We start from the raw sequence: 113,329 nt of genomic DNA, 5'->3' as shown, positions 1-113,329 counted from the left end.
AGTTGTCCAAGGTGCCGGTTTATCTGGTGCCGTTGGTGGAGCGTCGGCGGCGGGAGGATCGCTGAAGCTGGAATAATGGCACTTTGATAAAAAAGTTCTAGATTTATTCTTCAAACCATTAATATAGTTATATACCGTCGCTGATGCCCGTGGCGTCTACCTGCTTTGAGGGATTCATATGAAGCTTCAACAATTGCGCTACATCTGGGAAGTGGCGCACCACGACCTCAACGTTTCCGCTACAGCCCAAAGCCTTTACACCTCGCAACCGGGCATCAGTAAACAGATCCGCCTGCTGGAAGACGAACTCGGCGTTGAGGTGTTCGCCCGCAGCGGCAAGCACCTGACCCGCGTCACTCCGGCCGGCGAGCGCATCATCACCACCGCCGGTGAGATCCTGCGCAAGGTCGAGAGCATCAAGCAGATTGCCCAGGAATTCTCCAACGAGAAGAAAGGCACCCTGTCGATCGCCACCACCCACACTCAGGCACGTTATGCACTGCCGCCGGTGATCAGCAATTTCATCAAGCAATACCCGGACGTGGCGCTGCACATGCATCAAGGTTCGCCGATGCAGATCGCTGAGATGGCCGCTGACGGCACCGTCGATTTTGCGATCGCCACTGAAGCGCTGGAGCTGTTCGGCGATCTGGTGATGATGCCGTGCTACCGCTGGAACCGTTGCGTGGTCGTGCCGCAGGGCCACCCGCTGACCAAGCTGCCGAAGCTGACCCTGGAAGCACTGGCCGAATACCCGATCGTGACTTACGTGTTCGGTTTCACCGGCCGTTCGAAACTCGATGAAGCCTTCAGCCATCGCGGCCTGACGCCGAAAGTGGTGTTCACCGCGGCCGACGCCGACGTGATCAAAACCTACGTGCGTCTGGGTCTGGGCGTGGGCATCGTGGCGAAAATGGCAGTCGACACCAAACTCGACAACGATCTGGTGGTGCTGGATGCCAGCGAGCTGTTCGAATCGAGCGTGACCAAGATCGGTTTCCGTCGCGGCACCTTCCTGCGTGGTTTCATGTGCGACTTCATCGAGAAGTTCGCCCCGCACCTGACCCGCGAAGTCATGGCCAAAGCCATTCAGTGCCACAACAAGCAGGAACTGGAAGAGTTGTTCGACGGCGTCGAACTGCCGGTTCACTGACCGGTTGTTTCAGAGCACCTCGGTGACAGCGAACTGTTGCCGGGTGCCTGCCACCAGAATCTCCACCTCATCGCCTTCGAACTTGCCCAGCAGGCTTTTGCCCAGCGGCGAGCGCGGGGTGATGACGGTAATCGGCTGACCGACCACATCGACTTTCAGGCCTGCGGCATCCGGCGCCAGAAACAGCCATTGTTCGCGACCCTTTTCGTCTTCCAGACCGAGCAGGGCACCGACTTCAATGCCGCGATGTTCATCGTAGGCACGCAGCGTCAGGTTCTGGCACAGCACCAGTGACTGACGGATTTCCTCGACCCGTTTCGCCTGACCCGCCGCCAGATACGACGCCTCAAGACCCAGCGTGTCGTACTTGTTTTCGGCGATGTTTTCTTCGTGGGTCGCGGTTTCGTAAGCGGTTTTTGCGGCGCGTTCGGCGATGTCGAGGTCGATGCGCAGTTTGTCGAGAATCAGTTGGTGAACCGTGTGCTTGTTCATGATCAATCGCAGAATTGCAAAACGTTGGCGCGGCTTTTTTCGCTCGGGGCAGTCTGGTCCTGTTGCAGCCAGAACTGGCATTTCGGGTTTGACTGATTCCGTGTGCTGCTGCGCGCTTGATCGAGGCGTGCCTGCTGCTCGTTCTTGCGCAGGTTTTCTTCGTACTGGTCGAACAACGGGCTCTGCGGCGGAATATCCGGCTGTACCTGAACCGCTGCCGGTGGATTGGCCAGTTGCTGCACCGCCTGGGCCACCGGCGCCAATTGTTCCTTGAACAGCAAATGCGCCAGCAGCCAGCAGGTCAGGGCAATGGCGAGAAAGCCCAGCCACATGCCCAGGGCAATGCTACCGGTCAAATGCAGCGCACTAAGCTGAACGGGCAAGGGCCGGCGCGGGGTGGGACGGTAGGGCATGACTGCCTCCTGGCGGATGATTGCGGGCGAGTGGCGATTGTCGCACGAAGATTAATCGCCGTCGGCTCTTCTGCGCGAGGTCATTTATGCGGACAATCGCTGCTTTTGCCAACGGGAGTCATGAATGCAGCAACTGAATACCCGCTGGGATATTTTTTGCGCCGTGGTCGACAACTATGGCGACATCGGCGTGACCTGGCGTCTGGCCCGGCAACTGGTGGCTGAGCACTGCGTGGCGGTGCGGTTGTGGGTGGATGATCTGCGCGCATTCGAACGAATTTGCCCCGAAATCGACATCAACGTCACGCAGCAACGGCAACAAGGCGTCGAGGTGCGGCAGTGGCCACAAGACTGGCCGCCGACCGAAGCCGCTGATGTGGTGATCGCCGCGTTTGCCTGCCAGTTGCCCGGCGATTACATGGATGCCATGGCCGCGCGGGAAAAGCCGCCGCTGTGGATGAACCTCGACTATCTCAGTGCCGAGGACTGGGTCATCGGCTGTCACGGTTTGCCGTCGGTCAAATATAAATCGGTGCAGAAATTCTTCTTCTTTCCAGGGTTCCAGCCGGGCACGGGCGGGCTATTGCGTGAGCGCGGATTGCTTGAGCAGCGTCGGCAGTTTCAACAGGATGCCCAAGCGCAGCGACAATTCCTGCAAGGTCTGGGAGTCGATTGCGCACCGGGTGCTCAGTTGATTTCGCTGTTTGCCTATGAGAATGCCGGGCTGGCCAGTTGGCTCGATGTGTTGGCAGCCGATGCTGCACCGACACATCTTTTGGTGCCGGAAGGGCGGATTCTCGGCGACGTGGCGCGCTGGCTCGGGGTGGAAACCCTGACGGTCGGCGCAATCCATGTGCGTCAGTCGCTCACCGTGCAGGTGTTACCGTTCGTCCGGCAGGATCAGTACGATCACCTGCTCTGGTGCTGCGATTTCAACGCGGTGCGCGGCGAAGATTCGTTCGTCCGTGCGCAATGGGCAGGGCGGCCGATGCTCTGGCACATCTACCAGCAGGACGAAGACATCCATCTGGACAAGCTCGACGCCTTCCTTGCGCTGTATACCAAAGGGCTCTCGCCGGCTGCTGCCGAGGCGATGAACGGTCTCTGGCGCGCCTGGAGTGCCGGTCAGCCTATCGGCGAACACTGGCTTGCTGCCCGTAATCATTGGCCAGAACTGCAGGGAAATGCCGAAGCGTGGTGTCTGGAACAAGGCTTGCAGGCCGATCTTGCCGCAGCGCTGGTACAGTTTTACCTAAATTGGATATGATACGCGGCCTAGATTTTTGTAAATCCCATCCAAATTCGGATATTCGCAATGAAAACTGGTAAAGAACTGAAACCCGGTACCGTGATCCGTCTCGAGAACGATCCTTGGCTGGTTCAGAAAGCTGAATTCACCAAGTCGGGCCGTAACAGCGCGATCATGAAGACCAAGCTGAAAAACCTGCTGACCGGTTACAAGACCGAGATCGTTTACAGCGCTGACGACAAACTGGACGACGTAATCCTCGACCGCAAAGAAGCGACCCTGTCCTTCATCAGTGGCGACACCTACACGTTCATGGACACCACTGACTACACCATGTACGAGCTGAACGCTGAAGACATCGAAGCAGTTCTGCCTTTCGTTGAAGAAGGCATGACCGATGTTTGCGAAGCGATCTTCTTCGAAGAGCGTCTGGTTTCCGTAGAGCTGCCGACCACCATCGTGCGTGTAGTTGACTACACCGAAGGTTCGGCTCGTGGCGACACTTCCGGCAAAGTCATGAAGCCAGCCAAGCTGGCCAACGGTACTGAGCTGCAAGTTGCTGACTTCATCGAAATCGGTGACAAGATCGAAATCGACACCCGCGAAGGCGGTTCCTACAAAGGCCGTGCCAAATAAGCACTGGTTTTTGCGGAAAGAAAAAGCCCGACCATTGAGTCGGGCTTTTTTGTGCCTGCGATTTGTGTCACGCCGCAGACCCCTGTAGGCGTGAGCCTGCTCGCGATGGCGTCAGTACAGTCGACATCTCATTGACTGATTGATCGCTTTCGCGAGCAGGCTCGCACACAGGGGATTTTGTCTGGTTTCAGACGGTGGTGTGCAGACGTACCTCGACATTGCCACGGGTGGCGTTGGAGTACGGGCAGACCTGGTGAGCCGCGTCGACCAGGCTCTGCGCGTCGGCTTGTTCCAGGCCCGGCAGGCTGATGTGCAAGTCGATGTCCAGACCGAAACCGCCAGGGATCTGGCCGATGCCGACGTGCGCGGTGATCGAGGCGTCGTCCGGGATTTTGCGTTTGGTCTGGCTGGCCACGAATTTCAGTGCGCCGATGAAGCAGGCGGAGTAGCCGGCAGCGAACAGCTGCTCAGGGTTGGTCGCCGCGCCGCCGGCACCGCCGAGTTCTTTCGGCGTAGCGAGTTTGACGTCGAGGATGTTGTCGCTGGAGATCGCACGACCATCACGGCCGCCAGTGGAGGTTGCGATTGCGGTGTAGAGAGTTTGCATGGTGTGAGCCTCGTCGGGTTCGTTTTGTGCGCTAGTTGTTTGCGCGCTAAGTAAGTACGAGATGAATGTATCGCGCGAATATTTAGTGCGCAAGATAAATTTTCGCAGAAGCTGCGTTTTTGCGAGTGAGCGGGTATTAGAGGGGGGCTGTAAGGCTGGAGTTAGAGCGGAATGCGCGGTAGATCAGGTGGTGAAAATATTTTGCTGTCGATGAAATCAATGTGGGAGCGAGCCTGCTCGCGAATGCGGTGTATCAGTCACCATTCATATCGACTGACACTACGCATTCGCGAGCAGGCTCGCTCCCACAGGGGACTGTGCAGAGGTCAGATCAGGCTTTCTTGTAGATGGCTACGCAGCGCCTGCAACTCCGCTTGCAGGTTTTGCAGGCGTTCCAGAGAAAAACCGCTGGCGCCAAGGATGCATTGCGGGACCGTCTGGGCTTTTTCTTTCAATGCCCGGCCTTGCTCGGTCAGCTCGACAATCACCACCCGCTCATCCTCACGACTGCGGGTACGGCTGAGCAGCCCTTCACCTTCCAGGCGTTTGAGCAGCGGTGTCAGCGAGCCGGGGTCGGTCAACAGGCGCGTGCTGATTTCTCCGACAGTCAAACCATCCTTCTCCCACAGCACCATCATTGCCAGGTACTGCGGATATGTCAGGCCCAGCGCCTGCAACAGCGGTTTGTAGACTTTGGTCATCATCAGTGAAGTGGAATGCAGGGCGAAGCACGCCTGGTTATCCAGCAGCAGGTCGTCGCAGGTGTCGCGTTCGGAAGTCATGTCAAAAGCCTTGTTCGGTAATGGGCATGAATCTAGCGCTCGAATCTTTAATGCGCCAGATAATTTTCCAGCGCTAGTGCCGGCCCAGATCTCGCTGTAGCGCCAGATCCCATGGTGGCACCGGACTGAAGCGGGTCTTGAGATATTCAAGCAACAAGCGGCTGCGCGAATTGGTTTGTTGTTCCATGCGCAAGGCGTAAATGCCGGTGGACTCCGGGCTTGGCAGGCCGTTTTCGCAGAACAACGGCAGCAGTTCGCCACGCAGCAGGTATTCGCTGGCCAGCCATGTCGGCAGATGCGCGATGCCCAAGCCAGCCAAGGCACCGCAGACCAGCGCCTCGGCATTGTTGGCGCTCATGCGGATGCGCGCCGGGCGGTGCAATTGCATCTGGCCGTCCTGCTCGAAGCGCCAGGCGAACGGCGGTGCGAGGCCGTCCCAGTCGAGGCCGTCATGCTCGCTCAGTTGCGCCGGACTGCCAGGCACACCACGGCGCTTGAGGTAGTCCGGACTGGCGCAGGCAATACGCACCATGCTCGCCAAGGGTGTGGCAACCAATCGGGTATCAGCCATTTGTCCGGCGCGCAGCACCAGATCGACTTTGCCCAGGTTCGAACCGCCCATGTCGACGAAACTGTCGATCAAGTGCAATTGCACATCGAGCCCCGGATACAGAACGAGGAAATCGGCAATCACCGGCGCCAGATGTCGCCGCCCGAATGCCGCCGGAGCATCGATGCGAATCAGGCCCTCCGGCGCACTGCTCAGCGACACAGCTTCAGCGCGGGCCAGTTGCAGTTCGGCAACGATGCGTCGTGCCCGCTCGGCAAACGCGAGACCGGCCGGCGTGGCGAGCACGGCGTGAGTGCTGCGAATGAACAACTGGCTGCCGACCGCGCTTTCCAGGCTGTCGATACGTCGCGCGACCGCCGAAGGTGTCAGCGGATGACGGCGCGAAGCGGCGGAAAAACTGCCACTCTCCAATACATCGAGAAACAGCCCGAGTTGATCGGTCAACTGATTAGGGTTCATGTTGAATTCTGCGCTTGTGCGAAATCGGCATAGCCATTGTGCGTTGCTGTGCGTTTCCCCGCCAGCCATGACTGCGTAGGATGAGTCGCCTGACGTGAGAGGAATTCGGCTGTGATGGAGTTTTTGTTGTACCTGTTGTTCGGCGCCGCCCTTGGCACACTGGGCGGCATTTTCGGCATCGGCGGCGGCTTGATCGCCATTCCGTTGCTCGGCGTGTGGTTTGGCCTTGATCAGCAGATCGCCCAAGGCACGGCGCTGGTCATGGTGGTGCCGAACGTAATGCTGGCGCTGTGGCGATATCACCAGCGCAATCGCATCGAGTTGCGGCATGCGCTGCCCTTGGCGGTGATGGGTTTCTGCTTTGCGTGGATCGGTTCGATCTGGGCGGTGGGCATTGATGCGCAAACCATGCGCATCGGTTTTGTCGCATTTCTGGTGGTGCTCTCGGCCTACAACCTGTTGAAGATGTTCGGCAAGCAACCCGCTGCGACTTCCGAAATGCGCTATTCCTGGCCTTGGCTCGGCGTACTCGGCGCGGCGTCCGGGTCTATGGGTGGCTTGTTCGGTGTTGGCGGGGCGGTGGTGGCAACGCCGGTGCTGACGAGCCTGTTCGGCACCACGCAAGTGGTTGCTCAAGGTTTGTCGCTGGCGCTGGCCTTGCCAAGCACCGGCGTGACTCTGGTGACTTACGCGGTACACCACGAAGTCGACTGGATGATCGGTCTGCCACTGGCGATCGGCGGTCTGGCAAGCATCAGTTGGGGGGTGAAAGTCGCCCACGCCATGCCGGAAAAACTCCTGCGTGGGCTGTTCTGCGGTTTTCTGGTGCTGTGTGCAGTGATGCTCGCGTTTAAAGTTTGAAGCCTTCGACGATGTGCTCGGCCAGGCATTCGGTGATCGGCGACGGATTGTTCAGGTTGCGGATCAGCATGATGCTGGCCTCAGGCAACAGCGGCAGATCTTCGGCGGCGCCCAGAATGCGCATGTCCGGGGTGATCAGGCTTTCCAGTTGCGCGGTGATCGCCAGACCCGCGCTCACTACCGCCATCAGCGCCGAGAGGCTGGTGCTGTTATAGGCGATGCGGTATTCGCGGCCCATCGCATCCAGCGCATTACACGCCCACAAGCGGCAGAAACAATCACTGTTGAACATTGCCAAGGGCAGTGGCGTCTGTTCGTGGGCGCTGAAGTTTTGCGCTTCGGCCCAGACGAAACGCTCCTTGCGCAGTAACTGGCCGATCTCGTTGCCCGGCTCGCGAGTGACGATCGACAGGTCCAGATCCGTGCGTTGCAACAATTGCTTGGTCGACTCGCAATGCACTTCGATCTGGATCAGCGGATAGAACTGCGCAAAACGCGACAGAATCCCTGGCAGAAAACGCATCACGTAATCATCCGGTGTGCCGATGCGCACGGTGCCGACCATGTGCGGCTCGCGCAAGGTGTTGAACACTTCACTGTGCAACTTGAGGATGCGCCGCGCATAGCCGAGCAGCACCTGGCCCTCGGCGGTCAGGCGCACCTGACGTCCGTCACGTTCGAACAGCTGACGCTGCAACACGTCCTCTTCCAGACGTTTCATCTGCATGCTCACCGCCGATTGCGTGCGGTTGACCATTTCGCCGGCGCGGGTGAAGCCGCCCTGATCAGCGATTGCGACAAAGGTGCGCAGGACATCGGTATCGATACTGGGGTAGGCGGACAATTGATGAATCTCCGTGATGCATGCCATCAGAAACATTCGTTGGATTGATCTTAGCGCCGGCGCGAGACTTGAGCCATCCACAAGGAGGGCAACACGATGAAAGGTCAAAGAGAGTACGTAAGCGAAGACAAATTCGATGGCCACGGCCATATCGTTTCCGACCTGCTGCACAAGTTTAGCCGCTGGTACGAACTGCACCGTGAGCGCGAGTTGCTTGCCAGTCTGAGCGACGAAGCGTTGAAAGACATCGGCGTCAGTCGTGCCGACGTCGAACACGAAGCCGTGCGGCCGTTCTGGGATGACCCGATGCATAAATGACCGCTGCATAAATGATGAGCAGAGCGCTACACAAACCCACTTCCAGTGAGGTAGGTTGCGAGCAGACAAGGAGATGCTCATGCCCGCGACTCTGGCCTTTTCCCTTAAACAGGCACGACGACTGGCGCTGGCTGCCCAAGGATTCAACGGGCGCCAGCCGCCGACAGTCAAAGCCGCGCACCTCAACCGGCTGATCGAGCGGCTGGGCCTGCTGCAAATCGATTCCGTCAACGCCGTGGTGCGCTCGCACTACCTGCCGCTGTTTTCCCGTCTGGGTGCCTATTCTTCCGATTTGCTCGACCAGGCTGCCTGGAGTTCGGGGCGACGTCGTTCGTTGTTCGAATACTGGGGGCACGAGGCGTCGTTGCTGCCGCTGTCGATGTATCCGCTGATGGGCTGGCGCATGCAGCGCGCCAGGCGTGGCGAGGATATCTATCAGCAACTGGCCAGATTCGGTCGCGAGCAGCAGGACGTGGTTCGCCGGGTCTTGAGTGCGGTTGAACAGCAGGGCGCATTGGGCGCCGGCAGTTTATCGACTCGCCAAGACAAGGCCGGACCGTGGTGGGACTGGAGCGCGGAAAAGCATGCGCTGGAGTGGTTATTCGCCGCCGGTGAAGTGACGGTGGCGGGGCGTCGCGGATTTGAGCGTTTGTATGATTTGCCGGAGCGGGTGATTCCCTCTTCGATCCTTCAGCAAGCGTTACCTGACGAGGCTGAGGCGCAGCGTGGGTTACTGCTGCACGCGGTGCAGGCACTGGGCGTCGGCACTGAAAAAGACCTGCGTGATTACTTTCGCCTGAACCCGGCGGATGCGCGTCCGCGTCTGGCCGAACTGATCGAAGCAGGGCAACTGCAAATGTGCGAAGTCGCCGGTTGGCGGCAAATCGCTTATTGCCTGGCGGAGCCGACAGTCCCGCGCAAGGTGGCGGCCAGTGCGTTGTTATCGCCGTTTGATTCGTTGATCTGGGAGCGCAGCCGCACTGAGCGTTTGTTCGACTTCAGGTATCGCCTCGAGATTTATACGCCGCAGGACAAGCGGGTTTACGGCTATTACGTGTTGCCGTTTTTGCACAACGAGCGGATTGCGGCGCGGGTGGATCTGCGTGCCGAGCGGGCGGCCGGGCAGTTGGCGGTGCATGCGGTGCACGAGGAGGAAAAAGGGCTGGATGACGAGGGGATGTTGGCGTTGGCGGTGAATCTTCGGGAGATGGCCGATTGGCTGGGGCTGGCGCGGGTACAGCTCAATTGTCTGCGTGAGAGTGCGGCGCGGTTGCGGGTGGCATTGGCAGAGATTGGCGGTGTCTGAGCCGGCCTCTTCGCGAGCAGGCTCGCTCCCACACTGGATCTGCGTCGAACACAAATCCCCTCTGGGAGCTAGCCTGCTAGCGATTGCAGGCGTCGCGGTCTAGCGACGAACCTGCTTCAGCGTCTCGGCGATCAAAAATGCCAACTCCAGCGACTGATCGGCATTCATCCGCGGATCACAGTGCGTGTGATAGCGATCCGACAAGCCATCTTCAGTAATCGGCCGCGCACCACCGATGCATTCGGTGACGTTCTGCCCGGTCATCTCGATGTGAATCCCGCCGGCATAACTGCCTTCGGCTTCGTGCACCTGGAAGAACTGTTTAACCTCACCGAGGATCTGCGCAAAGTCGCGGGTCTTGTAACCGCTGCTGGCCTTGATGGTGTTGCCGTGCATCGGGTCGGAACTCCACAGCACTTGCTTGCCCTCACGCTGCACCGCGCGGATCAGCGCCGGCAGGTGATCACCGACCTTGTTCGCGCCCATCCGCGCAATCAGGTTCAGACGGCCCGGATCGTTGTCCGGGTTGAGCACATCGATCAGGCGGATCAGGTCATCCGGGTTCATGCTCGGGCCGACCTTCACGCCGATCGGGTTGTTCACGCCACGGAGGAATTCGACATGCGCGCCGTCGAGCTGACGGGTGCGGTCGCCGATCCACAGCATGTGCGCCGAGCAATCGTAGTAATCGTTGGTCAGGCTGTCGCGGCGCACGAACGCTTCTTCGTAGTTCAGCAGCAGCGCTTCGTGGGCGGTGAAAAAACTGGTTTCGCGCAGTTGTGGCGAACTGTCCATGCCGCAGGCGCGCATGAACGCCAGGGTTTCATCGATGCGGTCGGCGAGGTGGCTGTACTTCTCGGCCAGCGCCGAATTGGCGATGAAATCGAGGTTCCACTTGTGCACTTGGTGCAGGTCGGCAAAACCGCCCTGAGCAAACGCGCGCAACAGGTTCAGCGTGGCGGTGGACTGGTGATAGGACTGCAGCAGGCGTTCCGGATCCGGTACGCGGCTCTTCTCATCGAAACCGATGCCGTTGACGATGTCGCCGCGATAAGCCGGCAGGGTCACGCCGTCGATGGTCTCGTCGTTGGCCGAACGCGGTTTGGCGAACTGACCGGCCATGCGCCCAACCTTGACCACCGGGCAACCGGCGGCAAAGGTCATGACGATGGCCATTTGCAGCAACACTTTAAAGGTGTCGCGAATCTTCGCCGCGGAGAACTCGGCAAAGCTTTCCGCGCAATCGCCACCCTGCAGCAGGAATGCCCGACCCTGGGTGACTTCGGCAAACTGCCGGCGCAGTTCGCGCGCTTCACCGGCAAACACCAGTGGTGGATAACTGGCCAGGGTTTGCTCGACCTGGCGCAAGTGCGCGGCGTCGGGGTATTGGGGTTGTTGCTGGATCGGCAGGGCGCGCCAGCTGTCAGGGCTCCACGGTTGGCTCATCACGGTCTCTAAGGGTCTACGCACGGAAGGCCATGTTAGCAGCAATTAGTGCGTGACCTGCTCCCGCCCCATCGCCGACAATCGCCGCTTTGCCACGGCGCCACAGCGGTGCCATCGCGTCACCGCGCCCGGTGACCATCAGGAGACGAAATGACTGAGGAGCGCGTCGAGCATCTGCTCGCCGAAGTACAGGATGAGTTCGGCGTGATTCGCGTGCTGGAAGTGGCCGACTACCGCTTTCTCGAGTTCGGCGATGCGATCGAACAGAGCTGCGTGTTCACCGCTGATCCGAGCTGGCTGGAATACGACTACACCCGCGCGATGCTGATCGGCGCGTTGTGCCATGAGCAGCCGGAGAGTGCGCTGTTCCTCGGGCTCGGCGCCGGTACGCTGACGCAGGCCTGCCTCAAGTTTCTGCCGCTGGAAGATGTCGAAGCGATTGAACTGCGCCCTGACGTGCCGCGTCTGGCCATCGAATACCTTGGCCTGGATGATGATCCGCGGCTGTACATTCGCGTCGGCGATGCGCTGGAGTTGCTGCCGAGCGCTGAACCGGCGGACCTGATTTTCGTCGACCTTTACACGGATGTCGGGCCGGGCGTCGGGCACTTGGCCTGGAGTTTTCTTGGCGACTGCCAGAAGCGTTTGAATCCGGGTGGCTGGCTGGTGATCAATCAGTGGGCCACCGATGACGGCAAGCCGTTGGGTGCGGCGTTGTTGCGTGGTCTCTATCACCGGCACTATTGGGAATTGCCGGTGAAGGAGGGCAACGTGATTCTGATTGTCCCGGCGGACCTCGATCAGGTGCTGGACATGCAGGCGTTGACTGCGCGGGCTGAAGCCTTGGCGCCGCGACTGGGGTATTCGTTGCAGTCGTTGATCAACGCGATTCGCCCCGCGACCTGAGTTCTCAGTGATGGCCCCTTCGCGAGCAAGCTCGCTCCCACATTGGAATGCATGCTTTCTGTGGGAGCGAGCTTGCTCGCGAAGGGGGCATCATGAACGCCGCCAATCCTAGATCCCTTTGAAAACTCCAGGCCGCCGCTCAACCAACGAGCGCACCCCTTCCTTCGCATCCTCACTGGCCAGCAACTTCTTCACCAACGCCGGCAACCCTTGCGCCGCCGCCATCTCACCTTCATACCGCGCCTGCCGCGCCGACATCAACGTGGCCTGCACGCCCAACGGCGCCTGCCGGGCAATCCGCTCTGCCAATTCAATCGCCCGTGGCAGCAGATCTTCGCTGGCCATCACTTCCTGCACCAATCCCAAGTGCAACGCATCGTGCGCATCAAACTCATCGCCGGTCAGCAACCAGCGCATCGCATTGCCCCAGCCGGCGATCTGCTGAAAACGTAAAGTCGCGCCACCAAAAGGAAAAATCCCACGCTGCACTTCCATTTGCGCGAAACGGGTATTGCTCGCGCAGAGGTTGATATCGGCTGCCAGCATCAACTCGATGCCGATGGTCAGGCAGTAACCCTGCGCGGCGACAATCACCGGTTTGCTCACCCGTGGCCCGACGAAAACACCCCATGGATCGCAACCACCGGTCGGAACCTGCCAGCCTTGCGCCAACGCCGAGCTGGCATTGACCAGATCCAGACCGGCGGTAAAGTGCTCGCCATGGCCGAACACCACCGCTACCCGCGCCTCGCTGTCGGCCTCGAACTCGCCGTAGGCCAGGCTTAGCTCGTTGAGCAGGTCGAGGTCAAAAGCGTTGCGCTTGGCCGCGCGATCCAGACCAATCAGATGGACGTGACCGCGGCGTTCACGGCTGACGCGGCCGGGGCAGGGCTGATTCATGGCAAATCCTCGGGCGGGAAGGGCGGGTGCGGCGACGGAATGCCGCACGTCGGTGAATCGTTTAAGCGTCATCGCCCGCAGGGCCGGGCCTTTGAAAAATAGACCTTGGCGCGATTATCCGCAAAACCCCGTTACACAGCGGTGACACAGGTATTTTGACGATAAAAAAAGCTCCCTTTTTTGGCAAAATCCGGTATAGTGCGCGCCGGCCTTTAACCGGGCCGCGTTTAGGTAGCGCAATTTCCCGAAGTCAGCTTCGGCTGCACGTCCGCATTGCGGGCTCTTCCCGGACGATTCTTTTTTTCATTCATTCGTTTTCGCAAATCCCCGCCGACAAAGCTGCCAGGGCGACTCTTGAGTCTCAACACGGCATGCGCAGCTTTGGAGCATGGGTCTTTGCGGATGCACTTAGAGGCAGACCCATGACCCAGGAAACCGGCGGATTCGCCGCTTTTAATCTCAACCCGAATATTCTTGCAGCCGTCGCAGCGACTGGCTACGAAGAGCCTTCGGCGATTCAGCAGCAATCGATCCCGATCATCATGGCCGGCCAGGACATGATTGGCCAGGCGCAAACCGGTACCGGTAAAACCGCCGCGTTCGCACTGCCTATCCTGCACCGCATCGATCCTGCCAAGCGCGAACCGCAAGCCCTGATCCTGGCGCCAACTCGTGAGTTGGCGCTGCAAGTAGCAACCGCTTTCGAAACTTACGCCAAGCAAATGCCGGGCGTTACCGTTGTGGCCGTTTACGGCGGCGCGCCGATGGGCCCGCAACTGAAAGCAATCCGTAATGGCGCACAGATCGTTGTCGCCACTCCGGGCCGTCTCTGCGACCACCTGCGTCGTGACGAAAAAGTCCTGTCGACCGTGAACCACCTGGTTCTCGACGAAGCTGACGAAATGTTGAAACTGGGCTTCATGGATGACCTGGAAGTCATCTTCAAGGCTCTGCCAGCGACCCGTCAGACCGTTTTGTTCTCGGCTACCCTGCCACAGTCGATCCGCGCCATTGCCGAACGCCACCTGCGCGATCCGCAACACGTCAAGATCCAGACCAAGACCCAGACCGTTACCGCGATCGAACAGGCTCACCTGTTGGTTCACGCTGACCAGAAGACTTCGGCCGTTCTCAGCTTGCTGGAAGTGGAAGATTTCGACGCACTGATCATGTTCGTACGTACCAAGCAAGCGACCCTGGATCTGGCCAGCGCCCTCGACGCCAAAGGCTACAAAGCCGCGGCGCTGAACGGCGACATCGCCCAGAACCAGCGTGAGCGCGTGATCGACTCGCTGAAAGATGGCCGTCTGGACATCGTTGTGGCGACCGACGTTGCTGCGCGTGGTCTGGACGTTCCGCGCATCACTCACGTGTTCAACGTTGACATGCCGTACGACCCGGAATCCTACGTTCACCGTATCGGCCGTACCGGCCGTGCCGGTCGCGAAGGTCGTGCACTGCTGCTGGTGACTCCACGTGAGCGCCGCATGCTGCAAGTGATCGAGCGTGTAACCGGTCAGAAAGTCGCTGAAGTCCGCCTGCCGGATGCTCAGGCCGTTCTCGATGCACGCATCAAGAAACTGACCAACAGCCTGTCGCCGCTGGTTGCTGATGCCGAATCGACTCACGGTGAGCTGCTCGACCGTCTGACTGCAGACATCGGCTGCACCCCGCGTGCTCTGGCTGCAGCCCTGCTGCGCAAAGCCACCAACGGTCAAGCGCTGAACCTGGCTGCCATCGAGAAGGAACGTCCACTGGTGCCGAACAACGCACCGCGTGGCGACCGTCCTGAGCGCACCGGTGATCGTCCTGATCGTGGTGACCGCGAGCGTCGCGCGCCAATGCCTTTGGGCGAAGGCCGTGCTCGTTGCCGTACCGCGCTGGGTGCGCGTGACGGTATCGCTGCGAAAAACCTGCTGGGCGCCATCCTCAACGAAGGCGGTCTGGCCCGTGAAGCGATCGGTCGCATCCAGGTGCGTGACAGCTTCAGCCTCGTCGAGCTGCCGGAAGATGGTCTGGACAAACTCCTGACCAAACTGAAGGACACTCGCGTTGCCGGTAAGCAGCTGAAACTGCGTCGCTACCGCGAAGATTGATCCGCCCTTGGGCTGATTGATCGAACATAAAAAATCCCCGACTGGTTCGGGGATTTTTTTTGCCTGATTTTTGCCTTTGTGGGAGCGAGCCTGCTCGCGAAGGCGTCAACCGAAGCGATAAATATCCATGCCCAACGCACCCATCGTGAAGCCCTTGTGCGCCACGCTGAACTCACCACCGGCACCCCGGGCGAAATACAGCGGCAACAAATGCTCATCACTCGGATGGCTGCGCACCGCATGCGGCGCTTGCTGGCGATAATCATGCAGCGCCGCCTCATCATTGATTGCGAGTTTGTCGATGATCCAGTCACGGAAATCCCGCGCCCACGGCTCGACACTTTCCGGGCCGGCGTGCCAGTCCAGTTCGCGCAGATTGTGGGTGATGCTGCCGGAGCCGATCAGCAAAATGCCTTGATCACGCAGACCCGCCAGCGCTCGGCCGACCCGGGTTTGCAGCGCCGGGCCCGCGCGGCTCGGCAGCGAAACCTGCACCACGGGAATATCCGCCTGTGGGTACATCAGCGACAGCGGCACCCAAACGCCGTGATCGAAAGGACGTTGCGGATCGAGGCGGGCAGGCAGGTTGTTGGCCGTCAGCAAATCAGCCACTTCGGCAGCCAGTTGCGGATTGCCCGGCGCCGGGTATTGCACTTCAAACAGTGCGCGGGGAAAACCGCCGAAGTCGTGCCAGGTTTCCGGTTGCGCATGGCTGCTGACCAGCAGTTCATGGCTTTCCCAATGTGCAGACACGATCACGATGGCTTTGGGTTTGGCTAATTCGGCGGCCAGACGCGCCAGCGCCGGGCCGCTGGCTCCGGGTTCCAGCGCGAGCATGGGTGAACCGTGGGAAATAAACAGGCTGGGAAACATGATGGGTTCCTGAGCGTTAAGATGGCCTCATCTTCAGTCAGATCATTGATCTAAATCTAATATAAGTTTTAACGCTTTTTGATCGAATTTTTGGGAGTGATGCATGCAGCCTGAGTTTTGGCACAAGAAGTGGGCGTCCGGTCAGATTGGTTTTCACCTGCCGGAAGTGAATCCGTATTTGCAGCGGCACTGGGCGGTTCCGGCATCGGCGCGGGTGCTTGTGCCTTTGTGTGGGAAAAGTCTGGATTTGGCGTGGCTGGCCGGGCGCGGTCATCAGGTGCTCGGGATCGAACTGTCGGAAAAAGCTATCGAGGACTTTTTCCATGAGCATCAGGTGCAGCCGCAGATCAGCGAGAAGGGCGCGTTCAAGGTTTATCACAGTGACGCCATCGAGCTCTGGTGCGGCGACTTCTTTGCGCTGACAGCGAGCGATGTGGCCGATTGCACCGCGTTATACGACCGTGCCGCGTTGATTGCCTTGCCCGCACCGATGCGTGAGCGTTATGCGGGGCATCTTCAGCAGATCCTGGCGCAGGGTGTGGAGGGGTTGTTGATTACGCTGGATTACGATCAGGCGCAGATGCCGGGGCCGCCGTTTGCGGTGGGGGATGATGAAGTGCAGCGCTTGCTGGGGGATGTCTGGCAGGTGCAGGTACTTGAGGAGCAGGATGTGCTGGCGGAGAGTGGAAAGTTCCTTGAGGCTGGCGTGACGCGGCTGGAGGAGCGGGTTTACCGGGTTTCTCCCCGATAGATTTTTGATGACAGTGCCGGCCCCTTCGCGAGCAGGCTCGCTCCCACACTGGACCTGTATACAACAATCCAATGTGGGAGCGAGCCTGCTCGCGAAGAGGTCATCAGCAACAACCATTATTTGTATGTATAAAAAAGGCCCGCATCACTGCGGGCCTTCTTCATGTTTACACCGGTCAGATCAACCGCGACGACGCAGCGCGTCAATACGCTCTTCCAGCGGCGGGTGGCTCATGAACATGCGGGCGAAGCCCTGTTTGATGCCACCGTTGATGCCGAAGGCGTTCAGGGTGTCGGGCATGTGCACCGGCAGGCCCTGTTCGGCGCGCAAGCGTTGCAGTGCGCCGATCATCGCGCTGGTGCCGGCCAGGCGTGCGCCAGCTTCGTCGGCGCGGAATTCGCGTTTGCGCGAGAACCACATGACGATCGCACTGGCGAGAATGCCCAGTACCAGTTCGGCGAAGATGGTCGCAACGTAATAGGCGATGCCCTGGCCTTCTTCGTTCTTGAAGATCACCTTGTCGACGAAGTTGCCGATGATCCGCGCAAAGAACATCACGAAGGTGTTCACCACGCCCTGGATCAGCGCCAGCGTGACCATGTCACCGTTGGCGACGTGACCGATTTCGTGGGCCAGCACGGCTTTCACTTCATCGGGCGAAAAACGCTCGAGCAAGCCCTGGCTGACCGCGACCAGTGCGTCGTTCTTGTTCCAGCCAGTGGCGAACGCGTTCGCTTCATAGGCCGGGAAAATACCGACTTCGGGCATCTTGATCCCGGCTTCGCGGGACAGTTGCTCTACGGTTTGCAGCAGCCATTGCTCATGCCGGGTACGTGGCTGGCTGATGATCTGGGTACCGGTGCTCATCTTCGCCATCCACTTGGAGATGAACAGCGAGAACAGCGAGCCGGCGAAACCAAAGACCGCACAGAAAACCAGCAGCTGACTGAGGTCGAGATCAACCCCGTTGGCCGCCATGAACCCGTTGAAGCCGAACAGGCTCAGGGTGATGCTGGCTATCAGCACGACCGCCAGGTTAGTGGCCAAAAACAGCAGGATGCGCATCATGGTTGTAGAAATCTCCTCAAGCTAAAGATGTAGCGTACTGCGGGGTATATAAGGTGCTGCACCGGGCTATTCAACTGAGTGACTATTTCAAACTGTGTCCTACAGCGGATTCTTCGGTGCTTGGCACATTTCCCACAACAGATACCGATAGGGATGACAGCCAGCCGCGACCCGTCGCCATTACCTCAGGCGCGGATGACTGATACGAATCGCAAGTGTAGAAGGCGTGTGCAGACGCGGAACGCAGAAGTGTTGCTGAATCAGACAGTGCGCAACGTTTGGCCGTTGCGCACTGCTGGCCAGTTACTGGCGGTAGGACTTGAGGAAGTTGCCGATGCGGCCGATGGCCATTTCCAGATCATCGACGCGCGGCAGGGTGACGACGCGGAAGTGATCCGGCCACGGCCAGTTGAACGCTGTGCCCTGCACCACCAGCAGCTTCTCGGAGAGCAGCAGGTCGAGGACGAATTTCTCGTCGTTGTGGATCGGGCAGACCTTCGGATCGATTTTCGGGAACGCGTACAGCGCGCCCATCGGCTTGACGCAGCTCACGCCCGGAATGTCGTTGAGCAACTCCCAGGTGCGGTTGCGCTGTTCGAGTAGGCGACCCTGCGGCAGCACCAGATCATTGATGCTCTGATAGCCGCCCAGTGCGGTCTGGATCGCGTGCTGGCTCGGCACGTTGGCGCACAGGCGCATGTTGGCCAGCATGTCGATGCCTTCGATGTAGCTTTGCGCGTTGTGTTTCGGCCCGGAGATGGCGATCCAGCCGGAACGGAAACCCGCTACGCGGTAGGACTTCGACAGACCGTTGAAGGTCAGACAGAGCAGGTCCGGCGCCAGTGACGCGGTGCAGATGTGCACGGCATCGTCGTACAGAATCTTGTCGTAGATTTCGTCGGAGAACACCACCAGGTTGTGTGCACGGGCGATTTCCAGCATGCCCAGCAACACTTCCTTCGAATACACCGCGCCGGTCGGGTTGTTCGGGTTGATGATCACCATGGCCTTGGTGTTCGGGGTGATCTTGGCCTTGATGTCGGCCAGGTCCGGGAACCAGCCGGCGCCTTCGTCGCACAGGTAATGCACGGCATTGCCACCGGCGAGGCTGACGGCGGCGGTCCACAGTGGATAATCCGGGGCCGGCACCAGCACTTCGTCACCGTTGTTGAGCAGCGCCTGCAGCGACATCACGATCAGTTCGGACACGCCGTTGCCCAGGTAGATGTCTTCGATACCGACACCTTCGACGTTTTTCTGCTGGTAATACTGCATCACCGCTTTACGCGCGCTGAACAGGCCTTTGGAGTCGCTGTAGCCTTGCGCGGTCGGCAGGTTGCGGATCACATCCTGAAGAATTTCGTCCGGCGCCTCGAAACCAAACGGCGCCGGGTTGCCGATGTTCAGCTTGAGGATGCGTTGGCCTTCCTCTTCCAGTCGTTTGGCGTGCTTGAGCACCGGGCCGCGAATGTCGTAGCAGACGTTGGCGAGCTTGTTCGATTTGCTGAACTGCATGGCGATGTGATCCCGAAAATGAACGATCCAGACGGCGGATGGACAACCGTACTGGGATTCCTGCGTCTTCGCACAGGCGGACGTCTTGAGCCGCGGCTGCCAGAATCCGTTTGAATGCGCCCGGTCTGACTGCCAGACTGGTGCGTGACGAGGCGCAATCATACGTGCCGCCCGATCCGTGGAAAAGGTACAGATCGGGCTTTTTCAGCCGCTGAGGTGTGATGATGGAAAAGTTGGAAAAAACCCTGGAAGAATGGAAAGCCATGCTCGATCCGCAGCAGTACGAGGTTTGCCGCCTCAGTGCCACCGAGCGACCGTTCTCCGGCAAATACAACGCAACCAAAACCGACGGCGTTTATCACTGTGTCTGCTGCACTGAGCCGCTGTTCGACTCCACGACCAAATTCGAATCCGGCTGCGGCTGGCCGAGCTTCTACGCGCCGATCGGCGAAAGCGCGATGACCGAAATACGTGATACCACGCACGGCATGATCCGTACTGAAGTGAAGTGCGCGCGCTGCGATGCGCACTTGGGCCATGTGTTCCCCGACGGTCCGCCGCCGACCGGTCTGCGTTATTGCATCAATTCGGTGTGCCTGAACCTTGAGCCACGCGAATAAATGAATGAAGGCGATCTGCGGGTCGCCTTGTTTTTTGATAATTAAATTGCACACAATTTAATTGCTCGCTATGTTTGGCCTTTCCCGACTGTCTGCGGAGTTCCTGTCATGAGCGACAACCTGCTGAATATCCCGTGCACCACCATCAAGGGTGAGCAAAAGACCCTCGCCGACTTCGCCGGCAAAGCCGTGCTGGTGGTCAACACCGCCAGCAAGTGCGGCTTCACCCCGCAATACAAAGGCCTTGAAGAGCTGTGGCAGACCTACAAGGATCAAGGCCTGGTGGTATTGGGCTTTCCGTGCAATCAGTTCGGCAAGCAGGAACCGGGCAACGAAGGTGCGATCAGCGAGTTCTGCGAGCTGAATTTCGGCGTCAGCTTCCCGCTGTTCAAGAAGATCGAAGTCAATGGCGCGGGCGCGCATCCATTGTTCGTGCAGTTGAAGAAACGTGCGCCGGGCGTACTCGGTTCGCAAGGCATCAAGTGGAATTTCACCAAGTTCCTCATCGGCAAGGATGGCCAGTTGGTCAAGCGCTTCGCCCCGGCCACCAAGCCGCAGGACCTGAGCCGCGAGATCGAAGCCCTGCTCAAATGAATAGCGTGCCGGTCGATTCGCTGAAGCTCGACAGTCAGTTGTGCTTCAAGTTGTACGCGGCGTCCCGGGCGGTGATTCGTGCCTACAAGCCGATGCTCGATCAGCTCGGCCTGACCTATCCGCAATACCTGGCGATGCTGGTGTTGTGGGAATGGCAGGACAGCGCGCCGGAGCAGCCGACAGTCAAGGCACTGGGTGAGCGGTTGGCGCTGGATTCCGGCACCTTGACGCCACTGCTCAAGCGTCTGGAGCAGTTGCAACTGGTGCAGCGGCAACGTTCGGCGCGTGATGAGCGCGAAGTGCACTTGAGCCTGACCGCCGCAGGTCAGTCATTACGCGAGCAGGTCGCGCCGCTGAAGGCGCGTCTGCTGTGCGACAGCGGGGTTGATCTGGACCGGCTCAATGATTTGCGCGACGGTCTCGATCACCTCCTTGGGCAGATCAAAGCGCTGTCGTAGTCGGGATCCACTGGTCGAGCAGCGCCGCGAGTTCTTCGCGGCGGAACGGTTTCGCCAGATAGTCGCTCATGCCCGCGGCCCGGCAGCGTTCGCGTTCTTCGGACATGGCGTTGGCGGTCAGGGCAACGATCGGCAGTTGCGGCCAGCGCCCACTCTGGCGGATCTGCCGACTCGCTTCGTAGCCGTCCATCACCGGCATGTTGCAGTCCATCAACACCAGATCGAATTCGTGGTACTCCAACTGGTCCAGCGCTTCGGCACCATGGGCCGCCACGATGACGTCACAGCCGAGTTTGCCGAGCATGCCTTTGGCCACCAGTTGATTGACCGGATTGTCCTCGACCAGCAGCACGCGCCCGCGCCGTACGGTGGGGGCGGTTTCCAGCTGCGCATCGCTGATGGTGGCGATGTCCGGTTGCAGCGTGCGCCGCAGATTCTGATACAGCGCGTTGCGCGCCAACGGACGGGCCTGTTGTTGCAAAGGGGCGAGGGCGGCCGCTTCTTCGCTGGGCAGAAAACTGCCGTAGGCGGTCACCAGCAGAATCGGCGCTACCAGTGTCGGACGTAACCCAAACAGGCACTCCGGGCAGTCGGTGATCAACACGTCCGGGGTCAGGCCCAGCAGTGAGTCATCGATGGTGCGCTGTTCGTATTCGAGTCCCCACGCCGGCAGCAGACTCTTGAGCAACTCGGCCAGGCCACTGCTGCCTGCGGTGATGGCCAGCACTTTGCCGTGCAATGGCGCGGGGGCCAGCGCCCGCGTGTGGCAAGGCAGGGGCAACTCGGCGCAGAACTGACTGCCGAAACCCGTTTCGGAACTGATGGTCAGGCGTCCCTGCATCGCTTCGCAGAGGTTATAGGTCAGCGCCAGACCGAGCCCGGTGCCGCCGTATTGGCGGGTGATGCCGGCCCCGGCCTGGGTAAATGGCTGGAAGATCTTCACCTGCGCGTCCTGAGCGATACCGATACCGGTGTCGCAGACTTCGATGCGCACGCCGTCCTTGTAGGTCGACAGGCGTACGTCCACCCGACCGAAACGGGTGAATTTCAGGGCGTTGGATAACAGGTTGCTGACGATCTGCCGGACCCGGGTCGGATCCCCCAGCACCAGCGCCGGGAAATGCGGGCCGATCAGGCAGGTCAGTTCCACGCTCGGCGCAGCGTTCTGCGACAGCAGGTTGGCCGTGTCTTCGATCAGCGATCCCAGATCGAACGGGATGTGCTCAAGCTCAAGCTGCCCGGCGTCGAATTTCGACAGGTCGAGAATATCGTTGAGCAACTCGACCAGCACCTTGCCGGAGTCATGGGCGATCGACAGTTGTTGCTGTTGTTCGGCATTCAACGGGCCGTCGAGGGACAGGGCGATCATCCCCAGCAGGCCATTGAGCGGTGTGCGGATTTCATGGCTCATGTTGGCAAGGAACGCCGAGCGTGCCTCGGCCATTTCCAGCGCGGTGCTGCGGGCGACTTCAAGTTCCTGATTGGATTGACTGAGTCGCGCGTTGATTGCTTTGAGTTCGGCGGTGCGTGCCGAAACGATGTTTTCCAGTTGGCCGAGGTAGTCGGTCAGGCGATTTTCGGCATTGCGCCGCTGCTGGATTTCGGTGGCGATGTTCTCGAACTGCTGATTGGCGACTTTGACCAGCACGCCGATTTCATCGTTGGCGTGCCCGGTCGGACATTCCAGCGTGGTCGGTTCGGCACTGCGCGGGTCGCGCCCGCTGAGTTCGCGGATGACCCGCACCAGCGGTTTGGTCAGCATCACGTAGAACAGCGCCAGGAGAATGCCGGTGAGGATCAGGCTGCGGGCAAAACCGTTGAGCAGAGTGACCTCGGCGCGGCGCAGGAAGCGGCTGCCGAACGCATAGGTATCGACTTCAAGGCTCAACACTCCCAGCGATTCATTGGGCAGATGATCCAGGTACAGACGATCCTCGAACTGGCGCTTGGCGCCAAACAGAAAGTCGCTGATGACCCGATAGCCGCTTTGCAGCTCCGGGCGTTTGACGCTGGCGAGCACGGTATTGTTGTTGTCGGTCAGTTGCGCCGAGATGATCGCCGGCGAACGCAACAGGCCCAGGGTGAGTTCCTGGGCCAGTTCGGCGTCGATGTTGTAGGCAATGCGTGATGCCGGATTGTGGCTGATTTCCAGCAAAGACAGGATTTCACGGTTGATGGAGGCGTCTTCACTGGCATAATCGATGCCTATTTGCAGCAGACTGAGCAGCGTGCCCAGAATGAACCCGACCAGCACGGTAAGCCTGGCTTGCTTGTACGACAGCCGGTGGGTGAATTTGATATCCATGGGGTGTTGAACCACTTCCGTTTCCCTTCGCTGCTCAAGCATAGTCGATCATGTAGCGATTCCGAGGTTCCCGAATCGCCTTGTAACAAGGCGCGGCGTGGGAATATGGATCTGTTGGTTGTCGCTGGATCGTCATCATCACTGTGAACGTGCCCGAGGAGAAGACGTGGATTCCCGATTGAATGCTTTTCTTGAACGCGCCGAGTCGGTTCTGGCGCGGATCGAACCGCTGTTGCCGGCACCGCGTCCCGTTATTGACTGGAACACCTGCCTGGCCGCGCGCTGGCAACGTGACGGGCGCAGCGGCTACCTGTTGCCGCTGGAAGTCAGCCTCGACATGCGTCTTAGCGACCTGATCGGGGTTGATCGCCAGTTGGAGCAACTGGGCCGTAACACGCAGCAGTTTCTCGACGGCATGCCCGCCAACCATGCGTTGCTGTGGGGCTCGCGCGGCACCGGTAAATCGTCGCTGGTCCGCGCACTGCTCGCCGAGCACGCTGGCGCAGGCCTGCGACTGATCGAAATCGAGCGTGATCATCTGGCCGACCTGCCGCGCGTGGTCGAGCAGATCGCCAAGTTGCCGCAGCGCTTCGTGCTGTTCTGCGATGACTTGTCGTTCGAATCCGGTGAAGGCGATTACCGCGTGCTGAAAAGTGTCCTCGACGGCTCGCTCGAGCAGGCGCCGGACAATGTTCTGTTGTATGCCACTTCGAACCGCCGTCACCTGGTGCCGGAAAAGGAAAGCGACAACGAAAACTGGAAACGCGTCGACGGCGAACTGCACCCCAGCGAAGCCGTTGAAGACAAAATCGCGCTGTCGGATCGTTTCGGCCTGTGGCTGTCGTTTTACCCGTTTACCCAAGAACACTTCCTCAACGTCGTCGAGCACTGGATTGGCCAGTTGGCCGCCAAGGCCGGGCTGAGCTGGCAGCGCGACGAAGCGCTGGACATCCTCGCCGTGCGCTGGGCCACCGGCCGCGGCAATCGCAACGGACGTTGCGCGTACCAATTCGCCCGTTACTGGGTGGGACTGAAATTGTTGGAGCACAAGGCATGATTGATTTGCAACAAAGCGGCCAGGGCCTCGAAGGCTATGGCATGTTGGCCGCGCAACTGGAATCGCTGCTGGCGGACGAGCGCGATTTCATCGCCAACGCTGCGCAGTTTTCGGCGTTCCTGTTCAACCAGCTCGATGACCTGAACTGGGCGGGTTTCTACCTCAATCGCAATGAAGAGTTGGTGCTCGGCCCGTTTCAGGGGCAGATCGCTTGCGTGCGCATTCCATTCGGTCGCGGTGTGTGTGGCGCGGCAGCGGCCACTCTGCAAACCCAGCGCGTCGAAGACGTTCACGCTTTTCCCGGCCATATTGCCTGCGACAGTGCGTCGAACAGTGAGTTGGTAGTGCCGTTGGTCAAGGACGGTCGTCTGATCGGTGTGCTGGACCTCGACAGCCCGAAACTTGCGCGTTTTGGTGCCGCCGACCAGGCCGGTATCGAGCAACTGGCGGCGATCTTCCTGCGCCTGACCGACTGCTGATTACTCGCCAAGGCCAGCCTTGTGCAACAGGCTGGCCGGATCCACCGCGTCAATCTGCTGCGGATCGAGAAAACGCGTGGCGTACTGCAGGTACACGCCATCGTTGATGAACAGTCCGAACAGTTGCGCATCGATGTGCGCTTCACGACACATGGTGGCCATGATCCCCAGCGCTTCACTGAGGGTCTTGGCCTTCTTGTAGGGCCGGTCGGCCGCGGTCAGCGCTTCAAAAATGTCGGCAATTGCCATCATCCGTGCCGGCAGGCTCATTTCTTCGCGTTTCAGACGTTTCGGGTAACCGGTGCCGTCCATTTTCTCGTGATGGCCGCCGGCGATTTCCGCAATGCTGTGCAGATGCCCGGGGAAGGGCAGGTGACTGAGCATCATGATGGTCTGCACCATGTGATGGTTGATGATGTAGCGCTCCTCACGGGTCAGCGTGCCACGGGTGATGCTCAGGTTGTAGAGTTCGCCGCGATTGTATTTGTAGCGCGGTACATCCAGTTTGAAACCCCACGGGTTGTCTTCGGGAATCAACTCGTTGCGGTCTCGTTCGAGCAAGTGTTCGGGTTTGTCGACCAGCAGTTTTTCGCTGACCGGCAAGGTCGGTGCCGGGGTTCGTGCCTGACGTTTGTTTTCTTCCCATGACACGCCCAGGCGATCATCCAGCGTGCGCAGCCATGTCCGTTGGGCGAGGGCAGCAAGGCGTTGCAGATCGGCTTCGGCCATCGCCTCGCCACCCAGATTGCAGCGTGCGACAAACGCAAAATCGTCGTCCAGAGCGCCGAGCGTGGCGTCGCGCAAACTGGCCAGAGCCACCTCGTCACCGCCCCGCGCCAGCGCCTGCCAGTAGCTGATCCAGGCATCGCGTTTGAGCACTTCGAAGCGGGTGCGGATTTCGTGAATGCGGTCGTTGATGGTTTCCAGTTTGGTGGCTTTATCGACCACGTATTCCGGCGTCGTGACCTTGCCGCAATCGTGCAGCCAGGCGGCAATGTGCAGCGCTTCCCACTCGTCCTCGGTGGGCTGGTAGGCACTGAACGCCGGCGCCTGACTGGCCGCGGCAGCTTGGGCGAGCATCAGCGTCAGCTCGGGCACGCGCTGGCAATGCCCGCCAGTGTACGGGCTCTTGGCGTCGATGGCCCCGGCGAGCAATTGAATGAAGGCATCCAGCAACTGTTTTTGCCTGGCTTGCAAACGCTGGCTTTCGATACTCACCGCGGCGGCGCCCGACACGGCTTGCAGAAAAGCGATGCGGTCGGGCCGCAGTTTTTCCAGGTCCGCCGCCGTGCCACTGTCGTTGACCAGCAGAATCAGCAGGCCGATGGTTTCATTGTGGCGGTTGTGCAGACGGATCCCGATCAGATGGATCCGTGGCGAGGCCATCGCCAGCAGGACTTTTTGCAGATCCCCGGCCTGCTCGAAACCTAGATCGCTGACCATGCTGTCGGCGCTGATCAGTTGCTTGAACCACGCCGGGCCGTTGTTGTTCTGCAGGTCATGGCCCTGGATGTCGAACGTCTCCAGCGCCTGCGGCGTGCCATTGACCACCAGTCCGTAAGGCGCCATGCGACTGTCATCGTTGTCGCGCAGATAAATCAGCCCGGCCTGCGCCTGGGCGATTTCCACGGTTTCGAACAGCACCCGTTGCAGCAGCGGCGCGAAACGGGTTTCGGCACTCAGGCTGTCGGTAATCCGGAAGAAGCTGGCAAGGGTGTTTTTCATCTGCGCCATCGACACGCTCAACTGGTCGACTTCAAGCACCGGCGAGCGTCGACTGAGCGGGAAGTTGAAATCGAAACTGCGGATCGCGTCGGCTTCCTTGACCAGCGCATGCAGGGGTTTGACCAGAATTCGCGAGATCAGCCAGCCCAGTGGCAGACACAGCAGCAAGGTGGCGAGGGTGACCAGCGCGCCTTGCCAGCGCATGCGATAGGCATCGACCAATAATTCGTCTTCGGGCACCAGCAGGGCCAATTGCAGACCTTTCGGCCCGCCTTCCTGCATGCTGCTGCGCGCGACGATCCATTGCCGGCCATCGGCCTGCAGACGCCGGCCGAGGTTGTCGGTGGTGAGCAAGCCATGCAGGGCGGGGCTCAGGTCTGCCACCCGGGCCTGGCGCGCGGTTTGGTCGTCGACAATCAAACGACGGCTGTCGGGGTAGGCCACCGCGTTGCCATCGGCGTCGAACAAGGCGATTTCGGTCGACGGGGTTACCCGGTGTTTGTCCAGGGTTGCCGACAGCGCGGCCAGCGTCAGGTCGGCGCCGATGACTGCGTTTTCACCGCTACGCCGGGCCAGCGTGGTACCAACATTGTGAGTGGAGAAAAACACGTAGGGCTCGGTGGTGATTTGTTCGGATTGCTGGCGCGCGTCGGTAAACCAGGCGCGCGTGCGCGGGTCGTAGACGTCGTCGGGATTGTCCAGTCGACCGACAGCATTCAGGGCCTGATCGAAGAACAGCGATTGCGAGTGCGCCGTGCCATCAGCATCGTGTTCGATGCTCCAGACCTGATAGCTCGCTGCGTCCGGGGCTTTGAGCAATGTTTTCAGCGGCGCATCGCGCAGCGGCCGCACCATGAAGAAATCGCCGTTGCTGTAGCCCAGATACAGCGAGGCCAGGTTGGGGTTGTCGCGCAGTGACTGCGCGAAAGGTTTGAGCAATGGCAGGCGTTGTTCAAGGTGCGAAGCCTGAGTGGCCGGGTTGTCCGCCAGCAGGCTCAGCAGGTGGCGTATCGGCTGATACGTCGCGCGCAGGTCCAGGCGAACGTCCTGCTCAATGCGGTTGAACAGTTTTTCACTGCTCGACAGGATGATCTTCGTGGTCTGGTGATAGTTGAACAGTCCCAGCACCACGCCGGTGAGCAACAAGAGAAAGGTGAACATGACGCTGATGTGCACGTGCAGCGGGAACCGGCGTTGTTCCGGGCGCAGTGGGCTGGGCATTTCAGACTCTCCATGATGTTTAACTCACTGCTCAGCGTCCAAGCATAGTTAAGGCAAGCTCATTGTGCTTCGATCCGCGAGGGCAAGTTGCTGGCGCAAGGCCTGCTCCAGATCGATCATGGCCTGGCTGCTCGCTTCGCAACGGCGGGCGATCTCGTCTGTTGCCAGGGGCTGCGCGCAGGCTTGCTCAAGGGCATCGCAACACTTGATCACCCGCGATGCCTTGGCAATGCGCGCGGCGCCCTTGATCTTGTGCGCGACGATCGCCAGTGCGCCGAGGTCAACGGGCGGCATCAGCGCGAGCAATTCCTCGCGGTCAAGGCGACTGCTTTTGAGTAACTCGACCAAGAGTCGCCGAGTCTGTGCCGGGTTGTCGCCGCAGAGCGCGTTTAGGCTTTGCAGGTTGAATGCCGGTGATTGTGCGGCCGGGGTGATGCCATCGACCCACTGACCGAGCAGGCTCAGACTCAACGGCTTGAACAGGCAATCATTCATGCCGGCCTGCTTGCAGCGCAGGATTTCCTCGGGTTGCGCATTGGCGGTGAAACCCAGCACGGTGCAGGGCGAGCTGCGCGTGTGCTGTTCATGCTGGCGAATCGCGCGGGTCAGTTCATAGCCGTTCATCAAGGGCATGTTGCAGTCGACGATCACCAGATCGAAGTGCCCGGCTTTCCATAGTTCCAGCCCCGCGCAGCCGTTCTCGGCGATGCTGAAGTGATGGCCGAGGAATTCCAGTTGCTGACACATCAGCAGGCGATTGGCGGGGTGATCGTCCACCACCAGCACGCTCAGCGGCGTCAGCGAGGTTTTCACCGACGGCACACTTCTCGGCGTACTGACCTGTGCCGGCAGGGTTTCCAGCGGCAAGGACAGGCAGACCTGCGTACCGATCCCGGGCTGGCTGCTCAATTGCAGTTGCCCGCCCATCATTTCGCACAGGTTGCGACTGATCACCAGTCCCAGCCCGGCGCCGCTGCGCACCTGCTGGCCGCTGTTCTGTGCCTGGGCAAAAGGCTCGAACAAACGTTGTTGATCTTCAGCGCTGATGCCGACCCCGCTGTCCTGTACGGTCAATTGTATCAACGCACGTGCAGGCACCTCCGTCGGCATCAGGTCCAGGGTGATTCTGATCTGCCCTTGCTCAGTGAACTTGATCGCATTGCTGATCAGGTTGGACAGGACCTGCTTGAAACGCAGGGGGTCGAGGTGCACATCGACCGCCAGATCCGGTGGATTGACGATCAGTTGCAGGGCGAGATTTTTCTGCCGGGCGAGGCCGTCGAAAATTCTCGTCACCGATGCCACGGTGTCGACCAGATTGACCCGTTCGGGGCACAGGCTGAGGCGTCCGGATTCGATCCGGGCAATGTCGAGAATGTCGCCGATCAAACCCAACAGGTCTTTGGCCGAGTGGTAGGCGGTATCGATCGAGGTGCGATCCGGATGCTGTTGATCCATGCGCCTGAGCGTCAGTTCGAGCATGCCGATCACTGCATTCATCGGCGTACGGATTTCGTGGCTCATGGTCGCCAGGAACGTGCTTTTCGCCCGGTTGGCCTCATCGGCCTGTTCCTTGGCTGCACGCAACTCCTCGAACAACTGACGGCGCTCACTGATATCGATCCAGCCACCGATGATGCCTTGTACGTCGCCGCTGGAGTCACGGTACGGGAGGATCCAGTGATAGATCGTCAGGCGCCGATTGCCGATATGCAGGGGACGGTCAAGTATCAACGGCGTGCCTTCGGCCACCACGCGCCGGTAATCGGCTTGAAAGGCCTGGGCCTCGAAAGCATTGCTCAGCGTGCCTTCAATCACGCTTTTGCCGATGACGTCCTCACGCTTTGCGTTGAACGCCTCGAGGTAGCTGTCATTGCAGCTTTGCAGCAGACCTTCGCGGTCGCGGACATAGATCGGGTGCGGTGTGCCGTTGACCAGCGAGCGCATGAACTCGAACTGATCGTTCAGGGCGCGCTCGGCGGCCTGACGTTGTTTGATCTGGTGGCGCATGTAGGCGTTCCAGACCAGTAGTAACAGAAGCACCAGGCCAGCGGCGCTGATCACCTGGTAAAACAGGCGCTGGTAGTTGCGCCAGATATTCTGCGAAGCGGCGGAGTAACCGCGCCAGCGACCGTTGATCACGCCCAGTTCTTCGGGAGCAATGCTCAGTAACGCTTTGTTGATGATCGACGCGAGTTCCGTGCTGTCTCTGGCGGTGGCCAGAGAGAACGCGGCCTGGCCAGTGCCGATGGTCGTGGTGATCTGCAGCGGCTGGTCAAAGATCCGCGAGGAAATGAAGTAATTGGCGATCACCAGCGAGTTCACGGCGCCGTCGACATGGTTCTCGGCGAGTAGCGAGACGGCGCTGAAGGTGTCCGGGGTTTCGATCAAGTGGATCTGGGGAAATTCCCGGCGCAGGTACTCGACCATCGGGTTGCCCTGGGCGATCGCCAGTTGCTTGCCTTTGAGCTGGCCGAGGTTGGTCGGGCCGTCGGCGCTCTTGCGGGTCAGCAGGACATAGGAGTTTTCCAGATAAGGGCGGCTGAAGTTGAGCGTTTGTTCGCGCTCGGCAGTCGGCAGCAGTGCGGCAATCAGATCGGCTTGATGGTTGTCTATCTGCCGGATCATTTCCGCGTCGTTACGGCTGCGGCGGACCTCGAAACGCAGGCCGGTGCGCAAACGGATGAGTTCGAGCAAGTCGGCACTGATGCCTCGCAAGTTGCCGTCACTGTCGAAGAACGTCAGCGGCGCAAATGCTTCATTCACCACCACGCTCACGACCGGGTGCTGTTTCAGCCAGGTTTCTTCCCGTTCGGTCAATTGCAGCTTCTGGTCGGTGAGCAACAGGTCACTGCCGGCACTCCAGCGTTTGGCGATGTTGTCGCGCTCGCTTCTCGGCACGGCACTGAGCACGGTGTCGATGATGGCCAACAGATGCGGATTGTTGCGACGCACGGCGAAGCTGAAGCCTTGGGTTTCCTGCTTGCCGAAATTGGCCATGCGTACGTTATTGAGGTAACCCTTGTTGATCATGTAGTGGGTCGAGAGGGTGTCGCCGAGAAATACGTCGGCCTGATCGAAAGCAACGGCGTTGATCGCGTTCTGGTAGGAGGGGTAGCAGGTAATCAGCGCTTTTGGGTACAGCGCCTTGATTTCGTGCACGGGCAGATAGTGATAGACCATGCTCAGTCGCAGCCCGGCCAGGCCTGCGGTCAGCGAGCGGGTTTCGTCTTCGCGGGTGACCAGCACTGGCTGGTCTTTGGCATACGGTACGCTCAGCGCGAGATTGGCGTTGCCGGCTTCAAAGCCGTTGGCCGTACCGAGCAGATCAATCTGACCGTCGACCAGCGCACGGATCGCCGCATCGCGCGAAGGGAAGCGCATGACCCGGATCGGCAAACCGGTGGCCTGACTGAGGAGCCCGGCATAGTCGGCGGTCAGGCCTTCGTAATCCTTGCCGCTGACGGTCATGTCAAAGGGCGGGTAATCGGGGGCGGAGGTGCCCAGGATGAGTTCGCTGCGCTCAAGCAGCCATTGCCGTTGAGGCAGTTCGAAGGTGACCGGCACCGATTCGCTGGCCGAGCGGCTGAGCAAGACCAGATCCGGTGAGGCGGCGGCCATGGCAAACGCGCTGGCGCACAAGTACACAGCGGCGCTCAAGGCAATTAAATAGTCCTGCAAACGACTGGGCATGTGGGCTCTCACACAAGTGCGTTTCGTTTGGCCATCTCGATAAGTTCTACAAGGGATTTGGCTTTGAGCTTTTGCATTAATCGTTTTTTGTAAGTGCTGACGGTCTTGTTGCTCAAAAACATGCCCTTGGCTATTTCTTTATTGGTCCTGCCCTGGGCAAATAATTGCAGCACCATCAACTCCCGATCATTCACGGCTTTGAACAGTTCAAGTTCGGTATAACGGACGTCGTCACTGCGAACCGGGTTCAGTGCCTGGCTGGGAAAGTAGTTATAACCGGACAGTACAGCCTTGATTGCACTGACCAGTTCGCTTAATTCTTCCTGTTTACAGACGTAACCCGATGCGCCGGATTGCATGCAGCGGATGCCGAATAAAGTCGGGCATTGCGCGGTCAGTACCAGGGTTTTCAGCGGGGAGCTCATGGCGTTGAATCGTGCCAGCACTTCCAGGCCGTCAAGCTTGGGAATGCTGATGTCGAGAATGATCAAGTCCGGCATGCATTCGCGGACCATTTGCATGGCATCAACCCCGTTATCGGTTTCGCCGACGACCTTGTAACCTTCATGTTCCAGCAACATTCGAACGGCGAGGCGGATGACCGGGTGATCGTCGACAATAAAAACGGAGTTCATAATCAAATCCCATACAAGCACGAATAAAGCGCGCACCTTAGCTCAGATGAATGAGCACTCGCATGAGCTGACTTGACCTCAGTCGTCTTATCAGATTATTCCTACAATTAATGAGGAAAGGGACTACGCACAAACAAGGTCTGGCGTAAGCAGACCAAGTTTTTGTATGGGCTTATAGTTTGCATTTGTTGTTTTGCAACTATGGGTTGTCAATGCTTTTTACAAGTGGGGGAATTGCGTTGATCAGTTGTTTAATTCAGGCAGTTCAACAACGGCCTGAACCGTTGCAAAAATAACCGTGGCCGGCGTAGGTGGCTTCTTGCGCGGGAGGTGTTCAACCGGCTGACAGCGCCGGTTGAACAGGCATCGATCAGTGACTGGAGCGCCCGGTCATTTCCAGGGCCATGTCGCTGGCATAGCTGTCAGTCATGCCGGCGATGAAGTCGATCATGCGCAGGAATGACGTGTGCAATGACCCGTGTGGGTCCGGTGCATTATTGCCCAGCAGGTCGAGGATGCGTCGACTCTTGAACGATGGCGTACGGCCGTTGTGTTGTTCAAGGGCAGCGCCGCAGAACGCATTCAAGAGGATTTCCAGCGTTGTGTAGGCGCCAATTTCGTGCAGGGTTTTGCGCTTGTCCTGGAAAATCTTCTTGCGCGCAATGTCCTTGGCGTTCAACACGCAGCGTTTAGCCGGACCGTGCATGTGCTCGACCAGATCGCCATGCAGCGTGCCGGCGAGCAAGGCATCCTGCTGCTCGACGAAAGCGCGCGCTGCCGCGTTGGTCAAATGTTCGATGGCCTTGCCACGCAGAATCGCCAGTTTGCGTCGACGCGAATCCTGCGGACCGAGTTGCCGATAGGTTTCCGGCAGATCGTCGCCCACCAGTCCCAGCAGCAGCGACTCGACTTCGGCGTAGTCGAGCAACTCCATCTCCAGACCGTCTTCCAGATCAATCAGCGCGTAGCAGATGTCGTCGGCGGCTTCCATCAGATAAACCAACGGATGGCGCGCCCAGCGCTGGTCTTCCAGTTGCGGCAGGCCCAGCTTGTTGGCGATCTGCTCCAGCAACGGCAACTCACTCTGGTAGCAGCCGAACTTGTGTTTCTTGTAGCCGAGGGAGTCGGCGTGACGCGCAGTCCACGGGTACTTCAAATAGGTGCCCAGGGTGGCGTAGGTCAGGCGTGTGCCGCCGTCGAACTGATGGTACTCAAGCTGTGTGAGTACACGGAAACCCTGCGCGTTGCCTTCGAAGTTGAGGAAGTCACCGCGCTCGGCTTCGCTCATGCCATCGAGCCAGCCGCGCCCGGCGGCCTGTTGAAACCAGTGGCGAATGGCGTCTTCACCGGAGTGGCCGAAGGGTGGATTGCCGATGTCGTGGGCCAGGCAGGCCGATTGCACCACCATCCCCAGATCGCTCGGGTCGCACCACTCGGGCAAGGCACTGCGCAGGGTTTCGCCGACGCGCATGCCCAATGAGCGGCCGACGCAACTGACCTCCAGGGAATGGGTCAGGCGCGTGTGGATATGGTCGTTGCTCGTCACCGGATGCACTTGGGTCTTGCGCCCGAGACGGCGGAAGGCTCCGGAGAAAATGATGCGGTCATGGTCTTTGTGAAAAGGGCTGCGACCGAGCTCTTGCGGGCTGTGCAGCGGCTTTCCGAGGCGTTCGCGGTTGAGCAGGGTTTGCCAATCCAAGGCTGGTTCTCTCCGTCAAAGTGACTGTTGCCCTAGCTTCCCGGTTCATGCCGATGCCTGCAAGCGGAACTACAGTCCCGCGGCATCTATATCGATCAGCAGCAACCGCTCGCCGTTATCGAAAAATTGCCCGGCGGTCAGGCAATACTGATTGCTGGTGGCATCGCGGTAGGTGTTGGACAGGGTCAGGCGCCGCTCCTCCCAACCTTCGGCGAGCAGATGATAGAAGTAGGGGCGCCACGACCAGTTGTGCCCCAGATAACGGTTATCGGCGACCCAGGCATTGTGGCGCCACTCCAGATTCGGCGTCAGTTGCGTGCCATGGCGATCGCATTGATAAAACCGCAACAGCCAGGGAAAGGCCGGCAGATGTGGCAGGGCACTGAGCGGTGCATGGGCCTGGGCCCAGCTTTGCAGGATCGCCATCAATTCGGCCAGTTGCTGGCGCATCTGCATCAACCGACCGCGTTCGGCGAGTTTCTGCTGAACGTACCGCTGGCGCAGTTCGGCGAAGCGCGGCACAAACGCATCGGTGGCAAAGAACGCTTCTTGCGCCCGAGCGAATAGAAAGCCTTGTACATAACGCGAGCCGCATTCAAGGGCGAAATTCAGCTGTGCTTCCGTCTCGACGCCTTCGGCAATGATCCAGCAACCGGTCTTCTCGGCCATCTGCGCGAGGGCCTTGACCACGTCACTGCTCGGGCCACCCAATGCCGCCGCCTGGAACAGACGCATGTCGAGTTTGAGGATGTCCGGTTGCAGCGCCAGCACGCGATCCAGTTGCGAATAGCCGGCCCCAAAGTCGTCGATCGCAATCCTCGCGCCGGCCTCGCGATAACGCGCGACCACCTCGGCCAGGCGCTGACTGTTGCCGCCCAACTCGGTGATTTCGAAAACAATGCGCTGCGCATCGACGCCATGTCGCGCCAGTTGCTTGAGGCTGGGCAGGGCCTGATCGGCGCGCAGACGACTGATCCAGCGCGGCGACATGTTCAGGCTGAGAAACCAGTCTGCCGGGGCTTCGTGCAGGCGACTCAGGGCGTTGTCGCGGATCTGCCGGTCAAGGCGACGCAGAGCGATCGCCGGCGTTCGCGGGTCGGCAAACAAGGGCCCGACCGAGGTCAACTGGCCGTCATGCTGGCGCAGGCGACCGAGTGCTTCGACGCCTGCTATGCGTCCGGTGGCGGTATCGATGAAAGGCTGAAAGCAGGCGAGCGGTTGCCCGTCGATCACGGAGCCTCCTTAGTCGTTCTTGTTCTGGTTGAACCCCGCCGACCGGGTAGGCGCGCAGGATTGAACCTCTGGATACAGAGGTTCATCCCGGCGTTATTGCAAGAATGTAGCCAGATGCTTCGGTTCAGCGTTTCGTCGAGCTCTGCATCACCAGTTTGACCAGGGGCCCGAGGCTGGTGCCGAGACGGATCAACCGGGTCAAACCTCCGACGCCGCCGCTTTTCGCGCCTTTGCCGGTGAGAAAGCCCAGCAGCGTGACCGCCGCCACGCCCCACAAGGGCGCGTGTTTGATGCCCAAGCCGTTATGCAGGTTTTGCGTCATGCCGCGCACCCGTTGCAAGGGTTGCAGGACTTGCCCGACTTCATGCCGGATTTCCTGACGATGCATTTCCATGCGCAGGCGAATCAGCGCCTTGCGCATTTCCCGACGCGAGCTGTTGTGTGGCAGTTCAGGCAGGCTCATGGCAGCAGGCGCTCCCGATCGTTGGCCAGCTCTTGGAGCGTGCCGTGGAAAGGCGAGGATTCATCGAAAATCGCTGCCTTGAGGCGTAGCCCGCAGAAGATCGAGGCCAGGGTATAGAAAACGCACAGGCCGATGATCGCGGCAAGGCGATAGGTGTCCCAGAACACGATCATGACCAAGGTCGATAACCCCACCAGCAATAACAGGGCAAAGACCAAGGCCAGGCCGGCGAACAGCAACAGGCTGACGGTGCGTGATTTCTGCTCCTGCAACTCGATGCCGAACAATTCGACATGGCTGTGCAGCAGTCCCAGAACGGCGGCGCCCAAACGCCGCGTGGAGGAGGCGGTGCCCGCAGTCGGGCCTGATTCACCGATCGACATAATCAGCGCCGAGTGGCCAGCAGGCCAATCAGGAAACCGACGCCGGCAGCGATACCGACTGCCTGCCAAGGGTTCGCCGAGACGTAATCTTCAGTGGCGGTGACCGCTGCCTGACCGCGCTCGCGCAGGGTGTCTTCGGTCAGCTTCAGGGTCTCGCGGGCACGCAGCAGGCTGTCGTGAATCTGCTCACGCAGCTCATCCGCCTGATCGCCGGCCAGGGTGGCGGTGTGCTCGAGCAACCGTTCGGTATCGGCGACCAGGGTCTGGAAGTCGTTCATGAGGATTTCTTGAGCAGTCTTTGCCTTGATGCTGGCCATGGTTGGATCTCCGTAAGTGACGTCTGATGCGTTCGAGTATGAGCCTTGCGCGAAGGTTCAGTACAAATGACTGGTACAACTTTTGCTGTGTCGTGGTGCGTCGCCCGGCAGTCGTGCGCTGTTGCCGGGCGTGCACGCCGCAAAACCTTAACTCAAATAATCCCGGTTCGTGTCAGGACATCGACCTCGTGCGCCAAAGCGGTTCATCGGACTTCAGCCTCCGTGGCTGCCAGGTCGCAACTTGGTGCATGAATTGCCCGCATGAACCGCTTTGGTGCCTTTTTCGCCTTCAGGTCTGCCTATCCATGGAAAATCTGCAAAGCGCTGTGGACACGTTGGTTCACAGCTCCAATACGTTGTTCATTCTGATCGGCGCGGTGATGGTACTGGCGATGCACGCCGGTTTCGCTTTTCTGGAAGTCGGTACCGTGCGCCAGAAAAACCAGGTCAACGCGCTGTCGAAAATTCTCAGTGATTTCGCCGTCTCGACCCTGGCCTATTTCTTTATAGGCTATTGGATCTCTTACGGCGTGACGTTCATGCAACCGGCGGCGGTACTCAGCGCTGATCATGGCTATGGGCTGGTGAAGTTTTTCTTCCTGCTGACCTTTGCCGCGGCGATCCCGGCGATCATTTCCGGCGGCATTGCCGAGCGCGCGCGTTTCGTTCCGCAGTTGTGCGCCACGGCGCTGATCGTCGCGTTTATCTATCCGTTTTTCGAAGGGATGATCTGGAACGGCAACTATGGTCTGCAAGCTTGGCTGACGACGCAGTTCGGCGCCGCGTTCCATGATTTCGCCGGTTCCGTGGTGGTGCATGCCATGGGCGGCTGGCTGGCGCTGGCGGCGGTGTTGCTGCTCGGTCCGCGCAATGGCCGTTATCGCGACGGACGTCTGGTGGCGTTCGCGCCGTCGAGCATTCCGTTTCTGGCGCTGGGTTCGTGGATCCTGATCGTTGGCTGGTTCGGCTTCAACGTGATGAGCGCACAGACCCTGCAAGGTGTCAGCGGGCTGGTGGCGGTCAACTCGTTGATGGCAATGGTCGGCGGTACCGTGGCGGCGTTGATCGTCGGGCGCAATGACCCGGGCTTCCTGCACAACGGCCCGCTGGCCGGACTGGTGGCGATCTGCGCCGGTTCCGATCTGATGCATCCGGTTGGCGCGTTGGTGACCGGTGCAATTGCCGGGGCATTGTTTGTCTGGTGCTTTACCGCGGCGCAGGTGAAATGGCGCATCGATGATGTGCTGGGCGTGTGGCCCTTGCACGGTTTGTGCGGGGTGTGGGGCGGCATCGCCTGTGGCATCTTCGGACAGACTGCGCTCGGCGGCCTGGGCGGCGTCAGCCTGATCAGCCAGTTGCTCGGCACCGCGCTGGGTGTCGTTGTGGCACTGCTCGGTGGCTTCGTGGTTTACGGTGCGATCAAGGCGCTGCATGGTCTGCGCCTGAGCCAGGAACAGGAGTATTACGGCGCCGACCTGTCGCTGCACAAGATTGGCGCCGTGAGTCAGGATTAAGTCTCCTCATCGTCTGCCCCCGGGTAAAAACCGTGCAGCAGACGATAGCGGTCGATGCGCACCTGATCGACTTGCTCCTGCACCTGATGCGCGGGCAAGCCGAGCATGATCAAGGCGTGCGAGGCGAGCATCAGGCTCGATTCCAACAGCTCCGGCACCACTTCACTGGCGCCGGCAGCCTTGAGTTCCGCCCATTGGCTGTCGTCGCGGGTGCGCACCAGAATCGGCACATGGGCATTGAGCCGGCGCGCCTCCTTGAGGATGCGCAGGGCGACGTCACTCTGGTCGACGGCAATCACCAGTAACCGGGCGCGCAGCAAGCCGACGGCGGTCAGCAGATCGCCGCGTGCCGAGTCGCCGTAGTGCACGTCACTTTCGCCGCTGGCGGCTTCCTGAACCCGCACCGGGTCGTTGTCCAGTGCGATGTAGGGCTGCTGCGCATTGCGCATGAAACGGCCGATGGATTGACCGACCCGCCCGTAGCCACAAATCACCACGTGCTTGTCGAGGTCGGCGTTGAGCGCACTGATTTCCTCGATCTGCGCCTCTTGATTGGGCTTGCGGTGCAGAGCAGCGGCGATCCGTGGTGCGGCGCGCAGCAGTAACGGCGTCAGCAGCATCGAGCAGAAGGTCGCCGCCAGGAGCAGGGCGCCCAACTGATCTGGCAGCAGGCTGTTTTGTTGCATCTGCGCCATCAGTGCAAAGCAGAATTCGCCACCCTGGGCCAAGGCCAGACCACTGCGCCAGGCGGTTTCGCTATCGCTGCCGCGCCACTTCACCAGCAGGCTGACGACAAGGCCTTTGATTACCATCAAACCGAGGGTCAGGCCGACAATCAGAAGGCTGTGACTGACGAACAGTTGCAGGTCGATGAGCATGCCGATGCTGACGAAAAACACCCCGAGCAGAATGTCGCGGAAGGGGCGGATGTCCGCCTCGATCTGATGGCGATAATGGCTTTCGCCCAGCAGCATGCCGGCGAGGAATGCGCCGAGGGCGGGGGACAGACCGAGCAGGTGAGTCAGCCACGCGGTGAGCAGCACAATCACTAGCGCCAACAGCACGAACAATTCCGCCGAGCGCGACGCCGCCACTTCATGGAACAGCCGCGGCAGCAACCAGCGACTGGCCAGCAGCAAGCCGACAAACAGCACCACGGTTTTCGCCAGCGTCAGCGGCAGCGCCCAATACCAGGCCTGATCGCTACTGCCAGCGAACACCGGCACCAGTGTCAGCAACAAGACGGCGACCACGTCCTGAAACAGCAAAACCCCAACGGCGTTCTGGCCATGACTGCTGAACACCTCACCCAGACTGCCCAGCTCCTTGGTGACAATTGCCGTGGATGACAATGACAGTCCGGCGCCAAGCAACAGCGCGGGTGTCATCGGCATGCCCAATAGCATCAGCAGCAGTCCCAGCACGGCGGTGCTGATCAAGACTTGCTGACTGCCGAGGCGGAACACCACCTGACGCAGGGCAACCATCTTCGACAGGGAGAATTCCAGCCCCAGCGAAAACAGCAGGAATACCACGCCAAGCTCAGCCACGTCGGGCAGATGTTCACTCTCGTTGACCCAGTCGAACGCACTCGGCCCGACCAGTAAACCCACGCACAGGTAACCCAGCACCGGTGGCAGCCGCAGGCGACGGAACAGGGCTATCACCACGAGGGACGAGGCGAGGATGATCAACAGATTGGCAAACACGAGACACTCCGATGTCAGGACTTTGGCCTCTCAAGCGTAGAGGCAAAAAGTGCGGGAGCATCGCCTGATTGGCTTTTATGTGGACTGATTTGCGTCAGGGTTTTGCGCGTGAATGGCTGTCGAAGCGCTACAGCCTTTGAGCGGCGGTGGCTCGACGGGTTTTCGGGGGCGGCCTAGAATAGGCGCACTTATTGTCGGTGGAATGACCATGCCTCCCGAATGTCAGTTGTTCGGCACCTTGGGGTGTCATTTGTGTGAAGTGGCTGAAGCCGAGCTGATGCCTTTTGTCGAACACGGTCTACTGGTGGAACTGGTGGATATTGCCGACGACGAAAGCTGGTTTGAGGCCTACAGCTTGCGCATCCCGGTGCTGCGCCGCGTCGATACCGGGGCGGAGCTGGACTGGCCGTTCAGTGCCGATCAGGTGGTGGCATTCCTGCGTTAATTCACCTTCCCGCGAGTCATCCCGCCGGTCGTCAACGCACATCGATCCCTTGGCACTTTACGGTTTATTCGGTTACTGTATGTTCATACAGTAATTGAGTCAGAGGGACGAACCGTGGTCAATGTCGAACAGTTGAAGAACAGCGTGAACCGCATGTCGGTTGACGTGGTGCGCGAGGCCGTCCTCGAATTGCGCCTGGACGGGCTGGTCACGGAAGGCAAGACGCCCTTCAACAAGCTGCATTTCAACACCTGCTTCGCCGAGATCGAGGCGTTGTTCCAGCGCGCCGGTTATCACAAACAACTGGATGTGGTCGGTTATCAGGGCCTGATGTACGCCTTGTATGATCCGGGCCGTTGGGAAGCGGTGGACGTGCTGCGCTGGCTCAAGGAGTTCACGGACGCGGCGGCGCTCAAGTCGATACCGGCCTGAGGAATCTGCGCTAGGTTCGTTGCCTTCTGTGTTGGATAATGCCGGCCTGCATCGAGGGTTCGAATTTCCGTATGTCCGCATCTACATTTTCTGCTGCGCAGAATCAGGCCAGCACGCTTTATCTGCCACCGGGTCACTGGCTGACCGTGCTCGATTGTCTGTGCGAGCACTTCAGCGCCATTGGCCGCGAGCAATGGCTGGACCGCATCGCGCGCGGTCGTGTGCTGGATGGTCAGGGGCAACCGATCACGGTGGATTTGCCTTACAAGGAAGGCCTGCGGATTCATTATTTTCGCGAAGTGCCGGACGAAAAGCCGATCCCTGTGGTGGAGTCGATTCTGTATGCCGATGAGCATCTGGTGGTCGCCGACAAACCGCATTTCCTGCCGGTGACGCCTGCGGGCGAATATGTCGAGCAAACACTGCTGCGCCGTTTGATCCGGCGTCTGGACAATCCTCATCTGGTGCCGCTGCACAGGATTGACCGGCACACGGCGGGGCTGGTGATCTTCTCGGCCAACCCACAAACACGCTCTGCCTACCAGTCATTGTTCCCGACGCGGCAGATCGACAAGCGCTATGAAGCCATCGCCCCGGCATTGCTGCAGCTGAATTTTCCGCTGGTGCACAAAAGCCGCCTGGTCGATGGCGAACCGTTTTTCCGCATGCAGGAAGGACCGGGCGTCAGCAATACCGAAACGGCGGTGGAGGTTCGCGAGAAGAACGGTGATCTCTGGCGTTATGGCCTGTTTCCGGTGACCGGCAAAAAGCATCAACTGCGTGTGCACATGACCGCGTTGGGAGCGAGCATCTGCAACGATCCGTTTTATCCGGAGGTGTTGAAAGACGTTGAAGATGACTACGCCAATCCGTTGAAGCTGCTGGCGCAAGGGTTGCGATTCATCGACCCGGTGACAGGCGAGGTGCGCGAATTCGAAAGTCGCATCACCCTGCAATGGTGACATCCCACGCACTTTTCGAACGCCCATGAAAAAGCCCGCATGAATGCGGGCTTTTCTGTATCCGGTGTCGACCCAGAGCTTACAGCTCTTTAACGGTACGAACCTGATCCTTGTTGATGCGAGTTTCTTTGCCGTCCAGCTGTTTGAACTCGTAGAAACCCGAATCGTCATCGTATTTCGGGGTGTCGACGGCCTGGATTTCGCGACCGTCATTCAAGGTGATCACTGTAGGCGACGAGCAACCGGCGAGGGTAGCCAGGCCCAGTGCGAGCATGAAAGTGGCGAGGGTCCGTTGAGTCATGGGTGTGTCTCCGAATGGGAATTCTTTTGGTTACTGAGCTTGAGACGTATACAAGGCGTGAGAGTTCCTTGAATGGTGTCAGTCTGACACAGTGTTGTGCGAATTTAACAGTTCGGGGGTGTTCAGGTTGGCCAGTCGCGGGTCATTGTCCGGGCATTCCAGCGCAGTGGCGCCGAGACTGCGCATGACCCGGCCGGGGCTGCGTTCACCGGCGTTCCAGGCCTCTTCGAAGGCCGCTAGAAGAGCCACTGGAATCACGCACAGCAACGGTTCCCAATGTTCGTCATGGCGCAACATTAAAGGTTTTTCAGGATTCGAATGGGCGGCTTCGCGCATGCCTTGCAGCAAGGCTGCGTCAATTCTTGGCACATCACAGGGCAAGACCAGCAAGTGCGTATGGCGCGCGGCTTTCAGGCCGGCACGAATACCGGCCAATGGCCCTGGAAAGCCGCCCTCGTCATCGACCACCAATTGATCGGCGAATGGCGCATATCGCTCACGATTGCGATTGCAGGAGATGATCAGGTCGTCAGTCAGTCGACGTACCTTGCGTTGCAAATGTGCAATCAACGGCTCGCCCTGCCACTCGACCAATCCCTTGTCCTGACCGCCCATGCGCTGGCCGCGTCCACCGGCCAGAAGCAGAATCGAACAGGGCGGCAGTTGAGTATTCAAAGTCATGGCAGCTCTCCGGCGGGGCGGCGGAAAATGGGGGCGCTGTGATATAACACCGGGCTGTTTCTCCTACAACTGGACGAGCCTATGAAAGCCAAGGCTGATGTACCTTTCGTGCCGCTCAATATAGCGGTGCTGACTGTCAGCGATACCCGAACGCTGGAAACCGACACTTCAGGCCAGGTCTTCGTCGACCGCTTGACAGCGGCCGGCCACCATCTGGCGGAGCGGGTGCTGCTCAAAGATGACCTCTACAAAATTCGTGCGCAAGTCGCCAACTGGATTGCCGATGATGTCGTGCAGGTTGTGCTGATCACCGGCGGCACCGGTTTCACCGGGCGCGACAGTACGCCGGAAGCGGTGGCTTGTCTGCTCGACAAACAGGTCGACGGGTTTGGTGAGTTGTTCCGCCAGATTTCCGTGGCGGATATCGGCACCTCGACCGTGCAGTCGCGGGCGTTGGCCGGTTTGGCCAATGGCACTCTGGTGTGCTGCCTGCCGGGTTCGACCAATGCGGTGCGCACCGGTTGGGACGGCATACTGGGTGAGCAACTGGACGCTCGCCACCGCCCGTGCAATTTCGTCACCCATTTGAAACAGGCTGCGCCTTGTGAATCCCGTGGGTAAGCCGGGCAAGACCGGCAGTTTGATGCCCGTCGAGGTGGCGTTGGCGCGCCTGCTGGAAATAGCCGCAGCCTCGCCCATCGTCGAGCATGAACATTTGCCGCTGGCTCAGGCCGAGGGGCGCGTGCTCAGTGAAGATCTGGTGTCGACGCTGGATCTGCCGCCCTGGCCCAACAGTGCCATGGATGGCTATGCGCTGCACCTTGCCGACTGGACGGGTGAACCGCTGCCCGTCAGCCAAAAAGTCTTCGCCGGGCAGGCACCCGAACCTCTGAAACCGGGCACCTGCGCGCGGATCTTCACCGGGGCGCCGGTGCCAGCGGGCGCCGATTGCGTTGAGATGCAGGAAAACGCCGAGGTTCAGGCCGATGAGCGGGTGCGGTTTATCGAACCCATGAGCATCGGGCAGAACATCCGCCCGCAAGGCCAGGAAACAACCGTCGGTGAGCTGATCCTTACCGCGGGTACCCGGCTGGGGCCGATTGAGCTGGGGCTGTGCGCCTCGCTGGGCTGCGCCACGCTGAAGGTTGTGCGCAAGGTCCGTGTTGCGGTGATTTCCACTGGCGACGAACTGGTCGAGCCGGGTCAGGCATTGGGTCCGGGACAGATATACAACAGCAACCGGGTCGTCCTGTGCAGTTGGTTGCAGCGCCTGGGTTGTGAAGTGTTCGACGCCGGCATTCTTCCCGATGATCTGGCCGCCACTCGTGCCCGTCTGGGTGAGTTGCAGGACGTTGATCTGATTCTTTCCACGGGCGGGGTGTCCGTGGGCGAAGCGGATTTCCTCGGCATCGCCTTGAGAGAGGAGGGTGAACTGGCCCTCTGGAAACTCGCCATCAAACCGGGCAAGCCCCTGACGTTCGGCCATTTCCGCAACGTCCCGGTGATCGGCCTGCCGGGTAACCCGGCTTCGACGCTGGTGACTTTTGCGCTGCTGACTCGACCGTATCTGTTGCGACGTCAGGGCGTGCAGGATGTCGCGCCGCTGAAGTTCAGCGTGCCGGCGGGCTTCGCCTGGCCGGTGGCCGGTAACCGGCGTGAGTACCTCAGAGGTCGCCTCGAGCAGGGCCGGGCGACTATTTATCGCAACCAGAGCTCCGGCGTGCTGCGCAGTGCCGCTTGGGCCGATGGTTTGGTAGAAGTGCTGGAAGGCCGCACCTTAAGTGAAGGGGACGCGGTGGTCTTCATTCCGCTGAGTGATCTTCTGGGTTAAGCCCTGTCTTGCAGGGGCAGGCGTCGGTCTTGTAACCGGCGCCTGCCAATTCTCCTCCGATCAATGGCTGATCAGGGTCACGAGTTGGTCAAACCGGCTATTGGCGACCCAGCCCAGCAAACACAGGACAACTGCCGTTGCACCTGCCGAATAGGCGAGGCGGTGTTTGATGGTTCTGACGTCGCCGCGGACCTCGTCCATGTCCCGCCGAATGTATTTGAGGTGGGTTTCCAACTCGGTCACACGAGGTTCCATTGCAATTTCTCCAGCGGCTCTGGCGCTTTTTCTGAAATCGGATTTGCTATCCGTGTGGCTGTCGTCGAGGGGGCCGACCGGACTCACCGCAATTCTGGCTTCATGGCTGCGCATGGAAAAATTCGCCAGCGGTTTCAACGGTACGCTTGTCATCTGTCGAGCGGTAAAAGCTCTTCGGGGTGTATCCACTCATTACTTGCACATCCGTGTGTTGTTGAATTGAAGAGGGGTGTCGCCAGCACACGGTGAGGCAATGGCTCAGGCGGGTCAATTGAGCCGATTCCTCAAATTCTGTATGAAAAAATACCGCTGTGTAGGACGCTGCCATCCGTTGCGCGAATTAATTGAAATCATTGCGACTTTTTTGCCTGTCGCAGCGGTCAAGATGTTTCAACGAATTCAATTCAGGGAGTGACGTTATGAGTGAACGCCGGGCGCTGTTGATCCTGCATGGCAAGCAAGCGCTGAACGAGGCGGTTCGCAGCGCGGTCGAGAATAAGCGCCAACAAGGCTGGGAACTGGCGGTGCGCCTGACCTGGGAGGCGGGCGATGCCCAGCGTTGGGTCGAGCAGGCGTTGGCTGACGGTTACCGGAAAATCATTGCCGGAGGTGGAGACGGCACATTACGTGACATTGCCGAAGCCCTGGCGGCGCGTCCGGGTGAGGCCAGTCTGGTTCTGTTGCCGTTGGGCACGGCCAACGATTTTTCCCGTGCCGCCGGAATTCCGCTGGAACCGGCCGAGGCGCTTGAACTGCTGGATGTGCCGCCGCGGGAGATCGATCTGGGTGTAGTTGGCGGGCAGATTTTCCTCAACATGGCCACCGGTGGTTTCGGCAGTCAGGTCACCGCCAATACCTCAGAGGACTTGAAAAAGGTTCTGGGCGGCGCGGCCTATCTGTTTACCGGTCTGTCGCGCTTCAGCGAGCTGCATGCCGCTTACGGTGAGCTGCAGGGGCCGGACTTTCATTGGAGCGGCGAGTTGCTGGCACTGGGTATCGGCAACGGCCGTCAGGCTGGGGGCGGGCATGTTTTGTGCCCACAGGCGCTGGTCGACGATGGGTTGCTGGATATCAGTATCTTGCCGGCGCCACAGGAACTGGTTGGCACATTGAAGACGCTGCTCAGCGATGGTTTCGGTATCGACAACATGTTTGTCCGGACCCGTTTGCCATGGGTCGAGATCAAGCTCGCCGAAGGGCTGTGCATCAATCTCGATGGCGAACCGCTGGAAGGTGACAGCCTGCGGTTCGAGGCGCGGCCAGCAGCGTTGCGGGTGCATTTGCCGGAGCATTCACCCTTGTTGGGCAGCCATGGCGGGGTCAGTCGTCCAGACTGATGATCTGTTCGCGCACGGCAAACAGCACCAGGCCCGCCACATCGTAGATCTGCAGGCGCTTCATGATCTGCGAGCGGTGCGTTTCGACGGTCTTGATGCTTAAACCCAGACCATTGGCGATTTCCCGGGTGGATTTGCCACGGACAATCAGGCGCAATATTTCCAGTTGGCGGGCGGTCAGATTGTGCGAATCGGTGGTTTCCGGTTGCAACTTCTGATTACGCGTCAGCGCCTGATTGATCACGGTGTGGGCAATGGCCGGGCTCAAATAACGCTCGTTGTTGCGCAAAGCTTCCAGCGCGTGTTCGAGCTCGGTGGCCGTGGTGTCCTTGAGCAGGTAGCCGTGAGCTCCGGATTCCAGCGCCTGCATGATCAGCGCCGGATCGGTGTGCATCGACAGGATCAGCACCTTGCTCTGCGGGCGTACGCGCTTGAGCCTTTGCAGGGCTTCGAGGCCGCCGGTTTCTTTCATCGAGATATCCAGCAACACGATATCGGGACTCAGTTGCTCGACCATTTCGAGCAACTGCGAGCCGTCATTGGCTTCGCCAATCACCGCATAGCCGGGAATATCCAGCACCAGAGCGCGCACGCCGGCCCTGATCAGCGAGTGGTCATCCACCAGAAGTAAGTTACAAGTCAACGCATAACCTTATTCGTACTGGCCCGCTCGAGAGCTCGGGGCGCCCAGGGGAAAAGTGCTTCGATTCGAGTGCCTTTGCCCGGCTCGCTGCTGACGCTCAGGGTGCCACCCAATTGCTCGATCCGTTCGGCCATCCCGGCCATGCCTCGCTGTCCTTCTCGCCCCGGATCAACTGCCGGTGCGAATCCCAGGCCGTCATCGCTGATCAGTAACGTCAGGCCTTGCGGCAACCGTTGTACCCGAATCAGCAGATTTTTCGCCTGGGCGTGACGCAGAATATTGGTAACGGCTTCCTGGGTGATCCGGAAGGCAGCAACGGCCATTTCTTCCGGAATCCCGTTCAGGCGTTGCTGACAATCAAGGCTCCAGTGCACGTTGGAGTTGGTCATTGTCTTGAGCAAATGCGCACGCAGGCTGGCCTCGAGGCCCAGGCTGGTCAATTGGCGCGGATTGAGAATGGCCGATACGTCACGCACTTTGTTCAGAGTTTCTTCGAGGGTGTCGCAAAGTACCGTGCATTGTTCCTGCAATTCTTCCGGCATCCGCCGTTTGAGCCATTCGCTCTGCAGCTTGGCAGCGGTGAGCAACTGGCCGATATCGTCGTGCAGTTCGCGACTGAGCCGGTGACGTTCGTTTTCCTGAACTTCCAGCAAACGGTCAGCGAGTTCCTGCGGCTGGAATTTGATTGATTTGCGTGACAGTCGATATTGCACCCACACGCAGGCGGTTGCGGCGAGGTTTAGCAGCAACAGGCCCAGGCACAAAGGTGCGGAGAAGCCATAGGTCAGCAGGCTGCCGAGGGCTGCCGCGATACACAGTATGAGTGTGAACCGGCGTGCATTTTCGCGCGAGGGTGGCCATGTGATGAGTGACTTGAGGCTGGCGTACATAACGGATGGAGCCAATGGATGTTCGCTGCGGGTAGATCGACCGGTGGCGGGCGGATCTCTGTCTGGAAATACTGTCGATTATGTTATGGCTTTCAAGGTGGGGCAGTAATGGACAGTTGACGGCCAACTTGGAATTGCGTCGATCACTGGAGTCACTGTGCCATTAATTGAAAGCAACTAATCGGCGGCATAATACCACTTAAGATACCGTTGGTCGCGTTTGCTATATATGTCCATTGGGTCAGGAAATACACCACATTGGACGCAAGTTCCATAATGGAAAAGTCGTTTTATTGTCTTCCATGAATAGCGCGCAGACCTGAAGTTGAGTTCTTTACTCACACACAGGTAAACCCTGAGGCCGGCCGCCATTATTCGCATGGGGCAAGTGAAATTATTTAGTTCGGTGTGTCGCTGGCAGGTATGAACTATTCAATTACGACATTCATGAATGCCGTGATATTGATCCGTCGATGCTGGCTCTTGCCGTCAGGCCTGCCGTTCCGAGTAGCTGAGGGGCGGCAAACGTTTGCTTGCCATTGACGGCTTGAACGGGCTCTGGCTGACCTGGAAGGCGAAAGCTTCGATCAGGGCGGTCTGTTCGCTTTCATCGAGGCTGAGCTGACCGGTCCGCGGGTCGACCAGTTCCAGTTGCCAGGCGATCAAGGTAAAGCAGTCTTTCAACGCTTGCAGCGCCTGTTCGTGCAGGTTGACATGAGCCTGCGCGCCATTGAGCAGGTCGTGGATGTGCAGGGAAAACTCGGAAACCGCCTCCAGTGCCAGAGCCTGAGCCCTGTTCGCCAGTTTCAACAGCGTGCTGAGCATGCAGTCGATGGCGTCCCTGTCATTGCTGATCAATTGCAGATGACTGAGGCATTCTTCGGACTTCGCCAGGAGCGTTTCAGCCTCGACAAGAAATTCGGGGAACCGCTGGGTCCACTCTTTACGGTCGATCGGCATGTTTATCTCCACCACGTCATGTCTGATGAGGGAATGCCGTGTGTGCCGACGGTCATGAACCGACGCGAGATCGCGCCCCGCTGCGCAGGTGCACAGATCCGGGGTTTCGAGAGGATGTGTTTCCACTGACCTGCGATCGCACACAATAGCCTGACTCCGTTCATGCAATGAGAATGGCGTCACATTAATGGCTATTGGATATTGCGAACATCAGGTTAGGCCTGATTGTTACTAGGGGATTCCCTTAGGCGCGGGAACCTAACGTGCGAACTGAGGTCGCGCCGTAAAGAATGTAGCAGATGAAAATCACCGGTCCAGTAAACCATGATGTTAATGTGACATCAATGCCCGGATATGGCATTTTGATGGCGAATTTTGCAGGAATCAAGATTCGCCATTCGCAGCCGATAACCCCTCTTAGTGAATTCATCAGAACAAGCCCAGGAGTCATTGATGGCCGGCATTCTCGACACGGTAGACCAACGCACGCAACTAGTGGGTGAGAATCGCCTGGAAATTCTCATGTTTCGACTGGCCGGGCGGCAATTGTTCGCGATCAACGTCTTCAAGGTGCAGGAAGTGCTGCAACTGCCGAAGCTGACCCTGATGCCGCAGCGCCACCCGTTCGTCTGCGGCGTGGTCAATCTGCGTGGCCAGACGTTGCCGGTGATCGACTTGTCGCAGGCGATCGGTATGCGCCCACTGGTGCCGGGCCCGAACAGCACCATCATCGTCACTGAGTACAACCGTTCGGTACAGGCTTTCCTGGTCGGTGGCGTGGACCGCATCGTCAACATGAACTGGGAAGCGATCCTGCCGCCACCGACCAGCGCCGGCCGCCAGCACTACCTGACCGCCATCAGCAAGGTCGACGATCAATTGGTGGAAATCATCGACGTCGAGAAAGTCCTCGCGGAGATCGTCCCGTACAACGCCAAAGTGTCGCGCGACAAGCTTGATGATCCTGTGCTGGAACGCGCCCGTGGTCGCGAAGTGTTGCTGGTCGACGACTCCAACGTGGCCCTTTCGCAACTGCGTGACACCCTCGGCCAGCTCGGCGTGAAGATGCACATTGCCAGCGACGGTCTGAAGGCGCTGAACATGCTCAAAGCCTGGGCGGATACCGGGGTGAACATGACCGACAAGTTGTTGATGATCTTTACCGACGCAGAAATGCCGGAAATGGACGGTTACCGCCTGACCACAGAAATCCGTAACGACCCGCGTTTGCGTGGTCTGTACGTGGTGCTGCACACCTCACTATCCGGCAGTTTCAACGACTCGATGGTGAAGAAGGTCGGCTGCGACAACTTCCTCTCCAAATTCCAGCCGGACAAACTGGTCGACGTGGTGCGTCAGCGCTTGATGCTCGACGAAGTCCCGGCCTGATCCTAACGCTTCAGCCACCTGTGGGAGCGAGCTTGCTCGAGAAGGCGGATTCCATGTCGACACATGTGTTGAATGAATTTCCGCTTTCGCGAGCAAGCTCGCTCCCACAAGGTTTGCAGCGCACAAACTCCTTTGATTCGCGGATAAAGCTCGTATAGGGTGGCGTTTTTATCCTCCAGGGAGCTGGCCATGCTGCGTCTGAGCGCGCTTTATCGTTACCCGTTGAAATCCGGCAAAGTCGATGTGCTGCAAAGCGTTGACCTCGACAAGCTGGGGCTCGACGGCGACCGACGCTGGATGCTCGTGGACGAGGCCAGCGGCCGGTTTCTGACGCAACGCGCCGAAGCGAAGATGAGTCAGCTGTCGGCATTGTGGAATGCGCAGGGCGGTCTGACCCTCAGTGCGCCAGAGCAATCCGCCATCGAAATCGCCTTGCCGGGCAACGACGCCGAACTGCGTGGCGTGACCATCTGGCGCGACACCTTGCGTGTGCCGGATGCTGGCGACGAGGCGGCGCGTTGGGTCAGCGAGTTCATCGGCAAACCGACCCGTCTGGTGCAAGTGCCACTCGATCGTGCTCGCACCACGCAAGCGGGTTTTGGCAAGGATGATGATCAGGTCGCGTTCGCCGACGGATTTCCACTGTTGTTGATCGGCGAGGCATCGCTGCAGGACCTTTCGCAGAGAGTCGGGCGGCCGTTGGAAATGCTGCGTTTCCGCCCGAATCTGGTGATCGAGGGCAGTGAGGCCTATGCCGAGGATGGCTGGAAACGCATCCGCATCGGCGACATCGAGTTCCGCGTGGTCAAGTCGTGTTCGCGCTGCATCCTCACCACGATCGACCCGCAAACCGGTCAACGCAGCGCCGATCGGGAACCGCTGGCAACCTTGCAGAAGTACCGCGCCGAAGCCGATGGCGCGATGTTCGGGCAGAACCTGGTCAACGACAGTAACGGTCGGCTTGAAGTCGGGATGCCGGTGGAGATTCTCGAGTAAGCCGCTCTGCAACAAAAAATGCCCGTGTCCTTGGACACGGGCATTTTTATGGGTGCTGTACAGCTTCTTTCGGGGCGAACCGTGTATTTAGCCGCGGTATTCGCACAGATAAGCGGTGTCGACGGCGACTTTCAGCTGAAACTTGCTGTTGGCCGGGACATTGAACTGGCTGCCGGCGGCGAAGGTTTCCCAGTCGCTGCTGTCTGGCAGTTTGACGGTCAGTGCGCCGGAAACCACGTGCATGATTTCACGCTGGCTGGTGCCGAATTCGTATTCGCCCGGGGCCATGACGCCGATGGTCGCCGGACCTTCAGCGGTGCCAAAGGCGATCGACTTGACGGTGCCGTCGAAGTACTCGTTGACTTTAAACATGGGCGATTCCTCGAAAAGGGCTAAAAATTGGAGGCGGCCAGTATGCACAAGGCGTTTGGCGCCGTCACCTGCCCGACGCCTGTCCAGTGAGTTCTCGAATTGACCTTAGAGTGGCAATACCAACGGCAACAGCCGCGCGGTATTGCGCGCATCTTCCAGCGCCCGGTGTTGCTGGCCACTGAACTGCATGCCGGCCAGTTGCAGTGCGCCGTTGAGCCCCAGCGGCCGCTCCAGTCGCCGGGCCTTGGCGAAGCGCTGTTTGAGGTTCATGTGCGGCACCCGGCTCAAGCCACTGTCAATGTGCAGACGCTGCCATTCCTGAAGCAATTGCTTGCGATCGTAATCGCCCCAACTGGCCCAGCCTTCGAGACGCGGCTGATGCTGCGCGAGCCAGCGTTCGAACGCCGGCCAGACCTCGTTCAAGGGCTGCGCCACATCGATATTGGCTTGAGTGATGTGCGTGAGTTCGCGGCAAAATGGCGTGAGCAACGGCCGTCGCGTCGGTTTGACGAAGCGCTGAAAGTGATCCTGTTCGCGCCCGGCACGATCGACCAGCGAGGCGCCGATCTCGATAATTTCCATTTCGGTGACCGGCCAGCCACCCTCATCGGTGGTGGCTTCCAGATCTATGACCAGCCAGTGTGGCATCGCAGGGTTCCTGATTTCCGCGTCCTGATTATTCAGAGCGTAGTCAAAGCCTGCGTTTGCGCCCGGCTGACTACTCGACCTGCAACAGAACCTGACGATTTTTTACCTGATCGCCGACCTTGACCTGCACCCGCTTGAGCACGCCGTCGATGCCGGCCTTGAGCGGGTGCTCCATTTTCATTGCCTCCAGTACCACCAGCAACTGACCTTTGCTGACCGGGCTGCCTTCGCTGACCAGTACGTCGACAATGGCGCCGTCCATCGGTGCTTTCAAGGTGCCGGAACTGACGCTGCTGAGACTCTCGATCACGGCGTGAGTTCGATCCTCCAGGCGCAGGCTGCCGGGGTGGGTGAACAGCCAGAGTTGCTCGGCCTCCAGGTGATAGGCGTGACGTTGGCGCAAGCCGTCGATTTCCAGTGTCAGCGAATGGGCGTCGTGATCGATGAGTTTCAATTTCAGCGTGCGCTCGGCTATTTGCACGTTGAACACCCCTTGCGGCTCAGCGAGCAGTTGCACTGCCCAATTTTGTTCGTCGCGGCCAAGGCGATAATGCAGCGGGACACTGGCGTTGTTGCGCCAGCCGCTCAGCGGCGCGCGATGGTGGGCAGCGCAGGTTTGATAGAACAGCACGGCGGCGATGGCCAGTTCCTCGGCATCGGGGGTGTAGCGTTGCAGGCAGGAGTGATCGCTGAAGTGCCGGGTGATAAACGCCGTGCTGAAGTCGCCACTGACGAACTGCGGATGTTGCAACAGGCTGACCAGCAAGCGCTGATTGCTCTGCACGCCCAGCAACACCGTGTCCTGCACCGCGCGCAACAGTTTGCGCCGGGCTTCCTCACGGGTGGCGCCATGGGCGATCAACTTGCCCAGCATCGGGTCGTAGAACGGGCTGATCGACTGGCCTTCGCGCAAGCCGTGATCGATGCGGGCGCCGTGTTGCTGTGCCGGTTCCCACGCCGTGATGCGACCGGTTTGCGGCAGAAAATCCTGCGCCGGATCCTCAGCGTAAAGACGAACTTCCATGGCATGACCATCGAGCTGAACTTGCTCCTGAGTCAGCGGCAACGGTTGCCCTTCGGCAACCCGCAATTGCCAGGCGACCAGATCCAGACCGGTGATCAGTTCGGTCACCGGGTGCTCGACTTGCAGACGGGTATTCATCTCGAGAAAGTAAAACTGCCCGCGCGCGTCGAGCAAAAACTCCACGGTGCCGGCGCCGACATAGTTCACCGCGCGCCCGGCCTTGAGCGCCGCTTCGCCCATGGCCTGGCGTAGTTCGGCGGTCATCACCGGGCAGGGCGCTTCCTCGATGACTTTCTGGTGACGGCGCTGCACCGAGCAATCGCGCTCGCCGAGATAGATCAGGTTGCCGTGTTGATCGCCGAACAACTGCACTTCGACATGGCGCGGTTCGATCAAGGCCTGTTCGAGAATCAGTTCGTCACTGCCAAAACCGTTGAGTGCTTCAGAACGGGCGGTGCGCAGTTGCGCAGTCAGATCCGCGGCGTTATGCACCAGGCGCATGCCGCGGCCACCACCGCCGGCGCTGGCCTTGATCATCAACGGGTAGCCGATGCGTTCGGCCTCACGCGACAGGGTGGCGTCGTCCTGTTCGGCACCCTGATAACCGGCAATGCACGGCACCCCGGCTTCGAGCATGGCGATTTTCGACCGGCGCTTGCTGCCCATCAGTTCGATGGCTTCGACGCTGGGGCCGATGAAGGTCAAACCGGCCTGTTGGCAGGCGCGGGCGAACTCGGCGTTTTCCGAGAGAAAACCGTAGCCGGGATGGATCGCATCGGCGCCGCTGCGGCGGGCGGCATCGAGGATTGCCGGGATGTTCAGGTAGGACTGTTGCACGGGGGACGGGCCGATGTGTACGGCTTGATCGGCCATTTGAACGTGCAGGGCATCGGCGTCGGCGTCGCTGTAAACGGCAACGGTGCGGTAACCCAAGGCCTGGGCGGTGCGCTGGATGCGGCAGGCGATTTCACCGCGGTTGGCGATCAGGATTTTCTGCAGGGTGGGCATGGGCTGTTTCCTCGGAAGTTGCGTTGCATGTGCTGGCCTCTTCGCGAGCAAGCTCGCTCCCACAGGGATTTGTGAGCGATGCAGATCCAATGTGGGAGCGAGCTTGCTCGCGAAGCTTCTAAGAGGCCCATCCAGGTTTTCGTTTTTGCATGAATGCCATGGTGCCCTCGATCCCTTCTTCTCCCGTGATCGCTTCGCTGAACCACTGCGCCGCTTGATCAAGCAACTCACCCGTAGGCTGCCCCGCACTCGCCAGCAACAATTGCTTGGTCATCGCATTCGCTTCCGGTGCACAACACAGCACATGTTGCAGCACCTCATCCAGACGCTCGGCGAGTGCCTGCGCATCCTCTTCGACAAAATGCACCAGCCCCAGACGGCGTGCCTGATGGCCGTCAAAACGCGCAGCGGTCAGCGCCAGGCGCCGCGCCTCGGTCAGACCAATGCGCTGCACCACAAACGGCGCGATTTGTGCCGGCAGCAAACCGAGGCTGGTTTCCGGCAAGCCGAATTGCGCCTGATGGTCGGCAATTGCGATATCGCTGACACACGCCAAGCCGAAACCACCGCCGAGCACCGCGCCCTGCAGCACGGTGATCAGCACTTGCGGCGCATGCTGTGCTTGTTCCAGCAGAGCGCCGAATGCGCGATTCAAATCACGGTACGCCTCGACGCCCTGAGCGCGCGCATTGGCCATGTCCTTGATGTCGCCACCGGCACAGAAATGCCCACCGCTGCCGCTGAGCACCAAGGCCCGAACACGGCGGTCATCGCGTACGGCCGCCAGTACAGCGCGCAATTCGCTGACCATTTGCAGGCTCATCGCATTGCGGCTGTCTGGCCGATTGAGAGTGATGTGCAGCACGCCGCCATGCAGTTCCAGCAATAGCGTCTGGCATTCCGGCAGGCTGCTCATTTCTTTTTCCCCGGCAGAATGCCCATCAGTTTGCAGATGATCCCCAGCATGATTTCGTCGGCGCCGCCGCCTATCGACACCAGCCGCACATCGCGATAGGCGCGGGCCACCGGGTTGTCCCACATGAAACCCATGCCGCCCCAATATTGCAGGCAACTGTCGCTGACTTCGCGGCCGAGGCGCCCGGCCTTGAGCTTGGCCATCGACGCCAGCCGCGTGACGTCCTGACCTTTCACATATTGCTCGGTAGCCTGATAAACCAGCGCGCGCAGGCATTCGATTTCGGTCTGCAATTCGGCGAGGCGGAAGTGGATCACCTGATTGTCGATCAGCGCATTGCCGAAGGTCTTGCGCTCCTTGCAGTACTCGATGGTGCTGTCGACGCAGTATTCGAGACCTTTGATCATGTTCGCCGCGCCGAACAGACGTTCTTCCTGAAACTGCAGCATCTGCATCATGAATCCGGCGCCTTCGTGGCCGATGCGGTTGCGCTGCGGTACACGCACGTTGTCGAAAAACACCTGGGCGGTTTCCGAGCTGCGCATGCCGAGCTTGTCCAGATGCGAACTGAGGCTGATCCCCGGCGTGTTCATCGGCACCATGATCAGCGATTTGTTGATGTGCGGTTTGTCGTCGGAAGTGTTGGCCAGCAAGCAGATGAAATCGGCACTTGGTGAATTGGTGATCCACATCTTGCTGCCATTGATCACGTAGTCGTCACCATCCTTGCGCGCGGTGGTTTTCAACCCGGCGACGTCGGAGCCGGCACCGACTTCAGAGACGCCGATACAGCCGACCTGCTCACCGCTGATCGCCGGGCGCAGGAATTCTTCGCGTAGTTCGTCGGAGCCGAAGCGGGCGAGGGCAGGCGTGCACATGTCGGTCTGCACGCCGATGGACATCGGAATGCCGCCGCAGTGAATGGTGCCGAACTCTTCGGCGGCGACAATCGAATAGCTGTAATCCAGACCCATGCCGCCGAACTTTTCCGGTTTGGAAATACCAAGCAAACCGAGGTCGCCGGCCTTGCGGAAAATCTCGTGGATGGGAAAGCGCCCAGCCTTTTCCCATTCGTCGACGTGCGGATTGATCTCATGTTCGACGAACTGACGGACAGTGCGGCGCAGCGCTTCGTGTTCCGGGGTGAAGATCATTGTTATTGTTCTCCGTAAGGTCCGTGGCGGTCAGAACCGGCTGACGCCGAAGCTGTTGGGTTGCAGCGTGCGAATGTCGGCTTCGTGGCAAATGTCCAGCAAGTAGCCGAGCAGGGTGCGGGTGTCGCGTGGATCGATCAGCCCGTCATCCCACAGGTTGGCACTGCCGTAGAGCGCGGTGGACTGGCTGTCGAGTTTCTGCGCGGTGACCTGTTCGAGCATGTCGAGCATCTTCGGGTCCGGCGTCAAACCGTCCTTGAGCTGCTTGGCTTCGGTGACGATGCGCAGCACCTTGCCGGCCTGCGCGCCGCCCATCACTGCGGTGCGGCTATTGGGCCAGGCAAAAATGAAGCGCGGGTCGAGTCCACGCCCGCACATCGCATAGTTGCCGGCACCGTAGGAGCCGCCGACGACAATCGTCAGTTTAGGCACCCGCGCGTTGGCCACCGCTTGAATCAGTTTCGAACCGTGTTTGATCACGCCTTGCTGTTCCGATTCGGTGCCGACCATGAAGCCGGTGGTGTTGTGAAAAAACAGCAGCGGCGTCTGGCTCTGATCGCACAACTGAATGAACTGCGCGGCTTTGCTCGCACCGTTCGGCGTGATCGGACCGTTGTTGCCGATGAAGCCGCAGGCGCGGCCCTGAATCTTCAATTGGCCACAGAGGGTTTGTTGATCGAACTCGCCCTTGAATTCGAGAAAGCACGATTCGTCGGCAATCCGCGCGATGATTTCGCGCACGTCGTAAGGCTTTTTCGGATCGTCGGGGATCAACCCGAGCAGTTCTTCGATCGGGTAGAGCGGTTCTTTGTATTGCGGTTCCGGCAGCCATGGCAGTTGCTCGTTCCACGGCAGCATGCGGAGGATTTCACGCACTTGGCGTACGCCATCGGCATCGTTTTCCGCCAGGTATTCAGCCGTCCCGGCGACCTGCGCGTGCATCTCGGCGCCACCGAGTTCTTCATCGGTGGCGACTTCGCCGGTCGCCGCTTTGAGCAACGGCGGGCCGGCGAGAAACAGCTTGGCCTTGCCGCGCACCACCACCACGTAATCCGACAGCCCCGGTTGATACGCGCCGCCCGCCGTGGCCGAGCCGTGCACCACGGTGATCTGCGGCAAGCCCATTGCCGACATGCGCGCCTGATTGGCAAAACTGCGCGCACCTTCGACGAAAATCTCCGCCGCGTAATTGAGGTTGGCGCCGCCGCTCTCCGCGAGGGTAATCACCGGAAGTTTGTTTTCCTGGGCGATCTGTTGCAGGCGCAGGGATTTTTTCAGGCCGCTTGGCGAGATGGTGCCGCCCTTGATCGCACTGTTGTTGGCCACCACCAGCGCGCGAATGCCGGACACATAACCGATACCGGCAATCAGCCCGCCACCGGCCGCGCTGCCGTCCTTGTCGTCGTGCAATTTGTAACCGGCAAGGCTGGCCAGTTCGAGAAACGGCGCGCCGGGATCAAGTAACAGATTGAGGCGTTCGCGGGGCAACAGTTGCCCGCGTTTGTCGAATTTGGCTTTGGCTTCGGCAGCCTTGTTCAGCAGGTTCTGTTCGAGTTGCTGCACCTGCTCGATGGCCGCAAGCATCGCCGCACGGTTGCGGGCAAACGCTTCGCTGTGCGGGTCAAGTTGGGAGTGGATCTGCGGCATGGCTTACTCCTTGTCCTTGAGGACATCTGGAAGGTAGGCCCGGTGAAAACCATTGAACGACTCGCTGTGCGTCGCTTTGTGCAACGGCCACGCACGACTGCCGAGGCTGGCCGCGCCATCGATTTTCAATGTGCTACCGCTGATAAATGCTGCCGCCGGGCTGAGCAGAAACACAATCGCTGCGCTGACTTCCGATTCGGTACCGATGCGCTTGAGTGGCACATGCTCGCGCAGGGTCGGAATCACCGCTTTGAACGCGCCTTCGTAAGTGTCCATGCCGCTGGAAGCAATCCAGCCCGGCGCCACCGCGTTGACCCGCACCCCGGCATAACCCCACTCGAACGCGGCGGTTTTGGTGAAGTTGTCCATGCCCGCTCGCGCCGCGCCCGAGTGGCCCATGCCGGGCATGCCGCCCCACATGTCGGCGAGCATGTTGACGATGTTGCCGCCGTGTTTGCTCATTGACTGATTGAACACTTCGCGCGCCATCAGGAAACCGCCCACAAGGTTGGTGCGCAGCACGGTTTCGAAGCCTTTCTGATTGATCGAGGCCAGGGGCGACGGGTACTGGCCGCCGGCATTGTTGACCAGACCGTGGATCGGCCCGTGCTCAGCGATCAGCGCCTTGACCAGTTGCTTCACCGCTTCTTCATCGCGGATATCGCAGGCCTGCCAGTGCGCGCGGCCACCGTCCTCGGCAATTTCGGCGGCGACCTTTTCGAGTTTCTCCGGCTTGCGCCCGACCAGCAGCACCTTGGCGCCGAGTGCTGCCAGTTCATGCGCGGTGCAACGGCCAATGCCGCTGCCACCGCCGGTGACGATGAGGGTCTGGCCGCTGAACAGATCGGCGTTGAAAATCGACGCGTAAGCCATGCAAACCATCCTCTAGTCGAGCTGTTCGGCGATGCTTTGCGGCACCGGGATCTGGATTTCCAGCAATTGTTGCGCGAAGGCCTTGCCTTGCGGGTCGATGCGCAGACTGGCGACACCGCCGCCGCCGAGGGCGTTTTCCAGGAGAAAATTCAGGCTGTCGGTGCCGGGCAGATACCAGCGTTCGACCCGGCCGTGGATCGGGTCGAGCACGTGACTCATCCAGTCGACGATCACGGCCGGGGTCAGTGCTTCGGCGATCCATGGCAGGTATTCGGGCTTGCGCGGCAGCACGCCGATGTTGCTGTGGTTGCCCTTGTCACCGGAGCGCGCCACGGCCAGTTTCACCAAGGCAACACTGGCATCGGCGCGCCCCTGAGGCTTGGGTGGTTGCTGGGCAATCGGCAAATCTTTGCTGTCCAGCGCTGCCAATGAAGGCAGGGCGCAAGGATGGCGTGCACCGGCCAGATCAACCTGCAAGGTGCAGGCGCTTTTATCGATCAGGAACGAGAACAGGCGGATCAGCGGGTACACGGTTGGCCGGCCACCGACGATGCCGGTCAAGCCCGGCGCCATGCCGGTCGCGGCCTGAGCGATTTCCCGGGAGAACAGCACCAGCGCCTGTTTGCTCGAATGACGCACGGCGATCTTGATCACCACTTCACGGCTGTCGCGACGCTGCCCGTGCGGGCCGTAGGTGGCTTCACTGCCGAGCAGTTCGATGTGGGTTTCGCTGTAGGGCGCCCAGCCGCGCTGGCTGAACATCTGCGCCGTCTTGTCGATGATCGCCTGACTGACACGCCGCGCCTTGTCCACCGCATCGATGCCGGCGATCAGACAACTGGCGGTGCAGCGAAAGCCATCCGGGTAAGTCGCGCTGACTTTGTATTTGTCAGTCGGCGGCAGGCCTTTGGCGCCGTGGACATGCACAACGTTTTTACCTTGTTGTTGAAGTTTGACCTCGGTGAAATCACAGATCACGTCGGGCAATAGATACGCTTGCGGATCACCAATTTCGTAAAGCATCTGCTCGCCGACGGTCAGTGGCGTGACCAGACCGCCGGAGCCCTCGGGCTTGCTGACGATGAACTGGCCGTCGGCGCTGACTTCAACGATGGGGAAACCGATGTGTTCGTAATCCGGCACGTCACGCCAATCGGTGAAGTTGCCGCCGGTGCATTGTGCGCCGCATTCGATGATGTGCCCGGCCAGTGCGGCCTGGGCGAGTTTGTCGTAGTCGTGCCACGACCAGCCGAATTCGTGCACCAGCGCGGCGCTGACCACGGCGCTGTCGACCACGCGCCCGGTGATGACAATGTCGGCGCCCAGGCGCAAGGCTTCGACGATGCCGGGGGCGCCGAGATAGGCGTTGGTCGACACGCACATCGGCGGCAGTGGGGCGCCGCTGAACATTTCGGTGATGCCGCTGAGTCGTTTGAATTGTGGTTGCAGGTCATCGCCGAGCAGCACGGCGATTTTCAGCTCGACGCCGGCCTTGTCGCAGGCCGCTTGCAACGCGCTGGCGCAAGCGTGCGGATTGATCCCGCCGGCATTGCTGATCACGCGGATTTTTTGTTCGGACAACTGTGGCAGCAGCGGTGTCAGCACGTCGATGAAATCGCTGGCGAATCCGCCCTGCGGGTCCTTCATGCGGGCGCCGGCCATGATCGACATCGTGATCTCGGCGAGGTAATCGAACACCAGATAATCCAGTTGGCCGCCTTCCACTAACTGCGCGGCGGCGGTCGAGGTGTCACCCCAGAATGCGCTGGCGCATCCGATGCGGACGGTGGTTGGCATTTTTTATCTCCGGCTCGGCAACCTGCGACAGAAGTGTCTGGAGGCTACCAAGCAAGCGCTTGGTTTGTAAACAGCTGAAACTATCTTCTGCCCAAGCGCTTGCTTGGTCGTCGTTGGCGGCTTAAATTGCGCGCAACCCTGCGGTTTCAGGGGGCAACAGACTGATCGACTGTAGGAGAGAACGGGTGGACGAGCAAAAAGCCCTGAGGGTCATGCGCGAATTGGTCGATCAAGGCCAGTTGACCGACCCGGACAGCGCCCGCGGCAAACTGCTGCAAGTGGCGGCTCACTTGTTCCGTAACAAAGGCTATGAACGCACCACGGTGCGCGATCTGGCCGGTGCGGTCGGCATCCAGTCGGGGAGCATTTTTCATCACTTCAAAAGCAAGGATGAAATTCTCCGTGCGGTGATGGAAGAAACCATTCGCTACAACACGGCGTTGATGCGTGCGGCACTTGCCGACGCCAATAATGTGCGTGAGCGCGTGTTGGCGCTGATCCGCTGTGAATTGCAATCGATCATGGGCGGCAGCGGGGAGGCGATGGCGGTGCTGGTCTACGAGTGGCGCTCGTTGTCCGAAGACGGCCAGGCCAAGGTGCTTGCCTTGCGCGATGTCTACGAAGATCTTTGGCTGCAAGTGCTGGGCGAAGCGAAGGACGCCGGATTTATCCGCGGTGATGTATTTATTACTCGACGTTTCCTCACCGGGGCACTGTCCTGGACCACCACCTGGTTCCGTGCGGGCGGCAGTTTGAGCCTCGATCAGTTGGCGGACGAGGCGTTGATTCTGGTCCTCGAAGAGCGTTGAGCGACTTTCTATCCGGCCGGGAAACTGGCTAACTGGGCGAAACCGCCTAGCTTGAATGCATTGAACGGTATTTTTTCGGGGAGTGGGGTGTTTTGAAGTCTTTGCCAATCCGGACGGCCGCGGGGCTTATGCTCGCAGCGCTGGCTGCATTTTGGGTATTGCCCGCTCAGGCAGCGCAATTGGTTCGGGTCGGCGCGGCGCATTTTCCGCCCTATACCATTCGCCCGGAAAACGGTGCCGACACCGGTCTGTTGCCGCAATTGGTCGAAGCCTTGAACCAACTGCAAAGCGATTATCAATTTGTCCTTGTGCCGACCTCGATTCCCCGGCGTTTCGGTGATTTCAAACAAGGCCGGATCGACATGGCGATCTTCGAAAACCCGGAGTGGGGCTGGAAGGATATCCCGCACACAGATGTCGACATGGGCCTCGAGGACGCGGAGATTTTCGTCGCGCAGCGTGAAGACGGTCGCCAGCAAAACTATTTCGCCGATCTCACCGGCAAGCGTCTGGCGTTGTTCAGCGGTTATCACTATGAATTTGCCAACTTCAATGCCGACCCGAAATTCCTCGCGCAGAACTTCAGCGCGACCCTGACCTATTCCCACGACAGCAACCTGCTGATGGTCCTGCGCGGGCGCGCTGATATTGCACTGGTGACCCGTTCTTACCTGTTCGACTACCTGCTGCGCAACGAGAAGGTGCGTGACGAGTTGCTGGTGTCGCAGCGCATCGATCAGGTTTATCACCACTACGCCATTCTGCGTCCGACTGCACCGATCAGCGGCGAAGCGTTCGGCAAGTTGCTGCAGGGTTTGCGTGACAATGGCCAGATGCTGAAGATTTTCGATCCGTACAAGATTGCCGTGGTGCCGGTGCCTCACCACTGAGCCACTGATTTGCAGCCGAAGCTAAATTTCCCCTCCCGGATCACGTCACTTCGTTGAACTGTCGACGATTATCGTGAGCCCGCCCCATGTCCAATCTGAATGACCTGACTGCCCTGGCATTGCCTTCAGGCAGTCAACTGATCGCTGATGCAACTGAAAGCCGCCTGAGCCTGAGCCTGGACGGCCAACCGCTGATCCGCCTGCGCCTTGATCGAGAAGCCAGGGGGCCGATTCAGATCGATGAGCGTTTTGCCCTGCCGCCGGGGCAAGCGCTGTGGGCGGCCTGTTATTGGCTGTTCGCCCGCGATCCTGAGTGTCAGCAACTGACCTGGCAACTGGATCAGCCGCCGACCGAAGCCTTGCTCAGTGGTTTGTTGGTGAACACCGAAGTGGCCGGCGAATATCGCTGTGAACGCACGCTGTTCTGGCAACTGCCACAACCGTGGCTGGGCACTTCGCTGACCGGCAGCTACCCGCAGCAAATGGTCATCAGCCAAGGCAAGCGCCATCCGCTGCGTCCGGTGAAACCACGCGGTGAGGTCTATCGACGTTTTGATGCGCGCCTTGGCGCGTGGATTTCCCTGCGCACGTTGGAGATCGAAGAGGACCTGGCGCGCTTCAATCGCTGGCAGAACAACCCGCGCGTGGCCAGTTTCTGGCAGGAGGAGGGCAGCCTCGAGCAACACCGCGAGTACCTGAGCAAGCTCGATGCCGATCCGCACACGCTGACGTTGATTGGCTGTTTCGATGATCAGCCGTTTGCCTATTTTGAGGCCTATTGGGCCAAGGAAGATCGCATCGCGCCGTTCTACGATGCCGACAATTACGACCGCGGGATTCACATGCTGGTCGGCGAAGAGGATCACCGCGGGCCGCACAAAGTGGCGAGTTGGTTATCGGCGCTGGTGCATTACTTGTTTCTCGATGATCCGCGCACTCAGCGTGTGGTCGCCGAGCCGCGTGCCGACAACGCGAAGATGATCGGCCATATGCACAATCAGTGCTTCCACTGCGAGAAGGAGTTCGACTTCCCGCACAAGCGCGCGGCGCTGATGATTCTGGGGCGTGAGCGGTTTTTTGATCGGTGCAAGCTGGCGTGAGGTGATCGGGCTTGGGATCCGTTGCGGTCTCAAGTCCGCCTTCGCGAGCAAGCTCGCACACATTGGATTTGTGCCGTTCACAAAACCCCTGTGGGAGCTAGCCTGCCAGCGATTGAAGGCGCTGCAAATTCTGCTGCTTAGCGACGACCCACAGCCACCGCATCCCGACGGCTGCCCGAGACCTTGCGGCAGTGCACCAGCGCATCACGAATCATGAAGTTGACCAGGGTCGGCGAGACGCCCAGTTCCTTGGCGATGTCCTTTTGCGGCACGCCGTGCAGACGGTACATCTCGAACGCATAGCGGGTGCGGCTGGGCAGCTCGGTCAGCGCATCGGCGATGTTTTCCAGGGTCGAGAAATTGATGTGCGAGGTTTCCGGCGAAGCACCCTGAATGACCACGTTCAGCCCTTCCTCTTCAGGGCCGGAGTACTTCTGTTCCAGCGCCTGTTTGCGGTAGTGATCGATGGCGAGGTTACGCACGATCTGGAACAGATAACTCAATTGGGCCTTGATCGACGACGTGATCGGTGGCGCCGATTGCAGTCGGAAAAACGCATCCTGCACCACATCCTCGGCGCGCGACCGGCAGCCGGTAATGCGGGCTGCAATCTTGACCAGAATCAGTCGATTGTCGACGAATGCCTGAAGTAGCGGTGAATCGCACCTGCTTGTGGATACTTGTTCCGTCATGGAAATCACCTTGCTGCAAATAGGTTAGTGGGACGCCTGGGGGACGGGGCCGTCCTACACATCGAGCGACAAATTATGTTGAATGATAATGATTGTCAATTGAGAAAGAGAACTAATGATCCAAATCGGTGCGATGTGAGCACTGCGACACGCCGCCACACCCCGGCCCCATTGGCGATCCAGCCTGCCGACTAATTATTTCAAGACGTCATCCGTTCTCATTGGTGAATGGTTCCGGGTAAACGCCCGCCGCCAGACAGCATTGCGCAGCCTTGCGCGGTCGGCACAGACCGCGCCCTGCATGCCCTTGAAGGGCGTGACACAGCAACTCGATTCCACTCGCAAGCCGAATTCAGGCAGGAAACCTCATGACCGACGCGTTCGAACTCCCCAGCACCCTGGTCCAAGCCCTTCAGCGCCGCGCGGCCCTGACGCCGGATCAACTGGCCTTGCGTTTTCTTGCCGAAAACCCAGAGCAGGCTGTGGTACTCAGTTATCGCGAGCTGGATCAACGCGCGCGCGCCATTGCGGCAGCGTTGCAGGCCGAGGCTGGGTTCGGCGATCGCGCGGTGCTGCTGTTTCCCAGCGGCCCGGATTACGTCGCGGCGTTCTTTGGTTGCCTGTATGCCGGGGTTATCGCGGTGCCGGCCTATCCGCCGGAATCCGCGCGTCGTCACCATCAGGAACGCTTGTTGTCGATCATCGCCGACGCTGAACCACGCTTGCTGCTGACCAGCGCCGACCTGCGCGACACCTTGCAGCAGATCGAAGGTGCGCCGCCGCTGTTGTGCGTCGACACGCTCGACGGTGCACTGGCTGCAAACTGGCAGGAGCCGGCGCTGCCGCCCGACCACATCGCTTTCCTGCAATACACCTCCGGCTCGACTGCGCTGCCCAAAGGCGTGCAAGTCAGCCACGGCAATCTGGTCGCCAACGAGTTGCTGATTCGTCACGGTTTCGGCATTGATGTGAACCCGGACGACGTCATCGTCAGCTGGTTGCCGCTGTACCATGACATGGGTTTGATCGGTGGCTTGCTGCAGCCGATCTTCAGCGGTGTGCCGTGCATCCTGATGTCACCGGCGTACTTCCTCGGTCGGCCATTGCGCTGGCTCGAAGCGATCAGCCAATACGGTGGCACCATCAGCGGCGGGCCGGACTTCGCCTATCGCTTGTGCAGTGAACGGGTCAGTGAATCGGCGCTTGAACGTCTCGACCTGAGCCGCTGGCGCGTCGCCTATTCCGGTTCCGAGCCGATTCGCCTCGACACGCTGGAGCGTTTCGCCGAGAAGTTCGTGGCATGTGGCTTCAGCGAAGACAGTTTCATGGCTTCGTACGGTCTGGCCGAAGCCACACTGTTCGTCGCCGGCACCCCGCGCGGCACCGGCATCCCGGCGCTGCGCGTGGACGATCAGGCGCTGGCGCAAAACCGCGCCGAGCCGGGCGAGGGCAGCCCGATCATGAGCTGCGGCATCAGTCAGCCGGAACACGCGGTGTTGATCGTCGAGCCGAGCACGCTCGTAGAACTCGCCGATAACGCCGTCGGTGAAGTCTGGGCGGCCGGTCCGAGCATCGCCCACGGTTACTGGCGCAACCCCGAAGCCAGCGCCAAGACCTTCGTCCAGCATGCCGGTCGCACCTGGCTGCGCACCGGTGACCTGGGCTTTATGCGCGACGGTGAGCTGTTCATCACCGGGCGCCTGAAAGACATGCTCATCGTACGCGGCCACAACCTTTATCCGCAGGACATCGAGAAGACCGTCGAGAACGAATTGGAGGTGGTGCGCAAGGGGCGCGTCGCTGCGTTCGCGATCAATCAGAATGGCGAAGAAGGTATCGGCATTGCCGCGGAAATCAGCCGCAGCGTGCAGAAGATCCTTCCGCCGGAAGCGTTGATCAAAGCCATTCGCCAAGCCGTGGCCGAGGCTTATCAGCAAGCGCCGAGCGTGGTGGTGCTGCTCAATCCGGGTGCGCTGCCGAAAACTTCCAGCGGCAAATTGCAGCGTTCGGCGTGCCGCAATCGACTGGCCGATGGCAGCCTCGACAGTTACGCAGTATTCCCGACGACGGTAGCCGAAACCGCAGAGTCGGGCACCAACGCATCTGAGCTCGAAGCGCTGATTGGCAACATCTGGGCCGAGCAACTCAACGTCAAACAGGTCAACGCTGACGACCACTTCTTCCTGCTTGGCGGCAACTCGATCGCCGCCACGCAAGTGATTGCCAAGGTTCGCGAAGAACTTGGCCTTGAGCTGAATCTGCGTCTGCTGTTCGAAGCGCCGACGCTGGCCGAGTTCGCCGCAGCCGTAGCGCAACAGCAACAGGACGGCGGCAGTGCCCAAGGCGCAATCACCACGCTGTCGCGCAGCGAGCCGATGCCGCAATCGCTGGCGCAAAACCGCTTGTGGATCACCTGGCAACTCGACCCGCAGAGCAGCGCCTACAACATTCCCGGCGCGCTGCGCCTGCGTGGCGAACTCGACGAAGACGCCCTGCGCGCCAGCTTCCAGCAACTGATCGAACGTCACGAATCGCTGCGCACGCGCTTCTTTGAGCGCGACGGCGTCGCCCTGCAACAAGTCGATGCCACCGCCGAATTCAATCTGCAACTGATCGACATCAGCGACCTGCCGGCGCATGAGCGCGAAGCCCGTGCTCAGCAAATCCGCGAGGACGAAGCGCGCACTCAGTTCGACCTGGAAAAAGGCCCACTGCTGTGGGTGACGCTGGTGCGTCTCGACGACGAAGATCACCAACTACTGGTGACCCTGCACCACATCATCGCCGACGGCTGGTCGCTGAACGTATTGATCGACGAATTCTCGCGCCTGTATGCCGCCGCTTCGCAAGGCGTGACGGCCAGCCTTGCGCCACTGTCAACCCAGTACGCCGACTACGGCAGCTGGCAGCGCCAATGGCTGGCGCAAGGCGAGGGCGAGCGGCAGTTGGCGTACTGGAAAGCGCAGTTGGGCGACGAGCATCCAGCGCTGGAACTGGCCACCGATTACCCACGCTCCGCCAAGCAAACTCACAGCGCCGCACGCCACACGGTGCGTCTGGGCGTGAGCCTCAGCGATGCGATCCGCAACACGGCGCAGGCGCATCAATCGACGCCGTTCATGCTGCTGCTTTCGGCACTCCAGAGCCTGCTGCATCGCTACAGCGGTCAGCGCGATATCCGTATCGGCGTGCCGAATGCCAACCGTCCGCGCCTGGAAACCCAGGGCCTGATCGGCTTCTTCATCAACACCCAGGTGCTGCGCGCCGAGATCGATTCGCGTCTGTCGTTTGTCGACCTGCTGGCCCAAACCCGTGAAGCCGCACTCGGTGCCCAGGCGAACCAGGATCTGCCGTTCGAACAATTGCTCGAAGCCTTCCCGCAGGCCCGTGAACAAGGCTTGTTCCAGGTCATGTTCAACCACCAGCAGCGCGATCTGAGTGCGCTGAAGCGTCTGCCGGGTCTGCTCGCCGAAGAACTGCCGTGGCACAGCCGCGAGGCCAAGTTCGACCTGCAACTGCACAGCGAAGAAGACCGTAACGGTCGCCTGACCCTGTCGTTCGACTACGCCAGCGAATTGTTCGATGCCACGACCATTGCGCGTCTGGCCGAGCACTTCAGCAACCTGTTGCGCGAAGTTTGCCAACGGCCGGAACACGCCATCGGCGACCTGCAACTGCTCAGCGTCAGCGAACACGACCAGCAAAAAAACTGGAGCGTCGCACCGTGCACTGCGGCGCAACAATGGCTGCCGGAACTGCTCAACGAACAGGCACGCCTGACCCCGGAACGCACCGCGCTGGTATGGGAGCGCGGTAGCCTCGACTTCGCCGAACTGCACACCCAAGCCAACCGCCTCGCACACTATTTGCGCGACAAAGGCGTCGGCCCCGACGTTTGCGTGGCCATCGCCGCCGAGCGTTCGCCACAACTGCTGATCGGCCTGCTGGCGATCATCAAGGCCGGCGGCGCCTATGTGCCGCTGGACCCGGATTACCCGGCTGATCGCCTGGCTTACATGCTCAGCGACAGCGGAGTTGAACTGCTGCTGACCCAGACCGAATTGCTCGACCGTTTGCCGGCCAGCGACGGCGTCAGCGTGATCGCCATGGACGCGTTGCACCTGGAAAACTGGCCGAGCCAGGCGCCGGGCCTGCACTTGCACGGCGACAACCTCGCTTACGTGATTTACACCTCGGGTTCCACCGGCCAACCGAAAGGTGTTGGCAATACCCACGCGGCACTGGCCGAACGTCTGCAATGGATGCAGAACGCTTACGCGCTGAATGAAACGGATGTGCTGATGCAAAAGGCCCCGATCAGTTTCGACGTGTCGGTGTGGGAATGCTTCTGGCCACTGATCACTGGCGCGCGTCTGCTGATCGCCGGCCCGGGTGAGCACCGCGACCCGCATCGCATCGCACAACTGGTTCAAGAATACGGCGTGACCACGCTGCACTTTGTGCCGCCACTGCTCTCGCTGTTCATCGACGAACCGCTGAGCGCCGAATGCACCAGCCTGCGCCGGGTCTTTTCCGGTGGTGAAGCGCTGCCTGCCGAACTGCGCAACCGTGTGTTGGCGCAACTGCCGGCGGTGCAATTGCACAACCGTTACGGCCCGACCGAAACCGCGATCAACGTCACCCATTGGCATTGCACCACTGCCGATGGCGAGCGCTCGCCGATCGGCCGTCCGCTGGGTAACGTGATTTGCCGCGTGCTCGACGCCGACCTCAATCCCGTGCCGGCGGGTGTGCCGGGTGAACTGTGCATCAGCGGCATCGGTCTGGCCCGCGGTTATCTCGGTCGTCCAGCGTTGACCGCTGAACGCTTTGTCGTCGATCCGCTGGGCGAGCAGGGCGCGCGTTTGTACCGCACCGGCGACCGTGCGCGCTGGACCGCCGATGGCGTCATCGAATACCTTGGCCGCCTCGATCAACAGGTCAAATTGCGTGGCTTCCGCGTCGAACCGGAAGAAATCGAGGCGCGTCTGCTCGCCCAGGACGGCGTCGCCCATGCCGTGGTGCTGGTGCGCGAAACCGCTGCCGGCGCGCAGCTGATTGGCTACTTCACCGCGACCGATGCCAGTGAAAATCCTGACGAGCAAAGCGCTCGCCTGAAAACCGCTCTGGCCGCCGAATTGCCGGAATACATGGTCCCGGCGCAACTGATGCGCCTGGATGCAATGCCCCTCAGCCCCAGCGGCAAACTCGACCGTCGCGCCTTGCCGGAGCCGCAATGGCAAGTACGTGAACACGTTGAACCGGTGACTGAGCTGGAACAGCGGATCGCCGCGATCTGGCGCGAAGTGCTCGGCCTGCCCCAAGTCGGCCTGCGCGACGACTTCTTCGCCCTCGGCGGCCACTCGCTGCTGGCCACGCAAATCATCTCGCGCACCCGTCAGGCCTGTGACGTCGAACTGCCGTTGCGCGCGTTGTTCGAGCACAGCGAACTCGGTGATTTCGCCGAGCAGATCCGTCTGATCCAGGCCAGCGGCCGCACCAACAAACAGCCACCGATCGACAAGGTTGATCGCAGCAAACCAGTACCGTTGTCGTACTCGCAACAGCGCATGTGGTTCCTCTGGCAGATGGAACCGGACAGCCCGGCGTACAACGTTGGCGGCATGGCGCGCTTGCGTGGCGTGTTGCATGTCGAGCGTTTCGAGTTGGCGTTGCAAGCGCTGATTTTGCGTCACGAAACCCTGCGCACCACGTTCCCGAGTGTCGACGGCGTTGCGCGTCAGCAGGTGCATGCCGAGACCGGCGTACGCATGGGCTGGAAGGATTTCTCCAAATTTGCCGCTGATGTGCGCGAGCAGAAAGTTCAGCAACTGGCCGATGAAGAAGCGCATCTGCCGTTCGACCTGGAAACCGGCCCGCTGCTGCGTGCCTGTCTGGTGAAGACCGCCGAGCACGAGCATTACTTCGTCCTGACCCTGCACCACATCGTCACCGAAGGCTGGGCGATGGATATTTTCGCCCGCGAACTCAGTGCGTTGTACGAAGCGTTTGTCGATGATCGCGATTCGCCGCTCGAACCGTTGCCGGTGCAATACCTCGACTACAGCGTCTGGCAGCGCAACTGGCTGGAATCCGGCGAGCGTCAGCGTCAACTCGATTACTGGACCGCACAGCTGGGTCGCGAGCATCCGCTGCTGGAATTGCCGGGCGACCGTCCGCGTCCGCCGGTGCAAAGCCATCAGGGTGAGCTGTTCCGTTTCGATCTGAGCGACGACCTCGCCGCGCGCGTTCGTGCATTCAATGCGCAAAACGGTCTGACCCTGTTCATGACCATGACTGCCGCGCTCGCCACGCTGCTTTACCGCTACAGCGGCCAGACCGATCTGCGCATCGGCGCGCCGGTGGCCAACCGCATTCGTCCGGAAAGCGAAGGACTGATCGGGGCGTTCCTCAACACTCAAGTGCTGCGTTGCCAGCTCGACGGCATGATGTCGGTCGGCGAATTGTTTGAGCAGGTGCGCCACACCGTGATCGAAGGCCAGTCGCATCAGGATCTGCCGTTCGATCATCTGGTTGAAGCCTTGCAGCCACCGCGCAGCGCCGCGTACAACCCGCTGTTCCAGGTGATGTGCAACGTGCAGCGCTGGGAATTCCAGCAGAGCCGCATGCTCGCCGGCATGACCGTCGAGTACCTGGCCAACGATGCGCGGGCGACCAAGTTCGACCTTAACCTTGAGGTCACCGACCTCGACCATCGCCTCGGTTGCTGCCTGACGTACAGCACCGATTTGTTCGATGAGCCGACCATCGCGCGCATGGCCAAACATTGGCGCAACCTGCTCGAAGCGCTGATCGCCGATCCGCAACAGCGCCTCAGTGAACTGCCGCTGCTTGATCAGCCCGAACAACAGCAGTTGCTCGACAGCCTCGGCATCGAGCCGGGCGAGCATCGTCTCGATCAGTGCATCCATCACCTGTTCGCCGAGCAGGCATTGGCGCGCAAAGACGCGCCGGCCCTGACTTTCGCCGGGCAAACCCTGAGCTACGCCGAGCTCGACGCCCGTGCCAATCGTCTGGCCTGGGCCCTGCGTGAGCGTGGTGTCGGCCCGCAAGTGCGGGTTGGTCTGGCGCTGGAGCGTTCGCTGGAAATGGTCATCGGCCTGCTGGCAATTCTCAAGGCTGGCGGCGCCTATGTGCCGCTGGACCCGGAATACCCGCTCGACCGGCTGCATTACATGATCGAAGACAGCCGCATCGGCCTGCTGCTCAGTGATCGCGCCATGTTCAAAGCCCTTGGCGATCTGCCGCCAGGCGTGGCGCGCTGGTGCCTGGAAGAGGACAGCGCAGCGCTCGCTGATTATCCGGCCAGCGAGCTGCCATTTATCAGCCTGCCGCAGCATCAGGCGTACCTGATTTACACCTCGGGTTCGACCGGCAAACCGAAAGGCGTGGTGGTCTCCCACGGCGAAATCGCCATGCACTGCCAAGCGGTAATCGAGCGTTTCGGCATGCGCCCCGACGACTGCGAACTGCACTTTTATTCGATCAACTTCGATGCCGCGACCGAGCGTCTGCTGGTGCCGCTGCTCAGCGGCGCGCAGGTGGTGTTGCGTGCGCAAGGTCAGTGGGACGCGGAAGAAATCTGCGGTTTGATCCGCACGCATAAAATCAACGTGCTCGGTTTCACCCCGAGCTACGGCAGCCAGTTGGCGCAGTTCCTGTCGACGCAAAACGAAATCCTCCCGGTGCGGATGATCATCACCGGCGGCGAAGCGTTGACCGGCGAGCACCTGCAACGGATTCGCGCAGCGTTCAAACCGTCGATGTTCTTCAACGCTTACGGGCCGACCGAGACGGTAGTCATGCCGCTGGCCAGTCTGGCGCCGGAGGTGCTGGAAGAGGGCGCCGGCAGTGTGCCGATCGGCAGCGTGATGGGTGCGCGGGTGGCGTACATTCTCGACGCCGATCTGGCGCTGGTGCCGCGAGGCGCGACCGGTGAATTGTTCGTTGGCGGCGCCGGTCTGGCGCAGGCCTATCACGACCGCCCGGGCATTACCGCAGAACGCTTTGTCGCTGACCCGTTCGCCGCCGATGGCGGGCGCATGTACCGCACCGGCGACCTGGTGCGCCAGCGTGCCGATGGACTGGTGGAATACCTGGGGCGGATCGACCATCAGGTGAAAATCCGTGGTTTCCGTATCGAGCTGGGCGAAATCGAAACGCGCCTGCTCGATCACGATTCGATCCGCGAAGCTGTGGTGCTGGCACTGGATGCACCGAGCGGCAAACAACTGGTTGGCTATCTCGTCACCGAAGTCGCCGAGCAAAGCGAAGTCAAACAGGCCGAGTTGCGCGACGCCCTCAAGGCGCACCTCAAGGCACAACTGCCGGATTACATGGTGCCGACGCATCTGATTCTGCTGGCGAGCATGCCGCTGACCGCCAACGGCAAACTCGACCGTCGCGCCTTGCCGGCGCCGGACCCTGAGCTCAATCGTCAGGACTACGTCGCGCCGAGCAACGAACTGGAGCAGACCCTGGCGCAGATCTGGTGTGAGGTGCTCAACGTCGAGCAGGTCGGCCTCAACGACAACTTCTTTGAGCTGGGCGGCGACTCGATTCTGTCGATTCAAGTGGTCAGCCGTGCACGCCAGCAAGGCATTCATTTCAGCCCGCGCGATCTGTTCCAGCATCAGACTGTGCAGACCCTCGCGGCGGTAGCCAGTCGCACCGAGCAGGTGACGGCCGAGCAAGGTCTGGTGGTTGGCGAATCGGCGCTGACGCCGATTCAGCATTGGTTCTTCGACACCGATATTCCAGAGCGTCAGCACTGGAATCAGGCGCTGTTGCTGGAGCCGACTGCAACCCTCGAACCGCATCGTCTGGAACAAGCGTTGCTGGCGGTGATCGAGCAACACGACGCCTTGCGTCTGCGCTTCACCGAGGCCAGCGGCCAATGGCAGGCTACGCACCAAGCCGCCTCCGATGCACCGGTGTTGTGGCAAGTGCGCGTCACCTCGATGGACAAGTGCGAAGCGCTGTTCGCCGATGCCCAGCGCAGTCTCGACCTTGAGCAAGGCCCGTTGGTGCGTGCCGTGCTGGTTGATGGTCCTGAAGGCCAGCAACGCCTGTTCATCGCGATTCATCACTTGGTGGTCGATGGCGTTTCGTGGCGCGTGTTGCTCGACGATCTGCAAACTGTGTATCGCCAACTCGACGCCGAACAAGCGGTGAAGCTGCCGGCGAAAACCAGTGCTTTCAAGGACTGGACGGCGCGTTTGCAGGCTTACGCCGGCAGCGAATCCCTGCGCGAAGAACTCGACTGGTGGCAGACCCAACTGGCCGGCCCGAACGCCGATCTGCCATGTGAAAACCCGCAGGGCGGCCAGCAGAATCGCCACGCGCAAACCGTCAGCGTGCGACTGGATGCCGAGCACACCAAGCAGTTGTTGCAACAGGCACCGGCCGCTTATCGCACGCAGGTCAACGACCTGCTGCTGACGGCATTGGCCCGCGTACTCTGCCGCTGGAGCGGGCAGCCGTCGGCACTGATTCAACTGGAAGGTCACGGCCGCGAAACCCTGTTCGACGAGATCGACCTGACCCGCACCGTCGGCTGGTTCACCAGCGCCTATCCATTGCGCCTGACACCGCACAACATCGAAGAAGCTGCCGGGCAGGGCGCTTCGATCAAAGCGATCAAGGAGCAACTTCGCGCCGTGCCGCACAAGGGCCTGGGTTATGGCGTGCTGCGTTATCTCGCCGATGACCTCAGCCAGCGCAGCATGGCCGCGCTGCCGAAGGCGCCGGTCACCTTCAACTACCTCGGCCAGTTCGACCAAAGCTTCGGCAGCGATGCGCTGTTCCGGCCGCTGGATGAGCCGGTCGGTGCCGCCCACGATCCGCACGCGCCATTGCCAAACGAGCTGAGTGTCGACAGTCAGGTTTACGGCGGTGAACTGCTGCTGCGCTGGACCTTCAGCGCCGAGCGTTACGAGACGCGAACCATCAACGATCTGGCTGATGCCTATCTCGGCGAGCTGCAAAGCCTGATCAGCCATTGCCTGCAAGATGAGGCCGGTGGCCTGACGCCGTCGGACTTCCCGCTGGCGAAACTGACTCAGGCGCAACTCGATGCCTTGCCGGTTCCCGTCGCGCACATCGAAGACGTCTATCCACTGACGCCGATGCAGGAAGGCATGTTGCTGCACACCTTGCTCGAACCGGGCACCGGTCTGTACTACATGCAGGATCGCTACCGCATCAACAGCGAACTCGACGCCGAGCGGTTCGCTCAGGCGTGGCAAGCGGTGATCGCCCGTCACGAAGCGTTGCGCGCGTCGTTCTGCTGGAACGTCGGCGAAGACATGCTGCAAGTGATTCACACCCCGGGTCGCACGCCGATCGAGTATTTGGACTGGAGCGCCATCGCTGAAACCGAACAGGAACCGAAGCTGCAAGCGCTGCTGAAAAGCGAGCGCGAGGCCGGTTTCGATCTGCTCAATCAGGCACCGTTCCACCTGCGCCTGATCAAGGTTGGCGCGGCGCGTTACTGGTTCATGATGAGCAACCACCACATCCTCATCGATGCCTGGTGCCGTTCGTTGCTGATGAATGACTTTTTCGAGATTTACACCGCGCTGGGTGAGGGGCGTGAAGCGCAACTCGCCGTGCCGCCGCGTTATCGCGATTACATCGGCTGGCTGCAACGCCAGAGCCTGGCCGAAGCGCGGCAGTGGTGGCAGCAGAACCTGCAAGGGTTTGAGCGCACCACGCCGATCCCGAGCGACCGTCCGTTCCTGCGCGAGCACGCTGGTGAAAGCGGCGGCATGATCGTCGGCGACCGCTACACCCGTCTGAATGTCGAGGACGGTGCGCGTCTGCGAGAACTGGCGCAGGCCCATCAACTGACCATCAACACGTTTGCTCAAGCAGCGTGGGCCTTGGTGCTGCGGCGTATGAGTGGCGATCGTGATGTGCTGTTCGGCGTTACCGTCGCCGGGCGCCCGGTGGAAATGCCGGAGATGCAGCGCACGGTTGGCCTGTTCATCAACAGTATTGCGCTGCGGGTGAAGATGCCTGCGGACGATCAGCGCAGCAGCGTGCGTCAGTGGTTGAGCGGTCTGCTCGACAGCAACATGCAGCTGCGCGAGTACGAATACCTGCCGCTGGTGAACATCCAGGAACAAAGCGAATTGCCGAAAGGTCAGCCGCTGTTCGACAGCCTGTTCGTCTTCGAAAACGCCCCGGTGGAAGTGTCGGTGCTGGATCGGGCGCAGAGCCTGAATGCAACCTCGGACTCAGGCCGCACGCACACCAATTTCCCGCTGACGGCGGTGTGCTACCCGGGCGATGACCTGGGTCTGCACCTGTCGTATGACCAGCGTTATTTCGATGAATCGACCATCGAGCGCATGCTCGGCGAGTTCAAACGTCTGCTGCTGGCGCTGGTCGATGGCTTCCATGGCGACATGGCCGATCTACCGCTGGTGGGCGTCGAGGAACAAGATTTCCTGCTGCACGGTTGCAACCAGAGTGCCCGCGATTATCCGCTGGAGCAGAGCTATGTCGCGCTGTTCGAAGCACAGGTTGCCGCGCATCCGCAGCGTATCGCCGCGACGTGCCTGAATCAGCAACAGAGCTACGCCGAGTTGAACCAGAATGCCAACCGTCTCGGCCATGCATTGGTTGCCGCCGGTGTGCAGATGGATCAGCCGGTGGCGCTACTCGCCGAACGTAACCTTGATCTGCTTGGCATGATCATCGGCAGCTTCAAGGCTGGCGCCGGTTATCTGCCACTCGATCCAGGCCTGCCAAGCCAGCGTCTGCAACGCATCATCGAGCTGAGCCGCACGCCTGTGCTGGTCTGCTCTAAAGCATGCTTTGAACAGGCGCAGACGTTGCTGGATGAATTCAGCTGCGCCAATCGCCCGCGCTTGCTGGTGTGGGAAGAGCTTCAGGCGGCGGCGATGTCTGCGCAGAACCTGGGCATCTATAGCGGCCCAGACAACCTCGCTTACGTGATCTACACCTCGGGCTCGACCGGCCTGCCGAAAGGCGTGATGGTCGAGCAACGCGGCATGCTCAATAACCAGTTGAGCAAGGTGCCGTATCTGAGCCTGAGCGATGCCGACGTGATCGCCCAGACCGCTTCGCAAAGCTTCGATATTTCGGTCTGGCAGTTCCTCGCCGCGCCATTGTTCGGGGCGCGAGTAGACATCGTGCCGAATACGATTGCCCACGATCCGCAAGGGTTGCTGGTGCATGTGCAGGCGCAGGGCATCACCGTGCTGGAGAGCGTGCCGTCGCTGATTCAAGGCATGCTCGCCGCGGATCGCCTGAGCCTCGATGGCTTGCGCTGGATGTTGCCGACCGGTGAGGCGATGCCGCCGGAACTCGCGCACCAATGGCTGCTGCGTTACCCGGACATCGGTCTGGTCAACGCTTATGGCCCGGCGGAATGCTCGGATGACGTGGCGTTCTTCCGTGTCGACATGGCCTCGACCCGCGGCAGTTACTTGCCGATCGGTACGCCGACCGACAACAACTTGCTCTATCTGGTCGATGGCGCGCTGGAACTGGTGCCGCTGGGTGCAGTGGGTGAGTTGTGCGTGGCGGGCACGGGCGTCGGTCGCGGTTATGTCAGCGATCCGCTGCGTACCGCGCCAGTGTTTGTGCCGAACCCGTTCGGTGCGCCGGGCGAGCGTCTGTATCGCACCGGTGACCTGGCGCGGCGTCGCAGCGACGGTGTGCTGGAGTACGTCGGCCGCGTTGACCATCAGGTGAAGATTCGCGGTTACCGCATCGAACTGGGTGAAATCGAAGCGCGTCTGCACGAACAACCCGAAGTGCGTGATGGCGCGGTCGGTGTGCAGGAAGGCGTCAACGGCAAGCACTTGGTCGGTTATCTGGTAGCGGCTGATAGCGCACTGAATCCGAGTGAACGACTGGAGCGAATCAAGCAGCGCCTGCGTGCCGAACTGCCGGAATACATGGTGCCGCTGCACTGGTTGTGGCTCGATCAGCTGCCGCTCAATGCCAACGGCAAACTTGATCGCAAAGCCCTGCCGGCGCTGGAAATCGGTCAGTTGCAGAGCCAGGATTATCTGGCGCCGCGCAATGAGCTGGAGCAGACGTTGGCGGACATTTGGGCCGAGGTGTTGAAGGTCGAGCAGGTCGGTGTGCGTGACAACTTCTTCGAACTGGGCGGACATTCGTTGCTGGCCACGCAGATCGCTTCGCGGGTACAGAAAACCCTGCAGCGTGATGTGCCGCTACGGGCGATGTTTGAGTGCAGCACGGTGGAAGAGTTGGCCGAGTACATCGATGGACTGGCGGCGAGTGATATCACTGAGGAGAAGGTTGATCGCTTGAATGATCTGATGGCGGAGCTGGAGGGCCTTTGATTCTTTAGTGCCTGCACTGGCCTCTTCGCGAGCAGGCTCGCTCCCACATTTGGTCCTGTGTACGCAGAACCAATGTGGGAGCGAGCTTGCTCGCGAAGGCGGCATCAGCATCAACACAAAAGGCATCATTTCCAATGTTGACGACCAGCAACCGGCAGCTCAGTCTGCCGGTTCTCTTTTTTGTCGCGGGGGTGGTCGATGCCTTTTTTCACGGTGGACGGACAAGCGCTGCATTACATTGATCAAGGCACAGGTCCGGCAGTATTGCTGGCTGGCAGTTATCTGTGGGACCAGGCCATGTGGGCGCCGCAGATTGCCGCGTTGGCGCCGCACTACCGGGTGATTGCGCTGGATCTATGGGGGCATGGCGAGTCGGGACGCTTGCCTGAGAACACCTCATCGCTGGACGACATCGCCCGTCAGGCGCAAGCCTTGCTCGATCATCTGAACATCGCTCAGGTCACTCTCGTCGGGCTGTCGGTCGGTGGCATGTGGGGCGTGCGCCTGGCATTGGCGGCACCGCAGCGGATCAACGGTCTGGTGCTGATGGACACCTACGTCGGCGTCGAGCCTGAACCAACCCGTCAGTACTACTTCTCGCTGTTTAAACAGATCGAAGAAACCGGCGAAATCTCCGAGCAATTGCTGGATATCGTTGTGCCGATCTTCTTCCGTCCGGGCATCGATCCACAGTCGGCGCTGTATCAGGATTTCCGTGCAAAACTGGCGGCGTATTCGTCTGATCGACTGCGCGATAGCATCGTGCCGATGGGGCGCATCACCTTTGGTCGCGATGATCTGTTGCCGCGTTTGCGCGAATTGAATGCCGCGACCACGCTGGTACTGTGCGGCGATCAGGACAAACCGCGACCACCCTCGGAAGCACAGGAAATGGCTGAGTTGATCGGCTGCCCGTGGGTGCTGGTGCCGCAGGCGGGGCATATCTCCAACCTGGAGAACCCGGAGTTTGTCAGCGAAGTGTTGTTTACCTTCCTCAGCGAGCGCAACCGACACCCCGAGTAAACCCAATTGTCGGAACGCCGCCCGGAGTCGGCTCCGGTCGGCGCTCCGCCGTAGGCGCCAGTCCAGGCAACGAAAAGCCAAAATCTGCGATACTCGCGCCCGCGATGACACTCATTAAGGGACTGATGTGGAACAATTTTACTGGCGCGATCTGAAGGATCTCGAGGACAAGTGGGCGGGCTTGAGCGTTGAGGTCAAACGAACCACGTCAAACAAGCCGCCACTTCATCTACAGAGCGGGAACAACGGGCGGATGAAGTTGATGCTCAACGACATCACGTTGTTTTGGGGCACCATCGCCACCTCGTACTACGGTGCGTGGCTGGTTCGCAACCCGCAATCCATTCAACTGGAATCATCACCGGTACCTGCCATCGATTCTGCTGACGTCCAGGAACATTTTGATTTGCCGCCCGATGAGCGTATCCGCAAATGGTGTCGCTACTTCATCAGCAAGTTAATGGAACATCAGGCGGACTTTCTCTACCCCGGCCATTGGGTGGCGCGTCCGCTGTTGCCCACTGCGGCACGCTACACATATGGCGAAGGCGTACGCGGCTGGTATTTCTCCACACCCACAGAGGCGTCCAGCCATTTGCCGAGATGGTACGCGCGCGGTGAGGGCATTCTCGATAATGTACAACCGCAGACCGTGCATTGGCTCGACTGGGATTTGGGCCATCTGATCGGCTTGCACACCGTGGACCCATTGTCAGGCCGGATGAAGTGGTGGCGTAAAAAAGCCCGAGAGGGCAGCTTGCCGCCCATCCTGCTCTGGTACGTGGGCGGGTTGTGCTCCTACGTGATTATCGATGGCCATTACCGGTTGCAGGCAGCGCTCGACGAGCACATAAAACCCGACTTTATTGTCTTGAGCTCCACTGAGGCGCAACAGGTCAAGTTGTGTGAAGACACCCAACAGCGAGTGTTCAGCTCACTGATGATGCAAAGCGCGAAAAACCCCGAGTTTGATGTACGAACATTGAATCAGGCGCTGATCCACACCTTTGATGATCGTCCCTACCATTGGGCGGGTACACATGCCTGGGCAGGCATCGCGTCGGATCAACAGTGGAGCACTGAAGTCGCGACGTTCTTGCGCGCGCAGGGCGCAACAGAGCACCTGGAAGACATCATTGGTCGCTGCGATTTTTGAAAGCTTGCGCACGTGTGCGCAAGCCAACAATGGTTACTTGGGCCCGAGAATCTTCGCCAACTTGTCCGGCGAAGGTGCACCTTGTTGCTGTTGCAGTTCACCCTTGTCATCCATGTAGAAAATCGCCGGTGTGGCCTGTAAGTCCAGGTCTTCCATCAACTGCATGTTCGCCGCCAGTTTGGTCTGCACCGCCGCCGGGATATCTTTCAACGCCTTGAGCGAACTGCCCTTGCCGGCCTTTTCGTGATCTTCCAAGGCTTTGGCCGGGTCTTTGGCAGCGAGCAGCGCGGCCGATTTGCCTGGGCTGTCCTCGCGGATGATGCCGACCATGATGTGCCGCAGTTGCACCTTGCCGGCCTTGACCCATGGCCGCGCCTGTTCCCAGAACATGTTGCAGTACGGGCAGTTCGGATCGCTGAACAGATACACCGTGCGCGGTGCATCCTTGTTGCCGTCCTGAATCCAGTTGCTCGCGTCGAACTTGGCCCAGATTTCCTTGGCCATCGGCGCGTACACCAGTTTCTGCAGCGGTTCGCTACTCAAGTCCTTACCATCGGCGTCGTACAGATTGCCGAGCAAAACGTGCTTGCCATCCGGGGTCAGGTACAGCGCCATGCCACGGTTCTGATACTGCGCTGCGTAACCGCGCAGGCCATCGGGGGCGTCGAACTGGCCGACGATTTTTGCGCCTTTGGCTTCGATCTGCTTGATCGCTGCGGGCAGTTCTTCAGCAGCCTGCACCGACGGCAAGTGCAGCAGGGCAGTGCCCAGAGTCAGCGTCAACAGGTGGCGGAGGCGGGGCATGGCAGTTTCCTTGCAGAGGTGGCCGGTGCAGCGGCCGGGGTCGAATGTGGAGTCGGTTCGCCGAAGTTTTCCAGGGCACGCGCCAGACTGGCGTTCGACAACTCGCCCAGATGGCTGGTCAGCAGGCGGCCGTCAGGGCTATAGAACAGCGTAGTCGGCAACGCCATGGAACCCACGGCCTGACCGAGCTGGCCGCGACGATCGAACAGCACGTTGTTCAAACTCAGGCCCTGGGTTTCGAGAAAGGTCGCAACGCTTTGCATGCTTTCGGCCTGATTGACGAACAGGAAGGTCAGGTCCGGGCGTTGCTGCTGAGCGTTTTCCAGCACCGGCATCTCGCGCCGGCACGGTGGACACCAGGTCGCCCACAGGTTGATCACCAGCGGGCCGCCCTGATAATCGCTGAGCTGAATGGTTTCGCCGGCCGCGTTGCGCAGGGCAATGTCAGGCAGGCGGGTGCCTTGTTCGTAGATGTTCAGCGACAGCGTGGCCAACAGCCAGAACAGCACGCCGCTGGCCACGCCAAACCCCAGCGGACGCCGCAAGCCCGGACGCCGCCAGCCGCGATACAACGCAACCAGCAGCAACACGATGACGCCCGGCCAGGCGAGGAAGCCGCCGTCGCGCAGGTCAACAATCTGCCACGGGTCATTGCGATAGTGCGGCCAATACAGCACGACAAAGGCAATCCGCGCTGCGAGCATGCCCAGCAGGAACAGGCTGAACAATGCCGACTCGGGGTTATCGCCGCCACGCTTGGCCACGCGCCAGCCGACAAATGTCGCCAGCGCCAGGGCGCTGATCAGCAGCAAATGGTTAAGCGCGATGGCAAAGGTGCCGAGGGTGAATGTCAGCATTAATTGGCGTCTCGGGTGTTGGTCCAGCGTTGCAGGAACGTCTCGGCATCAACTTCGCCCGTGATGCGCTGGCTGCGCCGTTCTTCGCCATCTGTGCCGATCCAGACGAAGCTCGGTGGCCCCGGTACTTTGTAGCGGCTGAGCAATTCACGGCTGGCGGTATTGTCGGCGGTGACGTCGAGCCTGAGCAGGCGCACGTCATTCAACGCCTGCATGACCTTGTCTTTGCCGAACACCTGTTTCTCCATGACTTTGCACGACACGCACCAGTCGGCGTAGTAATCGAGCAACACCCACTGGCCTTGAGCCTTGGCAGCGTCGAGTTCGCGTTGCAGCGCCGCCGGCTCCTTGATCGTGGTGAACGCGTCATGCGCCGATGGTGCCGCCGTGCTGGCGCGCCCGGCACTGTAGACCTGCAGTGGCTGATAGGGATCATCGCTGCCGCCCGCCGCACCAATCACCAGCACACTGCCCCACAGCCCAAGCAACAGCGAGCTGGCGCCGAACAACTGGGCGACACGGCCAAAACCTTCGGACTGTTTCCAGGCACAGAACGCGGCAATCAACAGCAGTGCCCCGCACAGACCCAGCCACAGCGAAGCATCCAGTACCGGGCGCAGCATCAACAGCGCGGTGGCGAGGAAGAGGAAACCGAACACGCCTTTGAGCAGGTTCATCCACGCGCCGGGTTTGGGCAGGAAGCGATTGCCCACGGTCACCAACAGCAGCAACGGCACACCGATGCCAATACCCAACGAGAACAGAATCAGACCGCCGTGCAGCGCATTGCCGCTCTGCGCGATGTACAGCAAGGCACCGGCCAGCGGTGCGGTCATGCACGGCCCGACCAACAGACCGGACAAGGCACCGAGTACACCGGCGCCGACCAGGCTGCCGCCGCTGCGACTGCGCGAGGCGTGTTCGAGACGATCACGCAGCGCCACCGGCAATTGCAGCTCGAAGAAACCGAACATCGGCAACGCCAGCACCACGAAGATCGCGGCGAACGCGCCGAGCAGCCAAGGGTTCTGCAACCACGCTTGCAGGTTCGCGCCGAGCAGCGCGGCGATCACGCCCATCGCCGCATACACCAGCGCCATGCAGATTACATAACTGCTGGCCAGCGCGAAGCCGCGTCGCGGGGTAGCACCACTGCCGACTACCATGCCGGCCAGAATGGGCAGCATTGGCAAGGTACAAGGCGTGAACGCCAGCAACAGACCGAGGCCGAAAAACACCAGCAGACTCCAGCCCAGCGCGCGTTGTTGCAGGCTGCTGGCCAAGGCTTGATCCGGGGCTTCTGCACCGGCGGTCGCTGCCGCCTGGCCACCCAGGTCAATGACCCGGGTTTGCGGCGGATAGCACAGGCCAGCGTCGGCGCAGCCCTGGTAGCTGACCTTGATCTGCCCGGTGGCCGCCGCCGGAATTTTCACTTCCAGGCCTTGGCGATAGACCGGTTGCTCACCGAAAAACTCGTCGCTGTGGGATTCACCCTCGGGCAACGCTGGTTGTTGTGCGGCACTCAGTCCGTCGAATTTCAGGCGTTTCTGATACAGGTAATAGCCGTCGGTGATTTGCCAGAACAGCTGGGTTTCTCCCGACTCCAGACGTTCGGACGTGAGGACGAAGGCTTTGTCGACCGGCAGAAACTCCGGCTTTGTATCAAAGGGGTTGTTTCCAGCCTGGGCCAGACTCGAAATCAGCAGAGCAAACAAAAGAAAAAAATGACGCATGGAGGAGCCTTGTCCCTGTGCAAGTGGGTTGCACAATGGGCGGCGGCGATTAACCGATGATTAACCGGCCGCGAGGCACGGTTCAAGGCAGGCCGCAGAGCAAACCTGGCCAGCTGTCTTCATCCACATCGATAGGGCCGTATTCCACCCGATTGCGCTGCATGTTGTAGCAAATGTATTGGTTGTTGTTCAGGAAAATGTAGAAATAACTGGCCGCGAACGTTCGATCATTCTGCACCGCGGTGACGATACTGTCCCGATAAGGCTCAAGGCCCGGCCAGGACTCGCCATTGATGCTTTCGTACTGAATATCGTTGTTGGACAGGTTGATTGCGACGGTATGGCCGTCGTTCAGGAGAAACCGGAACACCTGGCTGCTGGAGCCGGTCATTTGCCACCAGGTACCGGCCACGATGCGCTCGAAGTACGGGCCCAGTGCCGCCCAGACGGTAGCTTCCAGAGGATCCATGCTGCCGACCTTATCCAGATCCTGATCGTATTTACACACCATCGGTTGGCCATTGTCGCTGTAGAAAAGCCACAAGACATCGTCGTCAAAGCCACTGTGCGAGTCAGGAAGGATACCGGTGGTGGTGAAACCGAAACGCAGATTGCGCACGTGTCGATGAAACTCGCTCCAGTTATCCGCGTTGACTTCAGCGGGATATCCGGCGGGCACCCGGTTGTCGCCGATGTTGAAACGCGAATAGGTATTGGAGTCCTTGAAGAAAAAGTAGATCCGGTCAGGTCCCGAGCGCCAATCAACGGCTACAACATTTTTTAGATGAGGCATTGTTCTTAAATCCTTTTAAGAGCTGTAGTAGCAATCCATTTCGACCGCAGGCTAAACCAGCGAAGATTTGATAGACAGGCGCGAATTGTTTCTGTGTTGGTAATGAACCAATGGCACGCTTTACCTTTTTGAACCCATTGCCCACACGGGCGAGCGGGTTACCGTGCTGCGCGCTTTCCGTCAAGGGCGATGGCGGCCATAATTGCCGCTTAATCCTCGCCTGCTTCACTCGCCTTTTTATTCACGGAGCGCCCATGCACGTACTGGTTTGCGAAGACGATGAGCTGATCGCCAGCGGGATCGTTGCCGGTCTCACCGCTCAAGGGCTGACGGTCGAGCACGTCAACACCGCATCCAAGGCGCGGGCGATGCTCAAGGTCGCCGAATTTGACGTGATGGTGCTCGATCTCGGCCTGCCCGACGAAGATGGCCTCAAGTTGCTACAGCAATTGCGCCAGAGCGGCCTGGAGATTCCGGTGCTGATTCTGACCGCGCGCGACTCGGTCACCGACCGCGTTGACGGTTTGCAGGCCGGGGCTGACGATTACCTGCTCAAGCCGTTCGATCTGCGTGAACTGTTCGCCCGTCTGCAAACCCTGTTGCGGCGGGTTGCCGGGCGTAGCGTCAATCTGATCGAGCACGGCGCGCTGACCTACGACCCGAGCAGCCGTGAAACCACGCTGGCCGGGCAACCGGTGGACTTGTCGCGGCGCGAGCAATCGCTGTTGCAGGCGCTGTTGCACAACCGGGGGCGGGTGTTGTCCACCGAGCAATTGAAGGACAGCGTCTACGGCTTCAACGATGAGCTGGAGAGCAATGCGCTCAACGTGCATATCCATCACCTGCGCAGCAAACTCGGTAAAGGCATCGTCGAAACGGTGCGCGGCCTCGGCTATCGCCTGGGCCCGGCCGACGGTGGAGAGCAAGGCAAGTGATGAGTCTGCGACTGCGCCTGAGCCTGACCCTCGGCGCTGCGTTCGCGCTGATCTGGGCGCTGGCCGCGGCCTGGATGCTCAGCGACCTGCGCAACCAGATGATGTTTTCCCTCGACCAGCGTCTGGTCGCCTCGGCGCGCATGGTCGCCGGGTTGCTGGAGCAATTGCCGACATTGCCGAGCAAAGGCGAGGGCACGCATTTCAGTGCCGAACAATTGAACATCCCCGGTGGCATGGCGTGCCAGGTCAGTTCGTTGCGCGGCGAGATTCTCGCGCGCAGTCACAACAATCCCGAGCAGGCACTGGAAGCCGAGAAAATGGGCTTTCACGATCAGATGATCGATGGCGCGCCGTGGCGCAGCTTCACCCTCGCTCGAGGCGATGTGCGCATCACCACGGCGGATCGGCAGATCGAACGCGAAGCGCTGAACATGTCGATCCTGCTGGCGGCGTCGGTGCCGGTCGGTGTGGCGCTGCTCGGTTGTCTGTGCCTGCTGTGGCTGGGAATTGGCCAAGGGTTGGCGCCGCTCAACCGATTGCGCGAAGCGTTGATGCGGCGCAATGCCGACTCGCTTGAACCGCTGCAATTGCAGGCGTTTCCCAGCGAGTTGAAGCCGTTGCTCGACACCCAGAATCAACTGTTCCAGCGCATCGGCAAGACCATCGAACGCGAGCGTCGCCTGACCGGTGACGCCGCCCATGAACTGCGCAGTCCGCTGACGGCGATCAAGACCCACCTGCAGGTAGCGCGGATGACCGAAGGCAGCGCGCGCGATCAATCATTGGCACGCGCCGAAGAGGGCGCCGATCGCTTGCATCGCACGCTGGAGCAATTGCTGCTGCTGGCGCGGGTCGAAGGCAGCCTGTCGTTCGATGACGGTTCGCAGTGCAGCGCCGAGCAAGTGGCACGCCTGGCGATTCAGGACGCCACCGGTGGCGAGCGCCTGCGGATCAAACTGCAATTGCCTGCGGCATTGTCGGCCGCGCCGTTGCAAATGCCGGCGGTGCTGTCGATTGCCGCGCTGCGCAATTTGCTCGACAACGCCTTGCGCCATACGCCGGAGGATTGTGCGGTCGAGTTGAGCCTGGAAACCATTGGCAACCGCGTGCGCTTTGTCGTGCGTGACCACGGTCCGGGTATTGCGCCGGACGATTTGCAACACCTGACCCAACGCTTCTGGCGCAACGGCCAGAGCACCGGTTGTGGCCTCGGTCTGGCGATTGTTCAGGCGATCGTCCAGCGTTGCGACTGCGCGCTGCATTTCGACAGCCGCCCGGATGGTTTGCGGGTTGAACTGACCATGCCGTTGCAACCCGTCTGACCCCACCGCAAATCCCCTGTGGGAGCGAGCCTGCTCGCGACGACGGCGGCACAGTCAGCATCGAAGTGGCTGACAAATTGCTTTCGCGAGCAGGCTCGCTCCCACAAGGGCTGATGTTCTGGCACATCAAATGTAACTTCTCGGCGTTCGCTATCCGGCTGGAGCGGGGTTAAGGTCAGCGCAGCTTTGACTCAATGGATTGAGGGAACTGCGCCATGGAAGCACCCATCTGCATTCGTCCGGCCATCCTGGCCGACGCCGGTATCATCAGCCGCATCATCGAACGTTCGATTCGCATCGGTTGTGCACTCGACCACCGCAACGATCCACAACGCGTCCAGGCCTGGGTTCGCCAGCAATCGGCCGAGCACATCAGTGCCTGGCTGGCCGATCCGCGGTTTTATCTGAACATCGTCTTGTTGCGCGACAAACCGGTCGGCGTCGGCATGGCGGCGGCCAACGGTGAGATCACCTTTTGTTATGTGCAGCCGGAATGCTTTCGACGCGGCGTGGGAAGGGCGTTGATGGACGATCTGGAAGGCTGGATGCGTATTCGCGGAGCACCGTACGCGAGCCTCAACAGCACGCGCACCGGTGAGCCATTCTATCGGCGTCTGGGCTATGGCGAGTGCGCACAAGCCTTCACCCACGAAGGCTTGCAGACCCTGCCCATGATCAAGTCATTTGTCTGATTGGCCGGACAATCGATCAAGGGGCTAAATCCTCACGACGCTTAAGCGTTTCCAGAACAGGAAAACCTGCAAGTGCGCTCCGCGACCGGAACGCGCACCTGTCCAGTGTGCTGTTTTGGTCACTATCCATAGCGTATTGAGGGGTCGAGAGATGTCAGTCGCCACCAGCCTTATCGAAGAGCCGTCGGCCCGGGTCGCCTGCGCGCCGGCCGAAACCTTGTACCAGTTCAATGAATCACCGTTGCTCGCTCGCCAGAGCCAGCAGGAATCCAATGCGCGCAGTTATCCGCGGCGCATTCCCCTGGCCCTCAAACGGGCCAGGGGCCTGTATGTCGAAGACGTCGAAGGGCGCACCTTCATCGACTGCCTGGCTGGTGCCGGTACGCTGGCATTGGGGCATAACCATCCGGTGGTGATCGAGGCGATCCAGCAGGTGCTGGCTGACGAGTTGCCGCTGCACACCCTCGACCTGACCACGCCGGTCAAGGATCAGTTCGTCCAGGACCTGTTCGGTTTGCTGCCACCTGAGCTGGCCGCGCAGGCGAAAATCCAGTTCTGCGGCCCGACCGGCACCGATGCCGTGGAAGCCGCGCTGAAACTGGTACGCACCGCGACCGGACGCAGCACGGTGCTGTCGTTCTCCGGTGGTTACCACGGCATGAGTCAGGGCGCGTTGAGCCTGATGGGCAGCCTGGGGCCGAAAAAGCCGCTGGGTGCGTTGCTCAGCAACGGCGTGCAATTCATGCCGTTCCCGTATGACTACCGTTGCCCGTTCGGCCTCGGCGGCGCGGCGGGTGTGAAGGCCAACTTGAGCTACCTGGATAACCTGCTCAACGACCCCGAAGCCGGTGTGCAACTGCCAGCGGCGGTGATCGTCGAAGCGGTGCAGGGCGAGGGCGGTGTGATTCCGGCAGACATCGAGTGGCTGCGCGGTTTGCGCCGGATCACCGAGAAGGCGGGCGTCGCGCTGATCGTCGACGAGATCCAGAGCGGTTTCGCCCGCACCGGCAAGATGTTTGCCTTTGAACACGCCGGGATCATCCCGGACGTCGTGGTGTTGTCCAAAGCCATCGGCGGCAGCCTGCCGCTGGCGGTGGTGGTCTATCGTGACTGGCTCGATACCTGGCAGCCCGGCGCACACGCCGGCACTTTCCGTGGCAATCAGATGGCCATGGCCGCCGGTTCCGCGGTGATGCGTTACCTGCTCGAGCACAAGGTCTGCGAACACGCCGCCGCCATGGGCGAGCGTCTGAGCGAGCATCTGCACATCCTGCAGCGCGACTTCCCGCAACTGGGCGACATTCGTGGGCGTGGCCTGATGCTCGGCGTTGAACTGGTCGACCCGACGGGCGCTGCGGATGCGCTCGGTCACCCGCCCGCCTTCGCGCGGCTGGCGCCGCTGGTGCAGCGTGAATGCCTTAAGCGTGGCTTGATTCTGGAGCTGGGCGGCCGGCACGGCGCGGTGGTGCGTTTCCTGCCGCCGCTGGTGATCACCGCCGCCGAAATCGACCGCGTTGCGCAAATCTTCGGTCGCGCTTTGGCCGCTGCGACCGCTGCGCTGTAAATTTTTCGCCGCGCCGAACGTTCTTTCTACATACCCGGCTGCACCTGTTGTGCAGCCGACCTTACAACGATGGAGAACCAGCATGACGTCAGTATTCGACCGCGAGGACATCCTCTTTCAGGTCGTGGTCAACCACGAAGAGCAGTACTCGATCTGGCCGGACTACAAAGCCGTGCCGGAAGGCTGGCGCACCGTGGGCAAGAGCGGCCTGAAAAAGGAATGCCTGGCCTATATCGAAGAAGTCTGGACCGACATGCGTCCGCTGAGCCTGCGTCAGAAGATGGACGCGCAGGCTGCCGCGCAATAAGCGGCCGGGCAAAAGAAAACCCGCTGGACTGGTGACAGTCAGCGGGTTTTTTCTTGCCTTGGATTTGTGTTGTCCGGGCTGGCCTCTTCGCGAGCAGGCCCGCTCCCACATGGGATCTGTGTCGTGCACGAACCCCTGTGGGAGCGAGCCTGCTCGCGAAGAACGATAACGCGGTCCGGCTGAAACTAAGCCCCGCTCAGACCCTTGAGCAGCAAATCCACATTGCCTTCCAGCTCCGCCACCGGATCCGCCGCATCGGTGCTCAACACCACCAGATGACTACCCGACTCGGCAATCGCCGCTTTCACCGGCTCCGAAGGCTGGCGATGATGCAGCACCACCGCGACATCATTGTCCTTGAGCGTGGCGGTGAGTTTTTTCAGGTCCTCTGCCGTCCACTCCGCATCCGGCCGTGGATCCTGGCCGATCAGCTCCAGGTTCAGGCTGCCGATCAGATACCCGAAGTGATCGCTCAAACTCAGCACGCTCAGATTGTCAGCGCTGGCCAGACGCGCCTCACTGTCGGCGCTGAGTTTCAGCAGGCGCTGTTTCAATGCCGCCAGATTCGCCTCGATCGCAGGCTTGGCGCTCGGTGCCAGGCGCACCAGATCCGCCGCGATCACGTCGGCCATGCGTCCCATGTTGTTGCTCGCCAGCCACGGCTGACTGTTCAAGCCATCGACTTTCAGATCCGCTTGCACAGCGATACCGGGCAGGGCGCCGTCGACCGGGCGCGCGGCATCGACTTCAACGATGCGGATATTGCTGCGACGGGCGATCGGGTACAGCGGGTCATCGGCCCACAGCGAGCGCACACCGATCACCGCATCGGCACCGGTTGCCAGTTTGCTCAGCGCCGGAGCACCACGACCGATGAAGTACGCGGTCTGGCGACTGCCCGGCAGATTCGCCGGCGCCGCACGTTCAAGGTTGACGTCAGTGCCTTTGAGCAGCACTTCGCCCAAGCCGTAAGTGATTGGCAACGAGGCCAGCACGCGCAACGGTTTAGCGTTTTCAGCCGCCAGCAACGGCGTGCAGACCGCACCGCACAGCGTCATGGCCAAGGTCAGTTTTCGCAGTGAAAAAGTCATTTATCCAAGATTCCCTTTCAGACTCGGGACAACCCCGCGCGCGATCGCGGCGAGGGCGAAGGCAATACCGGCGACCAGAATGATCGCGGCGCCGGACGGGATCGGCAGGTCAAACACGATCGGCGCAAGAATCCCGCACAACGTGCTCACCGTGGCAATCAATACCGAGCACCAGAAAAAGCCCTTGAGCGACTGGCTGAGCAACCGCGCGGCGGCCGCTGGAATCACCAGCAGGGCGCCGACCAGAATCGCACCGATGACTTTCACCGCCGCGACGGTAATCAGCGTCACCAGAATCACGAACAGATAATCCAGGGTCTTCACGGCCACGCCGCGCACTGCCGCCAGTTGCGGGTTGAAACTGGCGAGCATGATGCGGTTGTACAGCGGCAGGGCCAGGGCCATGACCAGCGAACCGACGATGGCCAGCACCGCCAGATCATTGCCGTTGACCGTCAGCACCGAGCCGAACAGGACGTTTTCCAGAATGTGCACGTTGATCTTGCCCGCCAGAATCAGCAGCAGGCTCGCACCCAAGGCCAGCGAAACCGAGAGAAATACGCCGATCAAGGTGTCCGGCGCCAGACCGGTGCGGTTGCGCAGGTAATTAAGCAAGATGCCGAACAACAGGCAGTAACCGAACAGGCTGCCGTACGGCCCGGTGTAGGGTTCGCCGAGCAGAATACCGATAGCCACACCGGTCAGCGCCGCGTGACCGACCGCTTCGGAGAAAAACGCGAAGCGCTTGACCACCACCAGCGTGCCGAGGCCGCCGAGCACCGGGCCGATCAACAGGCCGGCAAGCAGCGCATTGACGACAAAACCGTAGGCCAGCGCTTCCGGCAGATAACCGGACGAGGCCCAACCCTGAACCATCAAACGAAAGGCTTCGTAACTCATCAGACAGCGCTCCGTGGATGGGTCGAAAACAAGGTCAGCAAGCGTTCCGGGGTCAGCGCCTGTTGCGGCGTCGCGTCGAACAGCACGCGACGGTTGAGACCGGTGACGCGATTGGCCAGGCGGCCGACCGCTTCCAGATCGTGTTCGATCCACAGCACGGTGATGCCCGCTGCGCGCCAGTCAATGAGCAGGCGTTCGAAGACTTGAATCCCGGCCTCGTCGAGGGCCGACATCGGCTCATCGAGGACCAGCAATTGCGGCGCCGGGATCAAACCCTGGGCAAGAAGCACGCGCTGGCGCTCACCACCGGACAAGGCGCCCATGCGGCGCTTGCGTTTGTCCTGCAGGCCGACCCGTTCCAGCGCCTCGCCGATGGCACCGGCATAGTGCTTGCTCAAACCGAGAAACGCCGGGCGGCGCTGGCACATCGCGGCCATGAAATCATCGACGGTCATCGGCAGGCCGCGATCGAATTCCAGCGCCTGCGGCACATAACCGATGGTGCCGGGCGCGCCGGGCCATTGCAGGCTGAGCTGGCCCTGATGCGGCATTTGCCCGAGCAAGGTCTTGATCAGCGAACTCTTGCCGCCACCGTTGGGGCCGACCAGTGCGTGGACGCTGCCGGGCTGCACCTGGAAGCTGACGTCGTCGAGAATCGTTGTGCGTCCCAGCGTCAGAGAAATCTCTGAAAAATCCAAAGTTGGACCGCAGACCTGTGGGAGCGACGGTGCGACGATTCGACTTGCTCGCGAAAGCGGTGTGTCATCCGATGAAGATATTGACTGAACGGACGCATTCGCGAGCAAGCTCGCTCCCACAGGAGTACCGGGTTTGTTCAGGAGGGTTTCTTTTGAAGTCATGCCCCCGACTCCTGAATCGCTCGCACCACGGTGTTGAGGTTGCCGGTCATCTCCTTTTCGTATTTGTCGGCGGTGTATTCGCCGTAGGAAATGTGCGACAGCGGGTACAGCTTGACGCCGGACTCGCGCTGAATGGTCTCGACGTAGGTGGACGGGAAGTCCATCTCCGAGAAGATCACTTTGACGTCGAGTTCGCGCAATTGATCGATGGTCTTTTTCAACTGGCTCGGGCTCGGTTCGATGCCGTGAGCCGGCTCGACCACCGCAGTCACCTCCAGACCAAACTCGCGCAGCAGGTAGTCATAAGCCGCGTGCACCGTGGCCACGCGCAGTTCGGCGTTCGGCGCCTGCGTCAGTTTGGCCAGCGCGTCGGCGCGCATCTGCCGCAGGCGTTTGCCATAGGCGCGGGCGTTCTGCGTGTAGGTCTTGGCGTTGTCCGGGTCGAGCTTGCCCAGTTCGCGGGCGATGTTGTTGACCTGGGCGATGGAGGCGCTGATCGACAGGAACGTGTGCGGGTTCACGACTTTGCCGGCACCGCGCGCGGCCACCCCGGTGGCGGCCAGCAAGGGCACGTTTTCGTTGGCTTCGATGGTCTTGATGTTCGGCGTTTCACTGGCGGCGATCATGCGGTCGGCGAAGTCGTCATGGCCGACACCGTTGAGCACGATGACATCGAGGCCGCTGATGCGTTTGATGTCTTCGGCGCGTGGCTCGTAGGCGTGCGGGTTGAAACCGGCCGGGATCAGCGGCACCACCTCGGCCTTGTCGCCGACGATGTTCGCCACATAGCTGTAATAAGGATGCAGGGTGATGCCGATGCGCAGGCGCTTGGCCGGATCGGCGCTGGCCAGCGGGCTCAGCAGGGCGGCGCAAAGGCCGATTAACAACAGACGCAACAACGGACGGCGGGGCGATGAAATAGACATGAGCAAACGGTCTTCTCTCGGGTGAGGACGAGGAATCAATGGCGATGTTCGCGGGTAACCCCGGCATCGTATTGCGCGACGATCTGTTTCCAGCCAGCAGCGGACAGGGCCGCAGCGGTCAGTTCGCTCGGCACTTTGAGGCTGGCATCGCGGTTGAGCCAGATGTCCGGCGCGGTCTGATCGTCGGTGCTGACCAGCATCACGAATGAGCCGGCGACGGCAATTGTCTGGCTGTGGCCGAAATAGGCGGTGTCGGCCAGTAATTGCCAGGCATGACCACCACGGCTGACTGAGCTGGCGTCCCGTGCAAACGGGGCAAACCCTTCGTCCGCGAGGTGCTGCGGGGTCGGCAGAGATTGCTGTTCCTGACGCAGCAGGCGGATTTCATCGAGGGTCACCCGCAGGTCGGCATAGATGCCTTGTTCGGAAGCACTGAGGTCGCGACGTGCGTCGAGCTGGTGAGTGGCGACCGGTTCCGGTTCATGGGAAACCCCGCGCCAGGCCACCACCGAGCCGGCGACCGCCAGGATCAGCAGGCAAAGCAGCAGCACATTGAGGGTTTCATGGCCGGCACCGGCCGGGCGTACGACTTGTGTGGTTGGCGTGCTCATGGGGTTTCGATGTCCGCCTGGTCGATTTCCACAACGTGACCCGGACCTGCATCGAACAGCACGTAGAACTCGGCGCCGGGCTTCTTGAACGTCAGCGTGGAATCGGCACCGAGTTTGCCCGGCAGCAGAATCGTTTCGTCATAGCCGATCACATCGAGGGTCACCCCCGGTGCGCCGCTGCCGTCGGAAAAACCGCCAGTGCATTTGATCTGGTCGGCGTCGACGGCTTTGCATTCGCACATCGGGTTATGCGCCAGAGCGCTGGCACTGAAGCCGGCGCCGAGCACCAGCAGTGCGGCACTCAGCCGCAGGCGGAAAGGGCGTTGCGGGCAAGTCATGGTTTGGCTCCTTGTTGGTTCAGCCAGGCCAGCGTGGCGGGAGAGGCCTGGCTCAATGGAATCGAGGCCTGATGCATAGCGCCGTCCCAGCCTTCCATGGTGATCCACAGTTCGGCGTCGGCTTTGGTCTTTTCCGGGATCGGCAACTGGCTGCCCATGCGATACGGCGTACCGAAGAAGATCACCCCGGCGGCGCGCAGGCTGCGAGGCTTGCCGATGCGCAGGTAAGTGGCCTTGACCTGTTCGACACAGGCGTCGCACAGCGCCGCATTGAAGTCCTTCATGTAGCCGGCGGGACCGCTCAAGTGCGGGGCTTCGTTGCGCAGTTCGGCCAGGCGCAGGCTCCAGGGGCCGACCTGAATATCACCGATCTCGCGTTCGCCCAGACCGCTGTCGCCGCGAAACAGCGACGCATCGGCGAAATACTTGGGCATGAATCCCAGCGGGATCAATAACAGCAGTGCATTGATGTGGAAGCGCCATTTGTGCCAGAAGCGACTGAGGCGCGACGCTGGTGTGACGGTGCTGGACTGGCTCACAGGTTAGCCTCCGAGGTTTCACGGGCGAGGGCCGGTTGTGCCGGGGCGCTGCGGGCTTTCTTGCTTTCGCGCTTGAGTGCGTTGGCGGTCGCCAGGGCGGTACGTTTGGTCCAGATCAGCAGACCGCTGAGCACCATCATGCTCAACAGCAAGCCGAAGAAGAACCAGATCAACTTGATCCACAGCCCACCGAAATCACCGGTGTGCAGCGGCCGCATGGATTCGGTGACGAACTCCAGGGAAGAGCGGTCGGCGATCAGCCGCGAGGCCGCCACGTCACCGTTGAACGGGTTGAGCGTGGCCGTCTGGAACATCAGCGGATACCAGCCGCGCCCGCCAACGTTGAGGTGACTGTAGGCATTGCCGGGCAGGCTGATGAAACTGACTTCGAGGCCGGGAATTTTCTGCTCGGCGATCGCCACCACGCGATCGAGGCTGATCCGCGGCGGCGGCGAAGCGTCGGCCGAGATCGGCACGCTTTCACGGGCCATGGCCGGAATGATCGGCTCGGTGGAGATCGACACCTGGTTGTCGAACAGGAAAGCCTGGATCAGGAACCAGGTGCCGGTAATCGAAATCACCGCGATGAACCAGATCGACCAGATCCCGCTGAGGCGATGGAAGTCGCCCCAGAAAATCCGCGCACCATGGCGAATGCGCAAGGTCGGGCGCAGAAAGCCTTTCCAGAAGCGCTTGTACACCACCAGACCGGTGACCAGCGAGGCGAGCATCGGCAAACCGAGCAACGACACCAGGTACCAGCCCCAGCTGTAGCCGTTGGTGAACGGCACCAGCCACCAGCCGTGCAAGGCGCGGGTGAAGGCCTGGAAGTTGAAGTCGGGTGCACTGCCTTGAATCACCCCGGTGTACGGGTTGACGTAAACGGTCTGCGAGCGCCCGTCCGGATAGCTCACGCTGACGTCGAGGGCGAAGTGCGATTCGTCCGGTCGGCTGATGCTTTCAACCAGTGTTTGCGGCTCGGCTTTTTTGATCGCCGCCAGCACCTGTTCGAAGCTCAGCAGCGGGGCATCGTCCGACGGCTGGCTGGCGCGCATCTGCGGGTTGGCCAGCCAGACGATTTCCTGGCTGACCACTGCCAGAGTGCCGGTGACACAGACGATCAGTACGAAAAACCAGATCGGTAACGCCAGCCAGCTGTGCACCAGGAACCACAGTTTGGAACGGGATTTCTTCGACATGATTGCGCGTCTTGATAGCGGTGAAAGGGTGCGTGGCTACGGGCTTCGCAGCACGGCAGACCCCGAAAGACCGGTCGTGGCTGTTGCCTACGCGAACGGCCTGCATCTCTATAGGACGAATGAACGAAGCAAATCCCGAAAAGCGATATGAAAGTAAATGTTTCGCACTTCCCGCCGGCTGATCGACAGATCGAACACGATTCATGATCCACGCCATCACTGTCAGGCAATTGATGGCCAACCCACGCTCCCTATGATGGAAATCACAAAGATTGCCTGAGTGAGCGCCTTGATGAACCCCAGAACCCTCTACGACAAACACATCGATTCGCACACCGTGTGCCGCCTCGACGATCAGGGCCATGTCCTGTTGTATATCGATCGCCAAGTGATCAACGAATACACCAGCCCGCAGGCCTTCAGCGGTTTACGCGCGGCCGGGCGCGAGGTCTGGCGCCCGGGCACGGCGCTGGCGGTGGTCGATCACGTCAATCCGACCGCGCCGGTGCGGGTGGCGGCGATGCCTGATGCGGGCGGTGCGCGACAGGTGTCTTATCTGGCAGAAAACTGCCGCGACTTCGCGATCGAACTGCTCGACATCCTCGATAAACGCCAGGGCATCGAACATGTCATCGCCCCGGAGCAGGGGTTCATTTTGCCCGGCATGGTCATCGCTGCCGGCGACAGCCATACCACCACCTATGGCGCGCTGGGGGCGTTCGGTTTCGGCATCGGTACGTCGGAGATCGAGCACCTGCTGGCCTCGCAGACCCTGGTCTACAAACGCCTGAAAAGCCTGCGCGTGACGGTCGATGGCGAACTGGCGCCGGGGCTGACCTCCAAAGACGTGATCATGGCGTTGATCGGCCAGATCGGCGCGGCCGGCGCCACCGGTTACGCCATCGAGTTCTGTGGCTCGACCATCGACGCGCTGAGCGTCGAAGCGCGCATGACCATTTGCAACATGGCCGTCGAGGCCGGCGCGCGTGGCGCCTTCATGGCCCCGGATGACAAGGTGTTCGCCTATCTCCAAGGCAAACCGCGTGCGCCGCAAGGTGAGCTGTGGGAACAAGGCCTGCAAAAGTGGCGCGAGCTGCGTAGCGATCCCGGCGCCGTGTTCGATCGGCAAATCCACCTCGACGCCAGTGTTCTGGAGCCGATGGTCACCTGGGGCACCAGCCCTGATCAGGCCGCCGCCATCGGTGCGCGAGTGCCGGATCCGCAAGCGATCAGCGACCCGATCCTGCGGCAGGACATGCGTCGCGCCCTCAACTATATGGGCCTGGAAGCGGGCATGGCGCTCAGCGACATCGTCATCAGCCATGCCTTTATCGGATCGTGCACCAACGCGCGGATCGAAGACCTGCGCGATGCCGCCAGCGTCGTGCGAGGTCAGCAGGTCGCCAGCCATGTCCGGGCGATGATCGTCCCCGGCTCCAGTGAAGTTCGCGCGCAGGCTGAGGTCGAAGGGCTGGCGCAGATCTTTATCGACGCCGGTTTTGAATGGCGCCAGTCCGGTTGCTCGATGTGCCTGGCGATGAATGACGATGTGCTGGCCCCCGGCGACCGCTGCGCGTCCAGCACCAACCGCAATTTCGAAGGTCGTCAGGGCGCCGGAGCGCGCACCCATCTGATGAGCCCGGCGATGGTTGCCGCCGCGGCGATCAGCGGTCGACTTACCGACATCCGCCACTTTGGAGAACGCCCATGAGCCTGCAACCCTTCACTCAGGTCAGCGGTCAGGCCGCGGCGTTTTTGGCGGCCAACGTTGACACTGACGTGATCATGCCCAAGCAGTTCCTCAAGGGCATCGACAGACAAGGGCTGGATCGCGGTGTGTTTTTCGATCTGCGATTTCTGCCGGACGGCGCGCCAAACCCTGAATTCGTGCTGAATCAACCTGCCTGGCGGGGCGCGAACTTTCTCGTGGTCGGACCGAATTTCGGCTGCGGTTCCAGTCGCGAGCACGCGGTGTGGGGATTGCAGCAGTTGGGTATTCGCGCGTTGATCGGCAGCAGTTTTGCCGGGATCTTTTACGATAACTGCCAGCGCAACGGTGTGTTGTTGATCACGTTGCAAGAGGCGCAGGTGCAGCGCATCGGACGGCTTGTCGGTGAGCCAGAAACGGCGCGGATCAGTATCGATCTTGAAGCGCAGCACATTGGCCTGGCGGATGGCAGTGTGATCGATTTCCAGATCGATACCCTGCGCAAAACCGCGTTGCTGCTGGGCCTGGATGCGATCGGCAGCACTTTGCAACGCCGCGAACAGATCAAAGCCTTCGAGCGCGAGCATCTGGCCAACAACCCATGGCTTTCCTGACCCACCACTGATCCCTTGTGGGAGTGAGCCTGCTCGCGATAGCAGTGCCTCAGTCAGAGTTGCTGGGCCTGACACACCGCTATCGCGAGCAGGCTCACTCCTACAGGGGGCGGGGGTGGTTACAGGGAAAGACCTTTGAAATGCTCCTGCAAAAACTCCACACACGCGCGCAACTTGCCCGAGTGCGCCAGCCGCGTCGGGTACACCGCCCAGACATTCGCGCTCTGACTGTAATCGTCCAGCACCTGCACCAAGCGCCCTTGCTCCAGCAGCGGTTTCACATCCCACAATGACCGCAGCAACACCCCACGCCCATCCAGCGCCCACTGCAAAACAATTTCGCCATTGTTCGACGACAATGGCCCGCTGACCCGCACGCTCTCTTGCGCGCCGTCACGATCCAGATTCCAGATGCCAAAGGCGTTGTCGCGCTCCTTGATCACCAGGCAATCGTGCTGCTGCAGTTCATCGAGAGTTTGCGGTGTGCCGCGACGCTCTAGATAACCCGGTGCCGCGCACAGTACCCGCCGATTGCTGACCAGACGTCTACCAATGTGCTGGCCGGGAATGTCATCGCCAACGCGGATCTCAAGATCGAAGCCTTCGTTGATGATGTCCACCACTCGATCAAACAGGTCGAGGCGAATCTCAAGCTCTGGATAACGTTCCGCCAGCAACGACACCGCCGGTGCCACGTGATTGCGACCGAAACCGAAACTGCTGCAGAGGTGCAAACGCCCACGCGGGCTGTCGTGGGCGTCGGAGAGTTCGTCGTGCAGTTGCTGAAAGTCATCGAGAATGCGCAGCGCCCAACGTTGCACGCGCTCGCCGTCCTCGGTCAGCGAGACGCGACGGCTGGTGCGGTGCAGCAGGCGAGTGCCGAGGGTGGTTTCGAGAATCTGAATGCGTTTGCTGACATAGGCCGGTGACAGGCCCAACTCATCCGCTGCGGCGGCAAAGCCGTTCTTGCGGATTACGGTGAGCAGCACACGCAGGTCTTCGGGCAGGGGCACGGTGTCTTTCTTCTGGGACATGTCAAAAACGAACACTGGCGGCAGAAGCCGCCAGCATAGCATTGCCATCGGGCGCGATTACTCGGCGGCGAGTCTGGCCTTCGCGGCCCGGGCGTGACGGCCGGTCTTGAGGGCGATCGGTGCGAGTTTGTCGCGGTCCAGTTCACCTTCCCACGCGGCGATGACCAGGGCGGCGACCGCGTTGCCGATGATGTTGGTCAGCGAACGGCATTCAGCCATAAAGTGATCGACACCAAGGATCAACACCATTGCCGCCACCGCCCCGGCCGACCTGTTTGACGTCGTGCATGCTGGTGATGCCGGAGACCACTGTGCAGAAGATGATCGGGCCGATGATCATCTTGATCAGTTTGATGAAACCGTCGCCCAACGGCTTGAGATCAACGCCGACCTGCGGCCAGTAATGGCCGGTCAGCACGCCGAGGGCGATGGCGATGAGCACCTGCACATAGAGGGTTCCCAGCAGTTTTCGAATAGTCATTGTTATTATCTCGAGGCGGTTTTCGGGCATGACGATCCCGCACGGGCCAGTGACGGCCCGTGGCAGGAAGCGGTCTCAGGTCAGGGCGAAGCGCTGCTCAGCGCAAAAAGGCCAGTGCTTCGGCAAGCAACAGTTCGGGGACTTCTTCGGCGAGGTAATGGCCGGCGGGCAATGCCTGACCGCTGACGTTGGTCGCCACTTGCCGCCACTCCTTGAGCGGATTGAAGCAACGGCCGACCGTGCCTTCGGCGCCCCACAACACGCGCAGCGGCAGATTCAGCTGGTGCCCGGCGGCGATGTCGGCGCGATCGTGTTCCAGATCGATGCCGGCGCTGGCGCGGTAATCCTCGCAGATGCCGCGGGCGCTGCCGGGTTGTTGCAGGCAGCGCAGGTATTCGCCGAAGGCTGCATCGGTAAACGGCTTGAGTCCGGCGCTGCGACTGCCCATCACGCTGCGCAGATAGCCCTGAGGATCGGCCTCGATCAGGGTTTCCGGCAACGGCGCCGGGCGAATCAGGAAGAACCAGTGCCAGTAGGCGCGGGCGAACGCTTCGTTGGTTTGCGTGTACATCGACAGGGTCGGGGCGATGTCCAGCAACATCATGCGCTGCACGGCGGCCGGATGATCGAGCGCCAGGCGATGAGCGACCCGCGCGCCACGGTCGTGGGCGAGGACCGAGAACTGCTCGAAGCCCAGCGACTGCATCAGCTCGACGTTGTCGCGGGCCATTTCACGTTTGCAGTAATGGGCGTGCAGCTCATCGGCGGCCGGCCGGCTGCTGTCGCCGTAACCGCGCAGGTCGGCGGCGACCACGGTGAAGTGTTCGGCCAGTTGTTCGGCAATCTTGTGCCAGATCACGTGGGTCTGCGGGTGGCCGTGCAACAACAGCAGGCCCGGCCCGCTGCCGCCGAGGCGGTAGGCAATGTCGACGCCATTGACGCGACGCTGGTCTTTGAGGAATCCGGCAAACATCAGACTGATCCTTTTTCAGGGTTCTTGTTGGATGCATCCTGAAATTGTCTGGGGTTCGGGGCAAGGTGCAAAGCGTGGTGGGCAGGTTCATGAAGTGTGTTCATGAGGTTTTGTGTTAGCTGTGCCGGTCCCTTCGCGAGCAAGCTCGCTCCCACAGGAGTTTTCGGTGCGACCACTATCTATGCCACCCAACGAAACCCTGTGGGAGCGAGCTTGCTCGCGAAGAGGCCAGTCCAGACACCGAAATACTCAACCCTGCTGAAACATCTCCATCGCCCGCTGCTTGATCTGCTCTTCAGTCAAATCTTCCTTGCGCGTGGCCAGAAACCACAGGTGCCCATACGGATCCTTCAACGTCCCGCTGCGATCACCGTAAAACTGATCCTTGACCTCGGACACCGCCGTCGCCCCGGCATCCAGTGCCCGCTGAAACGACTTGTCGACATCGGTCACATACAGATGCAAACCGACCGACACGGCTTTATCGGGACTGCTCAACGGCCCCTGATCGCACGGCGAACCGAGCATGATCGCGCTGTCGCCAATGCGCAGTTCGGCGTGGCCGATGCCGCCGTCGGGCATGGCCAGGCGCATGACTTCGGTGGCGCCGAAGGCTTTTTTATAGAAGTCGATGGCCTCGGCGGCTTTGTGGATGCCGAGATACGGGGTAATGCTGTGATACCCCTCGGGAATGGGTTTGACGCTCATGACGTTCTCCCTGATTGTTGTTTTGCGAGGTGAAGAATCACTATAGAACCGTCCACGTCGCGCAGATTTCTGCCCGACGAGCAGCACCCATCATTCGGGACTGCACAGAAGCGCTTTGAGCTCGACTAATCTTTAGGGAAGTGCGGCCCCGGCCCCTGTTCACCGAGCACATCGCCCTGATTGCGCAGCGGACAGGCTTCCATCGACAGACAGCCACAACCGATGCAGCCATCGAGCCGATCACGCAGCAGGGTCAATTGCTCGATCCGTGCATCTAGCTCGCGCCGCCATTGCTCGGACAACACCTGCCAGTCCGCCGCCGTCGGTGCGCGATCATCCGGAAGAATCTGCAACGCCTCGCCAATTTCCGCCAGTGGAATCCCCAACCGTTGCGCAACCTTGATCAACGCCACCCGGCGTAGCACCGCGCGTGGATAACGGCGCTGATTGCCAGCATTGCGCTGGCTCTTGATCAAACCTTTCGACTCATAAAAGTGCAGGGCGGTGACCGCCACGCCACTGCGCGCCGCGACTTCTCCGACGGTGAGCTGCTTGTGCACGGTTTCCTTGGTGATCATTGCAAAAATGCCCTTGACCTTGACTTAACTAGAGGTTTTACCCTGCAGGCCTTCGAGTCGCAAGGCTCGTCTTACGATGAGTGGGGGCTTTCCATGAACAACCGCAGTTTTACCCAGTTGATCGAATTTGAAATCGAACCGCGCCAACAACCGGCGTTGGTCAGCGCCTTGTCGATGCAAACCGAGCGACTGGCGCAGCGCTACGACGGCTTTGTCAGCGCCAGTGTGCAGGCCAGCGACGATGGCCGGCGGGTGTTGAGTTTTCTGCAATGGCAGACTCGCGAGGCGGGGGAAGCGGCGTTTCGCAGTTTCGAGAGCGGCGAGCAGGATTTCTGGCAACTGATTCACACCCATCAGGCGAAAACCATCACCTTCAATTCATTTCAGGTGCTGAGCAGCATCGCCCGCAGTCACGACGATGCGCTGCACTGCAACCTGGTCGGCTAGATCGACAACTGAATCAAGCGCTCGCCTTGCAGGTTTTCCGACAGTCGCCGCTTGTTGACCGCCAGTTCACCGATCTTGATCAGGCGGGTGCGGGTCACGTTACGGCTCAAACCGAGCAGAGCAGCGGTGTGCACCTGGTTGTAATGGCAGAAACGATAAGCGGCACGCAGCAAGGCGTCTTCGACTTTCTCGTGTAAGGCGCCGGCCTGTTGCGCGAACAGTTTTTGAAAGGCTTGTTCGAGCAGCGCTTCCGGTGAATCGTCGACGCCGCTGTGGTGATCATCCTGGCGCTCGATGCGCAAGTTCGACAGGCGCAAATCATCACGCTCGATCACGCCGTTGCGGCAGATCAACAGGGTGTGATGGATGACGTTTTCCAGTTCGCGAATGTTGCCCGGCCAACTGTAAGCGCGCAGCTTGTGCTCGGCGCCCGGGCTGATATTGACGCGACCGTAACCCAGGCGCTGGCTATAGGCCTCGATGAAATGCCGGGTCAGCGGCAGGATGTCGCCGGGACGCTCGCGCAACGGGCTGAGTTCCAGATTGACCACGTTGAGCCGGTAATACAGGTCTTCGCGGAAGTTGCCGGCATTGATGGCTTTCTCCAGTTGCACGTTGGTCGCCGCCAACACCCGCACATCAATCGGAATGCTTTTGCGCGAGCCCAAGCGCACCACTTCGCGCTCTTGCAGTACGCGTAACAACTTCACCTGAATCGCCATCGGCAAATCACCGATTTCATCGAGAAACAACGTGCCGCCGTCCGCTTCCTCAAACCACCCGGCCTTGGCGCTCAACGCGCCGGTGAATGCGCCTTTTTCATGGCCGAACAATTCGGCCTCGACCAGCGATTCGGAAAACGCCCCGCAGTTGACCGCGATAAACGGCCGATGGCGGCGATTGCTCAGGTTATGAATATGCCGCGCCACCAGCTCCTTGCCGGTGCCGGTTTCACCGATGATCAGCACGCTGGCCTCACTCGGCGCGACCTGTTGCAAATGCGCGAGCAACGCCTGGGACTTCGGGTCTTCGAACACTTGCGCGGTGGCGCGGATCGACGTGGCGAGCGCGGGGGAGGGCGGTAAGGTCAGCAGTTGCATGGGCGCGTCCTTCTCTTCAGTTCAAAAACAGGCCGGTCAGGAATAGAACGTCGGCACCGGCAGCGCCTGATTCAGCGCCCAGTCGCCCAACTCGTGAAGTTTGTAATCCAGCGGATCGTGCAGGGTTTGCGTGCGCAGGTTGCGCCAGTGGCGGTCGAGGCGCAGCGAGGCATGAGTCGAACGGGCGCCGGTCACTTCGAACAAACGGCTGCAGATATCCAGGCCCTGACGACTGGCCGCGACCTTGGCCGTGGCAATCGCCGTGGCGACGTGACCACGTTCTTCGGCGCTGAGGTTCGCGCCTTTGGCCCAAGCCTCATCGAGCAACGCCGCCGCGCGTTCGACCAGCAAACGAATGCCTTCCAGCGCCACCCAGAACTCGCCGAAATGCGCGAGCACGTAGGGATCTTCACGCACATCGCGCGCTGCGGATTTGTGCCATGGGCGGGTTTCATTGAGGGTGTATTGCCGCGCTTCTTCAAACGCGCCTTCGGCAATCCCGAGGAACATGTGCGTGAAGGTCAGTTGTGCGATCAACGGCCGCAAGCAGGCAAACGGTGTGCTCAACGGGCCTGGATCGAGGAGCAATTCCGATTCTTCGACGCGCACCCGTTCGAACGTGGCGCTGCCGCTGTCAGTCTGGCGCTGGCCGATGTTGTTCCAGTCGTTGTGCAGGGTAATGCCGCTGCGGCCGCTGGGAATCGCCGCGATCAACAGTTTGCCGCCGGCGCTCTCATCGACGGCCGAAGCGATCAACATCTGTGAATCGCTGGCGCCGGAGCAGAAGCTTTTCTTCCCGGAAAACTCGCGCCAGCCGCCGAAATCCTTGACCACGGTGCGGGTGTCGAGCGGGTTCAGCGCGTTGCCCCAGAACCAGTTCTGCCGCGCGGTCTGCTCGAACCACGGCTGCCATTGTTCCGGTCGTGAAAACAGGCGCACGGTGGCGAGCATCAAATGATGAAAGCCGAACACGTGGGCGATCGAGCTGTCGACCTTGGCGAACTCGCGGACCACTTGCAGGGTTTCGCTCCAGCTCGCGCCGAGGCCGCCGTAGCGGCTGGGAATGCTCAGGGCCAGCAGGCCGCTGTCACGCAGGGCATCGCGTTCAGCCTTTGGCGTGCCGCCGCGTTCGTCACGCTCGACGGCGGTCAGGGCAAACTCGGCGGCCAGTTGGCGGGCGGTCTGCAACGGAGACAACAAGGTACTTTGCGGTTTGGCGGTCACACGGTGTTCCTCAAAGAATCCACTCCAATCCCGGGACTGGCTTTTGTGGCGAGGCCACAGGAAATTGAGTGGTCAGGCAGTGGCTTTGGTGGGCAACACGTCGTTGGCGATCATTTCGCCAAACGGCCCGGTCAGGTTGGTCACGCCACGCCCGGCCAGGCTCGCATACGGCTCGGGCAACAACGGGAACACCAACTCGGCAAAGCGGTATGCCTCTTCCAGATGCGGATAACCGGAGAAAATGAAACTCTCGATGCCCAGATCGGCGTATTCCTTGATCCGCGCCGCCACTTGCTGCGGATCGCCGACCAATGCGGTACCGGCGCCGCCGCGTACCAGACCGACGCCGGCCCACAGGTTCGGGGCGATCTCGAGATTGTCGCGGCGACCATCGTGCAAGGCCGCCATCCGTCGCTGACCTTCGGAGTCGAATCGCGAGAAGGATTTCTGCGCCGCCTCGATGGTTTCGTCGCTGATGTGTTCGATCAGTTTGTCCGCGGCTTTCCACGCCTCTTCGGCGGTCTCGCGGACGATCACATGCAGGCGAATGCCGAACTTCACTGTGCGCCCATGCCGTGCGGCGCGTTCGCGCACGTCGGCGAGTTTTTCCGCGACGGCGGCGGGCGGTTCGCCCCAGGTCAGGTACACATCGACCTGCTCGGCAGCCAGATCATGCGCTGCATCGGAAGAACCACCGAAGTACAACGGCGGGTAGGGTTTTTGTACCGGCGGATACAGCGCTTTGGCGTTCTGCACCTTGAGATGTTTGCCGTCGAAATCCACCGCTTCGCCTTGCAACACCCGGCGCCAGATCTTGAGGAATTCATCGGTGACTTCATAGCGCTCGGCGTGACTGAGGAAACTGCCGTCGCCACGGTTTTCATCCGGATCGCCACCGGTCACGACGTTGATCAACAAGCGCCCGTTGGACAGCCGATCAAGCGTCGCGGCCATCCGCGCCGAGACTGTCGGCGAGATGATCCCCGGTCGGATCGCCACCAGATAACGCAAGCGTTCGGTCAGCGGCACCAGTGCCGAAGCGATTACCCACGAGTCTTCGCAAGAGCGCCCGGTAGGAATCAGTACACCGTGGTAACCGAGGCTGTCAGCCGCCTGCGCGACTTGTTTCAAATAGTTGAGGGTGACCGGGCGCGCCCCTTGGGTGGTGCCCAGATAGTGGCCGTCGCCGTGGGTCGGCAGGAACCAGAAAACTTCCATGAACGGCTCCTTAAGCGATCTTCAGCAAGGGTTTGATTTGTGTGGCGAACAGCGGCGCGGCGCGTTCGGCGGCGAGGCGGATGCGCGCTTTCAACGGCTCGCTGGTGATCTGGTAATCGGCGAAATCGGCTTCGGTGGCGTACACACCAATCGGCAGCGTGACGGCCTGGAAGAAACTCAACAGCGGCCGCAACTGGTGATCGAGTACCAGCGCGTGACGCTCGCTGCCTCCAGTGGCGGCTAGCAATACCGGGGTGTCGATCAGCGCATTGAGGTCGATCAGGTCGAACAAATGCTTGAGCAGGCCCGGGTAGGAACCGCGGTAGACCGGCGCGGCAACGATCAGCAGGTCGGCCTGTTCGATGGCTTGCAGTTCGGCTTCGACTTCAGCGCTCAGTTCCTGGCGCGAAAGAGCGCCGCCGAGCGGACGGGCGATGTCGCCGAGTTCGATCAGGTGGCTGTCGATCGGCAAGTGCCCGGCCAGTTCGGCGAGCAACGCCTGGGTCAGCACCAAGGTGCGGGACGGACGCCAGGTGCCGCCGGAGAGGGCGACGACTTTCAGGGGACGCGACATGTTCAGTTCCTTTTTCAACAGTTGCTCAGCGAGCAGTGAGTAAGTCACCGGGTCAGAGCAAGCGCTGTACCAACTCCTGGAAGCCCCGGTTTACAAGGCCTTGAGCGTTAGCGTGGCGGTCACCTCTGTGAGTAACCGGGCGCTTTGTTGAATCAGTGTTGGCAGAGCAACAGTTGCTGTAGCAACAGTGCTCAGCACATGGAGGCAGTTATAAAGGCTGTTTGTTATTCCGTAAAAGAACGTTATTCGATATTTATAGATCTTTAGGAGATATGCCCCGGCAGTGTCGATTTCCTGATAGCCACTATTGAGAGCGTTGATTTTTGCGCGAACGCCCACGGGCGTAGCCTTTCTCCATCGACTCCCACTGCTCGCCAGGACGCCCCCATGAATCGTTTACTGACTGTTTCCCTGCTGCTCGCTGTCTCCGTACTCGCCGGTTGTGCCAGCCATGTTTCCCCGGAACTGCGCCCCTACAGCGCAGAAGAATCCCGCGAACTGGCGATGGAGGCACTGAACCGAAGTGGCTTGTCCTTCGACGAATACCACGCGAAAAAAGCCCAATTGCTTGGCCAGACGCCATTCGACAAGAAAGCTGAAATGAGCGCTGAGCGTGCCGTACAGCTGCACGGTCGTCCGAGCTGAAAACAAACTGTACTGCTGGAAGTTTTACCTAACTGTCCGTGGGTTTGCTGCGCGGGGTGGGATAGGGTCAACACCTGAATGACCCTGCCGGACTTCCGCCATGACCCTCTCGCTTGATCTGCTGTTGGGCTTTGCCCTGTTTGCCCTTGTCACCTCGATTACGCCGGGGCCGAACAACACCATGTTGCTGGCATCGGGCGTTAACTTCGGCTTTAAACGCACCATTGCGCACATGCTCGGTATCACCTGCGGTTTCTTCGTTCTGGTGGTGGCTGTGGGCTTTGGCCTGGGCGCGGTGTTTCAGACCTATCCGATTCTTTATACGGTGCTGCGCTATGTCGGCGCGGCGTATCTGCTGTATCTGGCGTGGAAGATTGCCCACTCGGGGCCGGTCGGCGACAGCGTCGATGGCGAGGCGAAACCGATCAGCTACCTGGGCGCCGCCGCGTTTCAGTGGGTCAATCCCAAGGCGTGGATCATGGCCATTGGCGCCATCAGCACTTACACGCCGATGCAGGGTTATTTCACCAATGTGGTGATCATTGCCGCAGTGTTCGCCATCATCAACCTGCCGAGTGTCGGCGTCTGGGCCGCGTGCGGCACCTTGCTGCGCAATGTCTTGAAGGAGCCACGCTGGCTGCGCGTGTTCAACTGGGGCATGGCGGCGCTGTTGGTGATTTCGCTGTACCCGTTACTTCTCGAAAGCTTTAGCTGACGCATTGCTTCAATCGCCGGCCCGATGCCTGTTAAGCTCGACTTCAGGAGCGTTCCTACGCACTTTGAATGAAGTTGTTCTTCTTTAACGGCATCCGATCAGGTATTGATGACGCTCTCGAACCGACGCGCCGCTCACAAGGCTGCGCTGTGCCGTTTGCAGACACGAGCCTCCTGATCCCGGAACACGCTCTGCGAGTCTTTTTATGAACACACGTCCGTTGTATTTCGATTACGCCGCCACCACCCCGGTGGACGAGCGGGTCATCCAGGTGATGATCGAGTGTCTGGGGTTTCACGGTAACTTCGGCAACCCGGCCTCCAGCTCCCACGCGTTTGGCCAGCAGGCCCGGCACACGGTCGAGCAGGCCCGGCAACAAGTCGCCGAACTGGTCGGCGCGCAGGCTCAGCAGATTGTCTGGACCTCCGGTGCCACCGAATCCAACAACCTTGCCCTGAAAGGTGTGGCCCAGGCGCGCGGCGTGTCCGGCGGCCATATCATCACCAGCCAGATTGAACACAAGGCCATCCTCGATACCGCCCGCCAATTGCAGGACGCCGGCATTGCCGTGACATATCTGGTGCCGGACGCAGAGGGCCTGATCACCGCGCAAGCGGTCAGTGAAGCGATGCGCGAGGACACCTTTCTGGTGTCACTGATGCTGGTCAACAACGAACTCGGCACGGTCAACGATATTCAAGCAATTGGCGAAGTGGTGCGCAGCCGCGAAGCGCTGTTTCATGTCGATGCCGCACAAGGCGCTGGCAAAGTGGCGATCGATCTGGCGCAGTGGCCGGTCGATCTGATGTCCTTTTCGGCGCACAAACTCTATGGCCCCAAAGGTATCGGCGCGCTGTATGTCGGCCCGCGGGCGCAACAGCGTTTGCAGGCGCAGATTCACGGCGGCGGTCACGAAGGTGGTTTGCGCTCCGGGACCTTGGCAACCCATCAGATTGCCGGCATGGGCGCGGCGTTTGCCTTGGCAGCCGTGGCATTTGACGTTGAGAAAAAAACCATCGTCGCCTTGCGTGAGCGCCTCCTCGAACAACTGTTGAGCTTGCCGGGTGTGCGCCTCAACGGCAGCGCCAGCCAGCGCATCCCGCACACCTTGAGCCTGACCTTCAGCGAGGGCGAATTCAACAGCGCGGCACTGAGCCATTCGATCGCATTTTCCGCCACCTCGGCCTGTAACTCCGCGAGCAACGCGCCATCCCACGTGCTGCTGGCGCTGGGGCATGACGCGCAACTGGCCGGGCGCACCATTCGCTTGAGCCTCGGCCGCTTCACCACCGCCGAGGATATCGACAAGGCTTGCGAACTGATCAAAACCGCCTGCGCCAGTGCTCCGGCATTCTGGGCGACAGGGCTTTAAACCGCCGACCTAACGGCTACGAACAATAACGATGAAGTGATTAGCAGGAGACATGATGAGTACCCAGACCTCGACCGAAGGATCGGTGCCCCAGCGCCTGGCGCACACCCGTGAACTGATGCGCCGCGAGGGCATCCATGCGTTGTTGGTGCCGTCCGCCGACCCGCATTTGTCGGAGTATTTGCCGGGTTACTGGCAGGGCCGCCAGTGGCTCTCGGGTTTCCATGGCTCGGTCGGCACGTTGATTGTCACCGCTGATTTCGCCGGCGTCTGGGCCGACAGTCGGTACTGGGAACAGGCGAGCAAGGAACTCAACGGCAGCGGCATCGAACTGGTCAAGTTGCAGCCGGGTCAACCGAGCCCGCTGGACTGGTTGGCCGAGCAGACGCCGGAAGATGGCGTGGTTGCGGTGGACGGTGCGGTGATGGCCGTGGCGTCGGCACGCACCTTGAGCAGCAAGCTTGAAGCGCGCGGCGCTCGCTTGCGTACCGACATCGATCTGTTGAATGAAGTCTGGAATGATCGCCCAAGCCTGCCGAACGCAGCGATCTATCAACATCTGCCGCCGCAAGCGACCGTCAGCCGTGGCGAAAAACTCGCCAAGCTGCGCGCAACCTTGCAGGAACGCGGTGCCGATTGGCACTTCATCGCGACCCTCGACGACATCGCCTGGTTGTTTAACCTGCGTGGCGGTGATGTATCGTTCAACCCGGTGTTTGTTTCGTTTGCGTTGATCAATCAACAACAGGCCACGCTATTCGTCGCGTTGAGCAAGGTCGATGCTGACCTGCGTGCTGTGCTGGAGAAGGATGGCGTGACGCTGCGTGATTACAGCGAAGTTGCCGATGCCCTGCGAGCGGTGCCGAGTGGTGCGAGTTTGCTGGTCGATCCGGCGCGCGTTACCAGCGGTTTGCTGGATAACCTCGACAACGGCGTGACGCTGGTTGAAGGTCTGAATCCAACGACCCTGGCCAAATCGCAGAAAAGTGAAGCCGACGCGCAACACATCCGCAAAGCCATGGAGCAGGATGGGGCAGCGCTGTGCGAATTCTTCGCTTGGCTGGAATCCGCCTGGGGCCGCGAGCGCATTACCGAGTTGACCATCGACGAAAAACTCACCGCTGCCCGTGAGCGTCGTCCGGATTACGTTTCGCTGAGCTTCAACACGATTGCCGCGTTTAACGCCAATGGCGCGATGCCGCACTACCATGCCACCGAAGAAGAACACGCGGTGATCGAGGGCGACGGTCTGTTGCTGATCGACTCGGGTGGGCAATACCTGGGGGGCACCACCGATATCACCCGCATGGTGCCGGTCGGTACGCCAACTGAAGAGCAAAAGCGCGATTGCACGCGCGTGTTGAAAGGCGTGATTGCCTTGTCGCGCGCGCAGTTCCCGAAAGGCATTCTGTCGCCGCTGCTCGATGCCATCGCGCGAGCGCCGATCTGGGCTGAAAGCGTCGATTACGGTCACGGCACCGGTCACGGCGTCGGGTATTTCCTCAATGTTCACGAGGGGCCGCAAGTCATTGCCTATCAGGCCGCACCCGCGCCGCAAACGGCCATGCAAGCGGGGATGATCACATCCATCGAGCCGGGTACTTATCGTCCGGGCCGTTGGGGCGTGCGCATCGAAAACCTGGCGATGAACCGCGAGGCGGGGAGTAGCGAGTTCGGCGAATTCCTCAAGTTTGAAACCTTGACGCTGTGCCCGATCGACACGCGTTGCCTGCTGCCTGAACTGCTGACGCAGGAAGAGAAGCAGTGGTTCAACGCCTACCACGCAGAAGTGCGTGAGCGTTTGAGTCCGTTGCTCGACGGTGCAGCGCTGCAATGGTTGAACGCCCGTACTGTGGCAATCTGACCGACTTGAACTCAGGCGCTTATTTTGGCGCCTGAGTTCTTCGCTTGATTCAGGCCTGGCGCAAAGCTTCTTCGACAAAGTCGAGACGATCCTGGCCGAAGAACATCTGCTTGCCGATAAACATGCTCGGCGCACCGAAAACTCCACGTTTAATCGCCGTCTCGGTATTGTCTTTCAATGCGGTTTTAACCGTTTCGTCGTTGGTCAGCGCCAAGACTTCTGCGGGATCGAAGCCGTGCTCGCTCAACAATGCTGCGACGGTTGCCGGTTCATCAAGCGGCCGGCCATCCACCCAAAGACCTTTAAACAAACAATCGATAAACGCCGGAAAACGCTCGGGCTGGCGCAATTGAATGCCGGTCACCGCACGCATCAGCATCAGGGTATTGATCGGAAAGTGCGGATTGAATTTCAACGGCACGCCATAACGTTTGGCGTAGCGATCCAGGTCCTCAAACATGTAGCGGCCCTTGGCCGGGATCATCGCCGGCGATGCGTTGCCGGTGGCTTTGAACACACCGCCCAACAGCATTGGAATGTAGATCAGTTCACTGTCGGTTTCGGCGCACAGCTTGGGCAACTGGGTGTAGGCCAGATAAGTGGCAGGGCTGCCGAGGTCGAAATAAAACTCCACGGTTTTACGCATTATCGCTTCTCTCTATTTATTGTTATGGAGGGGCTTACCAGCGTTCGTTCCAGGGGCGCAGATCCAGTTCGAACGTCCAGGCGTCCCGTGGCTGACAGTGCAAGTACCAGTAGTTTTCAGCAATGTGTTCGGGGTTGAGTATGCCGTCCTGGTCTTTGGTGGCGTATTTTTCCGGGAAGCTGTTACGAATGAAGTCGGTATCGATTGCGCCATCGACGACCACATGGGCAACGTGGATATTCATCGGTCCCAATTCTCGCGCCATGCTTTGTGCCAATGCGCGGATGCCGTGCTTGGCGCCGGCAAAGGCGGCGAATCCGGCAGCACCGCGCAGCCCGGCAGTGGCGCCGGTAAACAGGATCGTGCCGCGTTGACGGGTCACCATGCGCTTGGCCACTTCGCGGGCATTGAGAAAGCCTGAGAAACAGGCCATTTCCCAGATCTTGAAATACTTGCGTGCGGTCTCTTCGAGAATGCTGCAGGGCACATTGGCGCCGATGTTAAAGACAAACGCCTCGATAGGGCCGAGGCGGGTCTCGATGTCTTCGATCAATGCGATGACGTCTTCTTCCTTGCGCGCATCGCAGGCAAAACCGTGAGCTTCGCCGCCCTCTGCGGTGATTGCGTCTACCAGTGGCTGAAGTTTGTCGGCGCTGCGGCGGGTGACACAGGCAATGAATCCTTCTTTGGCAAAACGCTTGGCAATGGCCCCGCCCGTTGCGTCGCCAGCCCCGACCACCAATACGACCTTCTTGTTATTCATGGGTGATTCCCTTTGGTTAACGATCGTTAAGTGAACGAACGTTATGCTAGGATTCGGGCAACGTCAAGGCGAGCAAATTCGAGGTCAGACACATGCGTTACTCAGCCAGTCACAAGCTGGAAACCCGGGAAAAGCTATTGCAGAGCAGTGCGCTGTCGGCAAAGCGCTCCGGGTTTTCCACGGTGGGCGTCGATGGTTTGATGAAGGCGATCGGCTTGAGTGGTGCGGCGTTCTATAGCCACTTTTCTTCGAAGGATGCGCTGTTTACGGCAATCGTCGAGCGCGAGTTGTGCCAAAGTCTGGAGCGACTGGGTGGGCAGGGCGTGGAAGATCGAGAGCGACTGCAGCGCTGCCTCAAACATTACTTGAGCATGTCCCATGTCGAGCAGCCTGAGGCGGGCTGTGCTTTGCCAGCGTTGGGTGCGGAAATTGCCCGTTCCGAGGTAGAGGTGCGTGAGCAGGCCGAGTTGTGGATTTGTCGGCTTCAGGAAAGCTGGGCGCAGATTCTGCAGAGCGACAGTCTGGCGTGGTCGATTTTGTCGCAATGCGTCGGGGCATTGGTGGTGGCGCGTATGTTGGCCACGCCGGACATTCAGCGCAAAGTGCTGAAGTCCAGCCATGATGAGATCGATCGCCAGCTCAACGGCCAGCGCTGATCTATTTGCAGATGACGATCATGCTGCGGCTGGTGTAGCCGGCAGGGTTGAGACCGAACGGATAGTCACCTGGCTCCTCTACGCTATCGCCCGACTTGGCGATGACTTTATAGCCTTTCGGTGCGCAGGCGTTGGCTGCGCTGGTGTAGCACTTGTCCCAGGAGGACGAGAGCCCCGAGCAGTTGATGTGCAGCCCCTTTTTACCGTGCTTTACCTGGGTCTTCGAAGTCGCCGCACAGCCCGCAATTGCGAGTACGGCGATCAGTATCAAAATTCGTTTCATTACTGTCCTTATAACAGCCGCGAGTCTGGCGCTCGGGTCTGCATGTATTCGCTTGCGCTCTAAGCGTTGTGAAATCCCTGTCCGAAAAAATCCATAGCTGGCATTAAGTTACGGGCCTAAACATGGCCTAAATGAGCGCCAATTGCCAGACCTTCGTCAAATCCTGTTTCAATCTGCTGCAATCACAGGCTTGGCAGCGCTGCCCATGGTCATGGTGGCGCCGACGGAAGCCAGAATAATGCACAGAATGGCCATCCATTGTGACAGTGAGAGGTATTCCTGCAGGAACAGCAGGCCTGACAAGGCTCCGAACGCAGGTTCAATACTCATCAAAGTGCCGAAAGTGCGCGCAGGTATTCGGGTCAGGGCGACCATTTCAAGGGTATAGGGCAGGGCGGTGGACAGAATCGCGACGCCGATGGCGACAGGAATCAGTGAAGGCGTCAGTAGTGCTGCGCCGGCGTGCACGATGCCGATTGGCGCAACGAACAGTGCGGCGATCATCACGCCCAATGCTGCGGTCGTGACACCGTTGTCAGCGCCGGCCTTCTGACCGAACAGGATATATAGCGCCCAGCAGACACCGGCGCCCAGCGCGTAGCCTGCACCGAGCAAATCAATCCCGCTGGTGGTCGCGCCTGTAGGTATGAGCAACATTAGCCCGATGGCGGCGAGACCAATCCATAGAAAGTCGATGGCTCGGCGCGATGCATAGATAGCGACCGCCAGTGGGCCGGTGAACTCAAGGGCTACGGCAATTCCCAATGGCACTGTGCGCAGGGACATATAGAAGAGGAAGTTCATACCGCCCAAGGCCATACCGTAGACAATCACTGTGCGTAAAGACTTGGCGGTCAGCTTTGCTCGCCATGGGCGCAGCAGTAGCAGCATGATCACGCTGGCGAAGATCAATCGCAGGGTGGTTGTCCCCTGAGCACCGACCACCGGAAACATGCTTTTGGCCAGCGACGCGCCAGACTGGATCGATGCCATGGCTATTAATAGCAGACCAACCGGGAACAGCATTGAGGCAAGAGAGCGAGGTTGGTCATTCATTGCGCGGCATCGTCCAGTGTAAGAGTCGGTATTGTTCTGAGTGTTGGGCAATATATTGCGCATTCCCCGTGGTGGCGTCTATATATAGGTAGCTTTTTACTTCTTTCGATAGAAAACTCAAATTAACGGTTGACGGCAGATTTCAGGTGTCTATAATTCGCCCCACTTCCGGCGCAGTCGAAACGGAAAACTCCTTGAGATTCAATGAGTTATGCAGGTTTCGACAGCAGGTTGCTTCAGTTCATCGAAG

At 60.3% G+C, this 113,329-nt stretch carries 104 protein-coding genes and 1 pseudogene (1 of these 105 cut by a window edge); 43 read left to right on the top strand and 62 right to left on the bottom strand.

The genetic code is table 11. From position 1 onward, the window contains the following. Both A8O26_RS24360 and cysB read left to right on the top strand, forming a co-directional pair. Window positions 1-65, top strand: the 3' end of a protein-coding gene (locus A8O26_RS24360; protein WP_064120256.1) for a universal stress protein. The gene continues 439 nt to the left of window position 1, outside the view; the window shows 65 of its 504 coding nt (coding positions 440-504); its start codon lies beyond the left edge, outside the window; it ends in the stop codon at window positions 63-65. Window positions 66-178: 113 nt separating this feature from the next. Next, a complete protein-coding gene (gene cysB / locus A8O26_RS24355) occupies window positions 179-1,153 on the top strand; it encodes an HTH-type transcriptional regulator CysB (RefSeq protein ID WP_003183769.1) in 975 nt (324 codons plus the stop codon). A 9-nt stretch (window positions 1,154-1,162) separates the two neighbouring features. On the opposite strand, the gene A8O26_RS24350 is transcribed toward cysB, so the two are convergent. Then, window positions 1,163-1,645: a GreA/GreB family elongation factor gene (locus A8O26_RS24350; RefSeq protein ID WP_064120255.1), complete on the bottom strand. Its 483-nt coding sequence runs from the start codon at window positions 1,643-1,645 to the stop codon at window positions 1,163-1,165. Window positions 1,646-1,647: 2 nt separating this feature from the next. Then, window positions 1,648-2,058: a hypothetical protein gene (locus A8O26_RS24345; protein WP_064120254.1), complete on the bottom strand. Its 411-nt coding sequence runs from the start codon at window positions 2,056-2,058 to the stop codon at window positions 1,648-1,650. A 124-nt stretch (window positions 2,059-2,182) separates the two neighbouring features. On the opposite strand from A8O26_RS24345, the gene earP reads away from it, so the two are divergent. Then, on the top strand, window positions 2,183-3,325 hold the full coding sequence (earP, locus tag A8O26_RS24340) for an elongation factor P maturation arginine rhamnosyltransferase EarP (RefSeq protein ID WP_064120253.1): 1,143 nt from the start codon (window positions 2,183-2,185) through the stop codon (window positions 3,323-3,325). A gap of 48 nt (window positions 3,326-3,373) precedes the next feature. Beyond that, window positions 3,374-3,943: an elongation factor P gene (locus A8O26_RS24335; protein WP_007908599.1), complete on the top strand. Its 570-nt coding sequence runs from the start codon at window positions 3,374-3,376 to the stop codon at window positions 3,941-3,943. 187 nt (window positions 3,944-4,130) lie between these two features. Here A8O26_RS24335 and A8O26_RS24330 read toward each other — a convergent pair whose 3' ends face one another. The 3 genes from A8O26_RS24330 to A8O26_RS24320 all read right to left on the bottom strand — a co-directional run bounded on the left by A8O26_RS24330 (window position 4,131) and on the right by A8O26_RS24320 (window position 6,362). Further along, the gene (locus A8O26_RS24330; protein ID WP_064120252.1) at window positions 4,131-4,550 is read right to left on the bottom strand and encodes an organic hydroperoxide resistance protein; all 420 of its coding nucleotides are present in this window, start codon (window positions 4,548-4,550) and stop codon (window positions 4,131-4,133) included. A gap of 326 nt (window positions 4,551-4,876) precedes the next feature. Then, entirely contained in the window at window positions 4,877-5,332 is a 456-nt protein-coding gene (locus A8O26_RS24325) for a MarR family winged helix-turn-helix transcriptional regulator (RefSeq protein ID WP_064120251.1), read from the bottom strand. 73 nt (window positions 5,333-5,405) lie between these two features. Continuing rightward, window positions 5,406-6,362: a LysR family transcriptional regulator gene (locus A8O26_RS24320; RefSeq protein WP_064120250.1), complete on the bottom strand. Its 957-nt coding sequence runs from the start codon at window positions 6,360-6,362 to the stop codon at window positions 5,406-5,408. Window positions 6,363-6,473: 111 nt separating this feature from the next. Here A8O26_RS24320 and A8O26_RS24315 point away from each other — a divergent pair, with 111 nt between their 5' ends. Next, window positions 6,474-7,223, top strand: a complete 750-nt coding sequence (locus A8O26_RS24315; RefSeq protein WP_172828205.1) for a sulfite exporter TauE/SafE family protein — start codon at window positions 6,474-6,476, stop codon at window positions 7,221-7,223. Here A8O26_RS24315 and A8O26_RS24310 read toward each other — a convergent pair. Continuing rightward, on the bottom strand, window positions 7,213-8,067 hold the full coding sequence (locus A8O26_RS24310; RefSeq protein ID WP_007908606.1) for a LysR substrate-binding domain-containing protein: 855 nt from the start codon (window positions 8,065-8,067) through the stop codon (window positions 7,213-7,215). The genes A8O26_RS24315 and A8O26_RS24310 overlap by 11 nt on opposite strands. 96 nt (window positions 8,068-8,163) lie before the next feature. Here A8O26_RS24310 and A8O26_RS24305 point away from each other — a divergent pair, with 96 nt between their 5' ends. Together A8O26_RS24305 and A8O26_RS24300 are read left to right on the top strand one after the other, a co-directional pair. Next, on the top strand, window positions 8,164-8,385 hold the full coding sequence (locus A8O26_RS24305; protein WP_064120248.1) for a DUF1127 domain-containing protein: 222 nt from the start codon (window positions 8,164-8,166) through the stop codon (window positions 8,383-8,385). 79 nt (window positions 8,386-8,464) lie between these two features. Next, window positions 8,465-9,691: a winged helix-turn-helix domain-containing protein gene (locus tag A8O26_RS24300; RefSeq protein WP_064120247.1), complete on the top strand. Its 1,227-nt coding sequence runs from the start codon at window positions 8,465-8,467 to the stop codon at window positions 9,689-9,691. Between the two features lie 99 nt (window positions 9,692-9,790). Here the strand turns inward: A8O26_RS24300 and A8O26_RS24295 are convergent, their stop codons facing one another. Continuing rightward, window positions 9,791-11,137 (bottom strand): class II 3-deoxy-7-phosphoheptulonate synthase, encoded by a 1,347-nt coding sequence (locus A8O26_RS24295; protein ID WP_003226774.1) that lies wholly within the window; start codon window positions 11,135-11,137, stop codon window positions 9,791-9,793. A 150-nt stretch (window positions 11,138-11,287) separates the two neighbouring features. Here A8O26_RS24295 and A8O26_RS24290 point away from each other — a divergent pair, with 150 nt between their 5' ends. Beyond that, the gene (locus A8O26_RS24290) at window positions 11,288-12,043 is read left to right on the top strand and encodes a spermidine synthase (RefSeq protein ID WP_064120246.1); all 756 of its coding nucleotides are present in this window, start codon (window positions 11,288-11,290) and stop codon (window positions 12,041-12,043) included. Between the two features lie 108 nt (window positions 12,044-12,151). On the opposite strand, the gene A8O26_RS24285 is transcribed toward A8O26_RS24290, so the two are convergent. Next, a complete protein-coding gene (locus tag A8O26_RS24285; protein ID WP_064120245.1) occupies window positions 12,152-12,943 on the bottom strand; it encodes a crotonase/enoyl-CoA hydratase family protein in 792 nt (263 codons plus the stop codon). Window positions 12,944-13,365: 422 nt separating this feature from the next. Here A8O26_RS24285 and A8O26_RS24280 point away from each other — a divergent pair, with 422 nt between their 5' ends. Next, window positions 13,366-15,039, top strand: coding sequence for a DEAD/DEAH box helicase (locus A8O26_RS24280; RefSeq protein ID WP_008088238.1), 1,674 nt, complete (start codon window positions 13,366-13,368; stop codon window positions 15,037-15,039). Window positions 15,040-15,144: 105 nt separating this feature from the next. On the opposite strand, the gene A8O26_RS24275 is transcribed toward A8O26_RS24280, so the two are convergent. Next, window positions 15,145-15,912: a DODA-type extradiol aromatic ring-opening family dioxygenase gene (locus A8O26_RS24275; protein WP_064120244.1), complete on the bottom strand. Its 768-nt coding sequence runs from the start codon at window positions 15,910-15,912 to the stop codon at window positions 15,145-15,147. 103 nt (window positions 15,913-16,015) lie between these two features. Here A8O26_RS24275 and A8O26_RS24270 point away from each other — a divergent pair, with 103 nt between their 5' ends. After that, window positions 16,016-16,663, top strand: a complete 648-nt coding sequence (locus A8O26_RS24270; protein WP_064120243.1) for a thiopurine S-methyltransferase — start codon at window positions 16,016-16,018, stop codon at window positions 16,661-16,663. Between the two features lie 180 nt (window positions 16,664-16,843). Here A8O26_RS24270 and htpX read toward each other — a convergent pair whose 3' ends face one another. Then, window positions 16,844-17,731 carry a protease HtpX gene (gene htpX / locus A8O26_RS24265; protein ID WP_007908619.1) on the bottom strand — a complete coding sequence of 296 codons (888 nt, stop codon included), beginning with the start codon at window positions 17,729-17,731 and terminating at the stop codon, window positions 16,844-16,846. Between the two features lie 303 nt (window positions 17,732-18,034). Then, entirely contained in the window at window positions 18,035-19,246 is a 1,212-nt protein-coding gene (locus A8O26_RS24260) for a pyridoxal phosphate-dependent aminotransferase (RefSeq protein WP_025113152.1), read from the bottom strand. A gap of 224 nt (window positions 19,247-19,470) precedes the next feature. Between A8O26_RS24260 and msrB the strand changes: the two genes are divergently transcribed. The 3 genes from msrB to A8O26_RS24245 all read left to right on the top strand — a co-directional run bounded on the left by msrB (window position 19,471) and on the right by A8O26_RS24245 (window position 20,918). After that, the gene (gene msrB, locus A8O26_RS24255; protein WP_064120242.1) at window positions 19,471-19,866 is read left to right on the top strand and encodes a peptide-methionine (R)-S-oxide reductase MsrB; all 396 of its coding nucleotides are present in this window, start codon (window positions 19,471-19,473) and stop codon (window positions 19,864-19,866) included. 108 nt (window positions 19,867-19,974) lie between these two features. Continuing rightward, window positions 19,975-20,460: a glutathione peroxidase gene (locus tag A8O26_RS24250; RefSeq protein ID WP_034155230.1), complete on the top strand. Its 486-nt coding sequence runs from the start codon at window positions 19,975-19,977 to the stop codon at window positions 20,458-20,460. Beyond that, window positions 20,457-20,918, top strand: coding sequence for a MarR family winged helix-turn-helix transcriptional regulator (locus tag A8O26_RS24245; RefSeq protein WP_064120241.1), 462 nt, complete (start codon window positions 20,457-20,459; stop codon window positions 20,916-20,918). Before A8O26_RS24250 ends, A8O26_RS24245 begins: the two co-directional genes overlap by 4 nt. On the opposite strand, the gene A8O26_RS24240 is transcribed toward A8O26_RS24245, so the two are convergent. After that, window positions 20,902-23,223, bottom strand: coding sequence for a hybrid sensor histidine kinase/response regulator (locus A8O26_RS24240; RefSeq protein WP_064120240.1), 2,322 nt, complete (start codon window positions 23,221-23,223; stop codon window positions 20,902-20,904). The two genes, A8O26_RS24245 and A8O26_RS24240, sit on opposite strands and share 17 nt — an antisense overlap. Before the next feature lie 166 nt (window positions 23,224-23,389). Here A8O26_RS24240 and A8O26_RS24235 point away from each other — a divergent pair, with 166 nt between their 5' ends. After that, window positions 23,390-24,280, top strand: coding sequence for an ATP-binding protein (locus tag A8O26_RS24235; protein ID WP_064120239.1), 891 nt, complete (start codon window positions 23,390-23,392; stop codon window positions 24,278-24,280). After that, complete coding sequence (locus tag A8O26_RS24230) at window positions 24,277-24,759, top strand: GAF domain-containing protein (RefSeq protein WP_064120238.1); 483 nt, start codon at window positions 24,277-24,279, stop codon at window positions 24,757-24,759. The genes A8O26_RS24235 and A8O26_RS24230 overlap by 4 nt, the downstream gene beginning before the upstream one ends. Here the strand turns inward: A8O26_RS24230 and A8O26_RS24225 are convergent, their stop codons facing one another. From A8O26_RS24225 to A8O26_RS24190, 8 genes are all read right to left on the bottom strand, one after another. Continuing rightward, on the bottom strand, window positions 24,760-27,705 hold the full coding sequence (locus A8O26_RS24225) for an HD domain-containing phosphohydrolase (RefSeq protein WP_064120237.1): 2,946 nt from the start codon (window positions 27,703-27,705) through the stop codon (window positions 24,760-24,762). It lies immediately after the preceding gene. Window positions 27,706-27,753: 48 nt separating this feature from the next. Then, a complete protein-coding gene (locus tag A8O26_RS24220) occupies window positions 27,754-31,398 on the bottom strand; it encodes a transporter substrate-binding domain-containing protein (protein ID WP_064120236.1) in 3,645 nt (1,214 codons plus the stop codon). An 8-nt stretch (window positions 31,399-31,406) separates the two neighbouring features. Then, window positions 31,407-32,033, bottom strand: a complete 627-nt coding sequence (locus A8O26_RS24215) for a response regulator transcription factor (RefSeq protein ID WP_064120235.1) — start codon at window positions 32,031-32,033, stop codon at window positions 31,407-31,409. A gap of 370 nt (window positions 32,034-32,403) precedes the next feature. Then, the gene (locus A8O26_RS24210) at window positions 32,404-33,732 is read right to left on the bottom strand and encodes a deoxyguanosinetriphosphate triphosphohydrolase (protein ID WP_064120234.1); all 1,329 of its coding nucleotides are present in this window, start codon (window positions 33,730-33,732) and stop codon (window positions 32,404-32,406) included. 69 nt (window positions 33,733-33,801) lie between these two features. Next, window positions 33,802-34,965, bottom strand: coding sequence for an EAL domain-containing protein (locus A8O26_RS24205; RefSeq protein WP_064120233.1), 1,164 nt, complete (start codon window positions 34,963-34,965; stop codon window positions 33,802-33,804). A gap of 124 nt (window positions 34,966-35,089) precedes the next feature. Next, entirely contained in the window at window positions 35,090-35,428 is a 339-nt protein-coding gene (locus A8O26_RS24200; RefSeq protein WP_064120232.1) for a hypothetical protein, read from the bottom strand. Continuing rightward, complete coding sequence (locus tag A8O26_RS24195; protein ID WP_064120231.1) at window positions 35,425-35,811, bottom strand: phage holin family protein; 387 nt, start codon at window positions 35,809-35,811, stop codon at window positions 35,425-35,427. Before A8O26_RS24195 ends, A8O26_RS24200 begins: the two co-directional genes overlap by 4 nt. A gap of 2 nt (window positions 35,812-35,813) precedes the next feature. Continuing rightward, on the bottom strand, window positions 35,814-36,128 hold the full coding sequence (locus A8O26_RS24190) for a DUF883 family protein (RefSeq protein ID WP_016985473.1): 315 nt from the start codon (window positions 36,126-36,128) through the stop codon (window positions 35,814-35,816). Window positions 36,129-36,433: 305 nt separating this feature from the next. Here A8O26_RS24190 and A8O26_RS24185 point away from each other — a divergent pair, with 305 nt between their 5' ends. After that, complete coding sequence (locus A8O26_RS24185; RefSeq protein ID WP_064120230.1) at window positions 36,434-37,642, top strand: ammonium transporter; 1,209 nt, start codon at window positions 36,434-36,436, stop codon at window positions 37,640-37,642. Here the strand turns inward: A8O26_RS24185 and A8O26_RS24180 are convergent. Then, the gene (locus tag A8O26_RS24180; RefSeq protein ID WP_064120229.1) at window positions 37,639-39,351 is read right to left on the bottom strand and encodes a cation:proton antiporter; all 1,713 of its coding nucleotides are present in this window, start codon (window positions 39,349-39,351) and stop codon (window positions 37,639-37,641) included. The two genes, A8O26_RS24185 and A8O26_RS24180, sit on opposite strands and share 4 nt — an antisense overlap. Window positions 39,352-39,559: 208 nt before the next feature. On the opposite strand from A8O26_RS24180, the gene A8O26_RS24175 reads away from it, so the two are divergent. From A8O26_RS24175 to A8O26_RS24165, 3 genes are all read left to right on the top strand, one after another. Continuing rightward, window positions 39,560-39,796 (top strand): glutaredoxin family protein, encoded by a 237-nt coding sequence (locus A8O26_RS24175; protein ID WP_064120228.1) that lies wholly within the window; start codon window positions 39,560-39,562, stop codon window positions 39,794-39,796. A 114-nt stretch (window positions 39,797-39,910) separates the two neighbouring features. After that, on the top strand, window positions 39,911-40,228 hold the full coding sequence (locus A8O26_RS24170) for a transcriptional regulator (protein WP_042560239.1): 318 nt from the start codon (window positions 39,911-39,913) through the stop codon (window positions 40,226-40,228). Window positions 40,229-40,299: 71 nt separating this feature from the next. After that, window positions 40,300-41,190, top strand: a complete 891-nt coding sequence (locus A8O26_RS24165) for a pseudouridine synthase (protein ID WP_064120402.1) — start codon at window positions 40,300-40,302, stop codon at window positions 41,188-41,190. Window positions 41,191-41,269: 79 nt separating this feature from the next. On the opposite strand, the gene A8O26_RS24160 is transcribed toward A8O26_RS24165, so the two are convergent. Both A8O26_RS24160 and mobA read right to left on the bottom strand, forming a co-directional pair. Next, window positions 41,270-41,491, bottom strand: coding sequence for a YgdI/YgdR family lipoprotein (locus tag A8O26_RS24160; protein ID WP_007908660.1), 222 nt, complete (start codon window positions 41,489-41,491; stop codon window positions 41,270-41,272). Between the two features lie 78 nt (window positions 41,492-41,569). Continuing rightward, a complete protein-coding gene (mobA, locus tag A8O26_RS24155; protein ID WP_064120227.1) occupies window positions 41,570-42,172 on the bottom strand; it encodes a molybdenum cofactor guanylyltransferase MobA in 603 nt (200 codons plus the stop codon). Between the two features lie 81 nt (window positions 42,173-42,253). Here mobA and moaB point away from each other — a divergent pair, with 81 nt between their 5' ends. Both moaB and A8O26_RS24145 read left to right on the top strand, forming a co-directional pair. Continuing rightward, window positions 42,254-42,793, top strand: a complete 540-nt coding sequence (moaB, locus tag A8O26_RS24150) for a molybdenum cofactor biosynthesis protein B (protein ID WP_064120226.1) — start codon at window positions 42,254-42,256, stop codon at window positions 42,791-42,793. Next, window positions 42,777-44,003, top strand: a complete 1,227-nt coding sequence (locus tag A8O26_RS24145) for a molybdopterin molybdotransferase MoeA (protein ID WP_064120225.1) — start codon at window positions 42,777-42,779, stop codon at window positions 44,001-44,003. Before moaB ends, A8O26_RS24145 begins: the two co-directional genes overlap by 17 nt. Window positions 44,004-44,063: 60 nt before the next feature. Here the strand turns inward: A8O26_RS24145 and A8O26_RS30000 are convergent, their stop codons facing one another. Next, entirely contained in the window at window positions 44,064-44,372 is a 309-nt protein-coding gene (locus A8O26_RS30000) for a hypothetical protein (protein WP_172828203.1), read from the bottom strand. A 305-nt stretch (window positions 44,373-44,677) separates the two neighbouring features. Between A8O26_RS30000 and yegS the strand changes: the two genes are divergently transcribed. Beyond that, a complete protein-coding gene (gene yegS, locus A8O26_RS24135) occupies window positions 44,678-45,595 on the top strand; it encodes a lipid kinase YegS (protein ID WP_064120223.1) in 918 nt (305 codons plus the stop codon). Here the strand turns inward: yegS and A8O26_RS24130 are convergent. The 3 genes from A8O26_RS24130 to A8O26_RS24120 form a co-directional block, all read right to left on the bottom strand. Continuing rightward, window positions 45,579-46,238, bottom strand: a complete 660-nt coding sequence (locus A8O26_RS24130) for a response regulator (RefSeq protein WP_064120222.1) — start codon at window positions 46,236-46,238, stop codon at window positions 45,579-45,581. The two genes, yegS and A8O26_RS24130, sit on opposite strands and share 17 nt — an antisense overlap. Continuing rightward, window positions 46,235-47,128 (bottom strand): sensor histidine kinase, encoded by an 894-nt coding sequence (locus A8O26_RS24125; RefSeq protein ID WP_064120221.1) that lies wholly within the window; start codon window positions 47,126-47,128, stop codon window positions 46,235-46,237. Before A8O26_RS24125 ends, A8O26_RS24130 begins: the two co-directional genes overlap by 4 nt. A gap of 489 nt (window positions 47,129-47,617) precedes the next feature. Continuing rightward, window positions 47,618-48,088 carry a hypothetical protein gene (locus A8O26_RS24120; RefSeq protein WP_064120220.1) on the bottom strand — a complete coding sequence of 157 codons (471 nt, stop codon included), beginning with the start codon at window positions 48,086-48,088 and terminating at the stop codon, window positions 47,618-47,620. Between the two features lie 453 nt (window positions 48,089-48,541). Here A8O26_RS24120 and A8O26_RS24115 point away from each other — a divergent pair, with 453 nt between their 5' ends. Next, on the top strand, window positions 48,542-49,477 hold the full coding sequence (locus tag A8O26_RS24115; protein WP_034155209.1) for a chemotaxis protein CheV: 936 nt from the start codon (window positions 48,542-48,544) through the stop codon (window positions 49,475-49,477). A gap of 189 nt (window positions 49,478-49,666) precedes the next feature. Beyond that, window positions 49,667-50,473 (top strand): MOSC domain-containing protein, encoded by an 807-nt coding sequence (locus A8O26_RS24110; protein ID WP_064120219.1) that lies wholly within the window; start codon window positions 49,667-49,669, stop codon window positions 50,471-50,473. Between the two features lie 87 nt (window positions 50,474-50,560). On the opposite strand, the gene A8O26_RS24105 is transcribed toward A8O26_RS24110, so the two are convergent. From A8O26_RS24105 to A8O26_RS24070, 8 genes are all read right to left on the bottom strand, one after another. Further along, complete coding sequence (locus A8O26_RS24105; RefSeq protein WP_007940055.1) at window positions 50,561-50,845, bottom strand: pyrimidine/purine nucleoside phosphorylase; 285 nt, start codon at window positions 50,843-50,845, stop codon at window positions 50,561-50,563. A 105-nt stretch (window positions 50,846-50,950) separates the two neighbouring features. After that, window positions 50,951-51,493: an exonuclease domain-containing protein gene (locus A8O26_RS24100; protein WP_064120218.1), complete on the bottom strand. Its 543-nt coding sequence runs from the start codon at window positions 51,491-51,493 to the stop codon at window positions 50,951-50,953. 70 nt (window positions 51,494-51,563) lie between these two features. Then, window positions 51,564-53,525, bottom strand: a complete 1,962-nt coding sequence (locus A8O26_RS24095) for an acetyl/propionyl/methylcrotonyl-CoA carboxylase subunit alpha (protein WP_064120217.1) — start codon at window positions 53,523-53,525, stop codon at window positions 51,564-51,566. A 118-nt stretch (window positions 53,526-53,643) separates the two neighbouring features. Beyond that, window positions 53,644-54,441, bottom strand: coding sequence for an enoyl-CoA hydratase/isomerase family protein (locus A8O26_RS24090; protein WP_064120216.1), 798 nt, complete (start codon window positions 54,439-54,441; stop codon window positions 53,644-53,646). Next, on the bottom strand, window positions 54,438-55,595 hold the full coding sequence (gene atuD, locus A8O26_RS24085) for a citronellyl-CoA dehydrogenase (RefSeq protein WP_064120215.1): 1,158 nt from the start codon (window positions 55,593-55,595) through the stop codon (window positions 54,438-54,440). The genes A8O26_RS24090 and atuD overlap by 4 nt, the downstream gene beginning before the upstream one ends. Window positions 55,596-55,625: 30 nt before the next feature. After that, complete coding sequence (gene atuC, locus A8O26_RS24080; protein ID WP_064120214.1) at window positions 55,626-57,242, bottom strand: geranyl-CoA carboxylase subunit beta; 1,617 nt, start codon at window positions 57,240-57,242, stop codon at window positions 55,626-55,628. Between the two features lie 3 nt (window positions 57,243-57,245). After that, on the bottom strand, window positions 57,246-58,115 hold the full coding sequence (locus A8O26_RS24075) for an SDR family oxidoreductase (protein WP_064120213.1): 870 nt from the start codon (window positions 58,113-58,115) through the stop codon (window positions 57,246-57,248). Between the two features lie 12 nt (window positions 58,116-58,127). Continuing rightward, window positions 58,128-59,912: an acyclic terpene utilization AtuA family protein gene (locus A8O26_RS24070; protein ID WP_064120212.1), complete on the bottom strand. Its 1,785-nt coding sequence runs from the start codon at window positions 59,910-59,912 to the stop codon at window positions 58,128-58,130. 185 nt (window positions 59,913-60,097) lie between these two features. Here A8O26_RS24070 and A8O26_RS24065 point away from each other — a divergent pair, with 185 nt between their 5' ends. The 3 genes from A8O26_RS24065 (at window position 60,098) to A8O26_RS24055 (ending at window position 62,711) form a co-directional block, all read left to right on the top strand. Continuing rightward, window positions 60,098-60,721 (top strand): TetR/AcrR family transcriptional regulator, encoded by a 624-nt coding sequence (locus A8O26_RS24065; protein ID WP_064120211.1) that lies wholly within the window; start codon window positions 60,098-60,100, stop codon window positions 60,719-60,721. A 92-nt stretch (window positions 60,722-60,813) separates the two neighbouring features. Next, entirely contained in the window at window positions 60,814-61,611 is a 798-nt protein-coding gene (locus tag A8O26_RS24060) for a substrate-binding periplasmic protein (protein WP_064120210.1), read from the top strand. An 86-nt stretch (window positions 61,612-61,697) separates the two neighbouring features. After that, window positions 61,698-62,711, top strand: coding sequence for a GNAT family N-acetyltransferase (locus A8O26_RS24055; protein ID WP_064120209.1), 1,014 nt, complete (start codon window positions 61,698-61,700; stop codon window positions 62,709-62,711). A gap of 137 nt (window positions 62,712-62,848) precedes the next feature. Here the strand turns inward: A8O26_RS24055 and A8O26_RS24050 are convergent, their stop codons facing one another. Beyond that, entirely contained in the window at window positions 62,849-63,403 is a 555-nt protein-coding gene (locus A8O26_RS24050) for an RNA polymerase factor sigma-70 (RefSeq protein WP_064120208.1), read from the bottom strand. Window positions 63,404-63,771: 368 nt separating this feature from the next. Between A8O26_RS24050 and A8O26_RS24045 the strand changes: the two genes are divergently transcribed. The 3 genes from A8O26_RS24045 to A8O26_RS24035 all read left to right on the top strand — a co-directional run bounded on the left by A8O26_RS24045 (window position 63,772) and on the right by A8O26_RS24035 (window position 78,949). Further along, window positions 63,772-76,770 (top strand): non-ribosomal peptide synthetase, encoded by a 12,999-nt coding sequence (locus A8O26_RS24045; RefSeq protein WP_064120207.1) that lies wholly within the window; start codon window positions 63,772-63,774, stop codon window positions 76,768-76,770. A gap of 198 nt (window positions 76,771-76,968) precedes the next feature. Next, window positions 76,969-77,793 (top strand): alpha/beta fold hydrolase, encoded by an 825-nt coding sequence (locus A8O26_RS24040; RefSeq protein ID WP_064120206.1) that lies wholly within the window; start codon window positions 76,969-76,971, stop codon window positions 77,791-77,793. 127 nt (window positions 77,794-77,920) lie between these two features. Then, window positions 77,921-78,949: a ParB/Srx family N-terminal domain-containing protein gene (locus A8O26_RS24035; RefSeq protein ID WP_064120205.1), complete on the top strand. Its 1,029-nt coding sequence runs from the start codon at window positions 77,921-77,923 to the stop codon at window positions 78,947-78,949. A gap of 33 nt (window positions 78,950-78,982) precedes the next feature. Here the strand turns inward: A8O26_RS24035 and dsbG are convergent, their stop codons facing one another. From dsbG to A8O26_RS24015, 4 genes are all read right to left on the bottom strand, one after another. Then, window positions 78,983-79,753 carry a thiol:disulfide interchange protein DsbG gene (dsbG, locus tag A8O26_RS24030; protein ID WP_064120204.1) on the bottom strand — a complete coding sequence of 257 codons (771 nt, stop codon included), beginning with the start codon at window positions 79,751-79,753 and terminating at the stop codon, window positions 78,983-78,985. Further along, window positions 79,729-80,610, bottom strand: coding sequence for a TlpA family protein disulfide reductase (locus tag A8O26_RS24025; RefSeq protein WP_064120203.1), 882 nt, complete (start codon window positions 80,608-80,610; stop codon window positions 79,729-79,731). Before A8O26_RS24025 ends, dsbG begins: the two co-directional genes overlap by 25 nt. Further along, entirely contained in the window at window positions 80,610-82,343 is a 1,734-nt protein-coding gene (gene dsbD / locus A8O26_RS24020; RefSeq protein WP_064120202.1) for a protein-disulfide reductase DsbD, read from the bottom strand. Before dsbD ends, A8O26_RS24025 begins: the two co-directional genes overlap by 1 nt. An 82-nt stretch (window positions 82,344-82,425) precedes the next feature. After that, window positions 82,426-83,136 (bottom strand): hypothetical protein, encoded by a 711-nt coding sequence (locus tag A8O26_RS24015; protein ID WP_064120201.1) that lies wholly within the window; start codon window positions 83,134-83,136, stop codon window positions 82,426-82,428. A 254-nt stretch (window positions 83,137-83,390) separates the two neighbouring features. Here A8O26_RS24015 and A8O26_RS24010 point away from each other — a divergent pair, with 254 nt between their 5' ends. From A8O26_RS24010 to A8O26_RS23990, 5 genes are all read left to right on the top strand, one after another. Then, complete coding sequence (locus A8O26_RS24010) at window positions 83,391-84,071, top strand: response regulator (RefSeq protein ID WP_064120200.1); 681 nt, start codon at window positions 83,391-83,393, stop codon at window positions 84,069-84,071. Further along, a complete protein-coding gene (locus A8O26_RS24005) occupies window positions 84,071-85,393 on the top strand; it encodes an ATP-binding protein (RefSeq protein ID WP_064120199.1) in 1,323 nt (440 codons plus the stop codon). The genes A8O26_RS24010 and A8O26_RS24005 overlap by 1 nt, the downstream gene beginning before the upstream one ends. Before the next feature lie 215 nt (window positions 85,394-85,608). Further along, a complete protein-coding gene (locus A8O26_RS24000; protein WP_064120198.1) occupies window positions 85,609-86,085 on the top strand; it encodes a GNAT family N-acetyltransferase in 477 nt (158 codons plus the stop codon). Between the two features lie 151 nt (window positions 86,086-86,236). Further along, window positions 86,237-87,649, top strand: a complete 1,413-nt coding sequence (locus A8O26_RS23995) for an aspartate aminotransferase family protein (RefSeq protein ID WP_064120197.1) — start codon at window positions 86,237-86,239, stop codon at window positions 87,647-87,649. A gap of 82 nt (window positions 87,650-87,731) precedes the next feature. After that, window positions 87,732-87,956 carry an MbtH family protein gene (locus A8O26_RS23990; protein ID WP_064120196.1) on the top strand — a complete coding sequence of 75 codons (225 nt, stop codon included), beginning with the start codon at window positions 87,732-87,734 and terminating at the stop codon, window positions 87,954-87,956. A gap of 185 nt (window positions 87,957-88,141) precedes the next feature. On the opposite strand, the gene A8O26_RS23985 is transcribed toward A8O26_RS23990, so the two are convergent. From A8O26_RS23985 to A8O26_RS23950, 8 genes are read right to left on the bottom strand one after another with little or no spacing between them, the layout of a single operon-like run. Then, window positions 88,142-89,047 carry a metal ABC transporter substrate-binding protein gene (locus A8O26_RS23985; RefSeq protein WP_064120195.1) on the bottom strand — a complete coding sequence of 302 codons (906 nt, stop codon included), beginning with the start codon at window positions 89,045-89,047 and terminating at the stop codon, window positions 88,142-88,144. Continuing rightward, the gene (locus tag A8O26_RS23980; RefSeq protein ID WP_007917717.1) at window positions 89,048-89,947 is read right to left on the bottom strand and encodes a metal ABC transporter permease; all 900 of its coding nucleotides are present in this window, start codon (window positions 89,945-89,947) and stop codon (window positions 89,048-89,050) included. Beyond that, on the bottom strand, window positions 89,947-90,807 hold the full coding sequence (locus A8O26_RS23975) for a metal ABC transporter ATP-binding protein (RefSeq protein WP_064120194.1): 861 nt from the start codon (window positions 90,805-90,807) through the stop codon (window positions 89,947-89,949). Before A8O26_RS23975 ends, A8O26_RS23980 begins: the two co-directional genes overlap by 1 nt. Beyond that, window positions 90,804-91,733 (bottom strand): metal ABC transporter substrate-binding protein, encoded by a 930-nt coding sequence (locus A8O26_RS23970; protein ID WP_064120193.1) that lies wholly within the window; start codon window positions 91,731-91,733, stop codon window positions 90,804-90,806. Before A8O26_RS23970 ends, A8O26_RS23975 begins: the two co-directional genes overlap by 4 nt. A gap of 35 nt (window positions 91,734-91,768) precedes the next feature. Continuing rightward, on the bottom strand, window positions 91,769-92,344 hold the full coding sequence (locus A8O26_RS23965; RefSeq protein ID WP_064120192.1) for a DUF6162 family protein: 576 nt from the start codon (window positions 92,342-92,344) through the stop codon (window positions 91,769-91,771). Beyond that, window positions 92,341-92,682, bottom strand: a complete 342-nt coding sequence (locus A8O26_RS23960; RefSeq protein WP_064120191.1) for a hypothetical protein — start codon at window positions 92,680-92,682, stop codon at window positions 92,341-92,343. The genes A8O26_RS23965 and A8O26_RS23960 overlap by 4 nt, the downstream gene beginning before the upstream one ends. Then, window positions 92,679-93,221 (bottom strand): hypothetical protein, encoded by a 543-nt coding sequence (locus A8O26_RS23955; RefSeq protein ID WP_064120190.1) that lies wholly within the window; start codon window positions 93,219-93,221, stop codon window positions 92,679-92,681. The genes A8O26_RS23960 and A8O26_RS23955 overlap by 4 nt, the downstream gene beginning before the upstream one ends. Then, window positions 93,218-94,420: a PepSY-associated TM helix domain-containing protein gene (locus A8O26_RS23950; RefSeq protein WP_064120189.1), complete on the bottom strand. Its 1,203-nt coding sequence runs from the start codon at window positions 94,418-94,420 to the stop codon at window positions 93,218-93,220. Before A8O26_RS23950 ends, A8O26_RS23955 begins: the two co-directional genes overlap by 4 nt. A 292-nt stretch (window positions 94,421-94,712) precedes the next feature. Here A8O26_RS23950 and leuC point away from each other — a divergent pair, with 292 nt between their 5' ends. Both leuC and leuD read left to right on the top strand, forming a co-directional pair. Next, a complete protein-coding gene (gene leuC / locus A8O26_RS23945; RefSeq protein ID WP_064120188.1) occupies window positions 94,713-96,131 on the top strand; it encodes a 3-isopropylmalate dehydratase large subunit in 1,419 nt (472 codons plus the stop codon). Next, entirely contained in the window at window positions 96,128-96,742 is a 615-nt protein-coding gene (gene leuD / locus A8O26_RS23940) for a 3-isopropylmalate dehydratase small subunit (protein WP_064120187.1), read from the top strand. Before leuC ends, leuD begins: the two co-directional genes overlap by 4 nt. Before the next feature lie 119 nt (window positions 96,743-96,861). Here the strand turns inward: leuD and A8O26_RS23935 are convergent, their stop codons facing one another. The 6 genes and pseudogenes from A8O26_RS23935 to soxR all read right to left on the bottom strand — a co-directional run bounded on the left by A8O26_RS23935 (window position 96,862) and on the right by soxR (window position 100,516). Next, window positions 96,862-97,776: a LysR substrate-binding domain-containing protein gene (locus A8O26_RS23935; protein ID WP_064120186.1), complete on the bottom strand. Its 915-nt coding sequence runs from the start codon at window positions 97,774-97,776 to the stop codon at window positions 96,862-96,864. 57 nt (window positions 97,777-97,833) lie between these two features. Further along, complete coding sequence (locus tag A8O26_RS29870) at window positions 97,834-97,995, bottom strand: hypothetical protein (protein ID WP_155740684.1); 162 nt, start codon at window positions 97,993-97,995, stop codon at window positions 97,834-97,836. Between the two features lie 34 nt (window positions 97,996-98,029). Beyond that, window positions 98,030-98,257 (bottom strand): annotated as a pseudogene (locus A8O26_RS23930) (cation:dicarboxylate symporter family transporter); the annotation flags it as partial. A gap of 97 nt (window positions 98,258-98,354) precedes the next feature. Further along, window positions 98,355-99,230 carry an alpha/beta fold hydrolase gene (locus A8O26_RS23925; protein ID WP_064120184.1) on the bottom strand — a complete coding sequence of 292 codons (876 nt, stop codon included), beginning with the start codon at window positions 99,228-99,230 and terminating at the stop codon, window positions 98,355-98,357. A 249-nt stretch (window positions 99,231-99,479) separates the two neighbouring features. After that, complete coding sequence (locus A8O26_RS23920; RefSeq protein WP_064120183.1) at window positions 99,480-99,938, bottom strand: VOC family protein; 459 nt, start codon at window positions 99,936-99,938, stop codon at window positions 99,480-99,482. 125 nt (window positions 99,939-100,063) lie between these two features. After that, complete coding sequence (gene soxR / locus A8O26_RS23915) at window positions 100,064-100,516, bottom strand: redox-sensitive transcriptional activator SoxR (protein ID WP_064120182.1); 453 nt, start codon at window positions 100,514-100,516, stop codon at window positions 100,064-100,066. A 93-nt stretch (window positions 100,517-100,609) separates the two neighbouring features. Between soxR and A8O26_RS23910 the strand changes: the two genes are divergently transcribed. Continuing rightward, the gene (locus tag A8O26_RS23910; protein WP_064120181.1) at window positions 100,610-100,963 is read left to right on the top strand and encodes an antibiotic biosynthesis monooxygenase; all 354 of its coding nucleotides are present in this window, start codon (window positions 100,610-100,612) and stop codon (window positions 100,961-100,963) included. Here the strand turns inward: A8O26_RS23910 and A8O26_RS23905 are convergent. The 4 genes from A8O26_RS23905 to msuE form a co-directional block, all read right to left on the bottom strand. Further along, entirely contained in the window at window positions 100,960-102,063 is a 1,104-nt protein-coding gene (locus A8O26_RS23905) for a sigma-54 interaction domain-containing protein (protein WP_064120180.1), read from the bottom strand. The two genes, A8O26_RS23910 and A8O26_RS23905, sit on opposite strands and share 4 nt — an antisense overlap. Window positions 102,064-102,099: 36 nt before the next feature. Beyond that, window positions 102,100-103,287 (bottom strand): acyl-CoA dehydrogenase family protein, encoded by a 1,188-nt coding sequence (locus tag A8O26_RS23900; protein WP_064120179.1) that lies wholly within the window; start codon window positions 103,285-103,287, stop codon window positions 102,100-102,102. A 72-nt stretch (window positions 103,288-103,359) separates the two neighbouring features. After that, the gene (ssuD, locus tag A8O26_RS23895; RefSeq protein ID WP_064120178.1) at window positions 103,360-104,505 is read right to left on the bottom strand and encodes an FMNH2-dependent alkanesulfonate monooxygenase; all 1,146 of its coding nucleotides are present in this window, start codon (window positions 104,503-104,505) and stop codon (window positions 103,360-103,362) included. Between the two features lie 10 nt (window positions 104,506-104,515). Further along, window positions 104,516-105,079, bottom strand: a complete 564-nt coding sequence (gene msuE, locus A8O26_RS23890; protein ID WP_064120401.1) for an FMN reductase — start codon at window positions 105,077-105,079, stop codon at window positions 104,516-104,518. A gap of 387 nt (window positions 105,080-105,466) precedes the next feature. On the opposite strand from msuE, the gene A8O26_RS23880 reads away from it, so the two are divergent. From A8O26_RS23880 to A8O26_RS23865, 4 genes are all read left to right on the top strand, one after another. Further along, complete coding sequence (locus tag A8O26_RS23880) at window positions 105,467-105,724, top strand: hypothetical protein (RefSeq protein WP_064120176.1); 258 nt, start codon at window positions 105,467-105,469, stop codon at window positions 105,722-105,724. Between the two features lie 100 nt (window positions 105,725-105,824). Next, entirely contained in the window at window positions 105,825-106,439 is a 615-nt protein-coding gene (locus A8O26_RS23875) for a LysE family translocator (RefSeq protein WP_064120175.1), read from the top strand. Window positions 106,440-106,644: 205 nt separating this feature from the next. Further along, window positions 106,645-107,811, top strand: a complete 1,167-nt coding sequence (locus tag A8O26_RS23870; RefSeq protein ID WP_064120174.1) for an aminotransferase class V-fold PLP-dependent enzyme — start codon at window positions 106,645-106,647, stop codon at window positions 107,809-107,811. 55 nt (window positions 107,812-107,866) lie between these two features. Beyond that, window positions 107,867-109,675 (top strand): aminopeptidase P family protein, encoded by a 1,809-nt coding sequence (locus tag A8O26_RS23865; RefSeq protein WP_064120173.1) that lies wholly within the window; start codon window positions 107,867-107,869, stop codon window positions 109,673-109,675. A 49-nt stretch (window positions 109,676-109,724) separates the two neighbouring features. On the opposite strand, the gene A8O26_RS23860 is transcribed toward A8O26_RS23865, so the two are convergent. Further along, the gene (locus A8O26_RS23860; RefSeq protein WP_064120172.1) at window positions 109,725-110,321 is read right to left on the bottom strand and encodes a 2-hydroxychromene-2-carboxylate isomerase; all 597 of its coding nucleotides are present in this window, start codon (window positions 110,319-110,321) and stop codon (window positions 109,725-109,727) included. Window positions 110,322-110,355: 34 nt separating this feature from the next. Then, a complete protein-coding gene (locus A8O26_RS23855) occupies window positions 110,356-111,084 on the bottom strand; it encodes an SDR family oxidoreductase (RefSeq protein ID WP_064120171.1) in 729 nt (242 codons plus the stop codon). Window positions 111,085-111,176: 92 nt separating this feature from the next. On the opposite strand from A8O26_RS23855, the gene A8O26_RS23850 reads away from it, so the two are divergent. Then, complete coding sequence (locus A8O26_RS23850) at window positions 111,177-111,740, top strand: TetR/AcrR family transcriptional regulator (RefSeq protein ID WP_064120170.1); 564 nt, start codon at window positions 111,177-111,179, stop codon at window positions 111,738-111,740. A gap of 1 nt (window position 111,741) precedes the next feature. Here the strand turns inward: A8O26_RS23850 and A8O26_RS23845 are convergent, their stop codons facing one another. Both A8O26_RS23845 and rhtA read right to left on the bottom strand, forming a co-directional pair. Then, window positions 111,742-112,023, bottom strand: a complete 282-nt coding sequence (locus A8O26_RS23845; RefSeq protein ID WP_064120169.1) for a hypothetical protein — start codon at window positions 112,021-112,023, stop codon at window positions 111,742-111,744. A 168-nt stretch (window positions 112,024-112,191) separates the two neighbouring features. Further along, entirely contained in the window at window positions 112,192-113,079 is an 888-nt protein-coding gene (gene rhtA, locus A8O26_RS23840; protein ID WP_064120168.1) for a threonine/homoserine exporter RhtA, read from the bottom strand. Window positions 113,080-113,329: the final 250 nt, after the last annotated feature.

It is taken from the genome of Pseudomonas fluorescens (assembly GCF_001648775.1).
Classification (GTDB): Bacteria; Pseudomonadota; Gammaproteobacteria; order Pseudomonadales; family Pseudomonadaceae; genus Aquipseudomonas; species Aquipseudomonas fluorescens_M.
The sequence above is the reverse complement of the archived record's forward strand: the minus strand, read 5'-3'. Positions and strand labels throughout refer to the sequence as shown.

What these genes read in the sequence shown, in the direction of transcription:
- A8O26_RS23980 (WP_007917717.1), bottom strand. Translation starts at nt 89,947, where the DNA reads ATGAGTTACGAAGCCTTTCGTTTGATGGTTCAGGGTTGGGCCTCGTCC.
- A8O26_RS30000 (WP_172828203.1), bottom strand. Translation starts at nt 44,372, where the DNA reads ATGCGCAGCCATGAAGCCAGAATTGCGGTGAGTCCGGTCGGCCCCCTC.
- A8O26_RS24335 (WP_007908599.1), top strand. Translation starts at nt 3,374, where the DNA reads ATGAAAACTGGTAAAGAACTGAAACCCGGTACCGTGATCCGTCTCGAG.
- A8O26_RS24195 (WP_064120231.1), bottom strand. Translation starts at nt 35,811, where the DNA reads ATGTCGATCGGTGAATCAGGCCCGACTGCGGGCACCGCCTCCTCCACG.
- leuD (WP_064120187.1), top strand. Translation starts at nt 96,128, where the DNA reads ATGAGCCTGCAACCCTTCACTCAGGTCAGCGGTCAGGCCGCGGCGTTT.
- A8O26_RS23875 (WP_064120175.1), top strand. Translation starts at nt 105,825, where the DNA reads ATGACCCTCTCGCTTGATCTGCTGTTGGGCTTTGCCCTGTTTGCCCTT.
- A8O26_RS24300 (WP_064120247.1), top strand. Translation starts at nt 8,465, where the DNA reads ATGCCCGCGACTCTGGCCTTTTCCCTTAAACAGGCACGACGACTGGCG.
- A8O26_RS24245 (WP_064120241.1), top strand. Translation starts at nt 20,457, where the DNA reads ATGAATAGCGTGCCGGTCGATTCGCTGAAGCTCGACAGTCAGTTGTGC.
- A8O26_RS24260 (WP_025113152.1), bottom strand. Translation starts at nt 19,246, where the DNA reads ATGCAGTTCAGCAAATCGAACAAGCTCGCCAACGTCTGCTACGACATT.
- leuC (WP_064120188.1), top strand. Translation starts at nt 94,713, where the DNA reads ATGAACCCCAGAACCCTCTACGACAAACACATCGATTCGCACACCGTG.
- A8O26_RS23905 (WP_064120180.1), bottom strand. Translation starts at nt 102,063, where the DNA reads ATGCAACTGCTGACCTTACCGCCCTCCCCCGCGCTCGCCACGTCGATC.
- A8O26_RS23925 (WP_064120184.1), bottom strand. Translation starts at nt 99,230, where the DNA reads ATGTTTGCCGGATTCCTCAAAGACCAGCGTCGCGTCAATGGCGTCGAC.
- soxR (WP_064120182.1), bottom strand. Translation starts at nt 100,516, where the DNA reads ATGATCACCAAGGAAACCGTGCACAAGCAGCTCACCGTCGGAGAAGTC.
- A8O26_RS23970 (WP_064120193.1), bottom strand. Translation starts at nt 91,733, where the DNA reads ATGTCTATTTCATCGCCCCGCCGTCCGTTGTTGCGTCTGTTGTTAATC.
- A8O26_RS24230 (WP_064120238.1), top strand. Translation starts at nt 24,277, where the DNA reads ATGATTGATTTGCAACAAAGCGGCCAGGGCCTCGAAGGCTATGGCATG.
- A8O26_RS24350 (WP_064120255.1), bottom strand. Translation starts at nt 1,645, where the DNA reads ATGAACAAGCACACGGTTCACCAACTGATTCTCGACAAACTGCGCATC.
- moaB (WP_064120226.1), top strand. Translation starts at nt 42,254, where the DNA reads ATGAAAGCCAAGGCTGATGTACCTTTCGTGCCGCTCAATATAGCGGTG.
- A8O26_RS24110 (WP_064120219.1), top strand. Translation starts at nt 49,667, where the DNA reads ATGCTGCGTCTGAGCGCGCTTTATCGTTACCCGTTGAAATCCGGCAAA.
- A8O26_RS23870 (WP_064120174.1), top strand. Translation starts at nt 106,645, where the DNA reads ATGAACACACGTCCGTTGTATTTCGATTACGCCGCCACCACCCCGGTG.
- A8O26_RS24295 (WP_003226774.1), bottom strand. Translation starts at nt 11,137, where the DNA reads ATGAGCCAACCGTGGAGCCCTGACAGCTGGCGCGCCCTGCCGATCCAG.
- A8O26_RS24025 (WP_064120203.1), bottom strand. Translation starts at nt 80,610, where the DNA reads ATGCTGACATTCACCCTCGGCACCTTTGCCATCGCGCTTAACCATTTG.
- yegS (WP_064120223.1), top strand. Translation starts at nt 44,678, where the DNA reads ATGAGTGAACGCCGGGCGCTGTTGATCCTGCATGGCAAGCAAGCGCTG.
- A8O26_RS24215 (WP_064120235.1), bottom strand. Translation starts at nt 32,033, where the DNA reads ATGAACTCCGTTTTTATTGTCGACGATCACCCGGTCATCCGCCTCGCC.
- A8O26_RS24280 (WP_008088238.1), top strand. Translation starts at nt 13,366, where the DNA reads ATGACCCAGGAAACCGGCGGATTCGCCGCTTTTAATCTCAACCCGAAT.
- A8O26_RS24220 (WP_064120236.1), bottom strand. Translation starts at nt 31,398, where the DNA reads ATGCCCAGTCGTTTGCAGGACTATTTAATTGCCTTGAGCGCCGCTGTG.
- A8O26_RS24175 (WP_064120228.1), top strand. Translation starts at nt 39,560, where the DNA reads ATGCCTCCCGAATGTCAGTTGTTCGGCACCTTGGGGTGTCATTTGTGT.
- A8O26_RS24105 (WP_007940055.1), bottom strand. Translation starts at nt 50,845, where the DNA reads ATGTTTAAAGTCAACGAGTACTTCGACGGCACCGTCAAGTCGATCGCC.
- A8O26_RS24010 (WP_064120200.1), top strand. Translation starts at nt 83,391, where the DNA reads ATGCACGTACTGGTTTGCGAAGACGATGAGCTGATCGCCAGCGGGATC.
- A8O26_RS24275 (WP_064120244.1), bottom strand. Translation starts at nt 15,912, where the DNA reads ATGTTTCCCAGCCTGTTTATTTCCCACGGTTCACCCATGCTCGCGCTG.
- A8O26_RS24190 (WP_016985473.1), bottom strand. Translation starts at nt 36,128, where the DNA reads ATGGCCAGCATCAAGGCAAAGACTGCTCAAGAAATCCTCATGAACGAC.
- A8O26_RS24305 (WP_064120248.1), top strand. Translation starts at nt 8,164, where the DNA reads ATGAAAGGTCAAAGAGAGTACGTAAGCGAAGACAAATTCGATGGCCAC.
- A8O26_RS29870 (WP_155740684.1), bottom strand. Translation starts at nt 97,995, where the DNA reads ATGGCTGAATGCCGTTCGCTGACCAACATCATCGGCAACGCGGTCGCC.
- rhtA (WP_064120168.1), bottom strand. Translation starts at nt 113,079, where the DNA reads ATGAATGACCAACCTCGCTCTCTTGCCTCAATGCTGTTCCCGGTTGGT.
- A8O26_RS23965 (WP_064120192.1), bottom strand. Translation starts at nt 92,344, where the DNA reads ATGAGCACGCCAACCACACAAGTCGTACGCCCGGCCGGTGCCGGCCAT.
- ssuD (WP_064120178.1), bottom strand. Translation starts at nt 104,505, where the DNA reads ATGGAAGTTTTCTGGTTCCTGCCGACCCACGGCGACGGCCACTATCTG.
- A8O26_RS24160 (WP_007908660.1), bottom strand. Translation starts at nt 41,491, where the DNA reads ATGACTCAACGGACCCTCGCCACTTTCATGCTCGCACTGGGCCTGGCT.
- A8O26_RS24165 (WP_064120402.1), top strand. Translation starts at nt 40,300, where the DNA reads ATGTCCGCATCTACATTTTCTGCTGCGCAGAATCAGGCCAGCACGCTT.
- A8O26_RS24185 (WP_064120230.1), top strand. Translation starts at nt 36,434, where the DNA reads ATGGAAAATCTGCAAAGCGCTGTGGACACGTTGGTTCACAGCTCCAAT.
- A8O26_RS23990 (WP_064120196.1), top strand. Translation starts at nt 87,732, where the DNA reads ATGACGTCAGTATTCGACCGCGAGGACATCCTCTTTCAGGTCGTGGTC.
- A8O26_RS23995 (WP_064120197.1), top strand. Translation starts at nt 86,237, where the DNA reads ATGTCAGTCGCCACCAGCCTTATCGAAGAGCCGTCGGCCCGGGTCGCC.
- A8O26_RS23850 (WP_064120170.1), top strand. Translation starts at nt 111,177, where the DNA reads ATGCGTTACTCAGCCAGTCACAAGCTGGAAACCCGGGAAAAGCTATTG.
- A8O26_RS24325 (WP_064120251.1), bottom strand. Translation starts at nt 5,332, where the DNA reads ATGACTTCCGAACGCGACACCTGCGACGACCTGCTGCTGGATAACCAG.
- atuC (WP_064120214.1), bottom strand. Translation starts at nt 57,242, where the DNA reads ATGCCGCAGATCCACTCCCAACTTGACCCGCACAGCGAAGCGTTTGCC.
- A8O26_RS24120 (WP_064120220.1), bottom strand. Translation starts at nt 48,088, where the DNA reads ATGCCGATCGACCGTAAAGAGTGGACCCAGCGGTTCCCCGAATTTCTT.
- A8O26_RS24115 (WP_034155209.1), top strand. Translation starts at nt 48,542, where the DNA reads ATGGCCGGCATTCTCGACACGGTAGACCAACGCACGCAACTAGTGGGT.
- A8O26_RS24225 (WP_064120237.1), bottom strand. Translation starts at nt 27,705, where the DNA reads ATGCCCAGCCCACTGCGCCCGGAACAACGCCGGTTCCCGCTGCACGTG.
- mobA (WP_064120227.1), bottom strand. Translation starts at nt 42,172, where the DNA reads ATGACTTTGAATACTCAACTGCCGCCCTGTTCGATTCTGCTTCTGGCC.
- A8O26_RS24100 (WP_064120218.1), bottom strand. Translation starts at nt 51,493, where the DNA reads ATGCCACACTGGCTGGTCATAGATCTGGAAGCCACCACCGATGAGGGT.
- A8O26_RS24055 (WP_064120209.1), top strand. Translation starts at nt 61,698, where the DNA reads ATGTCCAATCTGAATGACCTGACTGCCCTGGCATTGCCTTCAGGCAGT.
- A8O26_RS23860 (WP_064120172.1), bottom strand. Translation starts at nt 110,321, where the DNA reads ATGCGTAAAACCGTGGAGTTTTATTTCGACCTCGGCAGCCCTGCCACT.
- A8O26_RS23910 (WP_064120181.1), top strand. Translation starts at nt 100,610, where the DNA reads ATGAACAACCGCAGTTTTACCCAGTTGATCGAATTTGAAATCGAACCG.
- A8O26_RS24320 (WP_064120250.1), bottom strand. Translation starts at nt 6,362, where the DNA reads ATGAACCCTAATCAGTTGACCGATCAACTCGGGCTGTTTCTCGATGTA.
- A8O26_RS24290 (WP_064120246.1), top strand. Translation starts at nt 11,288, where the DNA reads ATGACTGAGGAGCGCGTCGAGCATCTGCTCGCCGAAGTACAGGATGAG.
- A8O26_RS23880 (WP_064120176.1), top strand. Translation starts at nt 105,467, where the DNA reads ATGAATCGTTTACTGACTGTTTCCCTGCTGCTCGCTGTCTCCGTACTC.
- A8O26_RS24240 (WP_064120240.1), bottom strand. Translation starts at nt 23,223, where the DNA reads ATGGATATCAAATTCACCCACCGGCTGTCGTACAAGCAAGCCAGGCTT.
- msrB (WP_064120242.1), top strand. Translation starts at nt 19,471, where the DNA reads ATGGAAAAGTTGGAAAAAACCCTGGAAGAATGGAAAGCCATGCTCGAT.
- A8O26_RS24125 (WP_064120221.1), bottom strand. Translation starts at nt 47,128, where the DNA reads ATGTACGCCAGCCTCAAGTCACTCATCACATGGCCACCCTCGCGCGAA.
- htpX (WP_007908619.1), bottom strand. Translation starts at nt 17,731, where the DNA reads ATGATGCGCATCCTGCTGTTTTTGGCCACTAACCTGGCGGTCGTGCTG.
- A8O26_RS23960 (WP_064120191.1), bottom strand. Translation starts at nt 92,682, where the DNA reads ATGACTTGCCCGCAACGCCCTTTCCGCCTGCGGCTGAGTGCCGCACTG.
- atuD (WP_064120215.1), bottom strand. Translation starts at nt 55,595, where the DNA reads ATGATCTTCACCCCGGAACACGAAGCGCTGCGCCGCACTGTCCGTCAG.
- dsbG (WP_064120204.1), bottom strand. Translation starts at nt 79,753, where the DNA reads ATGCCCCGCCTCCGCCACCTGTTGACGCTGACTCTGGGCACTGCCCTG.
- earP (WP_064120253.1), top strand. Translation starts at nt 2,183, where the DNA reads ATGCAGCAACTGAATACCCGCTGGGATATTTTTTGCGCCGTGGTCGAC.
- A8O26_RS23855 (WP_064120171.1), bottom strand. Translation starts at nt 111,084, where the DNA reads ATGAATAACAAGAAGGTCGTATTGGTGGTCGGGGCTGGCGACGCAACG.
- A8O26_RS23920 (WP_064120183.1), bottom strand. Translation starts at nt 99,938, where the DNA reads ATGAGCGTCAAACCCATTCCCGAGGGGTATCACAGCATTACCCCGTAT.
- msuE (WP_064120401.1), bottom strand. Translation starts at nt 105,079, where the DNA reads ATGTCGCGTCCCCTGAAAGTCGTCGCCCTCTCCGGCGGCACCTGGCGT.
- A8O26_RS24050 (WP_064120208.1), bottom strand. Translation starts at nt 63,403, where the DNA reads ATGACGGAACAAGTATCCACAAGCAGGTGCGATTCACCGCTACTTCAG.
- A8O26_RS24045 (WP_064120207.1), top strand. Translation starts at nt 63,772, where the DNA reads ATGACCGACGCGTTCGAACTCCCCAGCACCCTGGTCCAAGCCCTTCAG.
- A8O26_RS24330 (WP_064120252.1), bottom strand. Translation starts at nt 4,550, where the DNA reads ATGCAAACTCTCTACACCGCAATCGCAACCTCCACTGGCGGCCGTGAT.
- A8O26_RS24200 (WP_064120232.1), bottom strand. Translation starts at nt 35,428, where the DNA reads ATGAGCCTGCCTGAACTGCCACACAACAGCTCGCGTCGGGAAATGCGC.
- A8O26_RS23985 (WP_064120195.1), bottom strand. Translation starts at nt 89,047, where the DNA reads ATGACTTTTTCACTGCGAAAACTGACCTTGGCCATGACGCTGTGCGGT.
- A8O26_RS24285 (WP_064120245.1), bottom strand. Translation starts at nt 12,943, where the DNA reads ATGAATCAGCCCTGCCCCGGCCGCGTCAGCCGTGAACGCCGCGGTCAC.
- A8O26_RS24270 (WP_064120243.1), top strand. Translation starts at nt 16,016, where the DNA reads ATGCAGCCTGAGTTTTGGCACAAGAAGTGGGCGTCCGGTCAGATTGGT.
- A8O26_RS24090 (WP_064120216.1), bottom strand. Translation starts at nt 54,441, where the DNA reads ATGAGCAGCCTGCCGGAATGCCAGACGCTATTGCTGGAACTGCATGGC.
- A8O26_RS24250 (WP_034155230.1), top strand. Translation starts at nt 19,975, where the DNA reads ATGAGCGACAACCTGCTGAATATCCCGTGCACCACCATCAAGGGTGAG.
- A8O26_RS23865 (WP_064120173.1), top strand. Translation starts at nt 107,867, where the DNA reads ATGAGTACCCAGACCTCGACCGAAGGATCGGTGCCCCAGCGCCTGGCG.
- A8O26_RS23935 (WP_064120186.1), bottom strand. Translation starts at nt 97,776, where the DNA reads ATGTCCCAGAAGAAAGACACCGTGCCCCTGCCCGAAGACCTGCGTGTG.
- A8O26_RS24015 (WP_064120201.1), bottom strand. Translation starts at nt 83,136, where the DNA reads ATGCCTCATCTAAAAAATGTTGTAGCCGTTGATTGGCGCTCGGGACCT.
- A8O26_RS24040 (WP_064120206.1), top strand. Translation starts at nt 76,969, where the DNA reads ATGCCTTTTTTCACGGTGGACGGACAAGCGCTGCATTACATTGATCAA.
- A8O26_RS24075 (WP_064120213.1), bottom strand. Translation starts at nt 58,115, where the DNA reads ATGGCTTACGCGTCGATTTTCAACGCCGATCTGTTCAGCGGCCAGACC.
- cysB (WP_003183769.1), top strand. Translation starts at nt 179, where the DNA reads ATGAAGCTTCAACAATTGCGCTACATCTGGGAAGTGGCGCACCACGAC.
- A8O26_RS24000 (WP_064120198.1), top strand. Translation starts at nt 85,609, where the DNA reads ATGGAAGCACCCATCTGCATTCGTCCGGCCATCCTGGCCGACGCCGGT.
- A8O26_RS24345 (WP_064120254.1), bottom strand. Translation starts at nt 2,058, where the DNA reads ATGCCCTACCGTCCCACCCCGCGCCGGCCCTTGCCCGTTCAGCTTAGT.
- dsbD (WP_064120202.1), bottom strand. Translation starts at nt 82,343, where the DNA reads ATGCGTCATTTTTTTCTTTTGTTTGCTCTGCTGATTTCGAGTCTGGCC.
- A8O26_RS24095 (WP_064120217.1), bottom strand. Translation starts at nt 53,525, where the DNA reads ATGCCCACCCTGCAGAAAATCCTGATCGCCAACCGCGGTGAAATCGCC.
- A8O26_RS23950 (WP_064120189.1), bottom strand. Translation starts at nt 94,420, where the DNA reads ATGTCGAAGAAATCCCGTTCCAAACTGTGGTTCCTGGTGCACAGCTGG.
- A8O26_RS23845 (WP_064120169.1), bottom strand. Translation starts at nt 112,023, where the DNA reads ATGAAACGAATTTTGATACTGATCGCCGTACTCGCAATTGCGGGCTGT.
- A8O26_RS24005 (WP_064120199.1), top strand. Translation starts at nt 84,071, where the DNA reads ATGAGTCTGCGACTGCGCCTGAGCCTGACCCTCGGCGCTGCGTTCGCG.
- A8O26_RS23975 (WP_064120194.1), bottom strand. Translation starts at nt 90,807, where the DNA reads ATGACTTCAAAAGAAACCCTCCTGAACAAACCCGGTACTCCTGTGGGA.
- A8O26_RS24070 (WP_064120212.1), bottom strand. Translation starts at nt 59,912, where the DNA reads ATGCCAACCACCGTCCGCATCGGATGCGCCAGCGCATTCTGGGGTGAC.